Annotated in this window: 108 protein-coding genes and 1 pseudogene (1 of these 109 running past the window's edge); 47 read left to right on the forward strand and 62 right to left on the reverse strand. The window is 53.4% G+C overall.

Going from position 1 to position 115,343, the window contains the following annotated elements; genetic code table 11:
- The coding region (locus L579_RS17165; protein ID WP_036626578.1) for a transketolase-like TK C-terminal-containing protein at positions 1 to 279 on the forward strand (279 nt) is incomplete at its 5' end.
- Positions 280 to 443: 164 nt separating this feature from the next.
- Positions 444 to 1,430 carry an Rpn family recombination-promoting nuclease/putative transposase gene (locus tag L579_RS17170; RefSeq protein WP_036627312.1) on the forward strand — a complete coding sequence of 329 codons (987 nt, stop codon included), beginning with the start codon at positions 444 to 446 and terminating at the stop codon, positions 1,428 to 1,430.
- A gap of 103 nt (positions 1,431 to 1,533) precedes the next feature.
- Here the strand turns inward: L579_RS17170 and tal are convergent, their stop codons facing one another.
- From tal to ptsP, 5 genes are all read right to left on the reverse strand, one after another.
- Positions 1,534 to 2,484: a transaldolase gene (tal, locus tag L579_RS17175; protein ID WP_021185450.1), complete on the reverse strand. Its 951-nt coding sequence runs from the start codon at positions 2,482 to 2,484 to the stop codon at positions 1,534 to 1,536.
- A gap of 73 nt (positions 2,485 to 2,557) precedes the next feature.
- Positions 2,558 to 3,811 (reverse strand): class II D-tagatose-bisphosphate aldolase non-catalytic subunit, encoded by a 1,254-nt coding sequence (locus L579_RS17180; RefSeq protein ID WP_021185451.1) that lies wholly within the window; start codon positions 3,809 to 3,811, stop codon positions 2,558 to 2,560.
- 9 nt (positions 3,812 to 3,820) lie between these two features.
- Positions 3,821 to 4,924, reverse strand: coding sequence for a PTS fructose transporter subunit IIC (locus L579_RS17185; RefSeq protein ID WP_021185452.1), 1,104 nt, complete (start codon positions 4,922 to 4,924; stop codon positions 3,821 to 3,823).
- A 174-nt stretch (positions 4,925 to 5,098) separates the two neighbouring features.
- On the reverse strand, positions 5,099 to 5,419 hold the full coding sequence (locus L579_RS17190) for a PTS fructose transporter subunit IIB (RefSeq protein WP_021185453.1): 321 nt from the start codon (positions 5,417 to 5,419) through the stop codon (positions 5,099 to 5,101).
- Positions 5,420 to 5,478: 59 nt separating this feature from the next.
- A complete protein-coding gene (gene ptsP / locus L579_RS17195) occupies positions 5,479 to 7,989 on the reverse strand; it encodes a phosphoenolpyruvate--protein phosphotransferase (RefSeq protein WP_036627319.1) in 2,511 nt (836 codons plus the stop codon).
- A gap of 395 nt (positions 7,990 to 8,384) precedes the next feature.
- Here ptsP and L579_RS17200 point away from each other — a divergent pair, with 395 nt between their 5' ends.
- Positions 8,385 to 9,134 carry a phosphatase gene (locus L579_RS17200; protein WP_021185455.1) on the forward strand — a complete coding sequence of 250 codons (750 nt, stop codon included), beginning with the start codon at positions 8,385 to 8,387 and terminating at the stop codon, positions 9,132 to 9,134.
- Here L579_RS17200 and L579_RS17205 read toward each other — a convergent pair.
- The 5 genes from L579_RS17205 to L579_RS17225 all read right to left on the reverse strand — a co-directional run bounded on the left by L579_RS17205 (position 9,131) and on the right by L579_RS17225 (position 14,151).
- Complete coding sequence (locus L579_RS17205; RefSeq protein ID WP_021185456.1) at positions 9,131 to 9,520, reverse strand: PTS fructose transporter subunit IIB; 390 nt, start codon at positions 9,518 to 9,520, stop codon at positions 9,131 to 9,133. The two genes, L579_RS17200 and L579_RS17205, sit on opposite strands and share 4 nt — an antisense overlap.
- A complete protein-coding gene (locus L579_RS17210; RefSeq protein ID WP_021185457.1) occupies positions 9,517 to 10,371 on the reverse strand; it encodes a helix-turn-helix transcriptional regulator in 855 nt (284 codons plus the stop codon). The genes L579_RS17205 and L579_RS17210 overlap by 4 nt, the downstream gene beginning before the upstream one ends.
- An 8-nt stretch (positions 10,372 to 10,379) precedes the next feature.
- Positions 10,380 to 11,399, reverse strand: a complete 1,020-nt coding sequence (locus L579_RS17215; RefSeq protein ID WP_021185458.1) for a PTS fructose transporter subunit IIC — start codon at positions 11,397 to 11,399, stop codon at positions 10,380 to 10,382.
- Positions 11,400 to 11,425: 26 nt separating this feature from the next.
- On the reverse strand, positions 11,426 to 12,988 hold the full coding sequence (locus L579_RS17220) for a PTS sugar transporter subunit IIA (RefSeq protein WP_021185459.1): 1,563 nt from the start codon (positions 12,986 to 12,988) through the stop codon (positions 11,426 to 11,428).
- 275 nt (positions 12,989 to 13,263) lie between these two features.
- Positions 13,264 to 14,151 carry a LysR family transcriptional regulator gene (locus L579_RS17225; RefSeq protein ID WP_021185460.1) on the reverse strand — a complete coding sequence of 296 codons (888 nt, stop codon included), beginning with the start codon at positions 14,149 to 14,151 and terminating at the stop codon, positions 13,264 to 13,266.
- Between the two features lie 365 nt (positions 14,152 to 14,516).
- Between L579_RS17225 and L579_RS17230 the strand changes: the two genes are divergently transcribed.
- From L579_RS17230 to L579_RS17245, 4 genes are read left to right on the forward strand one after another with little or no spacing between them, the layout of a single operon-like run.
- A complete protein-coding gene (locus L579_RS17230; protein ID WP_021185461.1) occupies positions 14,517 to 14,975 on the forward strand; it encodes a (2Fe-2S)-binding protein in 459 nt (152 codons plus the stop codon).
- Positions 14,972 to 17,212: a xanthine dehydrogenase family protein molybdopterin-binding subunit gene (locus L579_RS17235; RefSeq protein WP_021185462.1), complete on the forward strand. Its 2,241-nt coding sequence runs from the start codon at positions 14,972 to 14,974 to the stop codon at positions 17,210 to 17,212. The genes L579_RS17230 and L579_RS17235 overlap by 4 nt, the downstream gene beginning before the upstream one ends.
- A gap of 18 nt (positions 17,213 to 17,230) precedes the next feature.
- Positions 17,231 to 18,559: a c-type cytochrome gene (locus L579_RS17240; RefSeq protein ID WP_036627325.1), complete on the forward strand. Its 1,329-nt coding sequence runs from the start codon at positions 17,231 to 17,233 to the stop codon at positions 18,557 to 18,559.
- 18 nt (positions 18,560 to 18,577) lie between these two features.
- The gene (locus L579_RS17245) at positions 18,578 to 19,552 is read left to right on the forward strand and encodes an XdhC family protein (RefSeq protein WP_235056616.1); all 975 of its coding nucleotides are present in this window, start codon (positions 18,578 to 18,580) and stop codon (positions 19,550 to 19,552) included.
- Here L579_RS17245 and L579_RS17250 read toward each other — a convergent pair.
- Entirely contained in the window at positions 19,549 to 20,493 is a 945-nt protein-coding gene (locus L579_RS17250) for a GlxA family transcriptional regulator (RefSeq protein ID WP_021185465.1), read from the reverse strand. The two genes, L579_RS17245 and L579_RS17250, sit on opposite strands and share 4 nt — an antisense overlap.
- Before the next feature lie 178 nt (positions 20,494 to 20,671).
- Between L579_RS17250 and L579_RS17255 the strand changes: the two genes are divergently transcribed.
- Together L579_RS17255 and L579_RS17260 are read left to right on the forward strand one after the other, a co-directional pair.
- Positions 20,672 to 21,478 carry an SDR family NAD(P)-dependent oxidoreductase gene (locus L579_RS17255; RefSeq protein WP_021185466.1) on the forward strand — a complete coding sequence of 269 codons (807 nt, stop codon included), beginning with the start codon at positions 20,672 to 20,674 and terminating at the stop codon, positions 21,476 to 21,478.
- A 1-nt stretch (position 21,479) separates the two neighbouring features.
- The gene (locus L579_RS17260; protein ID WP_021185467.1) at positions 21,480 to 22,022 is read left to right on the forward strand and encodes a carboxymuconolactone decarboxylase family protein; all 543 of its coding nucleotides are present in this window, start codon (positions 21,480 to 21,482) and stop codon (positions 22,020 to 22,022) included.
- Between the two features lie 49 nt (positions 22,023 to 22,071).
- On the opposite strand, the gene L579_RS17265 is transcribed toward L579_RS17260, so the two are convergent.
- On the reverse strand, positions 22,072 to 22,701 hold the full coding sequence (locus L579_RS17265) for a LysE family translocator (RefSeq protein ID WP_021185468.1): 630 nt from the start codon (positions 22,699 to 22,701) through the stop codon (positions 22,072 to 22,074).
- Positions 22,702 to 22,813: 112 nt separating this feature from the next.
- On the opposite strand from L579_RS17265, the gene L579_RS17270 reads away from it, so the two are divergent.
- The 5 genes and pseudogenes from L579_RS17270 (at position 22,814) to L579_RS17285 (ending at position 24,891) form a co-directional block, all read left to right on the forward strand.
- Positions 22,814 to 23,212 carry an ACT domain-containing protein gene (locus tag L579_RS17270; RefSeq protein ID WP_235056618.1) on the forward strand — a complete coding sequence of 133 codons (399 nt, stop codon included), beginning with the start codon at positions 22,814 to 22,816 and terminating at the stop codon, positions 23,210 to 23,212.
- Positions 23,213 to 23,219: 7 nt separating this feature from the next.
- Complete coding sequence (locus L579_RS17275) at positions 23,220 to 23,942, forward strand: metallophosphoesterase (protein WP_021185470.1); 723 nt, start codon at positions 23,220 to 23,222, stop codon at positions 23,940 to 23,942.
- A gap of 67 nt (positions 23,943 to 24,009) precedes the next feature.
- Positions 24,010 to 24,141 (forward strand): annotated as a pseudogene (locus L579_RS23415) (DUF924 family protein); the annotation flags it as partial.
- Between the two features lie 103 nt (positions 24,142 to 24,244).
- Complete coding sequence (gene vapB / locus L579_RS17280; protein ID WP_021185471.1) at positions 24,245 to 24,475, forward strand: type II toxin-antitoxin system VapB family antitoxin; 231 nt, start codon at positions 24,245 to 24,247, stop codon at positions 24,473 to 24,475.
- Positions 24,472 to 24,891 carry a type II toxin-antitoxin system VapC family toxin gene (locus tag L579_RS17285; RefSeq protein WP_036627168.1) on the forward strand — a complete coding sequence of 140 codons (420 nt, stop codon included), beginning with the start codon at positions 24,472 to 24,474 and terminating at the stop codon, positions 24,889 to 24,891. Before vapB ends, L579_RS17285 begins: the two co-directional genes overlap by 4 nt.
- 182 nt (positions 24,892 to 25,073) lie before the next feature.
- On the opposite strand, the gene L579_RS17290 is transcribed toward L579_RS17285, so the two are convergent.
- Positions 25,074 to 25,280, reverse strand: coding sequence for a hypothetical protein (locus L579_RS17290; RefSeq protein WP_036627171.1), 207 nt, complete (start codon positions 25,278 to 25,280; stop codon positions 25,074 to 25,076).
- 100 nt (positions 25,281 to 25,380) lie between these two features.
- Here L579_RS17290 and L579_RS17295 point away from each other — a divergent pair, with 100 nt between their 5' ends.
- Genes L579_RS17295 through L579_RS17310 form a run of 4 tightly spaced genes read left to right on the forward strand, consistent with a single transcriptional unit; the run spans position 25,381 to position 28,234 of the window.
- On the forward strand, positions 25,381 to 26,436 hold the full coding sequence (locus L579_RS17295) for a catalase family peroxidase (RefSeq protein ID WP_021185474.1): 1,056 nt from the start codon (positions 25,381 to 25,383) through the stop codon (positions 26,434 to 26,436).
- Complete coding sequence (locus L579_RS17300) at positions 26,433 to 26,972, forward strand: cytochrome b (protein WP_021185475.1); 540 nt, start codon at positions 26,433 to 26,435, stop codon at positions 26,970 to 26,972. The genes L579_RS17295 and L579_RS17300 overlap by 4 nt, the downstream gene beginning before the upstream one ends.
- 9 nt (positions 26,973 to 26,981) lie before the next feature.
- On the forward strand, positions 26,982 to 27,491 hold the full coding sequence (locus tag L579_RS17305; RefSeq protein ID WP_021185476.1) for an RNA polymerase sigma factor: 510 nt from the start codon (positions 26,982 to 26,984) through the stop codon (positions 27,489 to 27,491).
- Entirely contained in the window at positions 27,488 to 28,234 is a 747-nt protein-coding gene (locus L579_RS17310; protein ID WP_021185477.1) for an anti-sigma factor family protein, read from the forward strand. The genes L579_RS17305 and L579_RS17310 overlap by 4 nt, the downstream gene beginning before the upstream one ends.
- Before the next feature lie 101 nt (positions 28,235 to 28,335).
- Here the strand turns inward: L579_RS17310 and L579_RS17315 are convergent, their stop codons facing one another.
- The 5 genes from L579_RS17315 to L579_RS17335 form a co-directional block, all read right to left on the reverse strand.
- Positions 28,336 to 28,947, reverse strand: coding sequence for a GNAT family N-acetyltransferase (locus tag L579_RS17315; protein WP_235056620.1), 612 nt, complete (start codon positions 28,945 to 28,947; stop codon positions 28,336 to 28,338).
- A 32-nt stretch (positions 28,948 to 28,979) separates the two neighbouring features.
- Complete coding sequence (locus L579_RS17320) at positions 28,980 to 30,341, reverse strand: putative bifunctional diguanylate cyclase/phosphodiesterase (RefSeq protein ID WP_036627184.1); 1,362 nt, start codon at positions 30,339 to 30,341, stop codon at positions 28,980 to 28,982.
- Between the two features lie 240 nt (positions 30,342 to 30,581).
- Entirely contained in the window at positions 30,582 to 32,201 is a 1,620-nt protein-coding gene (locus tag L579_RS17325) for a methyl-accepting chemotaxis protein (RefSeq protein WP_021185481.1), read from the reverse strand.
- A 111-nt stretch (positions 32,202 to 32,312) separates the two neighbouring features.
- Positions 32,313 to 33,389: an alpha/beta fold hydrolase gene (locus L579_RS17330; RefSeq protein WP_036627188.1), complete on the reverse strand. Its 1,077-nt coding sequence runs from the start codon at positions 33,387 to 33,389 to the stop codon at positions 32,313 to 32,315.
- A gap of 276 nt (positions 33,390 to 33,665) precedes the next feature.
- Complete coding sequence (locus tag L579_RS17335; RefSeq protein WP_021185483.1) at positions 33,666 to 34,652, reverse strand: nitrilase family protein; 987 nt, start codon at positions 34,650 to 34,652, stop codon at positions 33,666 to 33,668.
- Positions 34,653 to 34,745: 93 nt separating this feature from the next.
- On the opposite strand from L579_RS17335, the gene L579_RS17340 reads away from it, so the two are divergent.
- Both L579_RS17340 and L579_RS17345 read left to right on the forward strand, forming a co-directional pair.
- Positions 34,746 to 35,612, forward strand: coding sequence for a LysR family transcriptional regulator (locus L579_RS17340; protein WP_021185484.1), 867 nt, complete (start codon positions 34,746 to 34,748; stop codon positions 35,610 to 35,612).
- A gap of 173 nt (positions 35,613 to 35,785) precedes the next feature.
- A complete protein-coding gene (locus L579_RS17345) occupies positions 35,786 to 37,168 on the forward strand; it encodes a diguanylate cyclase (RefSeq protein WP_021185485.1) in 1,383 nt (460 codons plus the stop codon).
- A 106-nt stretch (positions 37,169 to 37,274) separates the two neighbouring features.
- On the opposite strand, the gene L579_RS17350 is transcribed toward L579_RS17345, so the two are convergent.
- Positions 37,275 to 37,634 (reverse strand): helix-turn-helix domain-containing protein, encoded by a 360-nt coding sequence (locus L579_RS17350; protein WP_021185486.1) that lies wholly within the window; start codon positions 37,632 to 37,634, stop codon positions 37,275 to 37,277.
- A 189-nt stretch (positions 37,635 to 37,823) separates the two neighbouring features.
- On the opposite strand from L579_RS17350, the gene L579_RS17355 reads away from it, so the two are divergent.
- Positions 37,824 to 38,453, forward strand: a complete 630-nt coding sequence (locus tag L579_RS17355; RefSeq protein WP_021185487.1) for a hypothetical protein — start codon at positions 37,824 to 37,826, stop codon at positions 38,451 to 38,453.
- A gap of 41 nt (positions 38,454 to 38,494) precedes the next feature.
- Here the strand turns inward: L579_RS17355 and L579_RS17360 are convergent, their stop codons facing one another.
- From L579_RS17360 to L579_RS17375, 4 genes are all read right to left on the reverse strand, one after another.
- Positions 38,495 to 38,821 carry a hypothetical protein gene (locus L579_RS17360; protein ID WP_021185488.1) on the reverse strand — a complete coding sequence of 109 codons (327 nt, stop codon included), beginning with the start codon at positions 38,819 to 38,821 and terminating at the stop codon, positions 38,495 to 38,497.
- Between the two features lie 31 nt (positions 38,822 to 38,852).
- Positions 38,853 to 40,520, reverse strand: a complete 1,668-nt coding sequence (locus tag L579_RS17365) for a methyl-accepting chemotaxis protein (protein ID WP_036627193.1) — start codon at positions 40,518 to 40,520, stop codon at positions 38,853 to 38,855.
- Positions 40,521 to 40,679: 159 nt separating this feature from the next.
- Positions 40,680 to 41,684 carry a GlxA family transcriptional regulator gene (locus L579_RS17370; protein ID WP_021185490.1) on the reverse strand — a complete coding sequence of 335 codons (1,005 nt, stop codon included), beginning with the start codon at positions 41,682 to 41,684 and terminating at the stop codon, positions 40,680 to 40,682.
- A gap of 369 nt (positions 41,685 to 42,053) precedes the next feature.
- Positions 42,054 to 42,839 carry an SDR family oxidoreductase gene (locus L579_RS17375; protein ID WP_021185491.1) on the reverse strand — a complete coding sequence of 262 codons (786 nt, stop codon included), beginning with the start codon at positions 42,837 to 42,839 and terminating at the stop codon, positions 42,054 to 42,056.
- A gap of 149 nt (positions 42,840 to 42,988) precedes the next feature.
- On the opposite strand from L579_RS17375, the gene L579_RS17380 reads away from it, so the two are divergent.
- Positions 42,989 to 43,882 carry a LysR family transcriptional regulator gene (locus L579_RS17380; protein ID WP_021185492.1) on the forward strand — a complete coding sequence of 298 codons (894 nt, stop codon included), beginning with the start codon at positions 42,989 to 42,991 and terminating at the stop codon, positions 43,880 to 43,882.
- Positions 43,883 to 43,916: 34 nt separating this feature from the next.
- Here the strand turns inward: L579_RS17380 and L579_RS17385 are convergent, their stop codons facing one another.
- The 6 genes from L579_RS17385 to L579_RS17410 all read right to left on the reverse strand — a co-directional run bounded on the left by L579_RS17385 (position 43,917) and on the right by L579_RS17410 (position 49,358).
- Entirely contained in the window at positions 43,917 to 44,906 is a 990-nt protein-coding gene (locus L579_RS17385; RefSeq protein WP_021185493.1) for an aldo/keto reductase, read from the reverse strand.
- 101 nt (positions 44,907 to 45,007) lie between these two features.
- The gene (locus L579_RS17390; RefSeq protein WP_021185494.1) at positions 45,008 to 45,859 is read right to left on the reverse strand and encodes an aldo/keto reductase; all 852 of its coding nucleotides are present in this window, start codon (positions 45,857 to 45,859) and stop codon (positions 45,008 to 45,010) included.
- 125 nt (positions 45,860 to 45,984) lie between these two features.
- Entirely contained in the window at positions 45,985 to 46,728 is a 744-nt protein-coding gene (locus tag L579_RS17395; protein WP_021185495.1) for a carboxymuconolactone decarboxylase family protein, read from the reverse strand.
- Entirely contained in the window at positions 46,706 to 47,173 is a 468-nt protein-coding gene (locus L579_RS17400) for a (R)-mandelonitrile lyase (protein ID WP_021185496.1), read from the reverse strand. The genes L579_RS17395 and L579_RS17400 overlap by 23 nt, the downstream gene beginning before the upstream one ends.
- A gap of 66 nt (positions 47,174 to 47,239) precedes the next feature.
- Positions 47,240 to 48,673 carry a heavy metal sensor histidine kinase gene (locus L579_RS17405; protein WP_021185497.1) on the reverse strand — a complete coding sequence of 478 codons (1,434 nt, stop codon included), beginning with the start codon at positions 48,671 to 48,673 and terminating at the stop codon, positions 47,240 to 47,242.
- Positions 48,666 to 49,358: a heavy metal response regulator transcription factor gene (locus L579_RS17410; protein WP_021185498.1), complete on the reverse strand. Its 693-nt coding sequence runs from the start codon at positions 49,356 to 49,358 to the stop codon at positions 48,666 to 48,668. Before L579_RS17410 ends, L579_RS17405 begins: the two co-directional genes overlap by 8 nt.
- A gap of 202 nt (positions 49,359 to 49,560) precedes the next feature.
- Between L579_RS17410 and L579_RS17420 the strand changes: the two genes are divergently transcribed.
- Entirely contained in the window at positions 49,561 to 50,610 is a 1,050-nt protein-coding gene (locus L579_RS17420) for an alpha/beta hydrolase (RefSeq protein WP_021185499.1), read from the forward strand.
- 163 nt (positions 50,611 to 50,773) lie between these two features.
- Here the strand turns inward: L579_RS17420 and L579_RS17425 are convergent, their stop codons facing one another.
- The 5 genes from L579_RS17425 to L579_RS17445 all read right to left on the reverse strand — a co-directional run bounded on the left by L579_RS17425 (position 50,774) and on the right by L579_RS17445 (position 55,490).
- Positions 50,774 to 51,985 carry a multidrug effflux MFS transporter gene (locus L579_RS17425; protein WP_021185501.1) on the reverse strand — a complete coding sequence of 404 codons (1,212 nt, stop codon included), beginning with the start codon at positions 51,983 to 51,985 and terminating at the stop codon, positions 50,774 to 50,776.
- Between the two features lie 240 nt (positions 51,986 to 52,225).
- Positions 52,226 to 53,254 (reverse strand): tyrosine-type recombinase/integrase, encoded by a 1,029-nt coding sequence (locus tag L579_RS17430; protein WP_021185502.1) that lies wholly within the window; start codon positions 53,252 to 53,254, stop codon positions 52,226 to 52,228.
- Positions 53,255 to 53,604: 350 nt separating this feature from the next.
- Complete coding sequence (locus tag L579_RS17435; RefSeq protein WP_036627224.1) at positions 53,605 to 53,997, reverse strand: putative quinol monooxygenase; 393 nt, start codon at positions 53,995 to 53,997, stop codon at positions 53,605 to 53,607.
- Positions 53,998 to 54,049: 52 nt separating this feature from the next.
- Positions 54,050 to 54,454, reverse strand: a complete 405-nt coding sequence (locus L579_RS17440) for a nuclear transport factor 2 family protein (protein ID WP_021185504.1) — start codon at positions 54,452 to 54,454, stop codon at positions 54,050 to 54,052.
- Between the two features lie 151 nt (positions 54,455 to 54,605).
- Entirely contained in the window at positions 54,606 to 55,490 is an 885-nt protein-coding gene (locus tag L579_RS17445) for a LysR family transcriptional regulator (RefSeq protein WP_021185505.1), read from the reverse strand.
- 159 nt (positions 55,491 to 55,649) lie between these two features.
- Here L579_RS17445 and L579_RS17450 point away from each other — a divergent pair, with 159 nt between their 5' ends.
- Together L579_RS17450 and L579_RS17455 are read left to right on the forward strand one after the other, a co-directional pair.
- A complete protein-coding gene (locus L579_RS17450; RefSeq protein WP_021185506.1) occupies positions 55,650 to 56,189 on the forward strand; it encodes a VOC family protein in 540 nt (179 codons plus the stop codon).
- Between the two features lie 11 nt (positions 56,190 to 56,200).
- Entirely contained in the window at positions 56,201 to 56,656 is a 456-nt protein-coding gene (locus tag L579_RS17455; RefSeq protein ID WP_021185507.1) for a hypothetical protein, read from the forward strand.
- Between the two features lie 236 nt (positions 56,657 to 56,892).
- Here the strand turns inward: L579_RS17455 and L579_RS17460 are convergent, their stop codons facing one another.
- Positions 56,893 to 57,093, reverse strand: a complete 201-nt coding sequence (locus tag L579_RS17460) for a hypothetical protein (RefSeq protein ID WP_021185508.1) — start codon at positions 57,091 to 57,093, stop codon at positions 56,893 to 56,895.
- 300 nt (positions 57,094 to 57,393) lie between these two features.
- Between L579_RS17460 and L579_RS17470 the strand changes: the two genes are divergently transcribed.
- A complete protein-coding gene (locus L579_RS17470; RefSeq protein WP_152521904.1) occupies positions 57,394 to 57,738 on the forward strand; it encodes a hypothetical protein in 345 nt (114 codons plus the stop codon).
- Here L579_RS17470 and L579_RS17475 read toward each other — a convergent pair.
- Genes L579_RS17475 through L579_RS17505 form a run of 7 tightly spaced genes read right to left on the reverse strand, consistent with a single transcriptional unit; the run spans position 57,721 to position 66,381 of the window.
- Positions 57,721 to 58,830 (reverse strand): M24 family metallopeptidase, encoded by a 1,110-nt coding sequence (locus L579_RS17475; RefSeq protein WP_021185510.1) that lies wholly within the window; start codon positions 58,828 to 58,830, stop codon positions 57,721 to 57,723. The two genes, L579_RS17470 and L579_RS17475, sit on opposite strands and share 18 nt — an antisense overlap.
- A complete protein-coding gene (locus L579_RS17480; protein ID WP_021185511.1) occupies positions 58,830 to 60,056 on the reverse strand; it encodes a M20 family metallopeptidase in 1,227 nt (408 codons plus the stop codon). Before L579_RS17480 ends, L579_RS17475 begins: the two co-directional genes overlap by 1 nt.
- Before the next feature lie 10 nt (positions 60,057 to 60,066).
- Positions 60,067 to 61,704, reverse strand: coding sequence for a nickel ABC transporter ATP-binding protein NikE (nikE, locus tag L579_RS17485; RefSeq protein WP_021185512.1), 1,638 nt, complete (start codon positions 61,702 to 61,704; stop codon positions 60,067 to 60,069).
- Positions 61,704 to 62,531: an ABC transporter permease gene (locus L579_RS17490; protein WP_021185513.1), complete on the reverse strand. Its 828-nt coding sequence runs from the start codon at positions 62,529 to 62,531 to the stop codon at positions 61,704 to 61,706. The genes nikE and L579_RS17490 overlap by 1 nt, the downstream gene beginning before the upstream one ends.
- Positions 62,524 to 63,471, reverse strand: coding sequence for an ABC transporter permease (locus L579_RS17495; RefSeq protein WP_021185514.1), 948 nt, complete (start codon positions 63,469 to 63,471; stop codon positions 62,524 to 62,526). The genes L579_RS17490 and L579_RS17495 overlap by 8 nt, the downstream gene beginning before the upstream one ends.
- A gap of 9 nt (positions 63,472 to 63,480) precedes the next feature.
- A complete protein-coding gene (locus L579_RS17500; protein ID WP_021185515.1) occupies positions 63,481 to 65,079 on the reverse strand; it encodes an ABC transporter substrate-binding protein in 1,599 nt (532 codons plus the stop codon).
- A 21-nt stretch (positions 65,080 to 65,100) separates the two neighbouring features.
- Positions 65,101 to 66,381, reverse strand: coding sequence for a M20 family metallopeptidase (locus tag L579_RS17505; protein WP_021185516.1), 1,281 nt, complete (start codon positions 66,379 to 66,381; stop codon positions 65,101 to 65,103).
- A gap of 79 nt (positions 66,382 to 66,460) precedes the next feature.
- Between L579_RS17505 and L579_RS17510 the strand changes: the two genes are divergently transcribed.
- From L579_RS17510 to L579_RS17555, 9 genes are all read left to right on the forward strand, one after another.
- Positions 66,461 to 67,231, forward strand: coding sequence for a GntR family transcriptional regulator (locus tag L579_RS17510; RefSeq protein ID WP_021185517.1), 771 nt, complete (start codon positions 66,461 to 66,463; stop codon positions 67,229 to 67,231).
- Positions 67,232 to 67,305: 74 nt separating this feature from the next.
- A complete protein-coding gene (locus L579_RS17515; RefSeq protein ID WP_021185518.1) occupies positions 67,306 to 69,390 on the forward strand; it encodes an AAA family ATPase in 2,085 nt (694 codons plus the stop codon).
- A 33-nt stretch (positions 69,391 to 69,423) separates the two neighbouring features.
- Positions 69,424 to 70,404 (forward strand): helix-turn-helix transcriptional regulator, encoded by a 981-nt coding sequence (locus tag L579_RS17520; protein WP_021185519.1) that lies wholly within the window; start codon positions 69,424 to 69,426, stop codon positions 70,402 to 70,404.
- Positions 70,401 to 71,633 (forward strand): hypothetical protein, encoded by a 1,233-nt coding sequence (locus L579_RS17525; RefSeq protein WP_021185520.1) that lies wholly within the window; start codon positions 70,401 to 70,403, stop codon positions 71,631 to 71,633. Before L579_RS17520 ends, L579_RS17525 begins: the two co-directional genes overlap by 4 nt.
- Positions 71,630 to 73,606: a hypothetical protein gene (locus L579_RS17530; RefSeq protein WP_021185521.1), complete on the forward strand. Its 1,977-nt coding sequence runs from the start codon at positions 71,630 to 71,632 to the stop codon at positions 73,604 to 73,606. The genes L579_RS17525 and L579_RS17530 overlap by 4 nt, the downstream gene beginning before the upstream one ends.
- Complete coding sequence (locus tag L579_RS23635; RefSeq protein WP_021185522.1) at positions 73,599 to 76,133, forward strand: helicase-related protein; 2,535 nt, start codon at positions 73,599 to 73,601, stop codon at positions 76,131 to 76,133. Before L579_RS17530 ends, L579_RS23635 begins: the two co-directional genes overlap by 8 nt.
- Before the next feature lie 2 nt (positions 76,134 to 76,135).
- Positions 76,136 to 78,499: a dynamin family protein gene (locus L579_RS17545; RefSeq protein ID WP_021185523.1), complete on the forward strand. Its 2,364-nt coding sequence runs from the start codon at positions 76,136 to 76,138 to the stop codon at positions 78,497 to 78,499.
- Positions 78,496 to 79,401, forward strand: coding sequence for a diguanylate cyclase regulator RdcB family protein (locus L579_RS17550; RefSeq protein ID WP_036627241.1), 906 nt, complete (start codon positions 78,496 to 78,498; stop codon positions 79,399 to 79,401). The genes L579_RS17545 and L579_RS17550 overlap by 4 nt, the downstream gene beginning before the upstream one ends.
- A complete protein-coding gene (locus tag L579_RS17555) occupies positions 79,398 to 80,483 on the forward strand; it encodes a patatin-like phospholipase family protein (RefSeq protein WP_021185525.1) in 1,086 nt (361 codons plus the stop codon). Before L579_RS17550 ends, L579_RS17555 begins: the two co-directional genes overlap by 4 nt.
- Positions 80,484 to 80,556: 73 nt before the next feature.
- Here the strand turns inward: L579_RS17555 and L579_RS17560 are convergent, their stop codons facing one another.
- Genes L579_RS17560 through L579_RS17570 form a run of 3 tightly spaced genes read right to left on the reverse strand, consistent with a single transcriptional unit; the run spans position 80,557 to position 81,972 of the window.
- Entirely contained in the window at positions 80,557 to 81,267 is a 711-nt protein-coding gene (locus tag L579_RS17560) for an ArsR/SmtB family transcription factor (RefSeq protein ID WP_021185526.1), read from the reverse strand.
- Complete coding sequence (locus L579_RS17565) at positions 81,264 to 81,656, reverse strand: hypothetical protein (RefSeq protein WP_021185527.1); 393 nt, start codon at positions 81,654 to 81,656, stop codon at positions 81,264 to 81,266. The genes L579_RS17560 and L579_RS17565 overlap by 4 nt, the downstream gene beginning before the upstream one ends.
- The gene (locus L579_RS17570) at positions 81,649 to 81,972 is read right to left on the reverse strand and encodes an antibiotic biosynthesis monooxygenase family protein (protein WP_021185528.1); all 324 of its coding nucleotides are present in this window, start codon (positions 81,970 to 81,972) and stop codon (positions 81,649 to 81,651) included. Before L579_RS17570 ends, L579_RS17565 begins: the two co-directional genes overlap by 8 nt.
- A gap of 387 nt (positions 81,973 to 82,359) precedes the next feature.
- Between L579_RS17570 and aegA the strand changes: the two genes are divergently transcribed.
- The 4 genes from aegA to L579_RS17590 all read left to right on the forward strand — a co-directional run bounded on the left by aegA (position 82,360) and on the right by L579_RS17590 (position 87,655).
- Positions 82,360 to 84,309 (forward strand): formate-dependent uric acid utilization protein AegA, encoded by a 1,950-nt coding sequence (gene aegA, locus L579_RS17575; protein ID WP_021185530.1) that lies wholly within the window; start codon positions 82,360 to 82,362, stop codon positions 84,307 to 84,309.
- A 388-nt stretch (positions 84,310 to 84,697) separates the two neighbouring features.
- Positions 84,698 to 86,041: an MFS transporter gene (locus L579_RS17580; protein WP_021185531.1), complete on the forward strand. Its 1,344-nt coding sequence runs from the start codon at positions 84,698 to 84,700 to the stop codon at positions 86,039 to 86,041.
- A 277-nt stretch (positions 86,042 to 86,318) separates the two neighbouring features.
- Positions 86,319 to 87,002: a helix-turn-helix transcriptional regulator gene (locus tag L579_RS17585; protein ID WP_036627247.1), complete on the forward strand. Its 684-nt coding sequence runs from the start codon at positions 86,319 to 86,321 to the stop codon at positions 87,000 to 87,002.
- A 5-nt stretch (positions 87,003 to 87,007) separates the two neighbouring features.
- Entirely contained in the window at positions 87,008 to 87,655 is a 648-nt protein-coding gene (locus L579_RS17590; RefSeq protein ID WP_036627251.1) for a PAS domain-containing protein, read from the forward strand.
- Between the two features lie 44 nt (positions 87,656 to 87,699).
- Here the strand turns inward: L579_RS17590 and L579_RS17595 are convergent, their stop codons facing one another.
- From L579_RS17595 to L579_RS17620, 6 genes are all read right to left on the reverse strand, one after another.
- On the reverse strand, positions 87,700 to 88,935 hold the full coding sequence (locus L579_RS17595; RefSeq protein ID WP_021185533.1) for an MFS transporter: 1,236 nt from the start codon (positions 88,933 to 88,935) through the stop codon (positions 87,700 to 87,702).
- 10 nt (positions 88,936 to 88,945) lie between these two features.
- The gene (locus tag L579_RS17600) at positions 88,946 to 90,082 is read right to left on the reverse strand and encodes a metallo-dependent hydrolase (protein WP_021185534.1); all 1,137 of its coding nucleotides are present in this window, start codon (positions 90,080 to 90,082) and stop codon (positions 88,946 to 88,948) included.
- Between the two features lie 287 nt (positions 90,083 to 90,369).
- On the reverse strand, positions 90,370 to 91,638 hold the full coding sequence (locus L579_RS17605) for a histidine-type phosphatase (RefSeq protein ID WP_021185535.1): 1,269 nt from the start codon (positions 91,636 to 91,638) through the stop codon (positions 90,370 to 90,372).
- A gap of 23 nt (positions 91,639 to 91,661) precedes the next feature.
- Complete coding sequence (locus L579_RS17610; RefSeq protein WP_036627357.1) at positions 91,662 to 93,020, reverse strand: MFS transporter; 1,359 nt, start codon at positions 93,018 to 93,020, stop codon at positions 91,662 to 91,664.
- Between the two features lie 105 nt (positions 93,021 to 93,125).
- Entirely contained in the window at positions 93,126 to 93,935 is an 810-nt protein-coding gene (locus L579_RS17615; RefSeq protein ID WP_021185537.1) for an inositol monophosphatase family protein, read from the reverse strand.
- Positions 93,936 to 94,059: 124 nt separating this feature from the next.
- On the reverse strand, positions 94,060 to 95,040 hold the full coding sequence (locus L579_RS17620) for a LacI family DNA-binding transcriptional regulator (RefSeq protein WP_021185538.1): 981 nt from the start codon (positions 95,038 to 95,040) through the stop codon (positions 94,060 to 94,062).
- Between the two features lie 257 nt (positions 95,041 to 95,297).
- Between L579_RS17620 and L579_RS17625 the strand changes: the two genes are divergently transcribed.
- Positions 95,298 to 96,461 (forward strand): AAA family ATPase, encoded by a 1,164-nt coding sequence (locus L579_RS17625; protein WP_021185539.1) that lies wholly within the window; start codon positions 95,298 to 95,300, stop codon positions 96,459 to 96,461.
- A 15-nt stretch (positions 96,462 to 96,476) separates the two neighbouring features.
- On the opposite strand, the gene L579_RS17630 is transcribed toward L579_RS17625, so the two are convergent.
- A complete protein-coding gene (locus L579_RS17630; RefSeq protein ID WP_021185540.1) occupies positions 96,477 to 96,812 on the reverse strand; it encodes a hypothetical protein in 336 nt (111 codons plus the stop codon).
- Between the two features lie 93 nt (positions 96,813 to 96,905).
- Between L579_RS17630 and L579_RS17635 the strand changes: the two genes are divergently transcribed.
- Positions 96,906 to 97,172, forward strand: a complete 267-nt coding sequence (locus L579_RS17635; RefSeq protein WP_036627261.1) for a DksA/TraR family C4-type zinc finger protein — start codon at positions 96,906 to 96,908, stop codon at positions 97,170 to 97,172.
- Positions 97,173 to 97,187: 15 nt separating this feature from the next.
- On the opposite strand, the gene sgrR is transcribed toward L579_RS17635, so the two are convergent.
- Positions 97,188 to 98,888: an HTH-type transcriptional regulator SgrR gene (gene sgrR, locus L579_RS17640; protein ID WP_021185542.1), complete on the reverse strand. Its 1,701-nt coding sequence runs from the start codon at positions 98,886 to 98,888 to the stop codon at positions 97,188 to 97,190.
- 96 nt (positions 98,889 to 98,984) lie between these two features.
- Here sgrR and L579_RS17645 point away from each other — a divergent pair, with 96 nt between their 5' ends.
- The gene (locus L579_RS17645; RefSeq protein ID WP_021185543.1) at positions 98,985 to 99,806 is read left to right on the forward strand and encodes a shikimate 5-dehydrogenase; all 822 of its coding nucleotides are present in this window, start codon (positions 98,985 to 98,987) and stop codon (positions 99,804 to 99,806) included.
- Here L579_RS17645 and L579_RS17650 read toward each other — a convergent pair.
- From L579_RS17650 to L579_RS17665, 4 genes are read right to left on the reverse strand one after another with little or no spacing between them, the layout of a single operon-like run.
- Entirely contained in the window at positions 99,803 to 100,105 is a 303-nt protein-coding gene (locus L579_RS17650) for a PTS lactose/cellobiose transporter subunit IIA (RefSeq protein ID WP_036627274.1), read from the reverse strand. The two genes, L579_RS17645 and L579_RS17650, sit on opposite strands and share 4 nt — an antisense overlap.
- Positions 100,105 to 101,496, reverse strand: coding sequence for a glycoside hydrolase family 1 protein (locus L579_RS17655; RefSeq protein ID WP_021185545.1), 1,392 nt, complete (start codon positions 101,494 to 101,496; stop codon positions 100,105 to 100,107). Before L579_RS17655 ends, L579_RS17650 begins: the two co-directional genes overlap by 1 nt.
- Positions 101,477 to 102,823 carry a PTS sugar transporter subunit IIC gene (locus tag L579_RS17660; protein WP_021185546.1) on the reverse strand — a complete coding sequence of 449 codons (1,347 nt, stop codon included), beginning with the start codon at positions 102,821 to 102,823 and terminating at the stop codon, positions 101,477 to 101,479. The genes L579_RS17655 and L579_RS17660 overlap by 20 nt, the downstream gene beginning before the upstream one ends.
- A 10-nt stretch (positions 102,824 to 102,833) precedes the next feature.
- Positions 102,834 to 103,151 carry a PTS sugar transporter subunit IIB gene (locus L579_RS17665; protein WP_021185547.1) on the reverse strand — a complete coding sequence of 106 codons (318 nt, stop codon included), beginning with the start codon at positions 103,149 to 103,151 and terminating at the stop codon, positions 102,834 to 102,836.
- Between the two features lie 334 nt (positions 103,152 to 103,485).
- Between L579_RS17665 and L579_RS17670 the strand changes: the two genes are divergently transcribed.
- From L579_RS17670 to L579_RS17690, 5 genes are all read left to right on the forward strand, one after another.
- Positions 103,486 to 104,427: a LacI family DNA-binding transcriptional regulator gene (locus tag L579_RS17670; RefSeq protein ID WP_021185548.1), complete on the forward strand. Its 942-nt coding sequence runs from the start codon at positions 103,486 to 103,488 to the stop codon at positions 104,425 to 104,427.
- 25 nt (positions 104,428 to 104,452) lie between these two features.
- Positions 104,453 to 105,838 carry a M24 family metallopeptidase gene (locus L579_RS17675; protein WP_021185549.1) on the forward strand — a complete coding sequence of 462 codons (1,386 nt, stop codon included), beginning with the start codon at positions 104,453 to 104,455 and terminating at the stop codon, positions 105,836 to 105,838.
- A gap of 349 nt (positions 105,839 to 106,187) precedes the next feature.
- A complete protein-coding gene (locus L579_RS17680) occupies positions 106,188 to 108,056 on the forward strand; it encodes a beta-glucoside-specific PTS transporter subunit IIABC (protein WP_021185550.1) in 1,869 nt (622 codons plus the stop codon).
- Complete coding sequence (locus L579_RS17685; RefSeq protein WP_021185551.1) at positions 108,053 to 109,477, forward strand: glycoside hydrolase family 1 protein; 1,425 nt, start codon at positions 108,053 to 108,055, stop codon at positions 109,475 to 109,477. The genes L579_RS17680 and L579_RS17685 overlap by 4 nt, the downstream gene beginning before the upstream one ends.
- Positions 109,478 to 109,480: 3 nt before the next feature.
- Entirely contained in the window at positions 109,481 to 110,323 is an 843-nt protein-coding gene (locus tag L579_RS17690) for a PRD domain-containing protein (protein WP_021185552.1), read from the forward strand.
- Positions 110,324 to 110,469: 146 nt separating this feature from the next.
- Here L579_RS17690 and L579_RS17695 read toward each other — a convergent pair whose 3' ends face one another.
- The 5 genes from L579_RS17695 to L579_RS17715 form a co-directional block, all read right to left on the reverse strand.
- Positions 110,470 to 112,113 (reverse strand): GMC family oxidoreductase, encoded by a 1,644-nt coding sequence (locus tag L579_RS17695; RefSeq protein WP_021185553.1) that lies wholly within the window; start codon positions 112,111 to 112,113, stop codon positions 110,470 to 110,472.
- On the reverse strand, positions 112,110 to 112,640 hold the full coding sequence (locus L579_RS17700) for a sugar dehydrogenase complex small subunit (protein ID WP_021185554.1): 531 nt from the start codon (positions 112,638 to 112,640) through the stop codon (positions 112,110 to 112,112). The genes L579_RS17695 and L579_RS17700 overlap by 4 nt, the downstream gene beginning before the upstream one ends.
- On the reverse strand, positions 112,630 to 114,039 hold the full coding sequence (locus L579_RS17705) for a c-type cytochrome (RefSeq protein ID WP_036627280.1): 1,410 nt from the start codon (positions 114,037 to 114,039) through the stop codon (positions 112,630 to 112,632). Before L579_RS17705 ends, L579_RS17700 begins: the two co-directional genes overlap by 11 nt.
- 118 nt (positions 114,040 to 114,157) lie before the next feature.
- The gene (locus L579_RS17710; protein WP_021185556.1) at positions 114,158 to 114,865 is read right to left on the reverse strand and encodes a hypothetical protein; all 708 of its coding nucleotides are present in this window, start codon (positions 114,863 to 114,865) and stop codon (positions 114,158 to 114,160) included.
- 81 nt (positions 114,866 to 114,946) lie between these two features.
- Positions 114,947 to 115,343 carry the 3' portion of a lactonase family protein gene (locus L579_RS17715; protein WP_036627282.1) on the reverse strand. It continues 752 nt past the right edge of the window, so the window shows 397 of its 1,149 coding nt (coding positions 753–1,149); its start codon lies beyond the right edge, outside the window; its stop codon occupies positions 114,947 to 114,949.

The following is a 115,343-nucleotide window of genomic DNA, read 5'->3' on the forward strand; positions in this document are numbered from 1 at the left end:
ACCACCGAAGGCCGTAAAGTGCGCGTGGTTTCCATGCCGTCCACCGATGCGTTCGACAAACAGGATGCGGCTTACCGTGAATCTGTCCTGCCGAAAGCAGTGGCTGCGCGTGTGGCGATCGAAGCGGGTATTGCCGATTACTGGTTCAAGTACACCGGCCTGAACGGTGCAATCGTCGGTATGACCAGCTTTGGTGAATCAGCCCCGGCAGAGAAACTGTTCGAAGAGTTTGGTTTCACCGTTGCCAATGTAGTCGCAACCGCGAAATCGATTCTGTAATGCCTGTGGGCGGTCAGCTGGCCGCCTGCCAGTTGCCTTCGGTGGAAATCAATCATATAGATTCAGAAAAAATAGCGAAAACCGGCAGTGAGCCAGCGGGGAAATTTTCTGATAAAGTCAAATTCCAACCGGAAAGATGTCACCATTCATGCCAGGGAGAAGGTATGTCAGACAGGAAATCAAAGGGCGCGGAAAATGCCACGCCAACGCCGCATGACCTTGCATTTAAGCAGTTCCTGACCCATCCCGATACGGCTCGAGATTTTATGCAGCTACATATTCCAATGGAGCTGCAGGCCATATGCGACTTCACGACCCTTAAACTGGAGTCAGGCAGTTTTGTTGAGGAGAATCTTCGCCCGTACTTCAGTGATGTGCTCTACAGTCTGAAAACCACGGCTGGCAACGAGGGCTATATTCATGTCCTCATCGAACATCAGTCCACACCGGATAAACATATGGCGTTCAGGCTTCTGCGTTACTCGGTGGCCGCCATGCAACGCCATCTTGATGCGGGGCATAAAAAGTTGCCGCTGGTAATTCCGGTCTTATTTTACACCGGCAAGCGTAGCCCCTATCCATATTCAACACGGTGGCTGGATGAATTTGATGACCCGGTTCTGGCTGTAAAGCTCTACAGTGGTGATTTCCCTCTGGTGGATGTGACAGTCATTCCTGATGATGAAATCATGGGCCATCGAAGTATGGCAGCCCTGACCCTGCTACAGAAACACATTCACCGACGGGACATGGCAGACCTGTTGGATAAACTGGCCACATTGCTTTTGACGGAACACATCACAGGACAGCAGCTTGTTTCGTTGATAAACTACCTTATTCAGGCCGGCGAAACTTCAGACGCAGAAGCCTTTGTACGCGACCTGGCACAGCGGATGCCGCAACATGAGGATGAACTGATGACTATCGCACAACAGCTTGAACAGAAAGGCATCGAGAAAGGCATCGAAAAAGGCCTTGAGAAGGGCATTGAACAGGGTATTAAACTGGGCGAACAGCGCGGGATCGAGAAAGGGCGCAACCAGGCTAAACTTGAAGTTGCCAGCACCATGCTGCAAAACGGTATCGATCGCAATACTGTTATGAAAATGACCGGCCTGACTGAAGATGAGCTGGCCCAGATTCGCCATTGATCATCTCTCTGTATGTTGTTCCTGCCGTTCCCTCTGCTCAGAGACAGCCTTCCTTCAGACACCGCCCCGATTAATATTTTGGGCGGTGTCCCGAGCGAAAAGTTTAAAGATACTGCATCAGCAAACCTTCCAGACTATTCTGGTCCACCGCAAACAGGCGAATCCCTTCGGCGAGTTTTTCTACTGCCATCGCATCTTGATTGTGCGCCCAGTAAAATTCAGCTTCGGTGATGGCATCCGGTTTTGGTTGGCCGATTCCGTCCCAGGCCAGCGGGGCCGGGATGTTTGCCTCGCTCTGTTGCAGCTGTGCCAGCAGTTGCGGTGAAACGGTCAGGCGGTCGCAACCGTTCAGCGCCAGTACCTGTTGCGGCGTACGGAAGCTGGCCCCCATCACCACCGTCTGATAGTCGTGCATTTTGTAGAATTGATAGATTTTCCGCACCGACGCCACGCCAGGATCATTATCGATGGTAAACAACGTGTCCGGTTGGTTCTTTTTGTGCCAGTCATAAATACGGCCCACAAAAGGCGAAATCAGGAACACACCGGCATCAGCGCAGGCTCTGGCCTGGGCGAAGGAGAACAGCAACGTCAGATTGCACTTGATCCCCTCTTTTTCCAGCACTTCAGCCGCACGTATCCCTTGCCAGGTCGCAGCCAGTTTGATCAGGACGCGGTCTTTGGTGATGCCCCTCTCTTCATAAAGGGCAATCAGTTCCCGTGCCTTGTGAATGCTGGCATCGCAGGCAAACGAAAGCCGGGCATCAACCTCGGTTGAGATCCGTCCCGGAATGCTTTGCAAAATCAATGCGCCGATGCTGACCGCCAGATAATCGGCCACTGCGGAGGGGACTACGGCTTTGCCAGGCTGACGTGATTTCACTGCACTCACCGCCTCTTTGATCAGCTGTTGATATTGCGGCAACTGGGCGGCTTTATAAATTAATGAGGGATTGGTGGTCGCGTCTTCGGGTTGATACGCAATGATGCTGTCAATGTCGCCACTGTCAGCAACAATAATGGTGTGCTGCTTTAATTTCTCAAGCTGGTTCATAATCTTAACCCTGATAATGATGGATGTGCATAACAGGGAGCGCCGGGCTCCCTGTTATGACGTGATGAAAAGATTATTTTGCTTGAGCGACGCGCGAGGTCAGGCCAGGCATATTGAAGCATTCCGCTTCGTTCTGGATCATGTCTTTAATTTTGTTCACGACATAACGTTCTGGCTCCACGCCAAATGCGCGCAGATTGGCAAACAGGGTTTTCATCTCTTTCACCACCGGGGGCTTTTCATAATTATAATGGCCGCTGAGTTCAAGGATTTCTTTCAGTAACTCCGGCTCGTTGAAGATCTGCTCTTCAGACTTATTCTTATGTTCGTCGGTCATCCATTTTTCCCATTTGTGGCTCAGTACACACTCGCGGGTCAGCACACTTTTCAGGTTAGACGCTGACTGGATAAGTCCTTTCGCGGCTAAATCTTTTTCGACTTCGGCCAGTTTGAGATAGGCACGGGTTTCAATGGTGCCATAAGCCGGGGCGACGTTCATGGCGGTGATCCCCAGACCCGGATGTTTCAGCAAAATATCATCCGGCAGGTAGTCGCCATTATGTTCTTTCAACCCCACACCGTAGCGGGTACTGATTGCCGACAGTTCAGCGGATTGGGTGTCATTGAAGTGTCCGACATTTTTGGTCAGACGCGTCAGGGTGCCGGTTTGTCCAACGATAAACAGCGGTTGCGGTAACCCTTCGGCAGAGAGCCGTTTATTCAGTTCGATAATGAAACCTTCATAGGCGCTGATGTCAGTCAGGCCACCGTTGGTTTCTTCTGTTCCCACTTCATAGAAAAACTCTTTCAGGTTGTTGGCTTTACGGTAATCTTCGCAGAAGCGGATCAGTTCAACGGTACGGCTCAGCACCAGTTCGATATCGATAACTTTACCCACCACATACGGGTCTTTGGTCGGGTCGATATGCAACAGGTCAAACCCGGCATCCATATCGACCTGATAGGAACGACGTGCCAGCTTCATCGCTTCCGCTTCCGGAATATGATCCTTACGTTCTTTGTCACGCTGCCACGGGCCGCCGTGGTCCCGGCACAGGAAGTAGTCGCCATCAAAACCCACCTTCTCTGCCATGGCTTTGAGATCGGCGGCAAAGCGGAACTGGTCCCAGTTATTGACGTAACCGGCACCGAATTCATCGGCATCGACCTGATTACGGCTGGCAATAAACATCAATGGCAGGTCTTTTTCTTTGCCCAGTTCAAAACATGCCTGAATAAGGGCAGGTGACATCGGGCCTATACCCAGCATCGTTGATTTACCACCGTTGACGATATAATCGACGTACTGCTTCATGGTATTTTTCATGACAACTCCTTAGGCTTTATTCATATCAGAAGTGATAGTTTTCTTGACGGTTTCGTTTTTAACCGCGTCGCTAATGTTGGGACGTAAAATATGCAGACAGATAGCGGTGACAATGACGCCAATGGCCATATCGATGACGTACCAGATTGCGCCTTTATTTACGCCAGCAATGGCAATTAATCCGCCATGCGGCACCATGGATTCAACGCCGTGAATCATCGCCAGACCGGCACCGACGGCGCTGCCGATAATAATGGAGGGGAGTACGGTTTTAAGGTTTTTAACTGCAAAGGGAATGGCGCCTTCGGTAATCCCGATTAACCCCATAAAGGCGGCAGAGGTGCCCATACGTTTCTCATCTTCGGCCCATTTATTGCGGGAAATAAAGGTTGAAAGCGCAATACCCAGCGGCGGAATAGCACAGGCGATACGATAGGCACCGTTCGGGCCATAAATCCCCTCTGCCATTAATGCCAGGGTAAATGCCGTGGCGGTTTTATTTACCGGTCCACCCATATCAAAGGCAGCCATTGCCCCGAGGATCAGACCCAATACCAGGCCGCTGCCCCCCTGCATATTTGACAGCATCGACACCAGCCACTTCATTGCCATCCCGATGGGGCCAATCAGCACGTACAAATAAAGCATGCCGACCAGGCAGGAGGTGACGATAGGAATGATCAGGATCGGCATCACCGGCATCAGTACTTTGCCGACTTTCCAGGTCTTCACCCATTTAGCGACGTAACCACTCAGGATACCGAGCAGCATCGCGCCAAGAAAACCGGTCACCACATGAGCTTCTCCCAGCGGTGTGGCAGCCATAAACCCGGTGACTAAACCCGGTGTCAGACCGGGTTTACCGGCAAGGGAGTAGGCAATATAGGCGGCAAGTACCGGGATCATCATGCCGAGCCCCGCACTGCCGATCGCCCCTAAATTCAATAAAAACGGATTGGTGACGACAATCCCTTTACCGGGCGTGGGCTCACCCCCCACCAGAGAGAGCGCCAGGCAGATCCCGCCCACCACCACCACTGGCATCATGTATGACACACCGGTACTGAAGGCTTTGACTAAATCATCCTTAATGGTTTTCATCTTATCCGACATGTTTATTCCTCCCGAACGCCCTGTTTTCCACAATCGGTGCGCTGACTTAGCGCGTGTTTATCCGCAGGCAGAATGGCCCGTTTGCAGAAATACGGCGTTCACAGAAATCTATGAGATGTTGTATTACACGATTATTTCGTCGTTAAAATAAACGGGGTCTATTTTATTCAGACGTTATTGTGTCAATTTTTCGGCTTTATCAATGATCGCAGCCGGATTACGAATCACCTCAGCCGGATTCAATGAAATAATACGCCCGGCGTCCTCTTTTTCTTCAAAACGCTCGACGCCTTCAATACCAATCGCCACTGCCAGAATGACCACATCCGCGTCAGCAATTTCATCTTCACTTAATTCGTTTTCAATTCCCATGCCGCCTTGCGTCTCGACTTTGACGTCATAACCTCTTTTTTTACACTCCTGCTCAATCGCTTCCTGCGCCATATAGGTATGTGCAATACCGGTAATACATGCTGCGACTCCGACGATTTTCATGATTAACTCCTGGCTATGCTTCTTTGGCTGTTTATTAAAATATTGATCTGACCTTGAATTTATACGTCTAATGTTCTGGTCATCAGGTTGTAGAGTAGGGTGACGTTATCGGCATTCTTTATTGCATCGCGGAACTCCTCTTTCATTAATGTTCTGGCAAGAATGGAGAAATATTTCATATGTTGTTGGGGATCGGCAGATTTGTTGACCGTCAGCATAAAGACGGTAGCCACTTCCTGGTCTCCCCAAAGAATGGGTTTCGCAAGTGTTGCCATGCTGATGGTGGAGTAGCCAATATGATCGGATTTGGTATGCGGGATGGCGAAACCATAGCCAACGGCAGTGGAGAAGGAATCTTCCCGCGCCCAGATATCGTCACATAACTGTTCCCGGTTATCGGTGCGATGGTGCAGCCAGAGGTTATCGGTCATCTTTTTAATGACTTCGTTTTTATCGCTGGCCTCAAGACCGCACAGGATAAATTCGGGTGCCAGCAACGGTCGGGTGCTGACCGCTTTGACATCCGGCGTTTGCAAGGAGGCTTTGACTGCCGCTGAACGTTTAAGCTGCACCGTCTGCCGGGCTAACTGCTGGCATTTGGTGAAATTCAATTCGCGTAGTGCATGCTTGACGCCAGGAATGGCGGTGCTGCTCATACTGAGTTCGTCAAAGCCCATACCGGTGAATAACGGCAGGAAGTCCGGGCTGGCCCCCAGTTCGCCACAGATGCCGATCCACTTGCCTGCGCGATGTACTTCCTGCGCCGCGAATTGCATAGCCCGTATAAATGAGGGCGCATAGTTGTCATAAACCTCTGCGACCTGACGATTGCCACGGTCGGCGGCAAAAAAGTATTGCGTCAGGTCATTGCTGCCCACACTAAAAAAGTCAGCATGTTCAGCGATTTCCGGGATGGCGAAGATGACGGAAGGCACCTCCAACATCACGCCCAGCTCAATACCCGCGTTATACGCCAGCCCTGCGTGATTCATCTCCTGCATAACGCCTGCCAGTACCTCACGACACCAGATCACCTCCTCGACGTTCGAGATCATTGGAATCATGATTTTGGCGTTGCCGTGCGCCGAGGCGGTCAGAATCGCTTGCAACTGCATGGCGAATAAATCCTGATAGCGCCGATAGGTACGGACTGCACGAAAGCCCAGGAACGGGTTTTCCTCGTCGCCGATACTGAGGTAGTCCACCGGTTTATCGCCGCCGATATCGAAGGTGCGAAAGATTACCGGCTTGTTTTCTGCGCGAATGGCGACCTGGGTATAGAGTTCTGCCAGTTCGGCATAATCAGGCGGTGTTTCCCGGTCCATAAATGACATTTCGGTACGAAACAGGCCGATGCCTTCGGCACCGTTGTCAAACGCCGCGTTAGCTTCTGCCAGACTGGCGATATTGGCGGCAATCTCCACCCGGTGCCCGTCGGCGCTAGTGGCGGTTTGGTTGACCGTCGCCAGCATCTGTTGCTGCATCTTCTGCTGAACGGACATTTCATGATGGTAATAGCGCAGCACGCGCGCATCAGGCGCAGTAATTAAGATGCCGGGGTTACCGTCAATAATAATGTCCTGCTGTGCGTCAAGACGTAGTGCGTGAAAATCAATATCCGTTAAGGTTGGAATACCCAACGAACGCGCCAGGATTGCGGTGTGTGATGTTTTTCCCGTGGAGGATAACACCAGACCGGCCAGCCAACGTTTGTCGATGCTGAGAAATTTACTCGGTGTCAGGTTGTCGGCTAAAATTATTGACGGTTGTTGTAAATTGAGGTTGTTTTTCGGCAAGACATCATCACCATACAGGGTGACTAACAATTGGCTGGTAATATCAAAGACGTCGAGGGTTCTTTCTTTGATGTATTTACTGGCTGACCGGTTGAGCACGTCACAAAAATCCATAGCAGATAAAATAATGGCCTGCCAACCATTTTTACCCCTGTCGATATAATTTATGATGGCATTTTGAAAGCTGATATCTGTCATTATCGATAAATGAGCCTGGACAATATCGTGCTCAACGCCAGATTTGCTTTCCAGTGCAGAGATTTTTTCATTTTTCAGGATTTCGATACCTTCAATGACGGCATTTTTTTCCTGTTGCAGCGGATATTTCTGCGTTGGGCTGCGCGTCAGCATCTCAGCAAAAGAAAGGCTGCGAACCACCACCGGTTTGGCGATCGCCACGCCGCCACTGATGCGTGAACCCTGAATAAAATTGAGCTGTGTTTCTCGCAGTGAGCGTGGAAAATAGCCCGCTGGTGCGGTGCTTTCCTCGGTCGGTGACACCTCAAATTCAGGCAGTTTTTTCAGTAAGGCAGATAACTGATTTGCCGCAGCCAGGGCATCCTCTCCGCTAATGGTAATGGCGCAGATGTCATTGAATAAGGTATCGGTGCCGACCAATGACAAGGCACTTTTCGCATTTCCTTCAAGACCAGTACGGCTATTTTTCCAGCACACGTTGGATTGAAAAGAATTACAAAGACGCTCGATGTGCCCCGCCGGTCTGGCATGAATTCCCTCGCTGAGATCACATTGATAGCTTATTAATTCTGACATAACCACTCCCAATAAATCTTTAAGGTAGATGCTGATAATTTTTTCTGGCCAGGCGCGCAATTCCGTACTTGATGATTTATATCCTTCCGTTTTCATCGAGGTCTTTGAATAGAAAAAAAGTGTCATTTACTTAAAAAAAGCACTCTGATTAATCATTTGTGAGCATGATCATAAATTAATTAATTGCGTAGGCGGTGTGACAAAATTGCTACTGAATGATCATTTTTACCCTTTATTTTTACCCTCCAGAGGTAGCTTAATGTTGGTACTGTGCGTAGCGGCGCGATTTATCGCACTTTTTAAATACGCGCAATAAATCGCGCCGCTACGAAATTATGCAGGATTAATCAGAAAGAAATTATTGCGTGAGAGTTCTGACAATAAAAGGAAGGGTGATGTACAACGTTGATCTTCATATGCATACCGTAGCCAGCACCCACGCTTACAGCACGGTGCATGATTATATTGCTGCCGCCACGCGCAAAAATCTTAAATTAATCGCCATCACGGACCACGGACCGGAAATGGTCGATGCTCCTCATGCTTTTCACTTCAGCAACATGCGTATTCTGCCGCGGGTGGTCGATGGGGTGGGGATTTTGCGCGGTATTGAGGCGAACATCAAAGCGGGCGGTGAGACGGATTGCAGCGAGAAAATGCGCGCAGCGCTGGACCTGATCATTGCCGGGTTTCACAAACAGGTGTTCGCACCGGCGGATATTGTGACCCATACCGATGCGCTGATCGCGGCGATGACCAGCGGTAAGGTGCATATCATCAGCCACCCGGGCAATCCCGAATACCCCATTGATATCCCGGCGGTGGTCGAAGCGGCGAAAGCCTGTAATGTGGCCCTCGAGGTTAATAACGCCTCGTTTGTCCATTCCCGACGTGGCAGTGAAGGCAATTGCCGCAAGATTGTCGCTGCTGTGCGCGACAGCGGGGGGCTGATCTCCCTCGGCACTGACTCTCACTCCGCCTTTACGCTGGGCGACTTCAGTGCCTGCCTGCCGTTGCTGCAACAGGCGGATTTTCCTGCCGACAGGATTCTGAATGCTTCGCCGTGGCGCGTCCTTGCGTTTCTTGAGCGGCACGGCGGGGAAAGAATCGAGGAAATTTATGCGGCGTTGAATGCGGCAGGCTAGAGGTCGATGACGTTGCCTCTGGGCAGGCTCAGTGACTTGCGAATCGCGGAAATCACTTCCGTCGGCCGCAGCAGCAGGGAGTTAATGCAGATGTTCAGCACCCGACAGCCTTCGAAGCGCAATGGCTGATCGATAGTGATATCAGAGGCGATGATCACCAGGTCAGCATCGAGGATATTTTTCCCGCTAATCTGATTTTTCAACCCCAGTACGCCCTGAGTCTCGATTTTGATTGAGAAATTATAGGTTTTCGCCAGCTTTTCCAGTTGTTCGGCTGCCATATAAGTATGGGCCACACCGGTGGCACAGGCGGTAACCGCCACGATATACAGGTTACGTTCGCTGGAGAAGGGGTGTACTTCGTCTTTTGCTGCTCGGCTCATCATATACTTACTCCCTTATTCTTACGCCGGTACTCAAGCGGCGTACAGTCATTGATGTCCCGGAACACCTTGCAGAAATAGTTGGTATCGGTGAAACCACACTTCTCTGAGACTTCGTTAATTTTCAGGTTGGTGCTGGTCAGCAAGGTTTTCGAACGCGATATCCGGGCTAACTTGAGGTATTCATTAAATTTTACGTCTGACTCTCGGGAAAAAAGGCGCGACAAATAACCGGGGGAGATGTTGAATGTCGCTGCGACGCTTTCCCGATTAATATCCGCCTGGTAATGGCTATCAATATGACTTTTGATCTCATCCAGCAGGGAGAGCGGCCCCTGCGCATTGCTCATGCCATCGGTGATTTGGTGCAGCAGGTCATTCAGCAACGCATAGACAATATGGGCGAAGGTTTCACCCCTGTTGTTGTGCGCCCACGCCAGTGATTCCGCCAGCTCAAGCAGACGGTCACGCACCGAGCTGCTGGAGTTCTCAAGATTAAATTTCTCCACTTCTTTGAACTGCGTACCATCCCAGTTGCTGATGCTGAAACCCACATCCTGCTTCCAGAACACAATCGACATGCAGATCACCGGGGTGCCCCATAACGGAGAGTTCCAGCTATTGGCGGGGATATAGGTGACCGTGCCAACCGGCCGTTGATATTTGACGATCTTATCTTCCCCTTTCGGCAGCAGCATGCTGAGGCTGCCTTTCACCGTCAGCTCGATACGCGGCACATGCAGATGGTAGGCCATCGCCGGTGGCTGGGCGTTGCCATTTGCCACCAGCACGCTGTCGCTGGTGGAACATTGCATACTGAACTCGCTCAAAATCGACTGGATAAATGCGCTCATAGCCTGCCTTATGCCTGCGGTTTAACGACGGTCTTCAGCACCTTAACCGCCAGAGCCGTGGTGACGGTCCCGGCGGCGACGGCCACGATATAGCCCAAATGATTACCGACCACCGGCAGGACGATCAGACCGCCCCAGGGGGCAGCATTGGTGGCACCAAACCACAATGAGATCACGGCAGCCACTGCGCTGCCGAGCATAATCGCCGGGATCACCCGCAGCGGATCGGCGGCCGCAAACGGGATCGCCCCTTCGGTGATACCCATGAAACCCATAATCACCGCAGGCTTACCCGCCTCGCGTTCAACGTCGTTAAAAATCCCCTTAAACAGGAAGGTGGCCAGCGCCAGTCCGAGGGGGGGCGTACAGTCGGCGGCAGCGACCGCAGCCATCAATTGTGGGTTGGTGGAGATGAGCGCGACGGCAAAGAAAAACGCGGTTTTATTCATTGGGCCGCCCATATCCACGGCGATCATGCAACCCAACACGCTGCCGAGAATGATAAACGACGCCCCTTGCATATTGCTGAGCCAGACACTGAGCCATTTCATTAGCCCGGCTACCGGATCACCGATAATGTAATAAACCGCCATCCCGGTGAGAAAAGTACCGACCAGCGGGATGATAAAAATCGGCAGCACCATGCGCAGGAAATGCGGGATTTTCAGGCGGTCGATGATCGTCAGCAGTCCCCAGACAATCAGCCCGGCCAGCACGCCAGCCAACATACCACCTAAAAATCCGGCCCCCATTTGATACGCCATCAGCCCACCAATGGCACCGGGGGCGATACCGGGTTTATCCACCATTGAATAGGCGATAAAACCGGCGAGAATTGGGATAAACAGGGTCAGACCCGCCAGACCGATCTGCGACATCGCTTTAAGAAAGCCGTGATCGGGGATCGCCGCCTGGCCGTTGAACATCACCGCCAGCGCCAGCAGGACACCGCCTGCCACCACAAACGGAATCATGTACGACACCCCGGTCATAAAATGTCTTTTGGTATTTTTTAATAGTTTTAACATACCCGCCTCATCATCGCGTTTGGCAACTAGCACGCTAAGGTACTGATTATCAGGTGGTAGAGCGCATCAGGTGTGGCTGCGCTTTTGGCTTTGGCGACAAATTCGTCGTTCATCAGCATCCGCGCCAGCGTGGAAAAATATTTCATATGTTCGTTTTCCGCTGCGGCCTGGCTGATGGTCAACATAAACACCGTATCCACCGACACCCCGCCCCAGACAACGGGCTGGCGCAGTGTCGCGACGCTGATGGTGGAATCGAGAATGGCATCGCTGCGGGCGTGCGGAATAGCAAAGCCAGAACCGACCACGGTGGGGAAGGGAACCTCCCGTGACCAGATATCCTGGCACAGCTTATCCCGGCAGTCGGTGCGTTGGTGCAGCCACAGGTTATCGACCATTTTTTTAATCACTTCGTTTTTGTCGCACGCATCCAACCCCCACAGGATCATGTCCGGCGTCAACAGAGGCTTATCTGTGCGGGTGGAGGGCCCCTTCAGGCGCATTTGTTGTTGCACGTCTTTTTCATGACGGTAATAACGCAGGATCTTGTCATCCGCGCGGGTGATCAGCAGCCCCAGATCACCATCGAGCACCATCTCTTGCTGAGGTGAAAATGGCTGAGTGGCAAAATCAATATCAGCAAGGGTAGGGATGCCCTGAGAACGGGCGAGAATAGCCGTATGCGATGTTTTGCCGGTAGAGGACAAGATAAGACCGGCGAGATGTTGTTTGTTGAGCGCCAGGAACTGGCCGGGCGTCAGGCTATCGGCGATCACCAGGGCCGGTTCATCTAATGACAGCGCAGGTGGCAACCCAGACTGAGCACCGTATATCTCGACAAGCAGTTGCGTGGCGATGTCCAGCATATCCAGCGTGCGTTCCTGAATATAATGGCTGGATGAGCGTTCGAGGATGGCGCTGAAGCCCATTGCCGCGTTGATAATGGCAGACCAGGCATTCATCGGGGCATCAAGATAGCTGATGATGCTGTCGCGAAAGGCACTGTCGGTAATAAATAACAAATGGGCTTCGAGCAGGTCCTGTTCAATACCCCGGGCGGCTGCCAGCGCCGCTTCTTTGTTGATCCGCAGCGTTCGCAGCCCCTCCGTCAGACGCGCTATCTCCGTCTCCCGGTTAGCGGTAGTGCCAGGGCTACGGATCAGTAACTCACCAAAGGTCACCCCCTTGAGCACTCGCGGTTTGGCGATGGCGATACCGCCGCTGATGCGAACGCCGGTCAGATATTGCGGTTGCAGTTCGTGCAGACAGCGCGGGAGGGAACCGTTAGTGACGGCCAGCGCCGGCTCAACAAGGGTGGTAAACGCCGGAAGGTTATTCAGCAAAGCTTGCAGGGCGACAGAGGCGGGGAGCGCGTCAGCACCGTGCAGCGTAATCAGACAGCTATCGTCCAGCAGCGTATCTGTGGCGATCAGGGAGAGGGCACTTTTGGCGTTTGCTTCCAGCGCGGTTCGGTTGTTTTGCCACACCACCTCGCACTGAAAGGTGTTGCACAGACGCGCGATATGCCCGGCAGGTCTGGCGTGGATCCCCTCGCTTATCTCGCATTGATAAGTTATTTCCACCACCATTCTGACTCCAGGCATAAGGTCAATACGCGGGTTGACCGGTTTGAGTTATCTCTCCGGTGGCGGGTATCTTTAACCGTTTAAGTAAGCGCTAATATAGTAAAAACGTTACCTTTTCTGGAAAATAGTGACCTGATGATGAATTTGTGACACTTGTCATATTAAAAAGCGACCGCATCCAGGCGGGCGCATTGTTTTTATTATCAATATTGATTGGGAGCGATTAGCGAGGGATTGCGGCACAGGTCACAATTTTAAAGTTTTTGCCTTTTTCAGCATCAACGAATTTTTCCCCGGTATCTGACGGCGTCAACAAAGGCGGCGAAGGCGGAGGAGGTATTACGCCGATTCGGATAATAAAGATGAAAACCTTCAAACATCGGGCTCCAGTCAGACAGCACTTCCACCAGACGTCCGGCTTCAATGTGCGGCTGAGCCATCGAATCTGGTACATAGGCCAGCCCGATACCATCCAGCGCGCCATTCATCACATGCAGGATGCTGTTCGATATTAACGGGCCGTTGACCCGAATATTCAATTTCCGCCCTTCCTTTTCAAACTCCCAGGCATAAACACTGCCCGCGGGAGAGTGGCGGATATTGATGCAGCGATGCCGGGCAAGATCCTGTGGGGTCAATGGCGCAGGATTGGCCTGAAAATATTCCGGTGTGCCGACCACCGCCAGCCGCCAGTCAGGTCCCATACGCACCGCAATCATATCTTTGCTAATCGACTCACCCAACCGGATACCGGCGTCAAAACGTTCGGAGACGATATTGGTAAAACCATAATCAATGCAGATCTCAATACTGATATCCGGATATTGCGCCAGAAAAGCGGGCAACATCGGACGTAATAAATCTTCAGCTGCATTATCAGAACAGGTAATACGAATATTGCCTGCGGGTGTGTCGCGTAATTCAGCAATCCGTTCTATTTCACTGTTTATCTGCTCAAACAGCGGGGCGACGGAGAGTAATAATTTCTCACCGGCTTCTGTGGGAGCAACATTGCGCGTGGTACGCGCCAGCAAGCGCACGCCAATTCTTTCCTCCAGATTGCGCATGGTATGGCTCAAAGCCGAAGGGCTGACACCAAGAAGGGCCGCAGCACGGGTGAAGCTTCTCTCTCTGGCTACGGTGATAAACGCCTGGATATCATTCATTAAATCTGCGCCTTATTTGTGATTATTTTTCACAACCAGGTGCAAATTATCCCATCTGTTCAAGGTAATCCACGTCATTTACCCTTGGGGCTGTTGTTCAGCACAGAATATTAAACAGGAAGGTTGAATAAGAATATTTCTCATTGGTGGGTCGGTAAACCTTGATTGGTGAATTTTTTTCATAACGGCATTTCGATATTCACTATTAAACATTGCGCTACGCTTAATAATAATCAGGACTTAGGTATGTCCACGATTCCTTTCCGTGCGGAATTCGATGTCGTTGTAGAAATTATTATATTACGATTTTCCATTCTGGCTATTTTCCCGCTCTGACTTTTCTCACTTTTTAATACCGGAGACCTATGGAACTGCACATTAATAACAAAATCTGGCAGGTCGATGCAGAAGGTGATACGCCGCTGCTGTGGGTAATCCGCGACGATCTGGGGATGACCGGGACCAAGTATGGCTGCGGTCTGGCGCAATGCGGCGCCTGTTCGGTAATGATTGACGGTCAGATTACCCGCGCGTGTGTCACGCCGATTGATAAGTTGGCTGGCAAGCAGATCACCACCATTGAAGCGATTGAAGCCGATGAAATGGGTAAACGCGTGGTCGAGGCTTGGGTTAAGTATCAGGTGCCGCAGTGTGGCTATTGTCAGTCAGGGCAGGTGATGGCGGCGACAGCGTTACTCAAACAACATGCCCATCCCTCAGACGCACAGATTGCCGCCGCAATGGTGAACCTGTGTCGCTGTGGCACCTATAACGCCATCAGTGCGGCCATTCATGATGTGGCTGGTAAGGGAGAAACAGCATGAGCGACCACGACGAGGTGATAGCATCGCTGAGCGAGGATCGGCCCGCGAACTTCTCCCGGCGGCGTTTTCTGTTGGCAACTGGCAGTGTGGCGGGTGCGTTGGTGCTGGGTATCGGCTTACCTGTTGCGCAAAGCCGTGCACAAGCCACTGGCGCTGTACCCGCTCCGGGCACGCTGGTTCCGGCTTTTCTCGAGATTCGACCGGATGGCTCGGTAAAGTTCCTCTCGCCCTTTATCGAAGGCGGGCAGGGCATTTTTACCGCTATGGCGCAGATTGTCGGTGAAGAACTGGATGCCGATCCCGCCACCTTCGTGGTGGAAAATGCACCGGCAGGTTCCCAGTATAAAGTGATGGATAGCGGGTTGCGCATTACCGGCGGTAGCCAGTCGGTGCGCACCAGCTACACCACCATGCGCCGTCTCGGCGCGCTGGCGCGGCAGATGTTGCTTCAGGCGGCGGCCACTACGCTGTCTGTCCCCATTGAGCGTCTGCGTACCGAACCCGGCAAAGTGATCCATGACGATTCAGGCCGTTCGCTCTCTTATGGTGAGCTGGCTGCGCGGGCGCGTGATTTGCCGGTTCCGCCACCGGATTCGGTGCGCCTGAAGGACCCCGCGCAGTTTCGCTGGATTGGCAAACCGGTGCCGCGTCTGGATATGCATGAAAAATCGACCGGTCAGGCGATTTATACCATCGATTGTCGCGTAGATGACATGCTGCATGCGGCGGTGCAGCATGCGCCACGCCTGGGGCTGAACGTTGGCCCGTTGCGCAATGCCGAGCAGGTGAAGGCGATGAAGGGGGTGCATTCGGTGCATGTGCTGCCGGGTGCGGTGGCGGTAGTGGCCGAGCGTTGGTGGCAGGCGAAGCGTGCTGTTGAAAGCTTGCAGGTCGAGTGGCAGGAACCTCAGACGCCGGACGGTCGTTACATGCCTGCTGACTTCTCCTCAGCTGACTTTGCCGATGCGCTGGCGAAAGAACCGGGTAACGGTGAAGACGCGGAAGTCACAGGTAACATCACCGAGGGAATGTCAGCGGCGAAAACCACGCTGAGCGCGACCTATCACAGCCAGTATCTCAATCACGCCCAACTGGAGCCGCCCTCCGCGCTGGCGCGCTTTAATCCCGACGGCACCCTGGAGTTGTGGCTACCTAATCAGGCACCGGAAATGTTCCAGGCCGATGCGGCGAAACGGACCGGTCTGCCCGCTGAAAAAATCATTATCCATTCGCCACTGCTGGGGGGCTTTTTTGGCCGCCATTTTGTCTATGACACCGCTATGGTCTATCCCCAGGCCATTCAACTGGCACAGGCGGTCGGTCGCCCGGTTAAGGTGATCTGGAGCCGCGAAGAGGAGTTTTTACGCGATACTCATCGACCGATGGCAGCGGTGCGTTTTCGTGCCGGTCTGGATGATAAAGGCTATCCGCTGGCGCTGGAGGCGATCAGCATTTGTGAAGGCCCGACAGAAGGACTGGCCGGGAAACACGGTGCCAAACTGGACCCAACGGCAGTGGAAGGGCTGGCGGGGAAATCCTACTCAATCCCCCATGTACGCATCGCCCAGATCTACAAAAAAGGCCCGGTAAGGCTGGGTTACTGGCGCTCAGTAGGCAATTCGATGAACGATTTTCTCTACGAGTGTTTCCTTGATGAGATTGCTGATCACGGCAAGATCGATCCCTTCGCTTTGCGTCTGCATTTGTTACAGGGTAACGAACGGCTGACCAAACTGCTCAATACCGTGGCGGAGATGTCTGGGGGATGGCAGGCCGGGCCTTACACCGCCGCAGATGGCAGCCGCCGCGCCCGTGGTGTCGCGATGGCTTCGCCGTTCGGCACTGAAGCGGCAGCGATTGCCGAAGTGTCGATTGAAAACGGCCAGGTCAGGGTTCATCAGGTGTGGGAAGCCGTTGACCCTGGCAGCATCGTCAATCCGGCGATCGTCGAGGCGCAGGTCAATGGCGCGATAGCGCTTGGACTTTCTCAGGTACTGCTTGAGGAGAGCGTGTATGAGAAGGGGCAACCGGTGGCGCGTAACTACGATATGTACCCGATTCTGCCGCCCTCACGCATGGCAAAGGTAGAAGTACGCATCGTGGAGAGCGGGGCGAAGATGGGGGGTATCGGTGAACCGCCATTGCCTGCGATTCCTCCGGCGGTGGCCAATGCGGTTTCCCGGTTGACCGGGCAACGTATCCGTTCAATGCCGCTTTCACACTATGATTTCACCTGAGCCTGAGGGATGGATGACATGACGATTAAAAGGCTTAGCCTGATCCTGATTGGTGTGTTGTGCGTGGTCGCAGGCGCGCTGCTGTGGTTGCTGCGCACGCCTTCTTCCACCTTTGATGGCGCAAATGCGGATCAACCTCCGGTTTCTGCCGAATTGATCCGTCGGGGCGAGTACGTTGCCCGGCTTAGCGATTGTGTGGCCTGCCACAGTACCCCGGACAGTGCGCCGTTCAGCGGTGGGCTGGCGATGGCGACACCGGTGGGTAAAATCTATACCACCAACATCACTCCGGACCCGGAAACGGGAATCGGTAACTATTCACTGGCTGATTTTGATCGCGCCGTGCGACATGGTGTGGCGCGTGATGGTCACCGCCTCTACCCGGCGATGCCTTTTCCTTCCTATCAGAAGCTCACGGATGAGGATGTTGCGGCGCTTTACGCCTTTATGATGCATGACGTCAAACCGGTATCCCGCCAGAATCGCGCCAGTGAGATCCCCTGGCCGCTGAATATGCGCTGGCCGCTGGCGGTGTGGAGCGCGGCTTTCTCGCGTGGTGGACCGCAACAGCCGGTGGCAAATCAGGATGCGGTGTGGAATCGCGGTGCTTATCTGGTGGAAGGTCCGGGACATTGCGGCAGTTGCCATACGCCGCGTGGACTGGCGTTTAATGAGAAAGCCCTCGATGCCAGCAGCCCGGATTATCTGGCGGGAGCGCTGCTGGATGGTTGGTATGCGCCCAGTCTGCGCAACGATGCCAACACCGGCATCAGCCGTTGGAGCGAAGCAGATGTCGTTGAATTCCTGAAGAAAGGCCGCAACCAGCATGCCGTGGTGTTTGGTTCAATGGCTGATGCATTTAACAACTCGACGCAGTTTATGCGTGACGATGACCTGCGCGCCATTGCCCACTATCTGAAGTCTCTGCCGCCGGGCAGTAACAACAGTGGCAAGGGTTGGCAGTATCAGCATGACGATGCGCCAGCCACCCTCGGTAGCCAGACCTATATGGCGCGATGCAGCAGCTGTCATGGCCCGGATGGACGAGGGCAGGCACCGTGGATCCCGCCGCTGGCCGGGGCAACGTCGATGCAGGTCGATACCGCTTCCTCAATCAACGTGCTGCTCAACGGTTCGGCACGCGTGGTGGCGGATGGCGTGCCTGATGCCTATCGTATGCCGCCGTATCGGAAACAGCTTACCGATCAGGAAGCGGCGGATGTGCTGAATTTTATTCGTTCTTCATGGGGCAATCAGGGTGAAAAAACCGATGCGCAGGCGGTCGGCGAATTACGCGCCAAAACCGACCCGGCCAGCAGCAACGTCATCATCCTGCAAATGCGATAGCCACAGCCGTCAGGAGAAATGATGCAGAATCTTGATGTGCAGGTCATCAGTACCGCCCGGCAGTGGGCGGAAGCGCATGAGCTATGGCTGTGTACCGTACTGAGCACCTACGGCTCCTCACCGCGACCACCGGGGGCGATGATGGTGATCCGCAAAGACGGGCAATATTGTGGTTCGCTTTCCGGTGGCTGTGTGGAAGAGAGTTTTATCGCGCGGATTCGTGACGATGCCTTTTCGGCGTCGAGCCAGCTGGTACGTTATGGTGATGGCGGGCTGGCACCTGACCGGGCGCTACCGTGCGGTGGGGTGCTGGATATTCTGGTGGAAAGGCTGCTCCCTGGTCGTGAGGCTATTGGTTATCTGGGGCAGATGCACGATGCCCTGATCAGTGCGACGGCGCTGACCAAAAGGATTACCCTGCCTGCGCCATGTATTTCACTCGAACCGGCTGCGTACCGCAGCCGGACCGCGACCCACATCGAGGGGGATGAGGTGACGTTGACCCTCTCTGCACCGCCCAGGCTGGTGATCGGCGGCTTGTCGAGCGTCGCGGTATATTGCGCCAATTTCGCGCTGGCGCTGGGGTTTGAAACCCTCGTCTGCGAACACCGTGAGGATGTTCTGAGCAATCTGGCTGCGGATCTGGATGCTGGCGTGACGCTGATAAAGCTGTTCCCGGCGGTTTATCTTGAGCGCGAGGGGTGTCATCCGGCCACCGCGATCCTGTCGTTAACCCATGATCCGCGTATCGATGATCTGACCATGATGGAAGCCGTCAACCTGCCGGCTTTCTATATCGGCGCAATGGGTTCGCACCAGAACAGCCAACGCCGCAAAGAAAGGCTGGTGCAGTATGGCGATGTTGCACCGCATCAGTTAAGCCGCCTCCATGCCCCGGTTGGGCTGGCGATTGGCAGCAAAACCCCGGCGGAAATTGCGTTGTCGATTATGGCCGATATCGTGCGCCATAAAAATGGTCTGGCGAGTGATTAGGCATCCTTCTTTCCGGTGCGCAGCGCCTGCGGAGGGATGCCGTAGCCCCGCATAAAAACATCACGCATATGGCGGCGATCGCGAAATCCTGAATCTCGCGCCACCACGTCCAGCGACAGTCGGGTTTGTTCTATCAACAGCCGCGCGGCTTCAAGGCGTAAACGCTCGATGACGCGCGCCGGTGATTTCCCTGTCTCAGCCAAAAACAGGCGGTTCAGTTGCCTCGAACTCAGATGTACCGCATCCGCGAGTTGCTCGACGGAGAGTGATTTGGTGAGGTTGCTGCGGATATATTCAATCGCGGTTTGCAGGCGATCGCTGCGCGGTGACAGGGCCAGCAGTTCCGAATGCTGGCGCTGACCGCCCGAACGTCGTTGGTTCATCACCATACGCTGAGCAATGCTGCGGGCAACCTCGCTACCATGATCTTTTTCCACCATCGCCAGCACCATATCGAGGCCAGCCGTCATCCCGGCAGAGGTCCAGATCTGGTGATCAATGATATAAATCAGGTCGTCTTCGGTTCTGATGGTGGGATGCAATGTTTTCAGGCTTTGCGCATAAGCCCAATGGGTGGTCGCCCGGCGTTCAGAAAGTAATCCGGCCTGCGCCAGTACGAAAGCACCGGTGCAAATGCCTGCGACGCGGCGCGCCCGCAAGGCGTGATTTTTCAGGAAATGAACCACCCGCTCGCTAGCCGGAAGTGTGACCGGCGTGAGCACCCCGCCAATTAGCCAGGTATCAGCAGAAGCCTCATCGCTTAAGGCAATGGTCGTCACACTGATGCCAAAGGAAGAGGAAACCTGACCGCCGTGCTCGGAGTAAACCGCACATTGATAAAAAGGCTCGCCAAGCACTAAGTTAGCAAACTCGAAAATGGTCAGTGTCGATAACGCCAGTGACTGAAACTGGTCGGCAATCAGCAATCCAACCCGATGCATTTTGGGATCCTTGTATTGGCAACCACATCGATGGGCAAACCATCCTGAAAGAATCAGGCCCTGCAATCAATCTCTTTTGGGCAAAAAGATGTCCGAAATCGTACCCTTCTACGTCATTTTCTCCTTCCGGCTATGGCGTAACCTCAATGCATCCAACACATCATGCAAGGTGAATGAGATGAGTGATGCAACGAAAGGCACTGCGGTGGTGACAGGCGCGTCGACCGGGATGGGGGCCATTTATGCCGCCAGACTGGCAAAGATGGGATATGACCTGATCATTGTCGCCCGGAACCACAATCGTCTGAACCAGATGGCCAGCCATATCACGGCGGATAGCCAGCGTAACGTGGAAGTGGTGGCCGCCGACTTGAACGACGCCGGGCAACTGGCGGCGCTGGAGATGAAGTTACGCCATGATGCCAGCATTACGTTATTAGTGAATAACGCCGGTATCGGCACACACACGCCATTGGTGGACAGCGATGTCGAGCAAATGACGACGATGATTAATCTCAACGTCACCGCGTTGACCCGGCTGACTTACGCCGTTGTGCCAGGATTTATCAGCCGGGGGCGGGGGGCTATCATCAATATTGCTTCGATTGTCGGCATCGCGCCTGAGATCCTGAACGGGGTGTACGGTGGGAGCAAGGCCTATGTGCTGGCATTCAGCCAGTCTCTTCATCATGAGTTGGCGGATAAAGGGATTCAGGTTCAGGTGGTGCTGCCCAGCGCGACAGCGACCCCCTTCTGGGATAACGGCGGTTTGCCGTTAAGTCAGCTCGACCCGGAGATTGTGATGAAAGCCGAAGACATGGTCGATGCCGCCCTGACCGGATTCCTGCAAGGTGAGCTGATCACCATCCCGTCACTGCATGACGAAAGCCGCTTGCAGCAATGGGAACAGGCACGTCAGGCCGTGATTCAGGACTTTTCACACAATATCCCGGCCGCGCGTTACCTGGGATCACAGGAGAAATAAGATGAGTCGTTTGCATACGGATTCACTTGAGGAAGCCAGTGGCAAAGCCGCAGAACTGTTCAAAGGTATTAAGCAGGCGATGGGTAAAGTCCCCAATGCTTATCTGACCATTGGCAGCAATGCCCCTGATATTCTGGCGCAAACCTTACAGCTTAACGCGGCGCTGTCCAGGAGTAGTCTCAGCGCGCGTGAGCGAGAGGCGATTAACCTCGCGGTCAGTGAGGAAAGTGGCTGTGATTATTGCCTTGCTGCACATACGCCGCAAGCGATCAAAGCCGGTTACAGCGAGGCGCAGACGCTTGAATTGCGTCAGGGATTTCTGGTCGATGATGCCAGAATCGATGCGCTGGTGAAGTTTGTACAACTGTTGGTATCAACGCGCGGCACGTTATCCGCCCATCATGTCAGTGCATTGCGTGACGCCGGTTTTAATGACCAGCAAGTGGTTGAAACCATCGGTGTGGTGACCGCGATTTTGTTCACCAACATGATTAATCGAGTCAATGATACCGAAGTTGATTTTCCGCCGATTTCATCACTGTAGGGTTATGACCAGACAGGCTTTTCAGCACGGAAGCCTGCCTGGTTGATGGTTATTTCTGAAACGCGGTGAAGATAATTTTAACCCCTAACAACACCAGAATCGTCGAAGAAATGGTGTCAATGGCGCGCTTAAGGCGCAGGTAAATATCCCGTGGTCTTTTCGCGGACAATAAAATAGCCACCAGTGAATACCATCCGGCATCAATCACAAATGCCATCAGCGGAATAATGTAATAGAAATAGCCGGGGATCTCTTTGGGCAACAACGCGGTAAAAATGGAGGCAAAGACCAGGGCGGTTTTCGGATTACTCAACTGGGTCAACAATCCGTCACGCCAGGTGCCCAGCAAGGAGTGCGCTTCGGATAAGGATTCAGACGTCACGCTAAAGGGTTTTGATGCATTCTTCGCGATCTTATAGCCCATCCAGATAATATAGAGGCCACCAGCAATTTTCAATCCGGTAAATAATTCGGGCAATGCAATCAGAATTCTTTCCAGACCAAACATCGCCATGATGGAAAAGATCGCCGCCCCGGTTCCCATGCCGAGTGCAGTTAACAGGCCATGTAGTCGCGAGCGTGCGACGGCATTACGGGCAACGTAGATAAAACTTGGACCAGGGCTGATCACGCCCATAATTAAAACCGCAGCAATCGCCATCAAACTCGACAACAACATAGTTTCTCCAATCATCACCCTGAAATTATAGGATGCAGAATACACGCCAGGCAGGACTGGGGCTATCCTGTTGTTGGGATCGCAACCAACGACCATGATGACAAGAGAGAAAATGATGTCAGGTGAAAATAATCTCCAGGTTTTGCTGCGCACGGCGACGCCCCGACGCAATGAGGGGCAATATGTATTTTGTACGTTGCAGCAACCGGCGGCTGAGTTGCTGGCACAGGCGGTGGTTGTGGTGCAGGAGCGTGAAGGGACTACGCTGGTGCTGCCGCAGGCGGTGGCGCAGGCACGGGACATCGATTATGACTACCTCGCCGGATGGATCACTCTCGAAGTCCATTCTTCACTCGCCGCCGTGGGCCTGACTGCGGCATTTTCTACGGCTCTGGCAGAGGAGGGCATCAGCTGTAACGTGGTGGCTGGTTACTACCATGATCATATTTTTGTCGACTGGGACGATACCGAGCGCGCCATCGCCGTGATTCGTTCTCTTGCCGCACGCTGAGGTCAATATGCTGGTCGCGCAAGTTTCAGATATTCATGCTTCCCCCGACAATGACAATCTGCAACGGTTTGATAAGGCGCTTGCCTGGCTCGATCAGCTTAAGCCGGACGTGCTGGTGCTGACCGGGGACTTGATTGATAACCAGTGGCTTGCAGGGTATTCGCAGATTGCAGAGCGGCTGAGCCGGAAAACCTGGCCTTCGCGGGTACTTCCCGGTAATTCCGATGATCGCCGCCAGATGCGTGCTGTCTGGGGGGCTGCCGCCGCAGATGAGTTTCTGCACTTCAATTATGATGCTGGAGTTCTTCGTCTGATCGGCCTGGACTCCACGTTGGTGAACACGACCGCAGGTAGTGTAGTCAACCATATTGCCTGGCTGGAGCAACAACTCCGGGATATCCATACGTCACCAGCGCTGCTATTTCTGCATCATCATGTTTTTGCTTCGGGGATCCCCTCGCTGGACAATACGATGTGTGCAGGGACTGCGGAACTGGCCGCACTGCTCAGGCATATGCCCGGCAAGGTTCTGGCAATTGCCACCGGGCATGTCCACCGACCGATCGCCGGGTCATTAGCCGGTGTTCCGGCGTATATCTGCGGCTCGCTGTGCCCGGCAAATCCCGTCTGGTTTGGTACAGATACGATCCCCCCGGTTAACGATCCGCCGGCGCTGATGATTCATCGCTATGTGGATAATGTACTGACCAGTCACCATGTTTCCATTTAACACCGGTGCATATGACGTAGCGGCGCGATAATGACGGTAGAGGCTAAGCAAAGGAACCTCGTACGCGCAAAGTGAACGGGTACATCGCGAAATTATCCTCAGGTTAGGCCGCTATCCGCATCGCAATACGCTGTTGGGCAGGACGTTATCTGCCGATGAACTGGCCTTTCTGGAGAAACAGCGCTTATCTTTCTTCTGAATTCAGCTACATACCCAGGAACTATACATATGCTTAGCATCTGCCTATACTGTGCATATGCGCGTGGTGCGCTTTGGTCAGGCCGAACGGAAAGGAGAATATGATGAGAACCGTTTCTATTTTTAAAAATGGTAATAATCGCGCTATTCGTTTACCGCGCGATCTCGATTTTGAAGGTGTTAGTGAATTAGAGATTATTCGTGAAGGTGACAGCATCATTTTACGTCCCGTTCGTCCGACCTGGAGTTCGTTCAGTCAATTTGAAAAGGCTGACGCAGATTTTATGAAAGAGCGCGGGGATATTGTCAGCGACGAAGGACGCTTTGAACTGTGAATAAGACCTACATGCTGGACACGAACATATGCTCATTTATCATGCGTGAACAACCGGAGGCGGTGATCACTCGTCTTGAGCAAAGCGTGTTGCGCGGACACCGCATCGTAGTGTCCGCTATCACCTATGCTGAAATGCGCTTCGGCGCGATTGGCAAGAAGGCTTCTCCGCGTCATGTGCTGCTTGTTGACGCATTCTGCGCCCGTCTTGATGCCATTCTCCCTTGGGATAAAGCAGCTGTTGATGCGACCTCGGAGATCAAGGCATTGCTGGCGAGCGCCGGAACCCTCATCGGACCTAACGACACCGCCATAGCCGGGCATGCAGTGGCTGTGGGTGCCATTCTGGTCACTAACAATACGCGGGAGTTTGAGCGGGTAACCAATCTCATGCTGGAGGACTGGAGTCACCAGTGATTTGGCCTGGAAAAGACCTCTCGGACCGCTGTCATGCTGTTTCCCGCCCGCGAAAAGGACCCGCTATGGTAAGCTTCCAAAAAGGTACGTAAGTGTGCAAGGTGGCTCATAATGTTACCTGTCCATCGTGCTTGCGCGATAAATCGTGCCGCTACATCATCAGCGCCGTTCAGGCGCTTTTTTCAGTGCCCTGCGTCAACGGCTGTTCGTAAGGTGATATCACCGCCGCGCCTGATTTGTGCCACCAACAGCAGCAGCCCCGGTAAGGAAAGCGTTGCTCCGGCCAGACCGACCCAGATGATCCTCAGCGCCGCCATAACACCGAAAACCAACATGAACAAGCTGACGGTGCTGCCTGAAACCTGAGTCACATTTAACTTATATCTCATGGTTAGCTTCATCCATTGTTTAAAAATTTTTTAATGCCGTGGGAATAAACCTGCCGCTCATTCGTCTTATGGGCTCAATGTGAGCAGGGTGAGCTAAAAAATGATTCCAACTCCACTTTCCACTGGTCAGAAGACGCTACGCTTGTTGCTAATCGGCCTGGTTCCACTGGTTATACTCGTGTTGTTTTTATGGGCGGGAGGCTGGCTGACGCCAGAGCGACTGACTTCCGACAAACTGGTTTCGGTGTTGCAGCAAGCGGGGGGTGAGCATCCGGGGTATCGCCGTAACCATGCCAAAGGGATCTGCGTGATTGGCACCTTTGCCTCCAACGGCAACGCCAGCGCGTTATCACGCGCTGCCCTTTTCGCGCCGGGTGATACCCCGGTAACCGGGCGTTTCGCCATTGCAGGGGGGAATCCATCCGCGCCGGATTACGCGGTGCCGGTGCGCAGCATGGCGCTGGCGTTTCAGCAAAAAGATGGTGAGCAATGGCGCACCGGGATGAATGCCATGCCGCTGTTTCCGGTGGCGACGCCGGAAGGATTCTATGCGCTGCAAACCGCGACGCTGCCCGACCCGGCGACCGGCAAGCCGGATCCACAAAAGTTAGGAGCCTTCGTCGAAAAATATCCTGAATTCAAAGCCTTTCTCGCCTGGGCGAAACAATACGTTCCTTCGTCCAGTTGGGCCAGCGATCGTTTCAATAGCCTGAATGCGTTCCGGTTCATTGATAAAACGGGCGCTGCGCATCTGGTGCGCTGGAGTATGGTGCCTCATGCCGCTTATCAGGCGATTAGCGCGGCGGATAAAAATAACAAAGATTTTCTTCAGCAGGACCTGCAACAACGCCTGAACCAGGGGCCACTGGAATGGGACCTGGTGATCACCGTTGCGCAACCGGGTGATGATGGCAGCAATGCAACAAAAGTCTGGCCTGCCGATCGCCAAACCATCAATGCCGGAACCCTGGTGTTAACCCGCGCGGTGCCGCAGCAGCAGGGGCCGTGCAACGACATCAATTACGATCCGCTGATCCTGCCTGATGGGATTGCTGCCTCCGATGATCCGTTGCTCAATGCGCGCTCAGCAGCCTATGCCAAATCCTATAACCTGCGTACACATGAACAGGCGCAACAAGCGGGGACGCACTTATGAAACATGTCGGTTATTTTCACCCTGCGCTGCGCGTGATCCATTGGTTAATGGCGGCGGCGATTGTGGCGATGCTGTTTATTGGCGTGGCGATGGTTGCCACCGTGTCGTCACTGCATAGCCTGCTGGTGACAATCCATAAACCATTAGGCCTGATGATTCTGGTGTTGGTGGTGGTGCGACTGTGGTTGCGCTTCACTACCGTCACTCCGGCACTGCCCTCATCCATACCCGCCTGGCAACGTGGCATGGCGCATCTTTCGCACTGGGCGCTGTATGCCATGATGCTGATTCAGCCGTTGATCGGCTGGGCGATGCTGTCTGCGGCGGGAGTGCCGATCGCTTTAGGGGGGAAATGGCTACTGCCGCCGATTTTGCCGGTGAATAATGATTGGTATGCCATACTGCGTCCTTTGCACACTCTGGTGGCGCTGATGTTGTTTATCACCGTGCTGCTGCACCTGGCCGCCGCGTTGTTTCATGCCCTGGTGTTGCGCGATGGGGTTTTTGCCAGCATGTCTGGCTCCCGCAGACGCTAAAGGAGAGTCATGCCACAGCTGACTGATGATGAAATTCGCCAGGTGATGCCGCATCTTGAACGCTTTGCACTGTGGTTGACGCGCAATCCGCACAGCGCGGAAGACCTGGTACAAAGCTGCCTGACGAAAGCGTTAACCCGCCAACGGCAGAGCGAGGGGGATCAAAGTTTGCGTGCCTGGCTGTTTGCCATCCTGTACCGTCAATTTGTTGATGGGGAACGGCGGCGCAAACGCTATATGAAGCTGCTGACTTTTTTCACCGGCGAGGAGATGTTCGCGCAATCCAGCGAGTCGATGGCGATTGCCGACGATACGTTGGCGGTATTTGCTGCATTACCGGAGGATTATCGCGTCATTTTGTTGCTGGTCAGCGTTGAGGGGCTGAGCTATAAAGAGGCGGCCGAAACGCTGGATATTCCCCTGGGCACCGTGATGTCACGGCTCTCAAGGGGACGTAAGTTGCTGCATGAGCAACTGGAAGGTAAGGCGACGCCGCTGCCGCTAAGGAGACTGAAATGACTTTGCCCCCTGATGAACACGAACTCCATGCCTGGATGGATGGGGAAGCGGATGAAGCAACGGCAGAGCGCGTTGAACGTTATCTGAAGGACAATCCGCAGGCTGCCGCGCAAGTTGCGGGCTGGCGGGCTGACGCACAGCAATTACGTCAGGCCATCAGTCGACACTCGCTAACGCTTGACCGTCCCCATCCGCAATATCTGCGGCGTCGGGTGCGGCAGCAGCGGTTACGGCAACTGGCGACGGCGTGCATGCTGGTGCTGGCGACAAGCGTTGGCGGTTTCGCGGGTTGGCAACTGAAGGAATCGCAGGTCATCGCCAGCCCGCAGCCGATGGAAGATGCGGTGCAGGCCTATAAAATTTTTGATAACCAAACGCAAACCCCAATGGACATGGTGGCAAGCCAGCACGCTGAACTCAGTAGCTGGGTGGCACGTTATTTTATCAATGGTAATCCGCCACCCAACCTCGAGCAGTTTGGTTTCAGGCTGGTCGGCGCGCGGCTGATGGCGACAGCGCAAGGGCCAGCCGCGCTGATTATGTATCAGGATCCACAGGGAACTCGGGTGGGGTGGTATATCCGCCCACTGGACCCGGTCAAATTACCTCATGGTGAACGCCGGGCTGATGATGTGATGGCGCAGTACTGGAGTGACCAGCATTATAACTACGCGCTGGTAACGCCGATCAATTCATCCGGGGTGAGCGGGTTACGCAAGGCGGTGGCGTTGGCAACGAGTTAATCATCGCAATGCGCGACTCTGAGCACCGTGTTAATTTCGGCAGCTCTGGCGGGTGATGGCTGCTTTTCATCGCTGGCGTAAATATGTGACAGGGAGGGATGTCAGATACTCTCATCAAAGATAAGCGCATTAAGCACATGGTCCTGCCAGCTACCGTTGATTTTGAGGTAGGACTTTGCAAAACCCTCCTGGCTAAATCCAAGTTTAGTCAGGGTGTTGCTGCTACGCAGGTTGCCGGGAAGATGATTCGCCATCACCCGATGCAAACCATACTCTCTCTGCACATAAGAAAGGGCTATCTCCAACGCTTCGTGCATTAATCCTTTGCCCTGATAAGCGTGGTCAAGCGAAAACCCCAGATAGCAGGCCTGGAAAACGCCATACACGAAGTTGGTAAAATTGATGCTGCCGATGATTTTGTCTTCATCTTTGGGTGTGAAAACCAGCAGCAGATTCTTTCTGGCGGCAAAATCAGTGGCTGAATCGGCAATCCGCTGACGGGTGTGTTCAAGGGTGAAATACTCTTCAGTGCGTAGGGGTTCAAAGCGGGAAAGATGATCCCGGTTATTTAGCAAAAAGGCGAGATAAGCCTCGGCGAAATTTTCTGTCAGCAGATAAATATCGGTACGTGCGGTGGAAAGTAAACGCATTTTCTTCCTTGAAGCGAGATAGCAATGAGGGGAATTATAGGTTATTTCGGTCCAGCGCTCCAAAGGTTAAATACCGTGAGGGGCCGGTTTTCCCATTACAATCTTTGCTTTTTAATCCATGTCAGGGCATCTGCCGCAGGTAAAGGGCGAGAAAAGTGGAAGCCCTGAAACAGGTGGCAACCCATATTTTTCAGATATTCGAAGTATTCTTCATTTTCAATTCCCTCGGCCAGAACATTTAACCCCATCTCACGGGAGAGTTCGATGGTTTTTTGTACCACCAGCGAGGCTGATTCATTTTTGAACACCTGCATAATAAGCGACTTATCGATCTTGATATCATCGACGGCGAAATCACTGATTGATTTTAACGATGAGTATCCGACACCAAAGTCATCAATCGCCCATTTAATACCCAACCCACTAAAATGTTGCATGACTTCAGCAATTCTGTCCTGGTCGTAAATGAAGGTGGTTTCGGTAATTTCAAACTTGATTCTTTCCGGCCGGATTTTTGCCTGAGATAACGTCAGCAACGTATCCTGAGTAAAGTCTCGGTGCATTAATTGTAACGGGCTGATATTAATAGAGAAGGCGATGTCGCCGAGGTGATGAAGACGTTCCCATTCCGCAATCTGGCGCAAGGTCTGCTCCATTACCCATCGCCCTATCTCGATAATTAAACCACTCTTCTCTGCAATTGGAATGAAGACTTCAGGGGAGATAAATCCTTTCGCCGGATGTTTCCAGCGCAGCAAAGCTTCGAATCCAATCAGTGCTTTATGACTATCAATTTGTGGTTGGTAATACAGTTGTAATTGATTCCTTTCAATAGCGAGGGAAAGCTCACGTTTAATCAAGTCGGTTTCAGAATAATTGCCGCGTGCGGTAAATACGGTTAATAAAAGCGCCACAACCGGCACAGAACAGTTCGCGATATAAAAGCCGGAGACATGTGCCATATCAGTCTGGAAACGGCCATCCTGCCAGATGGTGCCGGTCGAAACAAAAAAGAGATAGGCCAGCAGACAGATGAGAGGGAAAACCTGTTTCAGATACCAGGATTGCTGTCGTAATACCAATGCACCACCAATGGTCAAAGCCACAAGATAATTGTATTCAGAATGTTTGGCGAAATCATGATTATTATCAAAGAGACAAAGTAGAATGATGCTAATCAACAAACTATGCGTAATGATATAAATGTGACGATTGATATTGTTCCAGAAGGCAGCCGCTGAAATATATATGCCCAATATTGTGGTCATACAATAAAACAGTGAAATGAGGTGTTCTCCGATGGAGAAGTTCAAACTGGCCATGTATAAACCGGCCAAAATGCTGGAGGTGCCAGAGATGAGAATGGTCAGGCGTAGCTTTCTCTCAGCGCTATTGCCTTTGAGAATGAATGGTAAATTCTTTACTTTTGCGTATCTGGTGGCGAAATAAGCATTCATTCTGTTGTCTCTTTTTTTAATGTTATAGCTGGTGGACAATCATACTATAGCGAGATTGCAGTTGTTGGGTGTCATAATTTTTTTTAATTATTTTATCGTTGGCATCGGGATTAAAGATATATCTTGTGTGCTGCGAGTTTAATTTGGCGGGGTACAGAACGGTTTTTGTGCAAGAAAGGCGGGGAAAGAATAATTTATCCGGGCCTTTTATCAAAAGATAAAAGGCCCGCGAGACGGTAATCAGTTCAGGTTAATCAGCGCCAAATCACGCGGGCCGCTGTAGAGATCATGGCCCAATGTGGCTTTATCGTCATCCACCTGGAAGCGGGTCACCGACTGTTGCAGGTTAACCACCTGCTCTTGCAGGGAACTGGCGGCGGTCGCCACTTCTGACACCAGCGAAGCGTTCTGCTGGGTTACGCCGTCCATCTGCTGAATGGCGATATTGATCTGCGAGATGCCACGGGTCTGCTCTCCGGAAGCCAGCATCACTTCATCCATAATTTCGACCACTTTCTTCACATCAACCATCACTTCATTCATGGTGACGCCTGCCTGTTTCACCAGCCCGGAACCCTGTTCGATGCTGCTGAGCGAATCATTAATCATGGTGCCAATCTCTTTGGCTGCGGTGGCGCTACGCTGTGCCAGCACGCGAACTTCTGAAGCCACGACCGCGAACCCGCGCCCGGCTTCACCGGCTCGTGCTGCTTCAACTGCGGCGTTCAGCGCCAGCAGGTTGGTCTGGAAAGCGATGCCATCAATAACACCGACGATGTCACCAATTTTTGCCGAGCTTTTCTCAATTGAGCTCATGGTGGAAACCACTTCAGACACCACATTGGCCCCGCGTGAAGCGGAATTTGAGGCTTTCTGTGACAGCGCGTTCGCCTTACGGGTGTTGTCTTCGTTATTTTGCACCGTCGCCATAATCTGTTCCATGCTGGAGGCGGTCTCATCCAGTGAAGCGGCTTGCTGCTCGGTACGGCTGGAAAGGTCGATATTGCCGGAAGCAATCTCTTCCACACCGGTGCCAATTGCATCTGTACCACTGCGCACCATCAGCACCATATTTTCCAACCCGTCGCGCATGCGCTGCACGGCGGCAAACAACTGGGCTATCTCGTTTTTCCCGCTGATATCAATGCGATCACGCAGATCACCTTCCGCAATGCGGTCAAATACATTAATCACATGATTCAACGGCTTAACGATCAGATTGGTCATTACCGACCAGGCCAGACCGGCCAACACCACAGCACAGGCGATGGCGAAGTACAGCACCCACTCCATGCGTTTTACCCGGTCGCTGGAGTCGTCATAGGCGACATCAATGCTTTTCAGTTTAAAGGCAACCAGCGCTTTGGAGGCGGTATCAAATGCGCCATACAGTGCCGTCGATTTTCCGGCTCGCTGACGATATTCGTCCAGCTTACCGGCTTCCAGCGCGGCAAAGGCGGGATCAATGAATTCTTTCATTAACGCGTCACGGGTGGAGGCCATTTTGGCCGCAATGGGCTGCTCTTCTGCGGATTGCGGGTATTTCAGATAGTCCTGCCATTTTGCGCTGGCGCTGTCAATTTTACCGCGGGCGCGTTCCAGCGCGACTTTGGCTTTTTCTGTGTCGCCGCTACCCATCAGTGATTCATATAAACGCAAATCCAGCCGGCCGCGTAATAAGAGTTCTGAACTTTCATTCAGCGCCACTAATCCCGGCAAAACTTCGGTATCTACCGTGGCAAAGGATTTATTTCCCGACTGCACGGCAAATAATCCCAGAACGCCTACGAAGAGTAATAATGCAGTCAATGAAAAAATCATTATGCTGAGTGCAGTACGGATCTTTATTCTACGAAACATAGAGTATTCCCTGCTAACGATTACATGATAAAAAGGAGTGTGCTGTCGAAAATAATTCCTTTATTAAAAAAACAGGAAGTAACCTGAGTGACTTCCTGACCAGAGTGGCGATTAATGACTTTCCGTTGCGACAGGCGTGTGCGTTAAAAACGTTTTCAGTTTTTCATGATAAAACTTTGCCTGCATCATGGTGCCGTGGCCGCTGGTTTCTGCGCTCGCCGGAATGAGCAGCAACTCAGCCTGTTTTATTTGATTTAATTCACCTTGCAGAATGCCGGTTTCAACCGGATTGCGTTCATCATCCGCAGAATTAATAATCAGCATCGGCGCTTTGATGCGATGCAAAGCGGGCAACGCATTGTAATTTGCTGACGAACCCCAGATATAAATAAGGTCGTTAGCATCGGCAGTGACCGGCGCCGCGAGACGTTCATCAACCAGCTTATCCGCCAGCGCGCGCGTTGGCGCTTTGTGTTGGTAAGCCAGCGTGCCGCCAGTTGTGGCGATACTGAACATAATATTGGCGGTTTTGAGCACCGGTGGCTGCTGGCGGTAGTTGCCTTCGGCCCAGGCCGGATCGCCTTTGATGGATTCAATCAACATTCGGCGCAGCATCCAGTTGCGACCCGATAATTCATTGGGCTGTGAGGCCATTGGCACTAACGCATCCATCATTGACGGGTATTTTTCACCCCATAGCCAGGTCTGCATCCCCCCCATCGAATATCCCATCACCAGTCGCAGATGAGAAATCCCCAGCCCCTCTTTAATTAAACGATATTGGGCAGTAACCATATCGTCATAATCATAGTGGGGAAATGCCATACGCAAACCATCCGAAGGCTTGGATGATTTTCCGGAGCCAATACTTTCCGGGATGATAATAAAATATTTGCTGCTATCCAGTGCCTGTCCCGGACCGAATAACTCACCGGCAAAACCCTGGGCCAGTAAGGCTGTGATGGGTTGATTAGTTCCGTGCAGTAATAATACCGCAGGTTTACTGCGATCGCCGAGCGTGTAGTAATGAATGCGGAGATCTTTTAGTTTTTCGCCGTTATTAAAGTTAAATTCTTTGGCGACCCAGTCAGCTTCTTTTGGTGTGGGTAATGCATTCGCTGCCTGGGCTAAAGGTGATAAAGCTAACAGAATGGCGCCCGCCATTCCTGATATCGTGCGACTAATCATAAAAGCAACTCTTAAGTTATATGTAGTCCCCTGGAGGCCTGATATTAGTTTCAATTAAGAAAAATCCCAATGAACATCAACAACATCAGGGAAAAAACATACAATGCTCTTAATTTTTGAGTTTTAACAAGACGATTTTTAGTCGGTTTTTCTTAGGATAATACATCCGTGTATTATTTTTGCGGTCCGGTTCAGAGGATTAGTTCAGCCTGATACAAGTAAAGGCCCTGTTTTCTCCTTTACACCTGTTGCATTGCTTAAGCGTGGTGCTTGCGGCTATTTCTTCTTACCAAAAGAGGGCGTCTCGCTGGAGAAACGTGCTTCGCGCGCATCGCGCTCATAACCTTGCGGTTCGCACAACATGCCGTAGAGACCAGGACGGCGGCCGTGGATCCAGCGCCGTCCGGTCGACATTGCCAGCAAACGGGTGTCCAGTTCTGCGACCACCAGCGTATCCTCAGCAGACCAGGTTTCATTGATGATTCTGCCGTAGGGATCCAGCACCATCGCGTTGCCGGTGCGGATCTCGCCGTTATCCAGACCCACGCCATTACTGAACAGAATAAACAGCCCATTATCGTGCGCTCTGGACGGTAGCCAACGCATTAACCAACCCCGGCCGCTGTCACCCCGTAAGGCAGCTTCCAGCGCTTCGGGTTGCTCACGGCGATTTTCCCACAGACTAACGGGAATCGGTTTCATGCCAAACGGGCTGCGGGAGTGTGTACCGCCGGTTTGATGGGGGGCGATCAGAATATCTGCGCCCATCAGGGCGGTAATACGGGCGTTTTCAACCAGATTGTTATCCCAGCAAATCAGCACCCCGGCTTTAACGCCCCAGGGGGTGTCGAATACGGTGAAGCGATCGCCACGCGCAATGGCGGGATGTTCAAATGCGTACATTTTTCGATGCACATGGACGCTACCATCCGGCATACAAACCGCGTAGGCATTGTAATTGAGTCCATCTTTCCCCCGCTCGATGAGACCCGCGCCAATCGCCATCTCATGCTGTTTTGCCAATGCCAGGAGTAGGGCCAGTGAGGGGCTATCCTCGATGGATTCAGCCAGATCGCTCACCTGGTCAGCAGTGAGATCGGGAACATGCCAGTAGCCGGTAATGCACATTTCGGGAAAGGCCAGAATCTGGATGCCCTGACTGGCGGCTTGCTGAATAAAGCCTTTCATCACACCAAGGTTGTACGCTTTGTCGCTGGCACGATGACAAAACTGCACGGTGGCAACCCGGATTAACTCGTCCATCGTTTTTTCTCCTCATTCGAAAGTGTTGAGATTTCATCAGAGGGAAAGCACCGGGTATAATCACCAATTATCCACTTTTGATAACGAACTGGAATGGATATCAAACTGCTGCGCGCATTCGTCACCTTAGCCGAGCAGGGGCGCTACCATCAGGCGGCAGAAGCCCTGTGCATCACGCAACCGGCCCTGACGAAACAGATTCAGACTCTGGAACATTTGATCGGGATGACGCTATTTCAACGCGGGCGTCACGGGGCAAAACTCACGGTCAGCGGGCAGCAACTGTTGCCCGGCGCCCGCGACCTGTTACAACGTCACGAAATTTTCCGTTCTGACGTCGCAGGTTTGCAAAACGGTCACGCGGGAGAGTTGAAACTGGGGTTTGGTATCTCTTCTTTTCAACTCGCCCCGTTGAGCGTGGCGGCTTTTCGCGCCCGTTATCCATCCGTCAAAATTTTGCTGAATGACCTGCCTTCTGTCATGCAGTTTCAATTGCTTACGGAAGGCCAGTTGCAGTGTGGATTTGTCCGGTTGCCCGCACCGGAGCATCTGCAAGCGGCGGTGCTGGAGGAAGAGGCATTGGTGCTTGCCGCACCAGAGCGTTTCGCCGCGATGGGTGACTTTCGCCAGGTGATCGAAAGCAATCAGTTATTGCAACTCAGTCCAAACCGGGGAGAAGGGCTGGTGGCGCAGGGAGCCGCTTTTTTGCGTGCGCAGCAACTGGCTGCACAAACCCTTGCTGCGGCAGATGATATTCAGACGCTGCTGGCGCTGGTCGCTGCCGGAGAGGGCGTGGCATTGCTGCCTGCCAGCGTCAGGCATATCCAGCCATCTGGGGTGGTATTGTTGACGTTGAGTGGTGAACAGACCCGCTGGAAAACCGGGATTGCCTGGAATCCTCGAATCCGGGATCCACTGCGTGATAACTTTCTGAGTGTGGTGTTGACGCCAGACAAGTGATGTATGGCTAGCAAAGGAAATATATTGGCGGATGGGCGAATTGCATTTAATGCTGCAAAACTCTTATTTTTGTTTTGGAAGTGTTAAAAGCCCAGGGCCACCGAATCAGGTATGCTACGATAGCCGCTTTTATTTTCACCAGACTATCCAGCTAACACTTGGTTAATTAAAAAATGCAGGAAGAAATTAAACAATACATCTCTGTCATTCTTAAAGAATGGCAGCCTTTACGTGCAGAACTTCCACAAAATGTAATAGTCATTCTGCGAAATATTGCAGAAGAACAATCAGACAATTTAGCGCATCGATTTTATGAAAGTTTGTTTAAAGATCCAGCAATTGCCAGGCATTTGTCCTATGAGTTGGTAGAAGAACAACTTAGTCGCTCTCTGTCTAAATGGGTAAAAGCGATCCTGACTCAGGACGAAAGCCAGTTTGAAACGCTGGCGCAACAGCAATATCACGTTGGGGGCGTGCATGCGCGCATTGGTATTCCGGTGGAATTTGTCCAGCGCGGTGCTCGGCAACTTAAATATGGTATTTACGACTACATCACCCAGCACAATATTGAAACCGAGCTGGGTTTACAGGTTATGCACTATGCCGCGATGGCCATTGATATCGCTATCGAAATGATGAGTCACGCCTATGCGATGTCGCATTATCGGGCAACGCGAAATGAAGAGGCGTATCGCATGCATGTATTGATGAATAACGCCTGGCAGGAACAAGGTAAACAGCAGTCAGCACTTTCCAGTTGGGAAAACTCAGTGATCTATGGACTGGTCAGTGGCGTACACCAGTCGGAAGCGTTGATAAAAATTTCCGACTCTAACTTTGGCTTATGGTTCCGCCATAAATGCGTTCGTCAATTTGGTGAAACAGAACAAATTCAGCAGATACGCCTGCTGATGACAACCATTGATCAAAAGATGGCTAGCCTGGATATCACCACGGATATACCCGTAGAAAAATTGCAAGATCTGTTACGTATCATTCATGCCTGTTGTCAGAAAATTAGCACCTATATGGAGATGCTGTTTAACGACGTGTCGCATATGCAGGACGGTAAAGACGCTCTGACGAATTTACTTAACAAACGTTATTTGCCGATTGTTCTGAAACATGAAGTCAGCCTGGCGATGGAAAACCATTTGCCATTAAGCGTGGCAATCATCGATGTGGATTTTTTCAAAAAGGTCAACGATGAATGGGGACATTCGGTTGGCGATCGCGCATTAACGCATGTTGCCAATTTACTCAGCGATAATATTCGCGCCAGCGATTATGTTTTCCGCTATGGCGGAGAAGAGTTCCTGATTGTGCTGGTGGAAGCGGGGCAGTCCGAGGCGTATATGCTACTGGAACGTATTCGCCGCATCGTCAGTGGCACACCTTTTGAAGCGGTTTCCGGTAAAAACCTCCCCATCACAGTCAGTATTGGTTATACCGTTCATGATGGACACCCTGACTATAATCAGTTACTCAATCGGGCAGATGTTGCGTTGTATGAAGCTAAACGCAACGGCAGGAATCGTATCGAGCAACATAAGTAAGGGAGACTCAGGCTGCTTAAGATACCTTTGCAGACTCTGGTCAACAGTCTGACCAGACATCATGAAAAAACCGCCTGTTAAAACGGGTTAACCCTTTGCCAGGGTATTAGGGTTCGACATCGGGGTTACGCTGTCCCAGCCTGGCACAAGAACGAAAGCGTGATGGCTGCATGTTCTGCCATTTCATAAAGGCCCGGCTGAACGTCTGCTGCGACCCAAAACCGTGGCGTAGGGCAATAGTTGTAATGCTATCCTGGCTTTCAGCCAGTTCTTGTGCCGCCCGTTCCAGACGTTTCTGCCGAACATAGCCTAAGATCGTCATTTGGTTGACCTGTTTAAACATATGCTGGATATGCCATCTGGAATAACCCGAGCGCGTGGCGACATCATCAATGCTGTGCACTCTGTGCAGGTTCATATCAATCCAGCGTGTCAGGTCTTCAATGATTTGCTTTTTATAAGGCACAATCTTACTTTCCCGGTTTTGTTGCTGTGAGTGGCGTTCACTACGAAATCATAACGTTTCTTAGGTTAAAAGTAATCGATTACTTTTTTTCCTTGTTTCTTTGATTATGTCGGGATGGCTAATCGGTTATATTCGTACGTTGATAATCTAAACAGCAGGTTGTGCAACAGAATAAGAAGGGAATTCAGGGTGACCGGGAAAATTGAGTATCAGATTGAAAAGTACAGTTTTACCGAAATTGCTGAGCCAACCCGACTGACCGCGCAGTGGGGGGAAGTGCTGGAGGAGTGCCGTCAGTTACCAGCGGGTGCAGAAGAACGTCTGCGCATCGCATTGCTGAATGTCGACTATGTCACCAGCTTTGAACTTCCCTTCAGACTGCTGCTGACGCGCGCACCTCAACTGATTGCCGGGTTGCGGGATGAATTTCAGCTTCAACAGAAAAACGTGCTCTTTAACGGCAAGCGTTTTGGTTGCGTTTACAGCCTGAACACCGATTTGAATAGCATACCGGACGAGTTCCAGTATCGCCTCTCTACCCGCATCCGCCGCGTCGATGCAACTGGCGGGAGTGCCGCCCCTTATCAGCAAATCGCCAAAGAGGTCAAAGCTCCGCGTGAACGGCTTAAACTGGCGCTTGAATCGGCGTTGCAGGTTACCGCGCTGGATGGGCTGTTTTGGTTTGGAATTCAGCGCATTGCCGCAGATGTGCAACGCTTAAGAAAAACGGGGATGAGAATCGCCACTGCCGAAATCGAGGTATTCGATAATCTCACCGGCACCACCCGACGCGTTCCGTTCTACCGGCTTGAAAGTTAATCGCGTGTCCCGAACCGCAGCGGTTCGGGACGTGCACAACCTTAAGACGTTTCCAGCAGCGAACGCTTCATGGTCCCGGTGAGGTTATCCAGCAGGTTCTTCAGCAGTTGTACCGCCAGCATCACGCTCTGCAAATTGTAATAAAGCGCCACATCATTCTGAATAAGATACTCTGTAAATTCGCGATTTTTCAGCAATGACAACGCCCGGTTAACCTGCTCACGCAGGTGGTTACAGTTATTCAGATAAACGTCCAACGACGAATACATGCCATCCATCAGTTGGTGAAGAAGGGCATTAACTTGCTCAAATTCTGTCACCAGTTCGTGGTGGCGCTGGCCGTGCTTTACAAAACCATTGATACCCATTGGGATCTTCCCTCTGTCACGCCATCACCCGTCAGAAACTCTGCCAGTTTGTATCATTCCCTTTATTCAGGGAGACGGGCAGTGGGGCTAACGCCTTTAACACCGGTTGTGGCCTGACGGTATCTGCAAGCTTCGCTATCGGCAGCGCTGCGCCGGACAGGGTGAACTGGCTGACCAGCCCGGACAGCGTCTGCGCCTGCTCCTGAAGTGAGGCGGAGGCGGCGGAGGCTTCCTCTACCAACGCAGCATTCTGCTGGGTGACGTCATCCATCTGACTGATAGCCTGATGCACCTGCGTAATACCGGTATTCTGCTCTTCGGCCGCCGCGGCGATTTCACTGACCAGATCGTTAACCTGCCTGAACGCGGTCTTCAAACCGGCCATGTTTTCTTCCACGGTTTCCGCCTGAACGGCACCGGATTCCACCAGGTTATAGGAGCTGTCGATAAGCTGCTTGATTTCCCTGGCCGCCTGGGTGGAACGCTGTGAAAGACTGCGCACTTCACCTGCGACAACCGCAAAGCCTTTGCCGTGTTCTCCAGCCCGTGCGGCTTCTACCGCGGCGTTAAGCGCCAGAATGTTGGTTTGAAAGGCAATACCCTCAATCAGCGTCACGATTTCCGTAATTTTTTTCGAACTGCTTCTGATCTCCGCCATAGTACCCAGCATGCTGGCCAGCGATGCTTCACTGGCGTCCGAAAGCGCTGTCGCATTGCTGGCAAGACGGCTGGCCTGGCGGGTATTATCCGCCGTCTGTCGCACGGTTTCGCTCAGTTCGGCCATGCTGGCTGCCGTCTGTTCCAATGAGGCAGCCTGCTGTTCTGTTCTCGATGACAGATCTTCATTCCCCGCGGCAATTTGGGCCGAAGCGGAGCTGACAGAATGGGACGCCGTACTGACCGAGGTGAGTGCAGATCCCACACGCGTCAGAAGTTGGTTGAATGAACGGGCCATAATACCGACTTCATCTTTTTTGCTGTCGTCTGCGGTGACGCTCAGGTCCAGGTTTTCACCCGCATGGTTCATAATATCGCCAATGCGTCGCAGGCTGTGACGAATACGCAGAATTGTCATGGCAGCCAGGGTGCCGAGAATAATCAGAGCCGCGGCTACCCCCAGAGTCATGCCCCACAGCGTACGCTGATAAGTGTCATGATTGATGGTTCGTAAGTTATTTCCCAGCGAGATATTCAGTGCCAGCTGCTTGCGATAATTTTCCTTAAGCGAATAGATAGCTCCGGCGATGCCATTTTGGTTGTCGTTATTAAGCAGGTTCAACGTAACATCATCCTGATGCGCTCGTGATGCGGTAAGAAATTCAGGCAGGCGCGATTCAATCACTTTCAACTTGGTTAATGCGTTTTCCGCCATTTGTCTGTCTTCATCGCTGGAGATATCGTTTTTTAAGTAATAATCAGCGAGGGTTTTGATACCCGACAGGCGCTGCGAAATTTCTTGTTCAACGGCTGGCATTTTGCTGTTATCGGTCTGACTCTGGTGTCGGTATAGCGCAACTGAAAGCCGGTTGCTGCGATCTATTAACTCGCCCAGATCTTTAATCGAAGGAATCGCATTGACCTGCACATATTCAAAACGATCCTGAAAACCGGCCAATAGTCGGAGAGAAGTTATGCCGATAATAACAAGTGAAGCAGAGAGTAGAACGAAAGCCAGCGTGAGCCTTTGTGTGATATTCATCATTTTCTACCTGGTAAAATGTTAATAAAAATAATCTGTCACTTCCGAACCATCGGCAGGGACGATAGAACTTTTATTTCAAATAAAATGACTTACTTTATTTACACCTTTCACTTTTTTTGACTGACAGGAATTTCCCTGACAGTGTTTTTTTCTATATCAACTGCGGTGGTCTGATGCGCGAGCGGCCATCCATTGACGGTATTGCGCCGGTGACATCTCCATAATTTGATTAAAGGCTTTACGGAAAGCGGTTTCTTCCGAGTAACCACAATCTCTGGCAATCTGACGAATGCTGACACGGGTGCTAATGAGCATGGTACAGGCCGTTTCAATCCGGACCCGCGTAATAAATTCTTTCGGTGTTTCCTGCGACAGTGCTTTAAATTTGCGCTGGAGGGTTCGCTCCGTGGTGTTCAGCGCAGAGGCGAGCTGTGCCGCATTGATGGAGGGATTTTGCATGCGAATAATCTCCTCGGCGCGCACTAAAAATGGTGTCCCGGAGTGAATGGAACCTGGCGATGCGCTGAGATGCTGACGCAAAAAATGGTTATCGGTAAGTGACATCTCTGAAGTGAGATTTGCCACCTCTGTACCTGCCGCTTTTTCGATAATATTTAGGGCCAGTGAAATCCATGAAAAACACCCGCCGGTGGTAAGCACTCCGCGATCCTCCTCCAGCATTTTGCCTCGTGCCGGGATGGCGTCAGGATAACGTTCCTGCAACATATGACTGACCCACCATGTGGTGGCGTATGACCTCTCTTTGAGCAAACCTGCCTCCCCGAGAACAACCCCACCGGTACCGGAAGCGGCCACCAGCGCGCCATTGTCATACATTTTTCTGAACCAGGTGGCGGCCAGGTTAATGTCCGCTAAGTTCAATGGTTGCAGATCCGGCCCCAGCAGCATGCCGGGCGCAATTACGACATCGGGTTGGCCCGCCCCCTGGAAGGAGCTGTCAATATGAATAAGCCGGCCTTCGGTATCCCAGACCGGCGCACCATCGGCGCTGACAATCAGCGTCTCAAAGGTTTTTTCGGGAAACTTGATGGCATGAGCTGGGGAGGCGGCTATCGCTTTATTGGTTATCCAGAACAAGTCTGCCAGGCCTGCGATGGCCGAAAGCACGCTGCCTTCCAGGGCCAGTATGGCAATACGCATGTATCTCTTCCTGTTGTTAAATTGTCGTAAATTGCGTGAAAAATGTGACTTTTTTACCTGCTGATTTTCGTAATGCTTATCGGCCTCGCTGTGGTTCTGTGTATTTGCCTGAGTAAAGCTTTTACTGGACCTGATTATTTCATGAAATCAACAGATACGGCTGCGTTTAACAACCTTTTCTGCTGGCAGGAAGTGAGGGAAAGCTACGCAGCTCTGACGTCTGGATAAGGTATGAACAGGAAAAACACCATGCCTTAAGCAAGGTTATTTGCACGAGTGAGGGGGATTAACGGTTGCTGAAGGACAACAGCATTCAGGCATCAGGTGCCTGAATAGAAAGCGCTGCGCCCGGCAGCGATATAAAAAGGATCAGATTGATGCGGTTGGTTTTAAAAATAAATTTAATTCGTCAATAATGTATCCAGGTTCTTCCTCAAGCGGCATATTATGTAAATCTAAAATCCCTTCGTTTTTTCGTGGGTCATCAGCCAGCAAGGTGGCAAATAAAGGCATAAGGTTATTTTGTTCTTCCCCGTGTTCTGCCACCAGTTCAAACGTTTTATTTATTGCGGCGTCGCTGGTCAGGGCGCTAACCAACACACGGGCGATTTGTGCGCGGGATATTACGCCATCTTCTGGCGTACCGGCATGGCGGCGGTCGCCCTGGAGCATGACGATGTGATGTTGATCATCATGGTTATAATCAAACCAGCCCGGTCTGACGATGGTATAAGGATGGCCACTTGCCCGGACCAACCGCTCGGCACGCCTTTTCCAGTCATGGACCTCTGTCTGCTGATTCCAGCTACCCAGTCGTTCGGTGACACCAATGGTAGTCATTAACACGATACGTGCCTGCGTGCCGCGAAACCTTTGCAGGACATTACGCACTCCGCCATAATCAATTGCCCTGGCGCCGATACGTCCCTGCCCATCAGAACCCAGCGTAAAGATAACGGCATCAATATTCTCCGCCACATCAGTTAATGTTTCGGGCTGAGACACATCGCCGTAGAATATGTCGGTGCCATGCGGGAGAAGTTTTACTTTGCGCTGATTCCTGATCAGCGCTCTGGGTTGGTGACCCATTTCTATTGCCGTCTTCATAACATGAAGACCAATACTTCCGGTCGCCCCGGCAACAAGTATTTTCATGATAAACCTTCTGTTGCTTCAGATATATTTTCACTACAGATAGAATATCAACCATCATTGTTATCAGTAACGGGGTTAAAATGATTGTGTCTATGAACACCCCTCATAAATATGGTTTGTCGGGGCGGAGATGAATAAGGAAATAACCGATGCTTAAAGAAAACTTCAATGAATTGCAGATTTTCCTCGTGGTGGCAAGAGAGCGAAGTTTTACCAAAGCGGCCGCAAAATTGGGTGTTTCGCAGTCAGCTCTGAGCCATGCGATGAAAGCGCTGGAGGAGCGCCTGAACGTCCGTCTGTTGACCCGTACCACGCGCAGCGTTGCGCCAACCGAGGTTGGCGAAAGAATAATTGCCTGCCTTGAGCCTCGTCTCGCCGATCTTGAGCAGGAACTGGCGTCGCTTATTCAACTGGGGGGCACTGCCTCAGGTAATATCCGCTTATCAGCCGGGGAGCACGCCGCACGCAGCCTGGTGTGGCCCAGGTTGAAATCCTTCCTCCGGGAATACCCGGAAATCAATGTCGAGCTGGTGGTGGATAACGGTTTTGTCGATATCGTGGAAGGGCGTTTTGATGCCGGCATCCGCCTTGGCGAAAGCGTTGATAAGGACATGATCGCCGTCAGGATTGGGCCGGATATGCGGATGGCGGTGGTTGGATCACCGGCCTATTTTGCCGCTAACCCGGCCCCCCACTCGCCACATGAACTGCAAAATCATCGCTGTATCAATATGCGTTTGCCGACTGCGGGTGGGCTGTATCATTGGGAATTCGAGCGGGAAGGAAAACCGTTGCGTGTCAGAGTGGAAGGGCAACTGACGTTTAATCTGTTAGCGGAAAGAATCGATGCGGTATTGTCGGGATTCGGTATCGCCTGTGTGCCAGAGAATATGGTGCAGGACTTTATCAAATCAGGCGAACTGGTTCAGGTGTTGCAGGAGTGGTGTCCCTCTTTCGCCGGATACTATCTTTACTATCCCAGCCGCAAACAGCACCCGCCAGCCTTCGCGTTACTGATTGATGCACTTCGTTACTCGGAATAACTGGCCTGCGCTGAACAGCAGGCCAGCTTCAGCCTTAGCGACCTACCCGGGACTGTAATGAGGCCGGATAACGTTCACCGACGATTTTCACTGTTTCGAGCGCCTGCGTGATTTTACCCAACTCATCCGGCGCAAGGATAAGGTCTGCGGCCGCCAGATTCTCCTCCAGTCGGTGCAGTTTGGTCGTGCCGGGAATCGGTACAATCCACGGTTTTTGTGCCAGCAACCAGGCCAGGGCGATCTGAGCAGAACTGACGCCTTTTGCGGCGGCAAGCTCCGCCAACAATGCAACCAGCTTTTCATTGGCTGCGAGAGCTTCGGCTGCAAAACGTGGCACTTTGCTGCGGAAGTCATCCGCACCGAAAGTTGCTCCAGCCTTGATGGCACCGGTCAGGAAACCTTTACCTAACGGGCTGAATGGCACAAAACCAATGCCCAGCTCCTCCAGTAAAGGCAGAATTTCCTGTTCAGGCTCGCGCCACCACATCGAGTATTCGCTCTGCAAAGCGGTAACCGGTTGTACCGCATGCGCACGACGAATGGTCTGCACACCGGCTTCGGACAGGCCGAAGTGTTTGACCTTGCCTTCGGCAATCAGATCTTTCACCGTGCCCGCGACATCTTCAATCGGTACATCTGGATCAACGCGATGTTGATATAACAGGTCAATCACGTCGGTTTTGAGGCGGCGTAATGATCCCTCAACGGCGGTACGAATGTGTTCAGGGCGGCTGTTTAAAATCTGCTGCTTGTTGTCATCACCGAAGGTAAAGCCAAATTTGGTGGCGATGACCACACGGTCGCGCAGAGGTTTTAAGGCTTCGCCCACCACTTCTTCGTTCAGATACGGGCCATACACTTCGGCGGTATCGAAAAACGTGACGCCACGTTCTACCGCAGCACGAATAAGTTCAATCGCCTGACGGGTATCCGTAGCCGGGCCGTAGCCGTGGCTCAGTCCCATGCAACCCAGTCCAAGCGCCGATACTTCGAGTCCGGATTTACCGAGATAACGTTTTTGCATCAATCTGTTCCTCTTCAAGGCAATCATGTTTGCAAAAAATCGTAGCGGTGCGATTGTCCATCATCGGAAATGCGCGATAAATCGCACCGCTACGAATGAATTTAAACGTCGAGTTTGCGGCCAGTCAGCCATTCCACCATCGCGGGGTCGCGATGTGAGAAAAATGCGCTGGTTGCTGTATCGAGCGCGGTAATTTGCTGCATATCTTCCGCGCTGAGTTCGAAATCGAGGATATTGATATTTTCTGCCATGCGCTCTTTTCGCACTGATTTTGCCAGCGAAACGATGCCGCGCTGGAAGATCCAACGCAGGACCACCTGACCCACGCTTTTGCCATATTTGTTACCAATCGCCGTTAATACGGGATGCTGGAACAAACCGTTTCTCCCTTCGGCAAAAGGTGCCCAGGCTTCAGGCTGGATCCCACGGCTTTGCATCCAAGGCGCTGCCTGTAGCTGCTGGGTAAAGGGGTTGACTTCAACCTGGTTGACAGCCGGCACAACCTTATTAAAGGCGATAAGATCAGCCAGTCGATCCGGGTGGAAGTTGCTCACACCAATCGCCCGGATTTTCCCTGCCTGTTGCAGTTCTTCCATAGCGCGCCAGGCACCGTGGACGTCACCGTAAGGCTGGTGAATCAGATACAGGTCAACATAATCCAGTTGCAGTCGATTCAGTGAGCGCTCGAACTGTGCCTTAGCACCGGCGTAATGGGTGTCCTGCAACCACAGTTTGGTGGTGACAAAGAGTTCATTGCGGGCGATGCCGCTTTGCTTCAGCGCATTCCCGACCTGGGTTTCATTCTGGTAGGAAGCCGCCGTATCAATCAGGCGATAACCGGTTTCGATAGCGTCAATCACCGCTCTTTCGCACTCGGCGGCATCCGTCATCTGGAATACACCAAAGCCCAACAGGGGCATGTCGATACCGTTGTTCAGTTTTACTGTTTGCATCAGGTTGTCCTTCAGATGTGCTTGTGTATCAAGCATAACGCAGCGAGATTTATTCGATTAGAGGGTGCAATTAGCTAGGGTTAATTAGCAGGGTTCATTAATAAATGAACCCTGCCGTTGGTGGATTACGCGTTCGCCAGCGCTTGTTGCAGTGCGTTCCCCGCCCGCATCGCTGCGTCGGTTTCGCCGTGTTGACGCAGGATATCTACCAACTGGCGCAGTTGTCCTGCCGTCAGACCGACGCGTTGGCTGGCGCGCATATGGGATAACAATTGCGCCTCAACGCCGGGCGTGGCGGCTAATGCGCCAACCGTTGCCAGCTCGCGGCTTTGCCAGTCGAGGTTGTCACGGGCAAAAATATCCCCGAACAGATGAGTTTGCAGGTACTGATTAATCACCGGCGCGAAATCAAATAACGGTCCCTGGACAGGTGCACCGGATATTTTGGTCTGATTGGCGGTACCAACGCGGCGCAGTTCATCCCCGACAGGAATGGTGCTGGCTGGCTCATTACCCGCCATATCGTGGACTCCACGTTGTTGTCGCATCTCAACCACCTTCATCAGGGCATTTAACGCATTTAAACTGCGCGGAAAGCCGGTGTAGGCATACAGCTGAACCAGGACTTCTTTGATTTCGTTGACCGTCAGCCCGGCGTCCAGCCCCTGATTAAGCGCGGCATCGAGTTTTTCCATCTGGCTGGTTGCCATATACGCAGCAATCAATGGGATGGCCTGCTGGCGTGCCGACAACGTGGGTGATTTTTCATCCGTGCCGGTTGTCGCTGGTGCAGCGTGGACCGTGAGACTGCAACCCAGCATCAGCAGGAGCGCCGCAATCAAGACCTTAATGGGCGTGGTATTGTTCATCCGTCACTTTCTCCATCCAGTTAACGTTGGTTCCATTTACCCTCCCGGTTATCGCCAGATGTGTCATGGCACTGCCCGGGGCTGCGCCATGCCAGTGTTTGACGCCAGGCGGGCAGAAGACGACATCGCCAGGGCGAATGATCTGTATCGGCTGGCCCTCCTGCTGCGTCAGACCCACACCGGCAGTGACAATCAACCGTTGACCTGCCGGATGCGTATGCCAGGCGGAACGTGCGCCTGGTTCAAAGGTGACATACGCCCCCGAAACCTCGATGCCGTGATCAGGCTGAAATAACGGATCAACCCGGACGCGTCCGGTAAAGTTCTCCGCTGTCCCATACAGGGCGTTTTGACTTCCGGCAGGGGCGATGATTTGCGCCTCAGCCGCGAATGCAAGAGTGAAGAAGGGCAGTAACAGCCCGAGGTAACGTTTTTTTCCGGTCATGCTGCGCGTCCTTTTTATTGATGAAAGGAGAGGGCCAGCCATGATATTAACGAGGGTAAAATGTCGTCAGACTGACGCTTCCCTGACAATTTTGTCAGTTGGGCATCTGGCAAGTGGCTGGGGATCCGTTTGCATGGCAAAGGTCAACCCAAAGGTATTCATGCCTTCTTCACTGCGTGCAAAGACCTCCCCCCGATGCATAATCGCCACGGCGCGAACGATCGACAATCCCAGTCCGTGATGGGTATCGCTGCGGGTGCGGGAGGCGTCGGCCCGATAAAAACGTTCAAAAAGGCGAGGCAACTGATCGGGTGCGATGGGGGCACCCGGATTGGAAACTGCAACCCTGGCCTGATTATTTTTCTGGCTTAACCGGACAATCACCTGACTGTTGGCTGGGGCATGTCTGGCGCTATTTTCCAGTAAATTGGCCAGCGAACGATGAAATAAACGCCGGTCAATCTCGACCGTGACATCACCCTGTACATCCAGAGAAAGGTGTTTTTCCGCGAATGAGGGTTCAACGTATTCGGCTGTTTTCAGCGTTTCTGCGCGCAGGGACACCTGCGTGAGCTGCGCAGCATGTTCACCGGCGTGAGCATGGGACAGAAACAGCATGTCATTGACGATCGAGGCCATGCGCTCAAGTTCTTCAAGGTTTGAGCCAAGTAACTCTTCCAGCTCATCATGTGAACGTCGACGTGAAAGCCCCAGTTGCGCTTGACCAATCAGGTTGGTGAGCGGAGTGCGAAGTTCATGGGCGACATCCGCGTTAAAATTTTCGAGCTGCCGCCAGGCAACCTCCTGACGCGCCAACACGCCGTTGAATGAAGATGCCAGTTGCTGCAACTCTCCGGGTAAGGCGGAGGTATCCAGCCGTTGACCATGATCGCCCGGCGCGAGCCGTTGCGCCTGTCTGCTTAATGTTCCCACCGGTCGCAGACCAATTCTTGAGACGCCATAGCCCAGCAACGCGACGATCACTACGCCCACCACGGCGATAATCAACAACGTGCGGGTGAACGCATCCAGCGTGCCCATGTAGGGCGTAGAGTCGATGGCCACGATGTAGCGCAACGTCGGTCGTTCACCATTGGCAGGGAGGGTTTTGACCAACAGAAAAAGCGAGCAGACCCCTTCCGAGGCGCCGGGCATCTTGTTAAAACCTTCCTGCAAAGATGACCACTGCACCCCCACCGGTGGCGCGCCGCCGACATTAAAGCGCGGGTCTGCGCTGACTATCCAGTAGCGTACGCGCTCCCCTTCAGAATTGGTTAATACGGTGAATTTATTCGCCAGCCCAGACCAGTCATGCGCGGAGGTTCGCGCGGTGATCCACGGGCTCATTAAGGACTCCCGAAATAACAGCTCGTTATGCATCTGTTTTTGCAACGACTCATGCAACGAGCCGCGCAACAAAATGCCGATCACAGCGACAATCATCAGGGCGGATAACGCAAACATCAGCGCAAGATGGAGCGAAAGAGAACGCTTAAACATGCTGCTCTCCATGCCTGACTTCAAGCACATAGCCCATACCGCGCACGGTATGCAGTAACCTGAGCGCAAACGGCGTATCGACTTTGGCGCGCAAGCGTTTAATCGCCACCTCAACCACGTTAGCGTCGCTGTCAAAATTCATGTCCCATACCTGTTCGGCGATCATCATCTTCGACAAAATCTCCCCCTGATGGCGGGCCAGCAGACTCAGCAAAGCAAACTCTTTCGCCGTCAGTTCCAGCCGGATACCCGCGCGAAATACCCGTCTGGACAGCAAATCTAACTGCAAATCATGAATTTGCAGTTGGGTGATATCGGTGCCATCGGTTGAACGGCGACGAACCAGCGCCTGAATGCGGGCGACTAACTCAATAAGTGAGAAGGGCTTAGGGAGATAATCATCCGCGCCAAGCCGCAGTCCTTTCACGCGCTCATCAACCGAACCGCGGGCAGATAACATTAACACCGGCGTCTGTTTACTGGCGCGCACACCTTCCAGTACCCGGTAGCCATCCATTCCGGGCAGCATCACATCGAGGATTATCGCGTCGTAGTCAAACTCCAGCGCATAATGCAGCCCTTCAGCGCCATTGGCCGAAACGTCTACCGTGAACCCGGACTCGCCCAAAGCACGACGAAGATAGGTTGAGGTTTTTTCTTCATCTTCGACTAACAACAGGCGCATAACGCTTCTTCCTCTTGAACATAATGGGGGCCATTCTGCTGCTGACTTGCCAACATCACGCTGACGATTTTCTGACAGCGCTGTCAGCAAGCATGATTTTCCTGACAAAAATGTTATTTCCCCGTCACCCTGCTGACAGTCCTGTCTGCCTAATCTGGCCGCGCATATTTGCTATCGCGAGCCAGATAAAACGGGAGATACCATGAAATTTACGCTTTTAAATGCAATGCTGATTACCGCAATGGCCAGCGTCACCGCTGTGCATGCGGCTGATTACAAGAAGAATCCGTTCACCCTCGTCTATGACGGCGCGATCACCGAGAACGTCGAGGGAAAGGTCAATATTCATCCGGTGAAATATGATCTTCATGGCATTCAGATCGCCGCGAATGTCTACACACCGGCCGATTACGACCCTGCAAAAAAATATCCGGCGGTGGTGGTGGCTCACCCGAATGGCGGCGTCAAAGAGCAGGTCGCCGGGTTATATGCTCAACGTCTGGCCGAGCACGGATACATCACCATCACCGCCGATGCGGCTTATCAGGGAGCCAGTGGGGGGATGCCCCGTAGCGTTGATAAACCGGCTAACCGCATTGAGGATATTCACGGTATGGCTGACTACATCAGCCAGTACCCTGGGGTGGATAACACGCGCATTGGCTTGCTGGGCATTTGTGGTGGCGGTGGTTATTCCTTAAAAGCCGCGCAGACTGATAAGCGGTTTAAGGCGTTGGCAACCCTGAGCATGTTTGACTCTGGTCGTGTGCGCCGTAATGGGTATCAGGACTCGCAGATTGCCACCATCCAGACACGCCTGAAGCAAGCCAGCGATGCACGCGCGCAAGAAGCCGCAACGGGGGAAGTCAGTTATTCCGGCGATGCCAACCTGACCGATGAACAGATCGCGAAACTGCCGTTTGATCTCTACCGTCAGGGTTACGAGTATTACTGGAAAACCCATGCTCACCCGAACTCAACGTTTCGCTATACCACCAGCAGTCTGGTGGATTTGATGAGTTTTGATGCGCAAAGCAATATGGATCTCATCAATCAGCCGCTGTTAATGATGGCCGGTACGAAAGCGGATTCGCGTTACATGACCGAAAGTGCCTTCAAAATGGCCACCGGAACGCAAAATAAAGAACTGTTTCTGATTGATGGTGCAACGCATATCGAAACTTACTGGGTACCACGCTACGTTGACCAGGCGATGAGCAAGTTAGATACCTTCTTCGATAATAATATTTAAACCGCTTTCCTGATGCCCGTAGCGGCGCGATTTATCGCGCTTCTAATTTGCGCGATAAATCGCGCTGCTACGGGCAGATTAACCTGGCTGGCTCTAAAGATAATTGCGCCTGGTGAATAGAGGTTATGAGAAAAACTCATCAATAACGCCAGGCGCGGCACAGTCACAGGCGTTCTTTTTGCGCCTGAACCGTCAGAATGATTAAGGCGCTGGCGAGCGTAAACACGGCGATGATCCAGCCCATAGTCCAGGGAGTGCCATCGCTAAACAATGCCAGTAACAGCGAAGAGATGATCCCGCTGCCGTACTGCAATGAACCCATCAGCGCAGATGCCGAGCCTGCCGCATTGGGTACGGCATCCAGCGCGCAGGCCGTTGACGTTGCGGCGATGATGCCATTCATCGAGAAGAACACAAACACGGTCGCGACGATAATGCCCATTCCGCCGATACCCAACCCGCTTGCGACAGCAAGGACTATGGCCGCAAGGGCCGCGACGGAGACGGCAACTTTTAACAATGCTTCCAGTGGAAAGCGGTGCACCAGGCGGCGATTCACCATGCTGACCGCCATCAATCCAACGATATTGACGGCAAACAGCCACCCGTAATGTTGTGGGTCAACACCAAAGAAAGTGATGTAAACGAATGGGGAGCCGGTGATAAAGGCATAAGCAGCGATGTAGTAGAACGTCAGACAAAGCGTAAAACGCATATATCTGGCGTTAGTCAGTAAGGCGTAGTAATTGCCAAAGGCGCTGGATACGGACGTCGCTGATCGTTTTTCTTCCGCTAAGGTTTCTGGTAGCCACAACAACGAAAACAGCATGAACGCCCCGATAAGGGCGAGCAGCCAAAAAATGGCATGCCATGATGTCACCTTAATCATTTGGCCGCCCAGCAGCGGTCCGGCGATTGGCGCTATCGCCATGATGATCATCAGGGTAGAAAGCATTTGCGCGGCACGCGTACGGCTAAACAGATCGCGGATCATCGCACGCGCCAGCATTGGACCGGTACAGGCACCTAAAGCCTGAAAGACACGCCAGAAGACAATTTGACCGATATCGGTTGATAATGCACAACCCACTGAGCCGATCACAAACAAAACCATACCGATGAACAACGGCAGGCGTCGCCCGTAGCGATCGCTGATCGGCCCCCAAATCAACTGTGCAATGCTAAAGCCGATCAAAAATCCGGTGATAGTTAGCTCGGCATTTCCCCGCAGATCCTTTGCCATGACGGGCATCGCGGGAAGGTAGATATCGGTTGATAAAGAGGTGACAGCCATTAATGCGCTGAGAATAAGAACGAATGCCAGGCTGGCTTTATTAACCGTCGCTGACTGCGTTCGTGCCTGTAAATTAAGCATGGTGACCTGTCTGGATATAAGAAGATGCGAGCATGTTAACGGGTTTGTGCGGTGAGATAATGTCAGGTAACGGGATAGGGATTATGAGTTTTTTTCATTAATCTCAGTGAGACGAACAGGCGGGTTGTAGTAGTGGTGGGATTCCTGCGCATGTGTTTAAAATAATGGTTTATTTAAACATATCATCGAAAAGCCCTCCCACTCTCCACCAATCCTGCACCAGAACTCCTGGTGGAGGGTTTATTCATCGTCTTCCATCAACCCGATCATCGCCCCTTTGTGGGCTTCAACCATCCGTATATAACGCATGACGGTTTCCGTTCGGGTCCAGGTGCCTTCCTGCATAATCTGCGCCACCGAAAATCCTTTTCTTGCCATGTCCTGAGCGGCACCCACGCGGGCGCTGTGGCCGCTCCATCCGGCATACCGACCTTTATTGGTTCTGCTGCGAGCCACTACACCCACTGCATTCCGGGCGCGAAGAAAGATTTCTTCGAGGCAGGGGGTACTCATCGGTGCCAATCTCGGTTTCGTCACGCAATTGGCGCGGTGAACCGGACAAAAAATCATAGCATCCGGTTCACTGCTCAATCCGGCAGCGATAAGCCATTCCGTCAGGCGCTGGCTTGACTGTCTGCTCAACGCCTTCACGATGCCGCCGGACTGAACGATGGTTTTAGTCCAGGCCACGTCGAGAATAATGCGGCCATCAGCCGCGCGTGAAATATCGCGTACCCGCAGGCGGGATAATTCGCTGAGACGAAGCAGCGTGCTGTAGGCAATATGCATAAAGGCAAGGTCACGCAACTGTTGTAGCCGAGGGGAGCCCTGCCAGGCTGCATCGAGTTTTTTCAGGTCCTGTCGGCAGAAGGGCACGGCCTGCCCGGTGCGCTCACCCGCGATCACCGCCGCGCGATTGATTTTCTTAACCACACGAAACACATCGGGAGAAACGTTCGGCGGCACCAGCCCCGCGTTACGGTGTAACATTGAGATCAGCGCTGCATGGGTAGCAATGGTGGAAGACGCGCGACCAGCGGATTGCAGATACAGTAAATAATCCCGCAAGTCTTCCGGTGTCATGGGCAAAAAAGAGCGGCGGTTTTCTTCAGCCCAGCGCCAACAGATCCGCATGACGCTGAGCAGTTGCCGCCAGGTGTTAGAGGAAAAAGCCTCACGATCGCGAACGAAAGCAGCCAGCCTGGCTGAAATATCGTCGTTGGTGCTGAAGGGTTGTAGCAACGGATTTGCGACGGTGATTTCGGTCATTTTTGTTCAGTTTCCATCCGTTACCGGTAAGATCGCGCTACGTGAAATCTGGCAAAAGCGCAGGGGAGTTATACGTCAGATTTCACGTACGAGCGCCTGATTTTTATACGGGTTTTCTGCTACCGAGTCCTCAGAGCCATATGTCAGCCGCCGGACGGAAGAGGAAACTGATAATACAGGCTTTCCTGACCTAATATAAGTGTAATTATATTAGGTTAGAGGATCGAGAGAGATTATCGGTGTCTCAGTGAGAATCTGGCAAATCAATCAGTGCAAAAACCATTCGGCCAGTAGAGGGGATCTACTGACCGACGCTTTGGAGACTTAACCGCGAAAACGGATCTTAGGTGTCACGATGAAACCTTTCCCCGAGGATCATCAATATGCTGCTTCGCCACGTCATAACGGATGCCTTCGCGATGCAGAATACGCACGTTTTTAACCACCGTTGCCAGCGCCTGTAAAAACGTTGCTGAATGTTCATGTCGCTCATAGGCTTCAATATCGGCCCAGCCCTCGGACAGATGGAAGGCATCCGGGTTTACCAGGTCTTGCGAAAATGCATAGAAAACGCAACCGGGCAGTTGTTGTGCCGCCTGCATTTCAGGCTTCACCGCATCGATAAACGTTTGGCGATCATCCGGGTGCACGCGATAGTAAGCGCTGACAATGATTTCGGTAGCTTGCGTTTTGTCATGATCGCCCGCAGACGAGATACGTGCATCGGGGGTATTTACACTCATTTTGCTCTCCAGAAATTCGCTGATGATTGATGTCATTACCTTAACAACGCATTCAGGCAGGCTGATCGCCGTTAAACGCGCGCCAGGCGGCGAGCGTATCCAGTGATTCACGCAGTAACTTTATTTTTCCCTCTTCTGCCACCAGGCGTCCGGCATAGGTTTGTTTATACAAACGATCAGTGCCGGTTATTGCCGCTTCGACGCTGTATTCACCGAATGCCTGCGTCGGGGTATCGATAAAAAACTGGATATTGCGGAAGCGAAAATCAGGCACCTTTTTCAACAATCCGGCGATAAACGCCGCAATTTCCTGTGGCCCCTGGACCCGATGTGGTAGCCCCAGCGTCTGAAGGTAAGGTAATTCCAGCACGCCATCTGCGGCAAAAAGCGCGGCGGCAGCATGGGGATCCTGAATATTGTCGAGGTAGTTCTGAAGTAATTGCACGGCGGTTTTCATGATGAAAGCTCCTGTCATTGTCGGTGCCAGACCGTATCGTTGGCGTGCAGCAACAATAAACAAACTCAGGAACTCGCAAAATAGCAAAGAATGAAATCTATCATTTCAAAATTGCAATGATGGATAACCGATCAGGACGGCTTGACCATGCTCAGACGGGCCAGCGCCATGCGGGTTCGCTGAGGTGCCGGGCAAAAAAGTCAGACAGTACCCTGACTTTTAACGGGCGACTGCGCGCGGTGGGTGTCACAAAGTACAGTCCTCCCTGTGTCATCGACCACTGATCAAGCAGATGAACCAGACGACCCTCTCTCAGATATTCGGCCGCGATAAACTCCGGCAATTCAGCAATACCCAAACCGGCCAACAGGGGAGGAAGCAGAGCATCTGAATTTGTCACCCGCAACGGGCCATTTGGCACAATATCTTCCTGGGTGCCAGATGTATGGGTAAAGCGCCAGACCTGGCTGCGCGCCCGCCAGGCATAGCTGAAACACGCTCGGCCAGACAGTTCGCGGGGATGTTGTGGCGTACCGTGCTCAGCAAGATAGGCCGGAGAGGCCACCAGATACTGCGTTACCGCACAAAATTTGCGTGCCACCAGGGAGGAATCCGGCAGCGCCGCAATGCGCAATGCGGCGTCAAAGCCTTCGGCAATCAGATCGACCGACGCATCGGACAGATGAAGGTCCACGCTGAGTTCGGGAAATTGACGAATCAGTTCAGGCAGCAGCGGCGCAACCCAACGTAATCCGAATGACATCGGCACTGCCAGTCGCACCTGACCGCGAGGTTGCACTGACAGTTCATGGGCCTCACTTTCGACTTCTTCAGCCTGGCGATACATTTCCGACGCCCTGGCGGCCATGCTTTGTCCAAATTCGGTCAGGGCCAACTGCCGCGAGGTGCGGTTGAATAGTCTGCCCCCCAGACGTTCTTCAAGTCGCGCCACGGCGCGCGACACCGTGGGCACTGACACCCCCATCACACGGGCGGCGGCGGCGAAGGAACCTTCCTCGGCCACCTTTGCAAACATCGCGAGTCCTTCAAAATCAGGAAATCTGGTCATTTCAATTCTGCAATGATGAGTTTCAAATCATTCTATTTTGAAAATCATCGCAGGTCGATAAGCTTCTTCCATCGCGGCAACCCATGCTGCCGCTCACGACAACTATCTGATAACAGGGAAATTCAAATGAAAACTCATCGCATCGCTTCCACGTTGTTCGCTTCCACATTATTACTGGGGGCCGTCAGTCTGTCTGCCTCAGCAGCGCCGACAGTGAGCATTTCCGGCGTTGACCATGCGGGCATCAACGTGCCGGATCTGGCTACGGCGATTACGTTTTTCCAGACCACCTTTGGTGCGAAGCTGGAATCTGACATCACTCCCGGTGCGATTCCGGATGCGTGGAAAACGGCGTTTAACTGGCGTCAATCCAGCGAGCTGAAGCGCTTTGTCATGATGCGCCTGCCAGATGGCACAGGGGTGGAGCTCTTCCAGTACAGCGGTAAGCAAATCGATCACCAGCGCCCACATCAGGATGATGACGCAGCAACCCATATCGCGTTACGCACCCAAGATGTCAAGTCCAGTTATGACGCGATCAAAAAAGCGGGCCTGACAACCCTGAACGAACCGGTTACTAATGCCGATGGCACCCAATGGTTCTACTTTTTGACACCGTGGGGATCGCAAATTGAGCTGGTGGGTAAAGTGAAAAAGGCCGTCTGACAGGGGAAAACATGAAAACGTCAATCACCAAAGGTCTGTTGCTGGCTGCACTGCTGGCAACCACAACGGCCTCATTCGCGGAGAACAGCACCATGAACATGAACACCACTCAGGCTGCACCTGCGGGCCTGCAACAGCTTATCGATCGCCATTTCGCGATATGGAACAATCCCGATGCCGTTGAGCGAGCCAAAGGATTCGCCGACGTCTACACAGCAGATTTTTTTGTCGCCGATTACGATGGTCTGTCTGCGGGCGTGGAACGCGTCAATGCGGCCATTAATAAGGTGCAGTCGCAACATCCCGGCTTTATCTTTACCCCGGCACCGGTGGAGTGGAACCACGGCATAGCCCGGGTTACCTGGGGCTATGGCCCCAAAGACAACCCGTATCTGGTACGCGGCGAAGATGTCTTTACCGTCAGTCACAGCAGGCTGGCGAGTGCGCGGGTGTTTCTCAGTAAATAATCCGCATTGTTAAAACGGTAATTGGCGTAGCGGCGCGATTTATCGCGCATCATCCAGCGATGGTGACGTAAAACCCGCGCGATAAATCGCGCCGCTACAGGTGGGGTGTAGGTTTGTGGTCAATCGGATATCGTATTTAACATAAGATACATTTCGCGATCCGAGATATAGAGGCAAAGCTGACCTGACCATATATCCCGCTGATATCAACGCGTTACTTGCTGCTTGCAGGTCAGTCAACTGCGATGATTCTGCACAAGTTGTATGGGTTCTTCGTATTTGCCAGCCATTTTTTCGCGATGAGGTATCGCTTCCACCACATTTCTCTTCTCAGTGATCTGCGAGGCGAGAGCATCAAAAGAGACTGAACTCACAATGGGATCTTTCATGTGATTGATGTAAATGTAGGTTTTGTCGCCATCGCCTTTAACATACATTACTGATTCTTTTTTTATCAGGTACTTACACCCGCCAACCGCATTTATATAAAGCATAAATTCAACTTCGAAGGGAAACGAGCAGTGAGATTATTCCTAATGCCGTCAAATGGATATGATCCTGCATAATCTTTTCGTTTTCTTTAAAAATGAACTCAGCAAAGAAAAATCGGCTGCGACACAAGTTGTCATATCGGGGAGGACAATTGGCGTTTTAAAGGAGAGAACCATGCTAAACGCCAAAATGATTGAACAGCAACCGACCCCGGAAAACCAACACACTCTCGAGCTGTGGATCGCTTGCTGGATGAAACTGCGGACTGGCTTGGACTGGTGACCTCGGTCAATGTGTACCGAATCCTGGCGACTTTGCTCGATTTCCCGGAAAGCGAGATGCGTGCTGCGCTTGGTGCCGACAGTTTATTAATGCAAACCGGCCTGCTCAGCCTGGAAACCAGCGGCTCGTACTCGCTGCGTAATAAGCTCGAACCCTTTTCACCCACGCTGTGTGAACGCTTGTATGCCGGTGAGACCGAGCCTGCCAGATTATTGCAGGGCATCATTACACGCTGTGAGCCTGCACAGCTCAGCTTCAATGATTACGCCCATCTGCCTGCGGTTAACGTGTTACTCCGGCAACGCTAATAGTTGACGCGGCAACATTGTCAGCCGTTCAGCACCCTCCGGAGTGACGCGCACCGTTTCACTGAACGCCAGGCTCTGGGCCGAGATATACATATGGAACACCATGTCTGATTCCAGTACCCATGTCGCACTGGCATGGAAACTGGTGGAAAAGTCACTGGGGCGCGGCGTACGCGTATACAGTCCCAGAGCATATCCGGTGACGTTGGGATAATCCGTGCGCAATCCGCGGCTGAGTATCGTTTCCCGCACGATGGCATCGATTTCGCCTGCACTGACACCGGGTTTCATCGCACGGAGTTGTTGATCCTGGATCGCGATCAATTGCTCGGCGAGCTCAGCGCGGTGTGACGAGATATCACCGACGATAAACGGACGCATCAGGCGGGCGCTGTAGTGCCTGACCTTGGGGATGAGTTCAACGTGCAGGACATCCTGGCGCTGCAAGCGTTGTTCATGGCCACTGGCATGCAGAAATCCGTTGTCACCACTGGCAATGACGATAGGACCGGTTTCACCGGTATCGGCTCCGAGACGCAGAAACTGTCCGGCCGCCAGCGCTGCAACATCACGTACCCGCCAGCCACCCTGTACTTCATTACCAATGCGGTTGAGCGTGGCATCGGCAATCGCCGCCGCCTGGCGCAAGGCCGTCAACTCAGCGGGGAATTTGACACTGCGCAGCCGATCGCTGATGGCGGAGAGATCGCACCACTGCACATCAGGCAGGTGACGAGCTAGCTGCTGCCAACTGTGTACCGTCATGCCATAGGAGTAAAAGTCAGCGCCAATGCGTGCCCGTTGGTAACCGCGCCGCACGAGGCTGTGCGCCACAGCAAACCAGGGGTCTTCATCGTCACGATATGTCTCCACCACCAGTTGCGGCGACTGCGTACGGCAAGGTACTTCATCTAACTGACGTAACACCATCCAGGGTTCCCCATTAAGGGGAACCAGGCAAGCGCGATATAAGGTTTCAGAGACGGTATAACCGGTCAGCCAGGCCAGCAACTCGCCGTGGTCGACCACCATAATATCAACCTCTGCCTGCTGCATGGCGGCACGCAGACGACTCAGCGCTTCAGCAATCATTATGCACCCTCAACCGGCTGGCAGATCGCCAGAATGGCGAGGAGATAAATGCGTACCATATCGAGGAATTCGCTGATTTCTACTCGCTCATCCGGCATGGTGTTGTATTTTCCGCCAGGACCGCAGACGATACCTTCCATACCCGCATGCTGATAAAAATGCGCAGCATCAGTACCATAGAAGGCGGGTGGCGTGATCACACCGGTGGGTTGTTCGGTACCGCGCACGGTTTTCCACGCTTGATTCACCGCTTTGACGATCGGCGATTCCGGGGAGACTTCAAAGGGCAACATCGTGGGTTTATCGCGGATACCGTCATCGAACAACACGGCCTGAAGGCCGGGATAGCGTTGACACAGCGTATCCAACAATGCCTGTAAATCGGCCAGAACGCCTTCCACGGTTTGCCCTGGGGCGAAGCGTGCAGAACCTTTTAAGCGCACAAAGTCAGACACCTGCGGTGGGCGCCACTCTTCCAGTTCACGCCCCAGCGCACCGTGTATCACGCCGATGTGCCCCCGGTTAATTTTAAGATGCTCAGCGGTTTTCGCGCCGCTAAAGGTCATGTTGTTGATCTGCGGGATCAACTCGACCGCCGCGCTGATGGCGTCTACCGCTTCTTCGCGTTTTGACAGATGACGCGTATCACCGGTCAGTTCAATGGTGAACATCAGCGAACCGGCGTGCATGGTCAACGCCTGCAAATCGGTTGGCTCCGCATTAATGAAATAGTCAGCGCGAACCCCCTGCTCAATCGCTGCCAGCGTGCCAATACCGCCCTGCAATTCGCCAACCACATAAGTGAGGATCACATCGCCTTTCAACTTTACACCGGCATCAATCAGCGTTTTTAGTGCGCAGAAATAGGCCGCGTCCCCCGCTTTCATGTTGGACACGCCGATACCGTAAATAAACTGGTCGTCAATTTTTCCTTCCCAGGGATCGACGGTCCAGCCTTCGGTGACCGGGTTAGTATCAAGATGCCCGTTAAACAGCAGACTGTTACCGCCGCCGCTGCCCGCCAGGCGACCGATGGCATTCAGCCTGTCGCCTGGGACGTTTTGCAATTCGGTGGTCAGGCCCAACTCTTTCATCTGCCCGGCCATATATTTTGCTAACTCGCGCTCGCCGTCGGTGGCGCTGTAACTTTTGTGTTGCACCATTTTTGCCAGAAAAGAGAGACAAAACTCGCGATCAATGTGGTGAATTAACTGTTCAGGATTCATGCGCTTCTCGTTAAGCAACGGACTGGGATAGGTCGGGAACGTGCACTGCATCAAGCAATGCACGGGTATAATTGTGTTGTGCCAGCGCGGCCATATTCTCGCCGGGTAGCACCTCCACCACGTCACCGCGATACATCACCGCCACGCGATGGGCGATTTGACGGATCAGGTTGAGGTCGTGGGTGATAAACAGATAAGCGGTGCCGTAGCGGCGACGTAACTCCAGCAACAGCTCGATAATGGTCGCCTGCACAGAGACATCCAACGCGGCGGTTATCTCATCACAAATCACCATGTCAGGGGGATTCGCGAACGCACGCGCGATGGCAACGCGCTGTTTCTGGCCGCCCGACAATGCGTGAGGATAGCGGCTGGCAAATTCAGCCGGCAGGCGCACCTCCTCAAGCAAACGCGCCACCGCCTGCGCCTCGGTTTCTCCGGGTGGCAAACCGTACAGGCGTAACGGGCGGGCAATAATCTCGCCGATGGTCATCCGTGGATTGAGGGAGGCGTCAGGATGCTGGAAGATCATCTGCACACGGCGGCGATACTCTTTATCCATCTGCGCCCGACCCTGTACGCTGTAGCCGCAAAAGTCGATCGCACCCTCAAACGGCACCAGCCCGGTTATGGCTTTACCCAACGATGATTTCCCGGAGCCTGACTCCCCCACCACACCGAGGATTTCGCCCTGGTGCACGGTCAGTGAGACGGCATTGGCCGCGCGGGTGGTATTGGCTTCACGCTTCAGCAGGCGATCAATCAAGCCCTGCTGACCATAATCAATGGTTATCTTCTCAAGACTGAGGAGAGGTTGCGTTCCTGCGCCATCCTGTACCAGCCGCTGCTGCGGATTAGGCACCGCAGCGATCAGCTTGCGGGTGTAGCTATTGCAAGGCGCGTTAAACAAGCTACGCGTCTCAGCCTGTTCCACGATGCGCCCCTTTTCCAGCACGCAGACCCGGTCGGCGACTTTCGACACCAGGGCCAGATCGTGGGAGATGTAGAGCGATGCCACGCCAGTCTCTTCGCGCAGCCGTTCATACAGGTCAAGAATTTGCGCGGAGCTGATCACATCCAGTGCCGTCGTTGGCTCATCAAAAATCATGCAATCCGGCTGACAGGCAAACGCGGTTGCGATCAGGATCCGTTGCTTTTCACCACCGGAGACCTGGTGCGGGTAGCGGCGCATCATGCGTGCCGGATGTTTCAGCTCCACATCATGCAGCAGCGCTTCACCCAACTCCTGCGCCTCACGCGCTGATAAGCCACGATGACGACGCAGCACTTCAGTCACCTGTTCGCCCAGCGTCAGCGTCGGGTTAAGCGAGGCACTGGGATCCTGAAAAATCATACCGAGCTTTTTGCCGCGCAATGCCATCAGTTCAGGTGCGGGCATAGCGAGCAGGCTGCTGCCATGCAGACGGATATCACCTTGTTTTTCCCGTGCATTGCTGGCCAGCCAGCGCATTATTGCCCAGCCAAGCGTGGTTTTACCGGAACCAGACTCGCCCACCAGTCCCAATACTTCGCCCGGCATCACTTGCAGGTTGATATCGCGCAATACCGGCAGTGTCTGACCATTCTGTAACGCGTAATCGAGGCTGTAATTTTCTACCGACAGCACCGGTGCAAGGTTGTCACGCATCAGTGGCTCCTTGGGTTAAGTACGTCACGCAAACCATCGCCGAGTAAATTAAACCCGATAGCGACCAGCGCGATGGCCAGTCCGGGGATCATCATCATCCACGGTGCATTGAAGAAATAAGCCCGCGCTTCTGAAACCATCAATCCCCACTCCGGTTCAGGGGGTTGTGCACCTAGGCCGAGAAAACTCAGCGTGGCAAACAGCATGATGGCGAAGGCTACGCGGATGGTGGCCTCCACAATGATCGGCGCAAGAATATTCGGCAGCATCTCCCGCAGGATGATGTAGTGCCCTGCTTCCCCGCGCGCGATCGCGGCGTTGATGTAATCCTGTTGACGTGCTGCCAGCGCCACGCTGCGCGCGATCCGTACCATGCCAGGCACGAACGCGATGGTGATCGCCAGCACCGCATTCATGCTGCTTTGCCCCAGTGTGCTGACAATTAACAGCGCGAACAGCAGGCTGGGGATCGCCATCACCGCATCCATAGTGCGCATCATAAATTCATCGATCTTGCCGCCCAGATAGGCACTGGCAGTACCGAGCACCGAACCGATGATCATCGCTAAAGCGGTTGCCAGCAGCGATAACAAGATGGTGGAGCGTGCACCGACCATGACCCGGCTGAAGATGTCGCGCCCCATCTGATCGGTGCCAAACCAGTGTTCGGCACTGGGGGGCTTATAACGCGTCAGAATGGAGATCGCCTCAGGATCAAAGGGCGCTACATGGGCTCCCCCTACCACCATCAACAACGCCAGCAATAAAATCAGTAATCCGGCGGCACCCTGTGGCGAACGCACCAAACGTTTCAAAATCTCAGGCATAGGAAATCCGTTTATCCAGAATCACGTAGGCTAAATCGGCCAGAAAGTTCACCACCGAATAGGTTGTGGCGAGGATCATTACACCCGCCTGAATGGTGGGCAGATCGCGCGCCTGTACCGCAACAATCAGCTCGCGGCCAATACCCGGAATGGCGAAAATCTCCTCCACCACCACAATGCCGCCCAGCAGATAACCAACGTCTAATGCCACGATGGTGATAGTCGGGAGCAGGCCATTGCGCAGCGCATGCCGCCACAGAATGCGGCGACGCGTTAACCCCTTCAGCCAGGCGGCGCGGATGTAATCCGTGTGCAATACATCCACCATTTCCGAGCGCACCATGCGTGAAACATGCGCCACCAGAATCAGCGCAACGGTGATCGACGGCAGAATCAGGTGCTGAACACCGCTGACGAAGTTCTCACTCAGCGGCACATAACCGGTGGCGGGCAAAATCTGCCAGACATCGGCAAACAGCAACAGCACCAGGGTGGCGGTGACAAATTCAGGAAAAGAGATGCCAATGTAGGAGATCACGCTGACCAGCACATCGGCGGTTTTGCCACGCCGTACCGCTGCCCAGATCCCGAGGGGAATGGCGATCACCAACATCAACAACAGTGCACACACCGCCAGCAACAGCGAACGCGATAACGCTGTCAGCAACGTCGGGCCAACCGCCAGGCCATTACGCATCGACACACCAAAATTGCCCTGCAACGCCTGCGTCAACCAGTGCCAGTATTGCAGCCATGCGGGGGCATCCAGCCCCAGACGTTCACGCACAGCGGCTAACGCTTCCGGCGTCGCGTTTTGTCCCAATAAGGTGACAGCCGCATCCGCTGGCAGCAGTTGGGTGATACCAAATACCAACAGTGACACCACAAGTAAGGTGTAAATCATCAGCAGAAGGCGCTTAAGCAAATAACTCGCTGTCACGGTCGCTCCTTACACTGCGCGCTTGGGGGCTTTGTCGGTCAACCACGTATGGTCGAGACGGAACACCGCTCCGCGCGGATGCAGATGATAACCACCAACATAATCGCGGCTGGCTGCCAGCAGGTCGAAGAAGGTCGGTATCAGCGATGGCACCCCGTCATGCATCAGTTGTTGCGCTTTGCCATACAGCGAGGTGCGTTGGGCTTCGTCGTTGGTTTCTCGGGCGGCGCTGACCGCAGCATCAAACTCCGCGTTGTTCCAGCGAGTTTCATTCCACGATGCAGTTGAGGTGTAGAGCAGCGAGAACACTGCATCCGGGGTGGGCTGCATGTTGTAAAAGCCGACGTAAAAGTTGCCTTTCTTCCACACCTGGTCGAGATAGGTGCTGTGCGCCATGGTCTGAACCTCGATGCGGAACCCTCCCTGTTTTGCCATTTCGCGCAGCGCGATACCCAACTGGGTCCGGGTGGCCGGTTTGTCCGAGGCGATCAGGGTTAAATCGAGGCCGTTCGGATAACCTGCTTCCGCCAGCAGGGCTTTGGCTTTGCTGTAATCCACGGCTTTTTTCGCCAGGTTGGCGAAGTAAGGATAGGCGGCGTTGATCGGTGTATCGTTACCTGGCGAACCCAGACCATCCGCCACGAAATCCACGGATGCCTGGCGATCGACGCACAGCGCCAGCGCCTGACGTACGCGTTCATCATTGAACGGTTTCTGATCGCAACCCATGTTGACATTGAGGAACTGACCGGAGGCCACCCGTAGCGGCAGCACACCTGATGATTTAGCAAGACGAGCGAATTCACTCGACTGCGCACTCAGCATCAGATCGGTGTCACCGGAGATTAACGCTGAGCTTTCGGCAATACCGTCGGGATAGACCACCACCTCCACGCCATCCAGATACGGACGTGCCGGGTCGTAATAATGTGGGTTACGCGCCACCACAATTTTGCGTTCAGGATCGTATGACACCAACTGGAAGGGACCGGCACCCAGCGACGCTTTGCTGAGTTTGTCAAACTGCCCTTGGGCTATGCTGGCTGGAATAATTTTCGCATCGGGATAGGCGAGCATCACCGGCAAGTCGGCATAGGGTGCATCCGTTTCAATCAGCACCGTGTTGCTGTCTTTAGCGCTGACCGCTTTAATCGGCCCGATGTTATGCAGGGCTGGCGAGGCATTTTTCGGGTCGAGCAACGCTTGCAGACTGGCGACCACGTCGGCGGAGGTCAAGGCTGAACCATCGCTGAATTTCAGATTAGGACGCAAGGTAAAGGTCCATTGTTTCAGGTCGACGCTGGCTTGCCAGGATTGTGCCAAATCCGCTTCGGCTTTCATCTCCTGGGTCAAACGCGTCAGACCGCTATACAGCAACTCCGCCACCAGATATTCCGGGTTAACGCGTACCTGGTGGGGATTCAGCACGCTGACTGCCTGATCAACGCTGATGCGCAATACACCACCCTTACGCGGGGTACCGCCCGGTGTGGCGCTGGCGACCTGCGCGGCATGGGCTGAGAACGACCAGGGTATCATCGCCGCGCCGGTCAGAGCGGTTGAGCTGGCGATAAACTGTCTGCGGTTTAACCCTTTCATTGCACACATCTTCTCTTCCTCGTTAGTTTGTTAACTACCCTGGGGTTGCTGAAAATCATCGGCGAGATACGCCAGAATCGACTGCGAAAGTGCCATGACATCTGCCATCGTTGTGTACTCATCGGCGGCATGAATGCGGTTGTCGGGACGGGCCAGGCCGCCCAGTAAAATCTCCTGAATACCGGCTTGCTGTACCCACCCCATATCGGAGCTGGTCGAGGATCCCCAGGGTTTAAATTCCTCAGCGTTAAAGCCAAACCCCTGACTCAGTGCTGCCTGCCAGCGTGGCCAATGGGGTCCAACGGGATCGCTCACCGGAGCCAGGTGCCCGATCATTTGCAGGGTGACATCAAGGGCGGCGCTGCCCTGCATGGCGTTATGCACGCAGAGGGTCAGCTCCTGCCAGACTGCGTCAAAGGTTTCTTCGGGGGCGTAGCGGCGGTTAATCAACAGCTCAAAACGTTCGGGAAGGGTGGAACCTTTGCTACCGCCGTGGGCGGCCGCCAGTGTCAGGCGTGAGGTGAGAGGTTTGCCGTGATAATGCGGTGGTGCAGGCATCGCAGAGGTGCGTTGTTCAACTTCAGCTTTCAACTGATACAAGGCATTCATCAGTGGCAGCGCGCTCTCAATGGCATTAATACCGTTAACCGGATCGCCCGAGTGTGCCGAGCGTCCGGTAATAATCACTTTGAGATCGATACTACCGAAACAACCTGACCAGATACGTGGCACCGCGCCGCCGTTAAAGCTAAGTAAATGGCCTGCGAAATGCTGCTGCTCAGCAAGATAGCGAATGCCGGGATAGAGCCCACCCTCTTCATCGGTACAGAGTAAAAACACCGGGTTGAAGCGCAAAGGCAGATTGCAGGCCTGAGCGGCACGAATCGCCGCCATCGCCGCCACAATCGTCCCTTTCATATCCGCCGCGCCGCGGCCAAACAGCTTGCCTTCCGCCTCCGTAAGCGCCAGCGGTGAGAAGCGCCAGCCATCACCAGCAGGCACGGTATCGGTATGAAAGTAGAGATTACAGTTTTCAGCTGCACCCGCGTCGAGCGATGCCAGCAGATTGACCCTTTCGCCATGCGCACTGCCATCAGGCGCTTGCCACAAATGTTGCGGCACAGACACGCGCTGGAAGTTGAATTTCATGGGCGCTAACAACTGCGTCATCAGATCGGCAAACTGCGCGTAACCGTTGCCGGGTGGAAAGCAGGTATCCACCGCCAACATCAGTCGCATGTCATCGGTGATCTGATCCCCATCTTGAGTTATCTTCTCTAACGCGTTGTTAAAGCGGGAATTATCTGTCATAGGTATATCGTCTTTTGCATTTCTATATAGTTTATAGATAATGCAATTCAACGATTCAGGTCAATCGGTAATCATAAACATGCAAAAAAACTATGACGCAGGCGATGCGCAACCCTTCGCCCGGTTAAACGAGGGAGAAGGCGCGCCGCTTTATGAAGTGGTTAAGCGCCATATCAGTGAATCCATCCTGCAAGGTGAGCTACCGGCGGGGACCATCTTGCCCAGTGAAAACAGCCTGGCAGCAAATTTTGGCGTGTCGGTTGGCACGGTGCGTAAAGCGCTGGCAGCGTTGACCACGGAGGGGATGCTGATGCGTCGCCGCAAAACCGGCACGGTGGTGACTGGCTGGGCGCCCCTGCATAACCTCAGCCACTTTTTCCAGTACTTTCGTCTGCATGACAAAGCGGGTGGCCTGCTGCGCTCCGAGACGCAGTTGCTTGATTATCAGCGCAGTGGCGCCAGTGAAACCGAAGCGGAAAAGCTCCAGATTGGGGTGGGTGATGAAGTCATCCGGTTAAAACGCCTGCGCCGGGTAAAAGGCATCGCCGCCATGCACGAAACCCTGGTGTTACCTGCCGCGCGCCTGCCTGATTTTCCTTCCGCCGAACAATTACCTCCCCTGCTTTATCGCTTTTTGTTTGAGCGCTACGACCTTCGCGTTGCTGCCGTAAGGGAACAGATTACCGCCACGCTGGCAGACCAACAGGATGCCGCGTGGTTAGAAGTGGCGTTGCCGCATGCAGTGATGGTGATTGATGAAGTCTCTTTCGACCAAAGCGCGATCCCGGTGATCCTGGCGCATCATCGTTTCAGTACCGAGCATTTTATGTATGTGAATGAGGTGCGGTAAGCAGCGGCTAAAAATCGCCTGCGACACAAGTTGTCATATCGGGGAGGACAATTGGCGTTTTAAAGGAGAGAACCATGCTAAACGCCAAAATGATTGAACAGCAACCGACCCCGGAAAACCAACACACTCTCGAGCTGTGGATCTATCGTCTGTTATTCCGCCTGGGTACCCATAAGCAATTTATCACCCAGCATGGCTTCAGCCATCCGGCGTTAGCGGAATTTTTCCATCTCACCCACTATCAGGATCACGAATTTACGCCGCAGTTACAGCAATCGATTTTGCGGGAACTCCGTCTGCGTCATGCTGAACGGGAACAACAATTCGACTCATCCCCCTTTTCTGTCTTTCAACAGGCGGTAGCCACCTTATCCAGCCGCATTGAACTGAATGCGGCTGAAAGTGCCATTCTGGCATTCACATTACAACTCCATCAGGAACGCTTGCTGGATGAAACTGCGGACTGGCTAGGGTTGGTGACCTCGGTCAATGTGTACCGAATCCTGGCGACTTTGCTCGATTTCCCGGAAAGCGAGATGCGTGCTGCGCTTGGTGCCGACAGTTTATTGATGCAAACCGGCCTGATCAGCCTGGAAACCAGCGGCTCGCACTCGCTGCGTAATAAGCTCGAACCCTTTTCACCCACGCTGTGTGAACGCTTGTATGCCGGTGAGACCGAGCCTGCCAGATTATTGCAGGGCATCATTACACGCTGTGAGCCTGCACAGCTCAGCTTCAATGATTACGCCCATCTGCCTGCGGTTAACGTGGTGCGCCAGTGGCTGGATGTTGCGCTGCAATCAGGTCGGGTGGGGGTCAATATTCTGATCCACGGTCAACCCGGCACCGGGAAAAGCCAGCTTTGTCGCCTGCTGGCAGATGAACTGGACAGTACGATTTATGAAGTGGCGAGCGAAAATGCGGCCCTGCGCCCGATTCAGGGTAGCCGCCGCTTGCACGCCTGTCGGGGAGCGCAACGTTTCTTTCGTGGCGAGAAAGCCCTTGTCTTGCTCGATGAGGCGGAAGATGTGTTTATGGAAAGCGCGGGAACCTTCAGTGGGCTGTCACAACCGGTACCCAAGGCGTGGATTAATCGTTTGCTGGAAGAGAACGCCGTCCCGACGTTATGGGTGTCCAACGATATCAGCATCATGGACCCGGCGTTTATTCGCCGCTTTGATATCGTGGTTGAGTTGACCTCTCCCCCCCTGCAACAACGGGAAACCCTGCTTCAGGAAACCTGCGGCACCCTACTCACCCCTGGCGAAATTTCTCAGTTGGCCAGCACGCCGTGGCTGACACCTGCGGTAGTGGAGCGCGCCGGGACAGTCATGACCACCCTTAGCGCCACATTGCCGGACGAAAAGGCCAATGAATCTTTAATCTATTTAATCAATAACACCCTAAAGGCTCAGGGGCATGCGCCGATAAGACCAACAAGTAAAGCCAGCAAACCTGCCGTTTATGATATCGCGTTTATTAACAGTGATATCTCACTTGGCGCGGTAACGACCAACCTTTCGCCGCATGACTCGGCGCGCTTTTGTCTGTATGGCCCGCCGGGAACCGGTAAAACAGCCTGGGCGCAGTGGTTAGCCACTCAGTTGGCATTGCCGTTGATGGCGAAAACACCGTCGGATTTTTTTGGTCGCTATGTTGGTGAGAGCGAACAGAATATTGCGGCGATTTTTGAACAGGCCAGACGCGATAAGGCTGTGCTGCTGATTGATGAGATCGACAGTTTTCTCGCGACCAGGGATGGCTGTCAGCATCGTTGGGAGGTGAGTTGCGTGAACGAAATGCTCAGTCAGATCGCGCACTTTGACGGGATTTTAATCACTACCACCAACCGTTTTGAGGTGCTGGACGCCGCAGCCTTGCGCCGTTTTGATCTCAAGGTCCGGTTTAATTATCTCTGCGATTACCAATCCGTGGCCCTGTTGAATCTTTACTGCGACAAGTTACAGCTGGGGGAAGCGTCTTCTGCGGCGGTCACTGCTTTAACCAAATTATATGAATTGACCCCGGGAGACTTTTGCGCTGTGGCGCGCCAACACAGCATCACCCCCTTTAGCTCCGCGAGTGATTTTGTTACCGCGCTGAAAACGGAATGCTGGCTCAAAAAACGCGATAAGCCGGCTATTGGTTTTTTGCATTAAACCGCGCCGGATAAATAACACAGGGAATCAAACGTGGCTAAAAGACCCGAGACAATAGAAACCACATTGCTGGCCATCGAGTTATTGCGACGCATTCCGCGCGGCCGAAAAATTACCGCCCGCGAACTGCATGAACAGTTAAGTCATGCAGGCATTGAGCGCGATCTGCGCACCATCCAGCGCCATCTGGAGATGCTGTGTAACCATTTTGATATTGAATGCGACTTACGCAATCGCCCCTATGGTTATCGCTGGTTAGAGAATTCTCGCGGCGTGTCGCTGCCGGTGTTAAACCCGCAGGAATCGCTGCTGTTGGCGATGGCGGAAGCGCACCTCAAACCCATTCTGCCGACCCGGTTGATCAAATCCATGACCGGCTTTTTTACCCAGGCGCAACGCAATCTGCATGCCAGTGGACAAAGCCGTCTCGAAGCGGAGTGGCCAGATAAGGTCCGCGTAGTGGCAACCAGTCAGCCACTGTTGCCGCCCCCCATCGCGGAGGGGGTGTTTGAAGCCGTGAGCGAGGCGCTGTATCTCAATCGCTGGCTAAAACTGACCTACCGTAACGCAGCAGGTCGCGAGAGTGAAAACAAGGTCATGCCGCTGGGTCTGGCGCAGCAAGGCCCGCGTTTGTATCTGGTGTGCCGTTTTGACGGTTACGACAATGAACGCAGCCTGGCACTAAACCGCATTCTGGCGGCCAGCGTCAGCACCTTCAGCTTTGAGCGGCCGGCCGGGTTCAACCTGAAAAAATATGATGATGATGGCCGTTTTGGTTTTGGTGAGGGCCATCAGATCTACCTGACTTTTGAAATTGACCGGGCGGCCGGGCTGCATCTGCTTGAGTCCCCGCTGTCGACCGACCAGACCCATCGCGAAATCCCGCCCGACCGGCTGGAGATTTCCGCCACCGTGGTTGATAGCGCCATGTTGCAATGGTTTCTGGCGGCATTTGGTGATGCGGTAAGTCATGTACAACGCCAACCCGTGACAGAAGGCGATGCCATACGATGAACAGCATGACCTGGGGCTTGTGTGCGCCTGCCACTGTCCCCTCCATCCGCAGAACCCGCACGCTGCAACTGAACGAGATAGCCGCACGTTTCAATCAGCTCGCCGTACCGGGCCTCGGCGGGGTGTGGTTTGCCCGGCAAATCGTTATGGCCTTACAGGGCGTGTGGATTGCGCGCCAGTTAAATAACGGCACCAGCAATATTGAAGCGGCGAACGCGATTGAGGCGCTGAGCTGCTGGAAGGGATATGTTGAGGGAAAGCAGAGAGATGCGCGTCTGCGCGGTTTTAACAAGATTCGCAAACTGCATGCCAAAGACCTGACGTTTAACGCTGCCCGGAAACGGGCATTTTATGTCACCATTCCAATGCGGATGGGGACGGTTGAGGCGTTACCCGCGCTGGGTTTTGTCACTCCACAACGCAGCTTTAACGCGTTTGACTGCACCGCCACAGGCGAACAACTGCTCAGGCTGGATAAAGGGCAACAGGCGTTGTTCACCCGCTGGATCGCCGCGCCAGACTCGCTAGCCAGCAAGGCGGTGCAGCCCTCGTACGAAGCGCTGTCATCGGATGCCTGTCAGCTGATTCGAAGTCAACTGCAACACGCGGGGAGTGAAACGGATAGCCAGCGGCGCAGTGCTGCTCTGGCCTGGATGGATCGGCTGCGCCAGTCGCGCCCCGCGCACATACGTTGGGAAAAGCGTCCGGCAGAGATTACCGTTGAACACTGGCATGATTTGCAAGCCGGCGCGTATTTTTTTGCCACCCGCACTGCCGCGCTGGAACTGCTGGAACGTCTCGAAGTCGAGATGGCGCAACACCGTTCCGGTGTGTGTCACGATTTACGCTCCCCTCTTTCGCCGCCTCTGCTGGATGCGATACAGCATTTGCGCCAGCGCGCACAGGCATTTTTGCGGTTGCAGCATCCTGATGCGGCGGCCAGGCAGTTCTGCCATGAGTGTGACCAGCCACCCGCAGCCGTGTTGCGTGCTCTGGTGAAGCGCGATGGCCATATCCTGAAACTTAACGCTGAACAGATTGAACCCGGTAACGCCTTTCGGGGAAATAGCGCTGCTGACACGAACCAGGACGAGGACGCGGTGGAACCGCCATCTGCGCAGGACTTCTGGCCCGAACATCTCTCCAGGCGGATGCACAATCTTTTTTTACTCAATCTGGACCTGCATGGTGAGCTGTCGGCCTGGCTCGATAAGGGGAAAGTCGCATGAGCGGTTATGCAAAACTGCCCCCGTCACTGGTTGACTACTTTGATGCGCCTCGCGGCTACAGTGGGCATTTCGGCTGGTTGTGCGGCTATTCAGCCAGTGAGGATTTTCTGGAGTCGGCGCTGGATCGCTTCACCGGTCTGAATAAGGCCGCGCGTGCGCATCACGGACATAGCAAGCTGGCGCTGTTTCTGGATGCGGGCAATCGGTTTATTTCGCCGCTGACGGTGCCCGGCGTGATGCATTGTCAGATGTCTGCCGCACCGCCACTGAATCTTCTCCATGCCAAAGTCGCGATCCTCGGGTTCAAACCCCATGACGAGCAGCACGGCTGGCGCTTGCGGCTGTTGGTCAGTACTGGCAACTGGACCCGGCAATCCCTGGAGGAGAGTCTCGATCTGGTCTGGTGCCTCGACCTTTCCGCGGAAGCCTTGCATCAGCCGGGAGAGGCATGGCGGCAAAGCTGTGCCGATTTCCGGGCTGCACAGACGCTCTTTGATGAGATTGCCGGTTGGTGTGATACCTCACTGCTTTCTCTGACCATCAATGATCAACCTACCCTCAGCAGCCTTGCACGACGGGAAGTGGAGTCCTGGCTCAGCCAATGCCGCAAATACGCCAGGGGCACCCCACGGTTGGTGGATAACCGCAGGACATCGCTGTTTAGCCAACTCAAGCGCTGGCTTTCCGATGCGGAACGACAGGGAAAGCGTAATTATCTGGCGATGGGGTCTGGCTTCTATGAAGGCGGTAACGGCTCGGCGCCGCTGGTGCCAGAAAAAATTGTGCAACTGTTGCAGGAAACGGCGGCATTAACCCATAGCGCGCAGATTGATCTGTACGTTAATCCGCACGCCTGCCAGGCCGTCGCCCAGCGTGTCGAAGCCTTGCAAGCACAGGGCATGACCATCAGGCCGCCCGCCCAACTCCGCCAGATTGAGCGCACGCTGCATGCCAAATTCATTTTCAGTGCCAATCATCGCAGCGTGAGCGACATGCTGACACGCGGTTGGTTATATCTGGGATCCGGCAACCTCACCGGACCGGGGTTTATGCAACGCATGAAACCCGCCGTGGGTAATCTGGAAGCGGGGGTGTTCTTTTGCCCTGATCGCCTGGCGAAGACCTCCGCCGGGAAACAGCCAGCAGAGAATACCCTGAGCTGGTTGCTGCCCATTCAATCCGACAGCGACTGTGACGATCTGTCAATTTCCTTGCAGGCTGGTGAGGAGATGACTGAACGCCCTCCTCACTATGCACCGCCCATCAGTGGGTTTCTGTGGCAACCTGGCGCGGGGAATCAGGGGCTGCTTTCCCCACCCTCTGCTTCGCAGATAACGATCACCGTGCTGGATATGGCGGGCGTGCCCTGCCCTGAAGTGACGCAGGGGTTTGTCTGGCAGGGTGAAATGCCACGCAGCGTGAGCATCCGTTGGCAGTCAGACGGGGTTAGCTTCGGTGCGGATATCCCGGTTATGGATGAACTGGGTCGTATTGCCGCCACGCCGCTGCGCCAACTGAACCTCGATGAGGTGCTTTGGCAGTTATCCCATTTCCCTCAACCACCTGACCTTGATGTTGTTGACCCGGAAGGTGAGCAAGCTGGCCTGCTCCCCGACATGCTGCAAAGTCACCCCGAGGACATGTCACTGACTTCACAACCGATCCGCCAGGTGATGTCCCTGATCGAAGGGATTGCCGAGTGTCAGACCCGTCTGAGTGAAGATCAATGGCTTTACTGGTGCCGTAGCCTTGAGCAAACGTTGCTCCAGGCCAGCGGCAACGCCGATTTGGCCCGTTTCACCGATTTGGGCATTAACCCGTTGAGTGCGTTAAAAGCCGCGCCTTTCCGCCCGGCGTTTGCCGAAGATGACGACAGCCTGGCGGGTCAGGATTATTTGCAGATGTTGCGACGTATCGAAACGGCCTGGGGTGTCAGTGATCTGTGCGCCTTTGCGGAGACAGTCAATGAATAACAGTTTCGCCGGTTGGCCGGTGGTGGCGCAATCACTGCGCGCGGTGGTGAAGAGCGACGTCGCGTTAAATGCCGGGCAGAAAGCGACGTTGCTGGCGATAGCCGCAAGAATTGAGCAGCACGGCGTGATTCTGGCCGATGAAGTGGGTATGGGGAAAACGCGCATTGCCACCACGCTGGCCCAATGCGTTATGGCTGCGGGAGGCCGGGTGGCGATACTGATCCCCGGTGGGTTGGCGGCCAACTGGCGTGCTGAGTTGCAAGTCTCGGGCATTACGCCGGGTGCGCCTTTGTTAAGCCTGCGGCAATACAAAGCGGCCTGGCACGCTGAGGCGGCTTCACGCCCCTGGTTTGAAGAACCCTGCCTGATGATCTCTCATGCGATGGCCAACTGGCGTCTGGGCAGGAACAGCATTGAATGGCGCTGGGGATGGCTTCCGGCGCTGGTTCACCGCTGGCGGGACAAAACCGATTGTCCCCAATTATCCACCCCTGAACTCAGCCAGGCGGCGCGACTGATTTGCCAGGCGATCCGCCGCCTGCCCGCAGCACATCCCGCCCGCAAGCGAATCAATCAGCTGGTCAAAGAGGTGGGTAATCAGCCCCGATATTCCGAGCAAAACTATGCGGTCGGTTCGCCACAACGTCGCCAGCTTGCGACCAGTGTCGGATTGGGGCTGGGGACCTTTGAGTTGATCATTGTCGATGAAGCGCACAAAAGTCGGGGATCAGACAGCAGCCTCAACCGTTTGTTGGAAGAGGTGATTCAACCGGCTCACGACGCCCGTCGTCTGGCGATCAGTGCCACGCCGATTGAGCTGGACAGCCATCAATGGCAGCAGATGCTGAGCCGCATTGAGGTTAACGCGACACCCCTGCTACCGGTGATTGGTGAGTATCAATCCGCGGTGGCAGAGATTCGCCATGACTATGCCGACAGCCGGGTGCAGCAACGCTATCGTCAGGCCGCTGCCGCTTTCGAGCAGGTGCTTGCCCCTTATCTGCTGCGGCGTGACAAACGTGAAGACGAGTTGGTGCAAAAATTCCATCAACATGCCGGACAGGCTTACCGGCGTGAACAGGAAATCGTGGTGGATACCTTCACCCTGCCGATGAACTGGAAACAGGCCGTCTGTGCCGCAGAAGCGCTCTCCTTTGTCAGTCGATTACATGAAAACAGCAGCGCCAAACGGGTACGGCTGACCTTCGGCAACGGTCATGGCATCTCCTCACTGCTTAATCATCCTCAGGAAGACGAAGATGAGAAGGAACCCGCCGTTGTGCTGGATGACAAACGCCAGCAACGCGCGGCGTGGTGGCAGCAGCGACTGAGTGCCGCCATGCAGGCGGATGCAGGCGGTTCATTGTTTAACCACCCTGCAATTCTGGCGACCGTAAAAGCCGTCGAAGCGGTCTGGGACAGTGGGGAAAAGGTGCTGGTGTTTGGTCGTTTTACCCAGCCGATGTCTGCCTTAACGAAGTTACTGAATGCGCGTGCCATGTTACGCACGCTGGCGGCGGGTAAAGAATACTGGCCACAGGAAAAAGTGCATGCCGATGAATGGCTTGCCATCCAACATGCCTGGCGTCAGTTGTATCACGGCGAAGCTAACAAGCGTGAAATCGACGCCCAACTGGGTAAACAGTACAAAAAACTCGAACAGCAGCGACGTTCGTTGCGCAGTCATCTCCTTTCCCTGTTGCAACAAGGCATTGCTGCTGGCAACGACCTGAGCCTGCAAGCGGTATTCACGGTATTTGAGCAATCGGTGGCGCTCGAGCGGCAAACCAACGATTTGACCAACGTTGCCAATGCGCTCTACGCATTAACCGGTTCCGCAGAGGAGCGGCGTTCACCTTCACATCTTGCTGAAGCTTTTGGCGAGTTGGTGAACGCGGCACGCAACCGTGACCATATCGAGCCGGTTGACGAGGATGAAGATGAGAGCCAACTGGCGGAACAACGCTGGCAACGGGTGCTGGAGATTCTTCAGGAGGAGTTCAGCCGACGCGAAAGTGGCTTTGCCCGACTGATGGACGGCAAAACCTCAACGGCGACCCGTAATCTCCTCAATCTGGCCTTTAACCGCCAGCACAGTCGACCTGGTGTGCTGGTGGCTCAGTCGCGGGTCGCCAGGGAGGGACTGAACCTCCATTTGGCCTGCCGCACGGTGATTATGCTGCATCTGGAGTGGAATCCCGGTGTGGCAGAACAACAAATTGGCCGGGTCGATCGTTTAAATAGCCTGTGGCACAAACTGTTGGACGAGGCACTGGCCGCAGGTAAACGCGGGGCAGCGTTGCCGACGATTAATTTCTCCCCGGTTATTTTCAAAGGCACCTACGACGAACACCACTGGCAGGTTTTACGCCAGCGTTGGGACAATTTACGCGCCCAACTGCATGGCAATCCTTTTCCCGTCAGTGCACTACAGGGGGATGCCACTGGCCGGGAGGTTATGCAGTCAATGCTCGATGCCGCACCGAATTTTTCCCCGCTGCGCAAAGTTAACGTTTACAAGGGATAGATATGCACGAAACCACCATCGCTCTGCTTTGTGATGAAGCCAGTCGCTTGTTGCAACTGAATATTGATCTGTTGCACAAGATGACCGATGAACCTCATATGCTGCCAGAGACAAAACCGGGTGACCAGGAACAGTTATTTGATCGCCAGCAAGCGGCGAAGAAGAGAGAAGAACTGGCCGGGGAACAACAAAAAATCGCCCAAAGAGAGATGGTGTTGGCGATTGTCGGCACCATGAAAGCCGGTAAATCCACCACCATTAACGCGATTGTTGGCAAAGAAATTCTGCCTAACCGTAATACGCCAATGACGTCGGTACCGACCCTGATCCGTCATGTGCCAGGTAAGATTACCCCGGATTTAACCGTGCGTAACACTGAGGTGCTGCGGTTGCTGCTGGCTGAGTTAAAGGAAAAAACCGCTGGTGATAAAGCGAGAAAAGGCCTCTTCGGCCTGATGAAAGATGACGAGAAGAGCAGGCTGCTCAATGTTATCCGCGATCAGCACTGGCTACAGGACAATTATCAAGGGGAAGAGGCCATCTTTTCCTTCCTGAACCATCTGAATGATCTGGTGCGTTTGTCCGGTGAGCTGAACGTGACTTTTCCTTTTGACGCGTTTAATGAATTCCACGAATTACCGCTGATTGAGGTGGAATTTAGCCATTTAACCGGTATGGATGACAGCCAGGGCACCCTCACCCTGCTGGATACCCCAGGCCCTAATGAGGCGGGTCAACCGCATATCCAGGCGATGATGCGCGAGCAGTTGCAAAAGGCTTCAGCGGTGCTGGCGGTGCTGGATTACACACAATTAAATTCGCTGGCCGACCAGGAAGTGCGCAACGAGTTGAATGCGTTCACCGCCACCGCGGCGGGACGTCTTTTTGTGTTGGTGAATAAGTTTGATCAGCAAGATCGCCACAGCGATGATGAAGCAACGGTGAAACGCCGGGTGCCGTTGATGTTTGATGATCATGTGGTGAGCGCTGAACGGGTTTATCCGGGTTCGGCGCGTCATGCTTACCTGGCAAACCGTGCCAGAAGTACGCTCAACCGTGGCGGCTCACTCTCGGCCAGTGAAGAGTGGGTGGCCGATTTTGCCCAACTGGCTTACGGACGCCGCTGGAAGGAAAAACTCGCTGACGAGGCGCAAACGTTGAGCCTTGCTGAAGACATCTGGCAGGAATCTTTGTTGGAACAATTGATTACCGAAGTGGTTCAGGCAGCACATAACAAAGCTGCCGCGCTGGCCGTCGATTCTGCGGTGGTCAGGCTGGTGCAAAATGCGCAAGAGGTCAGCGCTTATCTCGCGGTTCGTCATCAGGGACTCAACGCAGACGTGGACGCTTTGCAGCAGCAAATTGATGCGTTGCTGACCGACAGCGCGGCAATCACTTCGCACCAGCAAGTTATCGCTGAGGAGGTGACGGCCTCCCAACACCGTATTGAACAACAAACGGTTGAGTTGCTCGATAACGTGCAGCAGCAACTGGCGGATGAGATTGACTACTATTTTCGTGAAGGTAAGTTACGGGACGAACGCGATCCCCGCCAGCAACGTACTGCCTCGCCAACCGAATCGTTTATGCACTTTTTTGCGCAGGGCCATGCCGATGGCAGAGACTTTGATCCCCGCCAGCCGATAGTTAAATTCAGCAGCCGCAAACAAGCTGAAGATTTTATTACCAACGTCGAAAACGCGATGAAGACGTTACTCACCCCGATTGAAGAACAGGTAAAAACCCAGCTGAACGCCATTGTTTCCGGCATTGAGCAGAGTTTCCAGGGTAACGCCATGTCTGCCGTGGCAGGCATCGCGCAGCAAATCAATACGCGCCTTGGCGGGGAGGGCTTCTCGATGACGATCGCGTTCCCCGAGGTTGCCCATTTACAAGCCAATCTGGCGGTGGAAACACGCATCGCTCATCTGCTGGAAGCCAAAAAATTCCGTGAATCCCGTCGTCGTCGTGCTGATGGGGTATGGGGTACCGTGTGTGGCTGGTTTGATTCCAGTGACTGGGGCTGGGAGGAATTCAGCGTTGATGTGGTGCATGCCGAGGTGGATGTCAGAAAAATAAGGGAAGAGATCACCACGCATACCGATCAGTATTTTGCGGAGTTGGAAAGCCACATCGAGGCGCAAATCATCAATCCGATCATCAACGAAATCAACCAGTTCTTTGAGCAATTCAGAAGCAAGGTGGAGCAACTACGCAATACGCTGATCCAAAGCACTGAGGATCAACGTGCTGATCAGCAACAACGGCTGCAACTGACCCGCTGCTTGCAGGAGCTGCAACAACTGACGCCGGAATTAATGCGTGACGCCAAAGCGTTAAAAGACGAACTGGGGATGGTTTTCTGATGTCGCTATTTAAACAATGTTTTCCCGAGATGCAGGCATGCCAGGTACTGGAGAGTATTCCGGAAAAGTTTATCGTGGATTTCGCCAACGGTCTTGATGTGGTTGATGATCATCTGCGCCATCAGCAAAACCGCCCCTTTTTCCAGCGGCTTAAAGAGGGGATAAGTGGTCAGTCTGCGGCACGCCAGCAGGCGATCAATGCCGCTGTACATGACGGATTGCAGGCTTCGCTCACCTGGTTGACAGAATTGACGCTTTCTCAGGCTAAAACCAATTTCGCCGTGTCGCAGGTGAACGATCGGGTTAATGCCCTGATGCAGGACACGGCCAACATCGCCCATTATTCTGCGGATACGCGTGAGTTACTGCTCGAACTGTCCGACAAAGTCCACCTGTGGATGGCAAACAACGATGAACAGTTGAAGCGTATCGACAGCGTTCAGCGCGGTCAGTTGCATCTTGATCGCGTCCTTTCTCAGTGGAGCGCAGGCCGTTATGCCGCCATTCCCATCGCCAGTCGTTGCTACGTCGCGCTGGAGGAGTTGCGTTGGGGGGCATTCGGCGAGGTGATTCGCGACGGTGAGGTGCAACAAAGTCAGCAATTGATCGAAACGCTAAAAAATCGTGTGCTGACGCAGATGGCGCAGGATTATGGCCGTAATGGCCACGCACGCCATGACATCCGTAACTGGTTGAGCTGGCAACAGGATACGCTGCAAACCCCTGACTGGCCGGAAACCCTCAGTTGGCTGGCTGACTGGAGTACCGATGTGCGTCAGCCGATGTGCCGGGCAGTGACGCAACCCGGAGCCGCATTGCCGCTGCGCATTCCACGCATTTGTTCAGCAGAACGTATTGCCGCTACCCTGGTCGATGAAGTCTTTAGCAAGGAGCACGCATGAATCAGACACTTAAGGTAGGACTTGCCCTCTCTGGCGGTGGTGCCATTGGTGCGTATCAGGTGGGCGTAGTCAAAGCCCTTGCTGAATCCGGTACCCAGGTGGATGTGATTGCCGGTGCCAGTATTGGTGCGCTGAATGGCGCGATTCTCGCCTCGTCGCCTTCGCTGGATGCGGGTGCCGCGCGCCTGCGGGAGATATGGCAACACTTAGGCAGCAACAACGTTCTGCAACTGAATAAATCGATCTATCTGCGCTTTATCACCCAGTTTGGTCTGTCGATGGGGCTGACCCCGGTGTTAGGCAAAATGGGTTGGTTGGTCAGCAATTTGATGGCACAACTGGGCGTCTCCAGGCTGACCACTCTCCAGCAGGATGAATCCTTATTGTCGGATCAGCCGCTGATGGACTTAATGAACCGGTTTCTGGCACCCGACGAGTTAGCGAGCGGCATTCCGTTGCATGTTTCTCTGTATCCAACGGACGGGGGTATTGCCGATATCCTGCGCTGTTTACTGGCTGAGGTTGGGGTAAGTGAAACCAATGCCTCAGAATTTCAACTCGTGCAGGCGCTGCCAACAGCGCTGCAAAAGGAGGCGCTGCTGGCTTCGGCTGCTCTGCCGCTGTTGTTCAAACCACGCGAGATTAACGGCAAGCGTTACAGTGATGGCGGGATGGGCGGGTGGAGCACCGTGCAGGGCAACACCCCGGTCACGCCGCTGGTTGCAGCCGGTTGTAACTGCATAATCGTTACCCATCTGAGTGACAGTTCATTATGGGATCGCCACTCATTTCCTGACACCACGATCCTCGAAATCAGGCCGCGAACCACGTTACGCCGTAATCAAGGGACGCTGGGTGGCGCGAAAGACCTGCTGGGCTTTAGCGCAGAGAATATCCAGTCTTGGAGCGAGCAGGGTTATCTGGACACGATCGCTGCACTGGAGCGCATTAAGGCTCCCATGCAGGCGCGCCAGCAGTTACAGGCATCACATACGCGGTGGGATGAAAGCACCTCACACGATAGCGAAAGCCAGGATCGGTTACAGGATGCACTGGCGCGGATAAAACCATCGGGACGGTGACGGTAGCCGGTTTGTCACTTTATTGTCAGCATGTTGTGGGTCCCAGGCGGATAGATTGGCGTTGTATAAACATTCACAGACTCATTACCCCAAACTGCCGCTGTAACGCAATTTTGCCCCTGGCGGTGAAGGTCACCTCCCGATATCCGGGCGTGATGGCTATCCATGCTTTTTGCCGGAACAGCGTCAGCAGTGCCGCACCGGCATCCCCTCCCAGATGAAAGCGTCTTTCGCTCCAGTCGAGGCAGGCACAGCAAGCTTTACGCCGGGATAAAGGATTCAGCACCGCGCCCAGATGCAAAAAATGGGTTTTGCCCGCAGGTGTCAGTGCTGCACCTCCGGGTTCCAGCCAGCCTTCCTGCTGCATAAAGTCGTAAATCTTCACAGCGATTTCACCTGCGAGGTGGTCATAGCAGGTTCTGGCATGGCGGAGATGCCGCGGTGTTCGTGATACCGCTGACGTGCCGTGGTTTATCGTCACGCCCATCAGTGTTTCCAATAGCCCGGCAATTTCACGTCCGGCAAGGCGATAATAGCGATGTCGCCCTTGTGTCAGGCAGAGGATTAGCCCGTTACTGAGCAGCCGCGAGAGATGACCACTGGTGGTGGATGGCGCAATGCCCGCTACCGCACTGAGTTCGGTCGCGGTCCAGGCGCGCCCATCCATTAATGCGCAGAGCATACTGACCCTCGACGGGTCAGCTATGGCGGCGGCAACGGCTGACATGGATTGTTCCAGCGAACTCTCCGGCAAGTCATCGGATGCGATATTCAACAGGTTCATGCAGGGGGTGTTTCCCATTCACGCGTCACTTCGGCGGCCCGTTCATCATTGTCAGTGACAAGAATAAGCCGGTTACTGTGATCGCTGTACTGTACCAATATATTCACACCGCTACGGGCAATCGCATCGGCAATTTCCCCCAGTTCTCCGGGACGTTCCTGGCGTAATTTTCTGATCAATGGACGGCAAATGTTCCTGACGTCAAAGCCTGCGTCAGCCAGTACCTGAAGCGCTTTTTCACCGTCTTCAACCAAAAAATGAGCATGCCCTTCTTCGGCGGTTGTAAACATCCCACCCCCTTCCAGGCCAACACCATTTTTACCCAACAGTTTACCAAAAGCAGCCAGTGAGCCGGGGGAATGCTTAAGAACAACGTGAATATCATACATGGTGTGGCGACTCCTGATCTGACGAGTAATCCCGTAATACGTGGGCAACGCGAATTCTGTAAAACGCAAAAATCGAACTTTTCCCCTCTTCCTGGGCAGACTGATGCATCAGATTGTCTTTCCAGCGGGCCACCGACGTCTCATCCTCCCACCATGACAGGGAAAGTATCTTTTCGGGATTATTCAGACTCTGAAACCTTTCCAGGGTGATAAACCCTGGCGCATCTGCCAGCAAGGGTTTCAACTCGGAGGCGAGTTGCAAATAGCGCGCCTGGGCAGCGGGTAAGGCTTGTGCTTCAAAAAGAACCGCAATCATTTCAACACTCCATCATTAAGATGGCGTCAGTTTAGGTCCGGCAGAACGCAATGCTTCGGTCGGCACCGAAATATGGAAAGTGGTCATAGCAAAAATGCCAATGTTTTGCGGTTTCTCGATGATATTAGTTACAACAGACAAAAGGGAATACAAAAAAACACTGGTTTGTGACACTGGCGAAAGATGCCCTCAGTCCCGCAATCAGGAAAAGTTTCCTGCTGACCGAAGGCGTATTTTAACGGAAATGATTAGGTTGTTGTAACTAAGGGCGCAGCGTTAATATCCTGCTACCGAAAGACCGATATGGGCAAATGAACATTGTCAGTGGCAGATGTTGCGGATAACCTTAATAACCATATAAGTTAAATGGGTATTGGGAAGGTTGTCATGAACCGTTTTATGATGGCAAACAGCCAGCAATGCATCGGATGCCGAGCCTGCGAAGTCGCCTGTGTCATGGCTCATAATGATGAGCAACATGTGTTAACCCCTGAGCAGTTCACTCCCCGTATTACGGTGATTAAACATCAACAACAGCGTAACGCTGTCACCTGCCATCATTGTGAAGATGCACCCTGTGCCCGTAGCTGTCCAAATGGCGCAATCAGCCGCGTCAATGATTCCGTGCAGGTTAATCAGCAGCTGTGTATCGGCTGTAAATCCTGTGTCATCGCCTGCCCTTTTGGCACCCTTCAGGTGTTAATCACCCCCACTGGCAAAGCCACCGCGCACAAATGCGATCTCTGCCTTGAACGCCGGGATGGGCCGGCCTGTGCGCAAAATTGTCCTACGCATGCTTTGCAACAGGTGAATAACGTTACCCTGACCAAACTGGTGCAATCACGCCGCCTGCGTGCCGCCAGTCAGGAGGCGCAACCCTGGCACCAGGTCGCCGTGCTGCCACCTGTATCTGACCATGCCAAAGTACGGCAAATGAAAGCATCGTCGCCACGGGGAGAAGCCGACAAACTCCCGTTGGAAATGCGCCAACAAAGCTTTGATGAAATCTACCTGCCATTTCGTGCAGAGCAGGCACAACGTGAGGCACAGCGCTGCCTCGCTTGTGGCGAGCATAGCATTTGCGAGTGGAACTGCCCCCTGCATAACCACATTCCGCAATGGATAGCACAAGTGAAAGCAGGCAATATCGCCGCCGCCGTTGCACTTTCACATCAAACCAACTGTTTGCCCGAAATCACCGGTCGCGTGTGCCCGCAGGACCGCCTGTGTGAAGGTGCCTGTACGCTTCACGACGAATATGGCTCAGTTACCATTGGCAATATTGAGCGATTTATCTCTGATCAGGCACTGGCGCAGGGGTGGCGGCCCGATTTAAGCACGGTGCAACAGGTGAATAAACGCGTCGCCATTATTGGCGCGGGTCCAGCCGGGCTGGCCTGCGCGGATGTGTTGGTGCGCAACGGCGTAGGCGCGACAGTTTATGACCGCCACCCGGAGATCGGCGGTTTACTGACCTTTGGTATTCCTTCTTTTAAACTGGATAAAGCGTTACTAGCGCGTCGGCGTGAGATCTTCAGCGCTATGGGCATCCGCTTTGAGTTGAACTGTGAGATTGGCAAAGACATCGCGCTGGAGACATTGCTCAGTGACTATGACGCCGTATTTATTGGCGTCGGAACCTATAACTCGATGAAGGCAAACCTGCCTAACGAAGACGCCCCCGGTGTCTGCGATGCACTCCCCTTCCTGATCGCCAATACCAGACAATTGATGGGGCTGCCACCCGCTGCCGGACAACCGTTTATCAACACCGCCGGTCTGAACGTCGTGGTGTTGGGAGGGGGAGATACCGCGATGGACTGCGTGCGCACGGCGCTACGCCACGGGGCGAATAAAGTGACCTGTGCGTATCGTCGCGATGAGGCCAATATGCCTGGCTCCAGGAAGGAGGTGAAAAACGCACATGATGAGGGGGCAGAGTTTGAATTCAACGTACAGCCAGTGCAACTGGAACTGGACGACAGTGGCAAGGTTTGCGGTATCCGTCTGCTGCGCACACAACCGGGTGAGCAAGATGCAACGGGCCGCCGTCGGCCAGTGCCGATTGAGGGAAGCGAGTTTGTCATGCCTGCCGATATCGTGATTATGGCATTTGGTTTTAATCCTCACGCCCTGCCCTGGCTGGTGAGTCAGAATGTTCAACTGGATGCCCGTGGCCGCATTGCCGCCAACGTTAACAGCACCTACCGTTACCAGACCAGCAATCCGCAAATTTTCGCTGGCGGTGATGCGGTGCGCGGTGCAGACCTGGTGGTAACGGCGATGGCCGAAGGTCGTCATGCGGCACAAGGTATGATGGACTGGCTGGAAATATAAGATGGGGTGTGCAACCGACCAAAATATGAATTAATTGTTTCTGAATATCGATAATAACGGTTAAATTCGCCACATCTGGTGGCGAATTGAAATCCCGACAGACAGTTAATATTTATAAAATATGTGATCGACTTCAAACAAATTTTAAAATGCCGTAAATACCTGAAAAAAATAATAACTTTATTATGCAAATGCACATTGCCTTGCGCCAGGGTAAACCTTATCGTTTTCTGGTGGAGAAATAAATAACAACGTTAAATCAGGATTGATATGTGCAAAGCGACCTGCATTCTTCCAGTGTAAATAATTAATTTATTCCAGGCATCCCTGACTTGAAGAATTCATTATTTACATTTTTAAAATTCTATCAAGTTTAAGGTGGTGCCAGATGGCTCAAGTCAATGAAGTCGGCGATGTTGTTCATGCCAGGAAAACCAATGTCAGGTGGCATGTTGTTATTATCCTTTTTATCATAACCGCCGTGAGTGTTGGCGATCGCTCCACGCTGGCAATTGCCGGTAAAGATATGACCACCTCTCTGGGAATTAACCCTGGCCAGATGGGATGGGTATTCTCAGCATTCGCCTGGGCATACTGTATGGCACAGATTCCCGGCGGCTGGTTACTGGACCGTTTCGGTTCAAAAAAAATCTATCTCTGCGGCCTGTGTTTGTGGTCAGTGTTTACTTTATTGCAGGGTTTTGTGGAAGTTTTCCACGGTTCCACTGCCATCATCTGTTTCACCGTTCTCCTGTTTCTGGTTGGCCTGTGTGAGGCGCCGGTCATGCCGGGAAACAGTCGTTTTGTCGCCGCCTGGTTTCCCTCCAAAGAAAGAGCTACCGCCGCCGCAGTTTTTAATTCGGCACAATATTTCGCGACAGCGATTTTTGCACCCATAATGGGTTGGCTGACACTGAATTATGGCTGGCAATCTATTTTTATCTTTATGGGTCTGTTGGGTATCATCATTACGTTCTCTGCGGCCAGAGTGATCCATAATCCATTGAACCATCCCCGCGTGAATGACGAAGAGATTGAGTATATCCGTGAGGGCGGCGCACTGGTGGATATGGATCAGGGCAAGTCAAAGACAGCTTCCGCATTCAATATCAGCGCCTTCAAGCAATTGGTCACTAATCGCATGTTATTAGGGATTTATCTTGGTCAATATTGCATCAACGTTTTGACGTTCTTTTTCATTACCTGGTTTCCGCTTTATCTGGCAATGGATAAGGGTCTGGATATCAAAACGGTTGGATTTATTGCGGCCATCCCGGCAATTTGCGGGTTTCTGGGCGGATTGATGGGCGGTGTGATCTCGGACCGTATTTTACGCATCACGAAATCACTGTCTATCGCACGTAAAACGCCAATTGTCCTCGGCATGCTGCTCTCGATGGTGATGGTGTTCTGTAACTATGTCGACTCGATTTACCTGGTTGTCTTATTCATGTCACTGGCTTTTCTTGGCAAAGGCATTGGCGCACTGGGATGGGCAGTGATGTCGGACACCGCCCCGAAAGAGATGGCAGGTGTCGCCGGTGGGTTATTTAATTTGTGTGGTAACTTCGCAGGCATCATTTCTCCGGTTGTCATTGGCTATATCGTAAAAGCTACAGGACATTTTGAATGGGCGCTGGTATTCGTTGCTATCCATGCGCTCATCGCCATTTTCAGCTTTGTGGTCATCGTGGGTCCGGTTAAACGTATTGAACTGAAAAAGGCGCTTTAAGCCTTTACCATGCCACGGATGGCACCGGGTCTGATTCCAGTCAACCTTCTCCTGACAATCCGCATATTTATTACCTCAGAAAAAAGCCCATTTCCAAAACAGAGATGGGCGAATTCACTTCCTTTTTTTTGTTTTTTTACTAGTATTTCCCTGATGCTGCTTTTTCAGCTTAAAAGTATGCCGTTTCAGTACAGATGTGAAAGGTTGACTTCAGGTAGGGTTGGATTTATGTAGGGTTATTTTTATGTAGTTCTATGTCAACGGAGAGACAAAAACGATGAAATCATTATCAATACCCCATAATTTAATTCAGATGTTTGAAAATGACACCGTGGTAGGCTGGGCGATCAAAGACCGCACCTCAAAATTTGTCTATGTAAATAAAGCATTCAAGATCTGGCAAACTATCGCCACCTCTTATGATTACGAAGGCCGTAAAATCCACGACGTTCCGGTACCAGTCGCTGAATTTGCCGATATATTTGAACAGCAGGAAAGGTTTGTAGAAAGCTCAGGAACTATTTTAAGAGCCATCACGACGCATATTCAGGGTCGTGAAAAGATAATGCAGCCGGTTTATAATATTCAGGAACCACTTTATGACGAAAGCGGCACATGCATAGGGACAATAATAAGCGTAAGACACGTTAATATCCTTACACCCACATCATTATTAAATGGCAAGCTGAATCAACACGCCACTTTTCAAACTCCATCTGATATTTTTACAGAAAAGGAATGGGAAGTAATGTATTTATTACTTTGTAATCTCAGCCTTAAGGAGATAAGTAATGTTCTTGGCATTTCTGTGGATGCCGTGAACGGGAGGCTGAGAAGCTCCTTCAGAAAAACCGGTGTAAACTCATCGGCGGCATTAGTTGATTTTTGCAGAACCAGTAGATTTGATAACTATATTCCTCAGTTTTTCCTCAAAAAAGGCCACATCGTCATAACTGGTTGATAAAAATGGAATTTTACTTCAAAAATTCATTGCTGGGATGGGCGGTAAAAGATCACTCATCCCGATACGTTTATGCCAATGACCGAGCCTGCAATTACTTCAACATCCCTTCTGATAAAATAAACGGGTGTACAGACCGGGATCTGATTAAAGATATTGATAGTGTTTACCACAGCATCATACTCGATGATCAAAAAATCGCCCGCACCGGCAGGATGAGTGTTGTGGTGAAAATCGTGAGTTATGGCGGAAAGGATGAACGCAAAGCATTCAGGGTTGAAAAACGCCCCTGGCAGTTCAAAGATGGCTCAGTCGGCATCATCTGCACTTACATTGAGTTGGCTAACGTGTATTTTTCAACGTTCATCACGCATTCCAGTCGAAGATCACTGGTATTCACTAAACCTTCTGATTTTTTCACCGACCGGGAATGGGAAGTGATTTTGCTATTATTTTGCAGTGTCAAACAGAACATCATGTCAGACATGCTCGGTATTAGCGCCTTCACGTTAAGGAACAGGATAATACGTTGTTGTCAGAAGGCGGGAGCACTGAATACCTCGAGTCTGCTGCAATATTGCTATTGCAAGGGGTGGGATAATTATGTCCCACCTTACTTTTTAAACAAGAGATACCTGGTCATTGAACAATAATGGGACAAGCACTGGCGGACCTTAAGCCCGCCAGCATGTCACCGTTAAAACGGTGCCACCTGCGCCAGACTCACGGGGTGCCGCTGCCGCCACCAGCCAAAGCTCAGTAAAGAAATTCCACCAATGATGACCAGAGCGCCCAGCAAAGTGAAGCCTGACATATAACTTCCCGTACGCGCATACAGAATCGCGACCATGAAACCCGCCAGCGTACCGCCACCACCGGCACCAATGCCATTGACGATGCCCGATGCAGCCCCCACCGCATGAGGACGCACACTTGACTGGATGATCGACCAGATATTCGGCGTAAAGCTACTGGCGTAATAGCCCATTGCCAGGGTGATCAACGTCATTTTCACCACGGCGCTCTCGACCCACGGCAACAGCAGCAACATCGCGCCAGGGATCAGCAGACCCAATGCGGCGATTAAAATCCGCTTACCGGTTTTGTCACTCAGCCATGACATAGGGATAGCCAGCAATACGGCCAGCAGGTAGGGCAGCGCGCTGGCAAATGCCTGGCTCCATCCGGTGAAGCCGAGGGATGTCACCACCATTGGAATCCAGAGCGTAATCCCCCAGAACAACATCCCCTGCGTAAGATAAGTGATGATCAGCAACACAAACGACATGCCGCCAAAATCCTCACGGGTCAGACGCACTTTGCGCGGGACCACCTGCGCCTGCTGCAACGGCGCATCACGCGTATTCAACAGCACGCGGGCATAGAGCGGCACCATCACAAGTAATCCAATGCCGCCACAGAGGAAAAAGAGATTACGCCAGCCCATCATATTGTGTAGCGGTGTCAGGATGATAAATCCCAGTCCGAGCGCTAAAAACTGGCCGTAATAATGGATAAGGCTGTTGGCGCGGGTCAGTTCTGCCGGGGAGAACCACAGCCGCACAAAGCGGGATTGCTGCGGCCAGTAAATCCCTTCCGCCACCCCCAGCACGAAGCGACAGGCGACCAGAAAGGCCACGCTGCTGACCAGGCCGGTGGTGAGGGTAGCCAAAGACCAAAGTGCCATCATACCGATCGCGATGGTTTTAGGGTCAAATCGGGTGGTGAAGATACCGCCGGAGATATTCGCAACGATATAACCGATGAGAAAAGCCGTCAGTACCAGGCTTGAGGTGGTGGCAAACCCGGCTCCGCTAAAACCGAGATCCTGAGCCACGTCCTTCAGCGTAACGGAGAGATTAGTGCGGTCGATGTAAGAGATAAACATACCCAACATCAGCGTACCGCCAATACGTAACCATGGAGATTGCATAGAGATGACCTCAGTAAAAGTCAGCAGCGCGCCACAAGGGAACGCCTGCTTTCAGGGTGAGTTGAGGCATCAGCAACTGGCTACCTGTCAGGGTATGCTGATGGACATCGGTAAAGGTAACCGAACGATTTTCAAGCCGGAAAAGCGCCACATCGGCATAACTGCCCGGCGCCAGGGTGCCTATCTGATGTTGCATTCCCAGTAAGGCCGCAGGCCGGGCGGTACAGCGGGCAACCACCTGGTGCAGCGACAAACCCAGCGCAAGAAACTTCGACATCACCCAAGGCAAGCCATACACCGGTGCACGGTGCAACGTCATTGATGACAGATCGCTACTGATGATATCCGGCAGAAAATCATCCTCCACGGCACGCTGAGCCACCTGCTGGGAAAAGTTATTACGGCCATGAGCACAATCAAAGATCACCCCGCGCTGGCGTGCCAGGCGCGCCGCAGGCTTAACGCGCCCCTGTTCATCAAGCAGTGTGTCCCCTTTGCCGTGGTAGCAATGGGCGAACACATCCCCGGCACGGAATATCTCCAGCAGTTGTTCGGTGGTTTGCACCGGGTCAGTCATGTGCACGGCGACACGACAATTAAGCGTCTCAGCCATCTCAACGGCACGTATCATCGGACGGGAACCCAGTTCACCGACAATGCCGCGTTCTTCTTTCAATTTCAGACCGAGCAGAACATCAGGATACTGGCGGAAAAGTTGCTGTAATCGGGGGAGGTCGAAATACGCCGGATCGTGATTCTCTTCTTGCCAAAGCTGGCCTGCCGGATACGCAGCGACATAAGCTTTAATACGTACCAGGCTACGGGGGATCTGGTCGCGCAGAAAGCTTTCGACATTGGCGCTCCCGGCAGAACCGGCATCAACCACGGTAGTGACACCAAACGGCAGGGTGGCAAGATCGGGAGGTACGCTACTGTGGGTGCCGCCATAAAATACATGGGCGTGATAATCAATTAACCCGGGAAACGCATAGCAACCGGCAGCGTCGATAATCTCAGTCGTGCCGCTGACAGGCGTATCCTCCGGGGCAATGACATCATTCAGGATATGGATATCCTGACGGCATTCCGTTCCTCTGGCGGGATCAATAACAATGGCATTCTTAATTAACAGATGTTTTTCGGGCATAGGGACAGACCTTATTTGTGGTTATTCACCTTTTATTCCCTCTAAGCCTGGTGTTAAACACTGAATTAAGCATCGTTCATCTGCCCGGATTTAACGCCATCAGGAGCTTATTCTCTGTGAAAATAACCAATTTGATTTTAACTGCTTCACACTATTTTTTATTTTGTGAGCAACTCCGTGCTGACACAAAAAATAACAAATTTACATAAAATGACGCACGGAAATAGCAAAGTTGCTGAGGTGACATAGCAGCAGACTTCTCAGTCTGCTGCCCACCCATCAGGGATTTACGGGTAACTCACCGATGTTATTGCGCTCGGGTCGAGATGTTTACTCAATGTCTTGATTGCCGACTTCATCGGGCACAACGTACCGACGTCAGTGATACGGCAGTCGGCCTGACGCCACTCTTCACGCAGCAACGGATGAGCCTGGTCGACTGACTGTAAATGACGCAGGTCGTCCAGACTTTGTCCCTGAAAGAAGACATGGATAAACCGCTCACCACTTTGCGTGTCACGCCAGCGCTCAAAGACCAGACTGCTTCCCGGCGGAATATTGCCACGCGTATAGCCCGGCAGCGTCCAGCTGAAGCCCATCAGCGTGCGCACCATCGCGATATTGGTATCATGTGCAACCAGCAGTAACCAACGCGTATCCGGCATCGACGCCGGGGGATGACCCACCCCCTGCAACATGGCGTTCAGCAATATGGAACCCCGTTTCTGCGCGGTATAAAGCACGTCATTACTGAGATCATAATTGGCGGTCAGCAAGGGCAAGATCTCGGTTATCTGTGCAGCCGTTGTGATTTTCCCCCAGGCGAGCTGACTGAGCGGCAAATTTTCATTCCAGCCAAGCCGCAAGGTTTCCACCATATTAGCCAGCACGCTCAGACCCTCAACATAGGTTTTGCCACTTTTGCTTTGTTTTATTTGCCAGGGTTTATCAAAAAAAGAGCAGTCCGTTCCGGGAGCGCATACCGCGGCCTTCAGTGCGCTCACCGCGGGCTGCAATGCCTGTTGTCGTGCCGCCAGATCTCCCGCTTTGGCCTGTACCGCGGCCAACTGTGTTGCCGGTTCGGTGTTCGTCGCCGGAAACGCTTCGGTCTGGAACAACGGATCGTTCTCCTCCTTCACGCGGTGAATGGCAACACCACAACCGGGAAATGCCCCATCAACCAACGCCAGGGCTGTCGCCTGGGTACGTTGTAACGGACTGGCTCTGACATAAATATCCTGTGGCTGCGGGCAACCGGCGGTCAGTAAACCGAGCTGGCGATAGTGTTCACCTTCCCAGCGTCCTTTGTTTACCACCGCCGCATAACCATGTCCGGTCAGTTCACCGTCACGGGTGACCCAGGTTGTCCAGTGACGATGCGTGGCGGCCTCGATGTCCTTGCGGTTATCCGGCGTGGGTGGCCGGATGCCGTGGCGGCTGAGTTCCACCACTTTCTCCAGTTGATAATGTGCAGCTGCGTGGGTTTGCGTTGCGCATAACCACAGTGCTCCGGCGATGAACAGGCGTGCAGCGGCCTGATGTCTGCGTGGCATCATAATCTCTTCCTTTATTGAGGTAATTAAGATGAAAACAGGGTGCGGTGTTCGCTGGCGTTGCGTCTCGCCACCATCACAGCAGTGACAAAACACAACAACGCGGAAACAAGACCGGCTGCCACCCAGAACAGGGACAACGTGTGAAAATCGTAAAGTTTTTTGCCGTTTTCCATCACCGAGGTTTTATCGATGATAAAGCCGGTCAGGAACTCACCAAAACCCGCGCCAGCGTAGCTGACAATACCAATGGTGCCCAGCGCAGCGCCTGCTGCTTTGCGCGAGGAGATATCCACAGCGAGCAAACCGCCCAGAAAGCAGGTCAGCGCGCCAATGGTGGCACCGAAGATCACCATCGACAGAATATCGGTGTAGTAGCTGTGTGGGGACCACAGCATCAGGGCAAATCCGGCGGTGTTAATCAGACTAATAAAACCCGCCATAATGCTGCGATTACGGGCAAAGAAACGGTCTGATAACACGCCAGCGAGAATGGTGCCAACGATGCCGGCAATCGCATTTACACCAATAATGGCGGAGGCTTCGACGGTGGTGTACCCCTTGCCTTGTTGCAGGAAAAAGATGCCCCAGGAATTCACACCGTAGCGATCGATATACATAAATGCCGAAGCCAGCGCCAGCGTCCAGAGCGCCGGGTTGCGCAGCGCCATCAGTTGATTACGCAGCACCGAACTTCTGGCTTCTTCTTCTTCAAGCGGTTCATCGCTGATGGTATTGATTGAGGGAAAACCGCTGCTCTGCGGCGAGTCACGCATAAACAACAGCATGATCACCACGCCTACGGCACCCAGCGCCGCGGTGGAGAGATACCCCATATGCCAGCCGTAACCGGCAATAACCGCAGCAATCACCATGTAGGTCATGGCTTCGCCGATATTGTGCGCCGTTGACCAGATGGAATAGAAGGTGCCGCGCTCCTTCGTCCCGTACCAACGTGCCAGCGACACGGCGCAGGGCCCGACCCCCATTGACTGTGCCCAGCCATTGATGCCCCAGAAAATCGCCAGCATCATGGCATTGGTGGTCATGCCCATCATCAGGTTCATGCCCGCACTGAGCAATAATCCCAGGCTCATAAAGCGCACCACGTTGGCATGATCCGCGAGAAACCCGTTCACAAACTTACCGATGGCATAACTAAAGAAGAGTGCAGAACCAATCATGCCCAATTCTGACGGTGAAATCCCTAAATCCACCAGCGCACTTTTGGCAACGGTAAAGGAAAGACGGCACACATAAAAGGTGACGTAGGCCAGTGTCATCGCCAGAAAGGTCTGCCAGCGCACCACGCGAAAACGGTTTTCATTAAAAGTTATGCCGTCTTTCGCCGGGCTGGCCCGGAAAAAGCTGAGTAATCCAGACATCATCGTATCTCCGTTGGCGGAGGCGGTGCTGATTGATGTGTTTCATCCCTGAGAGCGTGTTCCCTGTTGTGTAGAGTACATAATCAGATGCCCTGGCCGTGCAGGTTAAAGTAAGGGTTGTTTAACCCATTGTTTTAATTGTGGGTAAATCTTTTCACTTGCCAAAAGAACAACATTTCCGCGCGCGATCCCCTCCGCCGCCAGATAATCGTTGGTGATACCACCCGCCTCCCGCATCAACACGATCCCCGGTAATCCATCCCAGGGGTTCATATGCGGCTCGTAATAACCAATCAGACGACCCGCCGCAGCCCAGGCGCTCATTAACGCGCCAGAGCCATTGCGCACGAACATGCCGCCATGTTGCAGAAGTTGGTCAAGAAACGGCAGGAAATCTTCAGTAGAAACGCGATGCGACGTGCCGACACCCATCACCCCACCCGCGACGGTGGTCGCCGGATGCGGCGAGATTTGCTGATCGTTCAGCCACGCGCCCTGCCCTTTGCAGGCATGGAACAGCTCGTGGTGATTGGGGTCATACACCACGCCGATCACCGGTTCGCCGTCAATAACGACGGCCAGCGAGAGACACCAGGTATGCAGGCCGTTGAGAAAACAGCTGGTGCCATCGATAGGGTCCACTACCCACAGCACCGATTTCCCCTGATCGGCCGTGCCGCTCTCTTCGCCGAGGAAACCATCGTTCGGAAATGCCTCCGCTATCCACGATTTTACGAAGGACTCCACCTCACAATCGGCGCGGCTGACCACATCCTGCAAGTCGCTCCCTTTGTGCAGGGTTTGCAGACTGTCACGCTGTTGATAGAACTCATACGCCAGTTTTCCACCTGACTCAGCAAGACTACAGGCGAAGCGATAGCGCGCCAAAAGCGAATCATTTTCACTGGTTAACATAACCTCTCCCTAAAATGCACACGCGTGCATTATGCGATAAAAAATTAGCCCCGAAGGGCAGAGAGAGTGTGGCGGCAGTCGGCAGATTATACTGTGACCGATGCCGCATAAAATTAATTTTCCATTAAGCGCTGTTACGGATAATTAATTTCACTGGTACGGCACGCTGCCGTGAAGGGAGCTCAAACTGCGCAATCCGTGTGATAAGAAGATCGACCGCATGGTGTGCCAGTGCGTCGGTATCCTGTTGAATTGTCGTGAGATGATAGGGATCCCATTCTGCCTGGGGTATATCATCGAACCCGATGACAGCGGGGAGTACCGTCCCATCATTAAGGGAACGAAGACCGTCAATTGCGCCCAGCGCCAGCATATCTGTGGCACAAATCAGCACATGGCAGCGACTCAGGGTGATAGCTGCGGCACGCCCTGCCGCATAACCACCACCCGCGATAAATTGTGGGGTGATGTTAAAATCAGGGGCGGCTAACACCAGCGCCTGGTAACGTTCGCGAGTACTGAAATTCGACGCATCTTCTCCAATAAACCCCACCTCCTGCCAGCCTCGTTGCCGACAGTAATCCGCCATCAACTGCATTCCCTGGGCATTATCGCTGGCAACACGATCGCAACCTTGCAGACTGGCATCACGGTTAATCAGGGTGACCGGGATTTTGCGCGCCAGATACTCCTCCGCCAGGGAGAGTGGCGGCGCACCTGAAGTAATAATCACCCCCGCCACATGGTAACTCAGCAGTTGTTTCAGCGAAGGCGCAAGCTGTTCGGGATCGTCGGCGTTCATCAGCAACGGCATAAACCCCTGCAACGCCAACTGATGCACCAGCGGCGAAAGCAGCTTACTGCGGAAAGGGTTGTCAAAACCGGAGGTAATAATACCGATGAAATTGCTGCTCCCGGTATTCATCGTGCGAGCGATAATGTTGACCTGATAGCCCAATTGTTCAGCGGCCTGTAATACTTTGGCGCGCGTTTTTTCCGCAACGGATGCCCCGGGAGTAAAGGTACGTGACACCGCAGAACGTGAAACACCCGCCAGACGGGCCACATCTTCGGCCTTCACCCAGTTTTTGTTTTTCTCACTCATGCTGAGTCTTCACTGTGATCATCCCTTTTTGTGGAGAAACATTCACATTATCAAATCTGTGAGGCGTTGCAATCTCATGCATCTGTCGCCATGCGGGAATTTCATATTGAAATATGCGAATTAATTTAATAACTATCAATAAATTATATTTTCCAGTGCATGGGAATAATCTCGTGTTTTTGCCTGTTGTTAGCCGTTAAGGTTGTGAATCGGCAGTGGACGTTGTTTACTGAGGCAATCAAGGGAGGGACCAGCCTATGTTAACCTGCTTTTCCATCGCCAATTATCGATCCATCCGCGATCTGACCTTGCCGCTGGAACGCTTGAATGTGATTACCGGCGAGAATGGCAGCGGTAAATCAAACCTCTACAAGGCGCTGCGCCTGCTGGCCGAGACAGCCAAAGAGGGGGTGATCAATGCGCTGGCAGAAGAAGGCGGGTTGACCTCAACCTACTGGGCAGGTCCGGAAACGCTGTCGCGCAGTATGAAACGTGGCGATGTGCCAATCGAAGGTGGGCCACGCCATCATGTGGTGCGCCTTAAGCTGGGCTTTGCCAGTGACCATTATGGTTATGCCATTACCCTGGGCTTGCCGACCCCGAGTTCATCCGCCTTTGCACATGACCCGGAGATCAAGCGAGAGGTTATTTTTAATGGTCCGTACTACCGCCCGGCTTCCTCATTAGTCGAGCGAAAAGGCAATCTGCTTAAAGTCCGCGCAGACAGACAATGGCAGGTCGCCGCACAGAAAGTACCGGTCTACGGCAGCATGTTCGACCAACTGGCCGATCCCACCACTGCGCCAGAGGTTTTCCAGGTGCGTGAAATGATACGCAACTGGCGTTTCTACGATCATTTCCGTACCGATAAAGACGCCCCTGCACGCCAGGGGCAACTGTTAACGCGCACCCCGGTTCTGCACCATGACGGCAGAGACCTGGCATCAGCAATTCAAACCATTATTGAAACCGGCGATCGCCAGGCGCTTGCCCGTGCAATTAACGATGCTTTTCCTGGCAGTCGGCTGGAGGTCATACAGCCAGGCGAGGGACGAGGTGCGATCGCTTTCTACCAACATGGTCTGCTACGTCCTCTTTCGGCCGCCGAACTCTCTGACGGCACGCTGCGGTTTATTCTTTGGGTAGCCGCCTTGCTGACGCCACGCCCACCCGAATTGATGGTGCTGAACGAACCTGAAACCAGCCTGCATCCGGACCTGCTGCCTGCGCTGGCGCGCTTAATTCTTCAGGCTTCGCAACATACGCAAATTTGGGTAATCTCTCACGCCAGCCGTCTGGTTAATGCGCTGATGCAAGACCCAGAATGTCACCTGATTGAGCTGGAAAAGGAGCTGGGGCAGACGCAGATTAAAGGACAGGATATTCTCGACGTACCCGCCTGGCATTGGCCTGATGAGTGATGTCACACCGTCACGTCAGGTAAACGTCATTGCCCAGGTGATCACCCCAGCCACTACCGTGGTGAAGGTCAGCGCGACGAGGAAAAGAATATCGACCATTTTTTCCAGCCGGTGATTGCGCCGCTGGTTGCGGGTGCGTAGCGCCCAGTAAGACATGATGGTGGTCGCCAGATAAAGAATGGCATTGATGGCGAGCAGATCATCGCCAAGCGTATCTTCACGTCTCAGGGTGGTCACAACCTGAAAAATACCGATAACCGTAATACAAACGCCGACCATCGCCGCCGACGCCATAAAGATATGCACACAAATATCTTCATCCAGCCTGTTACTGATTTTGGGTTTGATCATCAGCATCACCTTAAAAAGAGCAACGTTCGATTTCTCAAATAGTGGTGATTCACTCTAACCTTATAAGGTTAACTCAGACTGAGGAGAGAGAATATGGCTAGCGGCTGGTCTGGTGATGGCGCCGTTCAGGATCAGATTGACGCCACTGTTGATGATGCCGTTGCCCGGGCACGGAGTCATCTGGGCCAGGGTGAAAGCGCCCACTATTGCGACGAATGTGGTGAGCCGATTCCCGAGGCTCGACGGCTGGCATTACCCGGGGTTCGCTACTGTATCAAATGCCAGAGCGAGCGAGACAAACATGAGGCCAGCCATAGCGGGTACAACCGTCGCGGCAGTAAAGACAGCCAACTGAGATAGCCTATCAGGGCAGCGTTATTCTGGTTCTATCCAGGTTGAAGTAAAGTCGAACCAGCCCAGATTATTAAAATGCATCCCCTGTGCCTGCTCTGGCCCCTGCAAACGCATCCAGTGGTGAAACAATGGCTGCAACCACCCTTCCCTGATAATGATCTCCGTCAGTTGCCTGGCAGGGAGTACACCCGCACGCCACTGCTGCTGCCAGTGGGAAAATAAATGCTCATCGCCACCAGAAATGGAGGTTTTTAATAATGGCATACCGGTCAGCCAGGCACCGACATTCCAGGCTTCCGGCAAGGTAAAATTCACCGTGCCTAACCATAAATCCGCATCACCGGCGCCTGCCGCCCAGGCTTCATAGGGCATTTCAATCGCCTCAACGTCAACACCACTGGCTGCCAGAATCTGCTGACATGCCCGAATTAACACGGGAAATTCCCAGTGTTGATGGTGGTACGCCAGGCGCAGGCGCTGAAGGCCCGGAGTGTGCATCCTCCCTTGCGCAATCTGATGCGACCAGTCGGAAAGCAAGCTCTCTGCGGGTAGCCACAGCGCCCGGACCGCTTCCGGCATTTGTTGCCTGATAGCTTGCGGTGCCAATTGCGCCCGAATCCAGCGTCGGTGTGCAGGGCTATGCCACAAGGGCGAACGGCTGTCGCACAGCAAAAAGTAGCCGCCGCGCTCCAGTACCGGCTCTTCTGCTGACGCGGTAAAGTGCGCCCCCAGCGCGGCGACGTACTCGATATCGCTCATCCCGGAACTCAGCAACGCCGAAGGTCGGTCGGAAGAGACAGGTTCCAGGCAGGTAATGATATCAATTTCGTCCAACAGGCTGCGAAAGCCAAAGTAGCGATCAAACGCGGTCAGGCGCAGGTGCCATTCGTTATTTTCCGCGACCTGATAAGGCCCGGAACCGACAGGGTGCGAGGCAAAATCAGGCCGCTGGTGATGGTCGGCGGGCAGAATCAATGCGGCGGCATCCGCCAACAATTGTGGCAACAACTCATCCGGGTGGCTCAGTTCAATCATGACGCTCAGCTCACCCTGCGCCAGCACGCTTTTAAGATGAGAAAAAAGTGGGGATTGCGCGCTGCGGGTCAGGGAAGCCACCACATCGTGGCTGGTTAATGACGTGCCATCGTGAAACAGCACTCCGGGACGCAGGTAGAATCGCCAGTGCAGCGCATCAAGCCTGCGCCAACGGTGCGCGATATCCTGCTCAACCTGCCCGGAGTGCTCATCAATACGTGTCAGCCCGCTAAATATCTGCCGGATTAGGTGAATTTCCGTACGCCGCAACGCCGTTCCGGGATAGAGGTTTTGCAGGGATCGATAATAAGGCACACGCAGCGACTGACGTTCATCCTGCACGCTGTGGCCCAGGCGACCGCGCAGCAGGGAGGCCAGATGGTGTTTCTCATCACCCAATAATGTCAGGACGCCACGCATATCGTTCAGATCCAGCAGGCGTTCAGCCTTTGCCAGCATCAGTTGCTGTTGTGAATAGCGTAGCTCCAGTTTTGCCAGATGCCCGCGACCGGGGCGGGCATGCCAGGCCAGCCACCCGGCAGATTGCATCTGGATAATCAGGGTGCGCATATGTCGTTTGCTGCAAAACAGCGCATCAGCGAGGGTTTGCAGCGTGGTCAGTGCCTCGCGCTGCGGAAACAGGGTTAACAACTTTTGATAATGCTGCTCAAGACGTTGGCTACTCATAAAAGATGAACTCTATAGCGCAAAAGACATCAATTTTTCATTTCCTCTTTTTAACGCACTATTTTTCCGCAGGCAATCTAACCGACGGGAACCCCCATGAGCAGAATGATCAACAAAGACACCCGCATATGTATGTCACTGGCGGCGCGACCAACCAACTTCGGTACCCGCTTCCACAATTACCTCTACGAGGCGCTGGAACTCGATTATTTGTATAAAGCGTTCACCACTCAGGACCTGGCGGCGGCCATCGCGGGTATCAGAGCGTTGGGGATTCGGGGATGTGGGGTATCAATGCCGTTTAAGCAGGCGTGCATTCCGCTGATTGACGAGCTGGCCCCCTCCGCCGCCGTGATTCACTCCGTGAATACCATCGTCAATAACGACGGCTATCTGACCGGCTACAACACCGACTATATCGCCATCGAAAAATTGCTACAGAAATACGACGTTGCGCCACAACTGACCTTTGCCCTGCAAGGCAGCGGCGGCATGGCCAGCGCCGTCGCCTGTGCGTTAAAAAATCACGGATTTCACCACGGCTACATCATCGCCAGAGATGACGAGAGCGGCAAAGCCCTGGCGGCGGCGCACGGCTATCAGCACCACCATACGATGGAAGGAGTGACGGCTGACGTGTTGATCAATGCCACGCCACTGGGAATGGCGGGCGGTCCGGAGGCGGAGACGCTGGCGTTCTCATCCACGGCGATTGCGGCCGCTCAGGTAGTGTTTGATGTTGTAGCGCTGCCGGAACACACACCGCTGATCCGTTCTGCCCGTGAGCAGAACAAAAAGGTGATCAGCGGTGCGGAGGTTTTTGCCATTCAGGCGGTTGAGCAATTCAGCCTGTACACCGGTGTCCGTCCTTCCGATGAACACTTCCGTCAGGCCGCCGCCTGGGCAAGGCAGGTTTAACGCTGATACAGATGGACGATTTCGGCCGATAACTCTCGCGCCAGCAACGATGTCATTAAATGGTCCTGCGCATGGACCATAATCAAGGTCATGGGCTGGCGACCTTCTCCCGCATCCTGTTCAATCAGGCGGGTTTGCATTTTATGTGCCTGGCGGGTGAAGGTATCGGACTGCTGCAACAGCTGTTGCGCCAGGGCAATATCTCCCGCCCTGGCAGCCTGCAACGCCTCAAAGCACAGGCTGCGTGCCTGACCGGCGTTAACGATAATCTCCATCACCGCCTCTTCTAAATCGATCATCATTGCTCTCCGTCAAAGCCGTTATTTGCCGCCGTGGCAGCAAACCATTCGCCGCTTTTTTTCACGCTGCGCGTCTGGCTGGCGAGATCGAGTTGCACAAAACCGTAGCGGTTTTTGTAGCCGTTACACCAGGACCAGTTATCAATAAAGGTCCACATGTGGTAGCCAAGGCAGTGGCTGCCCTCGGCAATGCCTTTGTGCAGCCACTTCAGGTGATCGGAGATAAAATCGATACGGTATTGGTCGTTAATCTGCCCGTCTTGCGCAAAACGCTGCTCGTTTTCCACCCCCATGCCGTTCTCGGAAATAAAACAGCGTGGGTTGCCGTAATTCACTCGCAGATTGGTGAGAATGTCATAGATGCCCGGCGGGTAGATTTCCCAGCCACGATACGGATTCATGGTGCGTCCCGGCATTTCATAATGGTCAAAGAACCACTCCGGCATAAAGGGGGCCGCCGGGTTGACCGCATTTTCGCGGCATTTAACCCGCCGAGGTTGATAGTAATTGATACCCAACAGGTCGATTTTTCCTGCCGCGATCAGGGCGCTGTCCCCCGGCAGGCACGCCGGTAATTGATCGTACTGCTTCAGCAACGCCACCAGATCTGGCGGATACTCCCCCAGCAGCACCGGATCGAGAAAGCTGCGATTAAACAGCAGATCCGCATGATGCGCGGCGGTAAGGTCGGCAGGGTGTTGAGAACGGGGGTACGACGGTGTCAGGTTAAGAATCACGCCGATCTCGCCGCGATAGTCCCCGGCGCGATACGCACTCACCGCCGCAGCGTGGGCCAGTACGGTGTGATACGCCACCGTGGCGGCCCGGCGAAAATCGACCACATTGGGATAGTGGAAATCATAAAGATAGCCACCTTCCACCGGCACGATCGGCTCGTTAAAGGTGAACCAGTGCAGCACCCGATCGCCGAACAGGTCAAAACAGACCTGCGCGTAGCGACCAAACGCTGTCACCACGTCACGGCTCTCCCAACCGCCTTTCTCCTGCATCGCCAGCGGCATATCGAAATGAAACAACGTCAGGAACGGCGTGATGCCCTGCGCCAGTAACTCATCAATCACGCGGTTGTAAAACGCCACCGCTTCCGCATTTACCTCACCCGTGCCATCCGGTATTAGCCGCGACCAGCTGATGGAGGTACGAAAACTGTTGTGATTAAGTTGCTTAAGTAAGGCAATATCCTGCTGCCAGCGCTGGTAAAAGGTCGAGGTGTGCTGTGGCCCGACCTGCTGATGAAAACGCCACGGTTGCTGTGCAAACCAGTGGTCCCAGGTGGTGGCGCTTTTTCCGCCGCTATCGCTGGCACCTTCTGTTTGCAGGGCCGAACTGGCACTGCCCCACCAAAAATTCTCAGGAAACTGATACTTCATTACGTTTCTCTCCGGATTGAGTTGTCGCCGCCTGTTCCTGGGCTTTTTGTTCTTCAGATTTCATCAGGGAACGCTCATACGCACGCAGGAAAGGCAGGTACATCAGGGCTGACATCACCATGCAAATCAGGCACATCACCACCGGACTGATCGCCCAGTTGGCAGCCCAGGATGCACCAATTGGTGCCGGTGTGGTCCAGGGCGTGAGCGACACCACCTGGGCCAGCCAGCCCATCCTGGTGGCGGTCCAGGCGAGGATGGCGTTAACCATCGGTACGCAGACAAAGGGGATAAACATCATCGGATTCATAATGATCGGCGCGCCGAACATTATCGGTTCATTGATGTTGAAGAAGCTCGGCACGATACCCATTTTGCCAATGGTACGCAGATGGGTGGTGCGGCTGCGTAACAGCAGGAAAGCCAGCGGTAAGGTGGAACCCACCCCCCCGATCAACAGGTAATGATCCCAGAATCCCTGAAGGTAGATGTGCGGCAACGCGGTGCCCGCCGCCAGCGCCGCCTGGTTAGCGGAGAGGTTAGCCATCCAGAATGGGTTCATAATCCCGGTGACGATCAAGGCCCCGTGAATACCGGCAAACCAGAACAACTGACAAAGCAGCACCGACAACAAGATCGCTGGCAGCGAGTCAGACGCCGACACCAGCGGCTCAAGCAGATGCATAATCGCTTCGGGAATAATCATCCCGGTCTGCGCCTGGATAAACAGATTGAGCGGGTGCAGCGTGCCAATGATCACCACCACCGGGATCAGGATTTCAAAAGAACGAGCCACACCGGTTGGGACTTCTTTGGGTAAGCGGATGGTGATGTTGTTGTGCTTCAGCCAGGCGTAAACCCGCGTCGAATAAATCGCTGTGATCAACGCGGTAAAAATCCCCTGCCCGGATAAATAGGCTGTGGAGATAGTACCGTTGGAGTAAGGTGCGGCCACCAGCAGAAACGCCATAAAGGCCAGCAACCCCGACATCACCGGATCGAGCGAAAACTGCCGCCCGAGGCTTGCACCAATCCCCACCGAGATAAAAAAGGTCATGACCCCCATGCTGAGGTAAAACGGCAACATCAGTTGCTCACGGTAAGTCGCGGAAAAATCCAGCCAGGCACGGGCAAAGCCGTTGGTGGTGGTGGCCGAGAATGGCGGGAAGATAAATACCAGCATGAAAGAACCGATAATCATAAACGGCAGCGCGGCAGTAAAGCCGTCGCGGATCGCTATGATGTATTTCTGTTGCCCGAGACGTCCGGCCAGCGGCGTGATCGCTTTTTCGATAACGCCAATCATCGACTGATATAACGAACTCATACCATCACCTTTATTCGTGAGCCGCCTCAATAAGCGAAAGCGCGAAATCCAGCACTTTGTCGCCGCGCTGCATACCGTAGTCCATCATCTCGATTGGCTGGACAGGGATCCCGGCGCTTGCCGCTTTGTCGGCCAGCGTTTTCAGCATGTATTTCACCTGAGGTCCCAGCAGCACCACCTGATAACGCGCAAACTGCTCGTCAAATTCGGTCACGCCATACGCATCAATTTCAACGGCCAGACCGCGTTCCTGTGCCACTTCTTTCATTTTGCGTACCAGCATGCTGGTGGACATCCCCGCCGAACAACACAACATAATCCTGATCATCGTCATCCATCCTTAAAGCTATGCCTCAATGTGGTTACGATTGGATATCATACGGAAACCGGTTTCCATGAAAGGTTGAACGAAGTGTGACCCGCATCAATTTCTGATAAATCGGCGCTTTTTTTATTAGATTCGCATCACAAAACATCATTATTTCAACCCGTAGCGGCGCGATTTATCGCGCGGTTTTTTAACTATGCCAAAATGACGCGCAATAAATCTCGCCGCTACGGGATGGTGATTTTGCGCAAAAATGGAAAACCGGTTTCCAACAATCAGGGAAGTCGTTATACTTCTGCTGGCTAAAGTTTGCTCAGGGTTTCCGGAGAGAAAGATGTCTACGATCAACGATGTATCGCGCTTAGCTGGGGTGTCAAAAGCCACGGTTTCTCGGGTGTTGAGTGGTTCGCGCGGAGTGAAGGAAGCCAGCCGTCAGGCAGTGCTCAAAGCGGTTGACGAACTCAAGTATCGACCTAACGTTATTGCTCAGTCACTCTTCAGTCAGTCTACCGGTTGTATTGGCGTCATCTGCGCCCAGGAAAACATCAACCAAACTACCGGCTACCTGTATGCGCTGGAAAAACAACTCAGCCAGCACCAGAAACATCTCCTGTTACGCTTCGCCAACAACAAAGCCGATGTGTTACATGCGCTCGATGAACTGAGCTGTGGCTTGTGCGATGACGTGCTGATCATTGGCGCGCGCTTCCCGCTCGATATCCAGGATGACAATGTGATTCTGGTCGATTGTGCCGAAACTGACTGGCCCAACAGCATCCAGTTTGACCACGGTTTTGCCGCTGAGACCGCCTGTAACTATCTGATCAGCCAGGGTAAGCGCCAGATTGCTTTGATCTATCCCGAGGCCGGTAACGCAGGCGAGCAGGTACTGAGTGGTTATAAGCTCGCGCTGGAAAATAACCTCCTGCCCTATAATCGTAATCTGGTGTTTATGGATGCGCCCTCTGCATCGGTCGCGCTTCAGGTGCTGCTCAACAATGCCAGTACCCTGAATTTTAATGCGTTGTTGACGGCCAACGACCAGGAAGCACAACAGGTTATTGCCCAGCTACAGGCCTTTAATAAATCGGTGCCGGGCGACATTATGGTGTTCAGCCTGGCCGGTTCAGTCCATTTACCGGGCATTCCCACCATTCCAGCCATTGAGTATTCACTGGATGCGATGGCAGCCAGAATTGTTGGTTGGCTGACGAGAAAGACGCAAGATATGTTGGGTTCCTGTACGTTACGCGGAAACTTAATCATTCCGCGCTGACACCACCGGAGTGAGGAGACGGATAATGACGCAGCAGTATGAATACAGGCTCACCCGCATACCGGCACCGCCGACGTTTACGGATGCGCGCTCCGTAATCATCCCGGATGCCGTGATGCAGCAACGTCTCGCTGCACTCCTTCAGCGCATGAACGCACAACAACTGGATTACCTGGTCATTTACGCGGATAAAGAACATGGCGGAAACTTTGAGTATCTCGCCGGTTTTATCCCACGTTTTGAGGAAGCCCTGCTGGTGGTCAGCGTGGGCGGCTCTCTCAGCTACATCATGGGCAATGAGAACCTCAAGTTGGTGCCGTTTGCCCGCAACCCCGGCACCTGCCTGCACGCCCCGATTTTCTCCCTGCCAAATCAACCGATGGATGGCGACCAACCACTACACAAGCTGCTGGCAAGCTGTGGTATCGGCACCACGAGTCGCACCGGGATCGTCGGCTGGAAATTGTTCGCCGATCTCGCGCTGTTTGATGTCCCGACATTTGTCGCCGATGCGGTATTTCAGGCTTCCGGTGGCAAACAACGTGTCAGCAACGCGACCGGGTTGTTTATCTCCCCGCACGACGGGGTGCGTATCCGGAACCGCGCGGCTGAAGTCGCCTTCTATGAATACGGTGCCAATCTGGCATCGGGCAGCCTGCTCAACGCGCTGGATACGGTGGAAATCGGCCTGAGTGAAAAAGCCATTGGACAACGGCTGGCCGCCTCAGGACAACCGAACAATGTCATCAGTATCGCCGCCACCGGTGACCGTTTCAGCCATGCCACTCTTTATCCCCGCGACAAATTGATCGCGCTGGGTGACCGCTTTTCCCTGACGGTCGGTTACAAAGGCGGGCTGAGCAGCAGAGCCGCGTATGTGGCGACCTGCGCTGACGATCTCCCCGCGCAAGTGGCGGATTACCTCACACGCGTGGCGGTGCCCTACTACCACACGGTGGTCAGTTGGCTGGAGCGTCTCAAATGCGGCATCACCGGCGGTGAACTGTATCAGACGGTAGAAAATGTGTTGCCGAAGGAGCGCTGGCACTGGCATCTGAATCCTGGGCATCTGGTGGCCGATGAAGAGTGGCTGTGCTCGCCCGTCAGTGCAGGGTCCAGCGCGGTGTTAAGCAGTGGCATGTTATTGCAGATCGATATCATCCCTTCAGTGCCGGGCTACGCAGGATGCAGCATCGAAGATACGGTGGCGCTGGCAGATGCACAGCTGCAACAGGAGATTGCGGCGAGCTACCCGCAGGTCTGGCAGCGGATGCAGGCACGGCGGCGCTATGTCGAACAGGTGCTGCATATCAGGCTGCATCAGGATGTGTTGTTGCTGTCGAATACGGTAGGTTATTTGCGCCCCTGGCTGCTGGATAAGACTCAGGCGCTGGTGAAGGCGGCAACCTGAATCCGAACGATTTTCCTATTACCCACACCGTTTGCGGTGAGCGTTTTTAGCCGCAGACGTGCGCTACCCCATCTGAATTATCATATTTTCATATAGATGAAGATGATTTCTCGGTAATCTCCTGTCTGATGCGCTGAGAAATAATTGCGCAGCTTCACAATTTTTATTATTAGTAATTGCCAATGTTGCAGAGCGTGCTGAATACTCCCGCCGCAACATCCACATACGTTTTATTGCGGCGTGCTACTGCTTCGGCAGGCAAGACCAAAATAAAAATGCCAGCTCCAGTCTTTTCTGGAGTGCATTTTTGTTTTGGTCTTTTTTTTTGCCTTAACGAAAAGGGAAAATGATGAGTCATAACGAGTTAGCTGATGAAATCCTGCGTCTGGTCAACGGAGGCGAAAACATCCGTACCCTGACGCACTGCGCCACCCGACTGCGGATGGAGTTCAACGATCGTGCTGCGGTCAACAGCGAGCAGATTGAAAAATTACCCGGCGTGATCAGCGTGGTGGAACGCGGTGGACAGTTCCAGATTGTGGTGGGTAACGATGTACAACGGGTATTCCGCGTACTGGAAAAAGCCACCAGCGGCAACAAACCTACGACCACGCCCCAGGCCAAACAAGATCGTGGCGGTATCGTTTCTCAAATCATCAGCGTGATCTCCACCACCTTCACCCCGGTGATCCCGGCGATTACCGGGGCCGGGATGATTAAAGCGCTGCTGGCGATCTGCAAACTCACCGGAGTGATGAACGAGAGCAGCCCAACGTGGCAGTTGCTGAATATCATCTCCGACGCAGCGTTTTTCTTCCTGCCGGTACTGCTTGCCTATGGCGCGGCATTGAAATTCGAATGTAACGCGATTCTGGCGATGACCATTGCCGGCGCGCTGCTGCATCCGGATCTGGGTAAAATGCTCGCCAGCGGCAAGCCGGTGGATTTCCTCGGTTTGCCGTTCCAGCTGGCGGATTATGCCGGTTCGGTACTGCCCATCATCCTTACCGTCTGGTTGATGTCGTACATCGAACGTTTTGCTGAACGTGTCTCACCGTCAATCATCAAGTTTTTCGTCAAACCGATGATTATCCTGCTGGTCACCGCACCGCTGGCGCTGGTGGTGGTCGGCCCGCTGGGCATCTGGCTGAATGATGTCGTTGCCTCCGGCGCGGTGATTATTGACCGTCATGCCAGTTGGCTGATCCCGATGCTGATGGGTGGCTTGCAACCGTTCCTGGTGATCACCGGCACCGCCTGGGCGATGACGCCAATCGCCACCGGTCAACTGAGCAAGAACGGTTTTGAAATGATTAACGGCCCCGGCATGCTGGCTTCTAACATCGCGCAAGGCGCAGCGACCCTTTGCGTGGCGCTGAAAACCCGCAACAAAAACCTGCGTCAGCTCGCGTCTTCCGCTGGCTTCACCGCGTTGCTAGGCATTACCGAACCTTCGCTGTATGGCGTGACCCTTAAGTTAAAACGACCGCTGATCGCGGCGATGATTGGTGGCGGCTGTGCCGGTATCTATGCCGGGTTAAGTGGCCTGGTCCGTTATGCGTTCGTCTCCCCCGGACTGGCCGCCCTGCCTGCCTTTATTGGGGCTAACCCGATGAACATCGTTCATGCATTGATCACCTGTGTGATTGCGATCGTGGTCACCTTCGCCCTGACCTGGATACTGGGTTTTGACGATATCCCTGATGGCGACACTCAGCCCCTCAAAGCCGCACCGGCACCGGTAAACCTGAAGCCCGGTACCATCATCAGCCCGTTGCGCGGCGAGATGGTGCCATTAGCTGAAGTCAAAGATGATGTGTTCTCCCACGGCCTGCTGGGCCAGGGCGTGGCGATTCGTCCCGAGGAAGGTGTGTTGCGCGCTCCGGTGAGCGGCAAAGTGATGACCTTCCTGCCCTCCTGCCATGCCGTAGGCCTGATGAGCCACGATGGTATGGAAGTGTTGGTGCATATCGGTCTGGATACCGTGGCGCTGGGCGGTCAGCATTTCAGTTCGTCCTTACAGGTGGGCGATGAAGTTCAGGCGGGGGATGAGCTGGTGCGTTTCGATCTGGCAGCAATTGCAGCCGCCGGTTATGACCTGATCACACCGGTGGTGATCATTAACAGCGATGAATATGCCGTCACCACGGCCCCTGCCGCACCGGTCGATTTCGGCCAGCCGATTATGGAACTCAGTCTCAGGGAGCAGGCCGCATGATTTATCAGACACAAGCCGCGTATCCTGACGGTTTTCTGTGGGGTGCCTCTACCTCGGCTTATCAGGTGGAAGGCAGTTGGGACAGTGACGGCAAAGGCCCGTCGGTGGTGGATATGCTGACCCATCCCGCGGGCAAAGCGGATTTCACCGTCGCCAGCGACCATTATCAACGTATGGAAAGCGATGTGGCGTTGTTTGCCCAGCTTGGCCTGAAAGCCTACCGCTTCTCCATTGCCTGGTCGCGGGTGATCCCCGACGGCGATGGTAACGTTAATCAGGCGGGCCTGAATTTTTATCGTCGCCTGGTGGATACCCTGTGCGCGCACGGCATTGAACCGATCGTCACGCTGTACCATTTCGACCTGCCCTGGGCGCTCGAGCAGAAAGGCGGCTGGCTGAATCGTCACACCATCGACGCCTTTGTGCGCTATGCCGATGTGCTGTTCCTTGCGTTAGGCAACAAGGTACGTTTCTGGCTGACGATTAATGAGCAGAACACCATGATTCTGCATCCCGGTGCCATTGGCACACCGCCGGGGCGCGAGTTACCGGATAAAAAATCACTCTATCAGCAAAGCCATCATATGTTGGTGGCGCAGGCACAGGTGATGCAGCGCTGTCATCAACGACTGCCCGAGGCGAAAATCGGTCCGGCGATCAACACCACCTCAATGTACGCCGCCACCTGTCGCCCGGAGGACGCCATCGCCGCGCACAACTGGGAGACGCTGCGTTGCTGGAGCTTTCTCGATGTCGCGGTACATGGCCGCTATAACGCCCTGGCCCTGCGTTATTTGCAGGACCGTGACCTTGCACCACAGATGTTGCCGCAGGATGCGGCGCAACTGGCGGCGGCACGCCCGGATTTTGTCGCCATCAATTACTACTCCACCGCCACCATCGCCGCCAGCCGCGGTGATGCCTCCGATGTTGCGCCGCGCGCCGGCGATCAGCAGATTATGTTAGGAGAACCCGGCGTGTACCGGCCAGAGGAGAATCCTTATACCGCCAAAACCCCGTATGGCTGGGTGATTGATCCGGTTGGATTACGTTTAACGCTGCGCAAGGTCTGCGAACGCTATGGCCTGCCGGTGATGATCACCGAAAACGGCATCGGTGCGCCTGACACCCTGGCTGCCGACGGCACAGTCGATGATGGTTACCGCATCGATTTTCTGCGTCAGCATATTGAGCAAATTCAACTGGCGCTGGCCGACGGCGTTGAGGTCATCGGTTATTTCCCGTGGTCAGCGATTGATGTGGTTAGCACCCATCAGGGCTATGCGAAACGCTATGGTTTCATTTATGTTAATCGCCACGAGCAGACGCTGAACGATCTACGGCGCATACCCAAACGCAGTTTTTACTGGTACCAGCAGGTGATCGCCAGTAACGGACACCAATTACAGGACACCCGTTAGCAGATGAAGGTCATTAAAGTCCTGAACAACAGCCTGGTGCTGATCGAGGATGGCGAAGGTAAAGAAGCCATCGTGATGGGTAAAGGCATTGGTTTTAACAGCCATGTTGGTGACCTGATCCCGCGCGAGAAGGTCGAAAAGTTGTTTATGGTGCAGGAAAATCTGCCCGGCGCGGAGTATCTGAACGCCTTCGCCGCCATGCCGGAAGAGATTTTCCAGATGACCGCGCTGGTGATGCAGATGGCGCAGCAGGAACTGAGCCATCCGCTGCGTCCGCAAATCTTTTTTACCCTGACCGACCACCTGATGTTCGCTGTGGAGCGCAGTCGCAAAGGGATCATGCTGCAAAACCGCGTGTTGTTTGAAGTACAGCGTTTCTGGCCAGCCGAATTTAACCTCGCACAGCAGGTGGTCGCGCGACTCAACAGTCAGTTCCAGCTTGAATTGCCCCCCGAAGAGGCGGGCAACATCGCTTTTCATCTGGTAAATGGTCAGTCGGAGCACAGCGACACCAGCCAGACATTGCTGGCGATGCGCATGCTGAAAGATATCTTCAATATCATTCAGTACCACGCCTGGATCACTATCGACACCTCTTCGCTGAATTACTCACGCTTTTTGATCCATATGCAGTTCTTTATCCAGCGGATGTTCGCCGGGCAGCTCAACCACAGCCAGGGCAATGCGTTGCTGCCACAAATCATCCGCCAGCACCCGCGTATGCACCGCTGTGCGCTGGTGATTAATGATTATGTGAAGAAAATGCTGGAGGTTGAGATGACCGATGATGAGCTGCTGTGGCTGATCGTCCATCTGGTGCGGATTGCAGAGGCACCGACGGATTAATTGAGGAAGGCTGGAGCATTACACAGAAAAGTATTTTGATTCCCCTATGATTCATTAACCGATTTAATGGCTTATATAAAACCCATAAATTCGTTAAGAATTGTTGAGCACCTCCTGGCCAGGCAGGTGCTCAGTCTTAAGCTATATCAACTCACCTGCATTGACTTCAGCATATGGTCCGCCAGGCGTAAGCTCAGAGCCGCGCCGGTCAGTGTCGGGTTCATGCAGGATGCCGAAGGCATCACGCTGGTGCCCGCAATCCACATATTGGGGTGATCGTGGGTACGGCAGTTACTGTCCACCACCGAATTCTTCGGATCATCGCCCATAATGGTGGTGCCCATGATGTGCTGCCTGTCCTGATACTTGGTATCAATCGACAAAATTTCCGCGTTGAGCAGCTCGGCAAACTTGTGGAAATCCTTAATACCTTCATCCTTACCGGCATGCCAGTAATCGGTCACGCTGTAATAAATTTCCGGCAGCGGAATCCCAATCGCATCCTTTTTAGTTTTGCTCGGCGTCACGCGGTTTTCCGGCAGCGGCAGGGTCTCAAAATCGATGGCGAAGTTAAGTGAACGTGCCGACTGACGTCGAATCTCCGCGTCAAGTTTTGAACCCAGCACCCCTTTTGCGATCAGCGACGCGGCATAATCGGCGGTCGGCACCGTATTACGCACCTTGATCTTGTAGCTGGGGAAATCCTTGCGGAACGCGCCATCACGATTGTTCAGATAGACCAGCAGTTCGGTGGGGCCCTGACCCGGCCACACATCTTCCGACATCATCACATTCATGCTGATGCCGGTGTGTCCCATCAAATTACGTCCGACCTGATCGGAAGAGTTAGCGATACCGTTGGGATACTTCTCTGAAGTCGACATCAGCAGCAGTTTCGGCGATTCAATACCGTAAGCCGCCAGCACAAAGTAGTTCGCCGTCAGATGATGTTCGGAGCCATCCGGCTTCTTATACCAGACGCCGGTGATCTTACCGTCATCCGCCGCTTCGATGCGGTACACCACCGCGTTATCGAGCAGCTTTGCGCCGAGACGCTCGGCTTCATCGATATGCATCGAGCCATCGTATTTGGCGGCAATCGGACAGACCGGGTTGCAGTTGTTATTTCCGGCGCACATCGGGCGTTTGCCCCACGGCTTGGTCGCACGACCGTTCGGCTCCAGCACCGGGTTGTAGCCCCCTTTACCGAGCAGGTCGCTGAGGCGATCAAACAGGTAGCTGGTTGGCAAACCCGGCATCGGAAACGGTGTAGAACGCGGCGGCCAGGCTTTTCCGCCTTGTCCGCTCTCATCCTGACCATCCACACCGGAAACGCCCAGTTCATGTTCCGCTTTGCCATACCACGGCTCCAGCTCATCGTAGCCAAACGGCCAGTCACGTCCCCGGCCATACAGGCTGTTGAGCTTAAAATCATTCGGGATCATGCGCCAAAGCGCAGAACCGAAGTGCCAGGTAGTGCCGCCGACCACGCGCAGGTATTTCGTCGGATACTTCACCGGCCCAACCTGTTGCAAATAATCGCCGTAGGTCGAGGGAATATGTGGTGGGTTCGGATAGGGTGAACCCACGCCCTGTAATTTAATGTTGGTCAGTGACATTTTGAACGGTGAGTTACGGAAGCGCTCGACGATCTCCTGACGTGACACCCGCGGTCCTGCCTCAAGGATGATCACCGATTTACCGGCCTTCGCCATTTGGGTCGCGATCAGGCCACCCATCACTCCTGACCCGATGATGATCACATCAGCATCGACTTTTTGTGCACTCATGCGTGTTCTCCTGTTGTTGCCACCTGACCTTTTTGTGTCACTGCCCAATAGAACGGCCCGCCGCCATAGGTCGGCACCACGAGGATATCTTTGGTGGGCAGGTACATCATGGCATCGGCATAGGCGATCAACTCCAGATCGCTGCCGCTACCCACTACGCCGGTGTACCAGGCAGAAATGAGGGTTTTGGCGGTTTGCCAGTCGCTGTTGTCAGCGGTGAAGGCAGCAAGAAAATCATCAACATGAGAAAAATTACGCTGCTGCAACAATGTCTTCAGGCTACTGAGCTTCTGACTGAACTGCGCATCATGACGCGTCAGCGCGTCGTAATAGCGTTGCCCCAGCAACGGACCGCACGGACGGCTGACGAGAAATTGCGACACCTGAAGAAACCCCGAATCAGCCAACTGATCTGCCGCCAGCGCTCGCGCCGGAAACAGTGAATTGCACATCGCGCCGAGAGACAGGATGCCCATCCCTTGCAGCAGTCGGCGACGGGAGATGGCGGAAGAGTTGTTATGCGCCATGTTTTTTCCCCCTGCGCGAAAGTGAAACTAACAGCACCAGCAGAATAATCACCACGATGGCTGCACCGCCCCAGACTGCGGGCTGGGCCAGACGCGCAATCAATGGTCGTTCACCACCTTCACGCACGGTTTTCACCTGCTCGGCCGTCACGTTCAGCTCGGCGTTGCCAAAGTTTTTCAACACGTAGTTGCTGACATCCGCGATTTGCTGATCGGTCAGACGATCGGTAAACAGCGCATCCGGGCCGAAACCTGGCATATCAATATCTTTGCCGTCGACCTGACGATGAACCCCATAAACGATAGTGGCGATCAAATTGTCAGCCTGAGCGGCACCGGTGGTGGTGTTATGGAACAGCGAGGGATAGATAGTGTTGCCGGAACCATCCGCCTGATGGCAATTGGCGCAGGTGCTGCTGTAGACTTTCCAGCCCGCATCCGGATCTTTCACGGCGCGTTGCAGTGCTTCACTGGTTGCCGGTTGGCCGATATTATCGCGCGCCTGGCTGACCGGCTGACTCACCGCCGGAACCTGACGCAGATAAGCCACCATCGCCTGGATATCATCATCAGACAGATATTGCAGGCTGTGTTCAACCGCTTCGGCCATCGGGCCTGCGGCCTGAGCTTTGCCCGCCACATGACCGGTTTTCAGGTACTGCGCGATCTCTGCATCGCTCCAGTTACCAATACCGGCTTGTTTATCCGGCGTGATATTCGGCGCATACCAGCTACCGAGACTGCCGCCGCTTAAGGCCTGATCGTTATTTTGTCCCATCAACGCATTACGTGGCGTATGGCAGGTATCGCAGTGCGCCAGCGCATTCACCAGGTAATCACCGCGATTAATTTCAGCGGATTTATCGGCAGCAGGCGTAAAAGGTTTGGCATGCGCGAATAACATATTCCAGAAGAACATACTTGAACGGATATTAAACGGGAATGGCAAATTTGTTGGTGCCGGTACATTATCGTCAGCTTTCACGCCGTGCATAAAATACGCGTACAAGGCATGAATATCGCTATCGGTAATTTTCGCATACGAGGTGTAGGGCATCGCCGGATAAAGATGCTGTCCCTGTTTATTAATCCCCTCTCTGACGGCTCTGGCAAAATCCTGTTCGGTATAATCGCCAATTCCCGCTGTTTTCGATGGGGTGATATTGCTGGAAACGATATTTCCGAGTGGCGAAGAGATAATATATCCCCCCGACATTGCTGCACCGTGATCAGGTGCGGTATGGCAGGCCCCACAGTCCGCTGCAATAGCCAGATACTTGCCTTTCGCAATAAGCGATGCAGAGTCGGTCGCATTTTCAGCATGGGCTGAAAATGTCGCAGACATCAGAATGCTCAACGCGAAAGGCAGACAACTCTGTCTCACCTTTCTTGCCTTCATGGTAATTGCTTCCGGTAAATAATTATTAGTGTTATTAAAATAAGAAATGCACATCTGTAGCAATGCCACAGATGCGCAAGGTTAACAGATTGTAAATCTATACAAAATACAAACGGTGCTATAACAGTTCGTAATCATTGAAAACAATATTTTCACCACTGGCCGCCGTGATATCAACTTTGCCAGGTTCGGTCAAAAACGCATCGCCGGGATGAACCCACACTTCTTTTACCCGGTTTACATGGGTAGGGTCGGCTAACAACACCCGCCCTTCTGTGAAGAACACCCGTACTCCCGGCCCATGCTGGGTATATTCGCCGGTGCTTTCACCCGGTTTAAGGGTCACTTTCCAGCCTTTTACGGTTTTCTTATCCAGCACCTGCTGGAAGGCCTCGTTTGACGGGCGGGTGGCGCCGCCAAAATGTTGCGGCCCCGGAATATTGATTTCAAACGCCACCTGATGATTAACGTTATTGCCGGTGTTGGTGACTTTATCGGTATCAGATTTCCCCTGATGTTCCCCGAACTTCACATTGCCGGTTTTCATTTCGGTGTTGTTGGCTGGTTTGTCCGGATATTCGATTTTCACCGGGCTGCCTTCAATATGAGTATTAACGTAATCCAGATGTTGTTCGTGATACAGCGTGGAATGTCCGGGCTGGATCAGCACCCGCATCACTGTGACATACTTATTTTCCAGAATAACGTGATGCAGCGGTTCCAGATCCGTTGCCACCACTTTTTCCGCCGCACTGGCTTGCACACTACCAGCCACAATCGCAGAGGATAATAAGGCGTTCAGCAACGCATGACGAATTTTAGGCATGACAACTCCTTTATTTAACGCATAAATATCATTCAAAGTCAGGCTGAATGAATAATGTAACATGATGGTGGTGATTGATATTTACTCAACAATGGTGACCCAATTTGCACCTTTCCCGGTTGGCACGCGTTCAATTAATGAAAGCTTGCCGGTATTTTGGTCAATTGCATACAACGCCAGCTGGGTTGATTTTTGTCCTGACTCGATCAAATAACGACCCGAATTATCAATAGCAAAACCGCGTGGTTGGGTTTCGGTTTTGGTACTGTTAATTAACGTCAGTCGTCCATCAACCGGAGAAACACGAAAAGCCGTGATATTGCTGCTGGTGCGTTCGGTGGAATAGAGAAAACGACCGTTCGGGGTGATATGAATGTCCGCCTGCCACAAACGCGGCTTGGCTGACTTCGGTAAATCATCATCACCGGTCAGTGGACGCGCTTCACCGCGTTGCATATTGCGAGCAATGGCCGGATCG

The organism is Pantoea sp. AS-PWVM4 (genome assembly GCF_000468095.1).
GTDB lineage: Bacteria > Pseudomonadota > Gammaproteobacteria > Enterobacterales > Enterobacteriaceae > Pantoea > Pantoea phytobeneficialis.

Bases quoted from the DNA above. Each gene is read 5' to 3' on its own strand.
- L579_RS17170 (WP_036627312.1), top strand. From the start codon at position 444: ATGTCAGACAGGAAATCAAAGGGCGCGGAAAATGCCACGCCAACGCCG.
- tal (WP_021185450.1), bottom strand. From the start codon at position 2,484: ATGAACCAGCTTGAGAAATTAAAGCAGCACACCATTATTGTTGCTGAC.
- L579_RS17180 (WP_021185451.1), bottom strand. From the start codon at position 3,811: ATGAAAAATACCATGAAGCAGTACGTCGATTATATCGTCAACGGTGGT.
- L579_RS17185 (WP_021185452.1), bottom strand. From the start codon at position 4,924: ATGTCGGATAAGATGAAAACCATTAAGGATGATTTAGTCAAAGCCTTC.
- L579_RS17190 (WP_021185453.1), bottom strand. From the start codon at position 5,419: ATGAAAATCGTCGGAGTCGCAGCATGTATTACCGGTATTGCACATACC.
- ptsP (WP_036627319.1), bottom strand. From the start codon at position 7,989: ATGTCAGAATTAATAAGCTATCAATGTGATCTCAGCGAGGGAATTCAT.
- L579_RS17200 (WP_021185455.1), top strand. From the start codon at position 8,385: ATGTACAACGTTGATCTTCATATGCATACCGTAGCCAGCACCCACGCT.
- L579_RS17205 (WP_021185456.1), bottom strand. From the start codon at position 9,520: ATGATGAGCCGAGCAGCAAAAGACGAAGTACACCCCTTCTCCAGCGAA.
- L579_RS17210 (WP_021185457.1), bottom strand. From the start codon at position 10,371: ATGAGCGCATTTATCCAGTCGATTTTGAGCGAGTTCAGTATGCAATGT.
- L579_RS17215 (WP_021185458.1), bottom strand. From the start codon at position 11,399: ATGTTAAAACTATTAAAAAATACCAAAAGACATTTTATGACCGGGGTG.
- L579_RS17220 (WP_021185459.1), bottom strand. From the start codon at position 12,988: ATGGTGGTGGAAATAACTTATCAATGCGAGATAAGCGAGGGGATCCAC.
- L579_RS17225 (WP_021185460.1), bottom strand. From the start codon at position 14,151: ATGAATGATATCCAGGCGTTTATCACCGTAGCCAGAGAGAGAAGCTTC.
- L579_RS17230 (WP_021185461.1), top strand. From the start codon at position 14,517: ATGGAACTGCACATTAATAACAAAATCTGGCAGGTCGATGCAGAAGGT.
- L579_RS17235 (WP_021185462.1), top strand. From the start codon at position 14,972: ATGAGCGACCACGACGAGGTGATAGCATCGCTGAGCGAGGATCGGCCC.
- L579_RS17240 (WP_036627325.1), top strand. From the start codon at position 17,231: ATGACGATTAAAAGGCTTAGCCTGATCCTGATTGGTGTGTTGTGCGTG.
- L579_RS17245 (WP_235056616.1), top strand. From the start codon at position 18,578: ATGATGCAGAATCTTGATGTGCAGGTCATCAGTACCGCCCGGCAGTGG.
- L579_RS17250 (WP_021185465.1), bottom strand. From the start codon at position 20,493: ATGCATCGGGTTGGATTGCTGATTGCCGACCAGTTTCAGTCACTGGCG.
- L579_RS17255 (WP_021185466.1), top strand. From the start codon at position 20,672: ATGAGTGATGCAACGAAAGGCACTGCGGTGGTGACAGGCGCGTCGACC.
- L579_RS17260 (WP_021185467.1), top strand. From the start codon at position 21,480: ATGAGTCGTTTGCATACGGATTCACTTGAGGAAGCCAGTGGCAAAGCC.
- L579_RS17265 (WP_021185468.1), bottom strand. From the start codon at position 22,701: ATGTTGTTGTCGAGTTTGATGGCGATTGCTGCGGTTTTAATTATGGGC.
- L579_RS17270 (WP_235056618.1), top strand. From the start codon at position 22,814: ATGATGTCAGGTGAAAATAATCTCCAGGTTTTGCTGCGCACGGCGACG.
- L579_RS17275 (WP_021185470.1), top strand. From the start codon at position 23,220: ATGCTGGTCGCGCAAGTTTCAGATATTCATGCTTCCCCCGACAATGAC.
- vapB (WP_021185471.1), top strand. From the start codon at position 24,245: ATGAGAACCGTTTCTATTTTTAAAAATGGTAATAATCGCGCTATTCGT.
- L579_RS17290 (WP_036627171.1), bottom strand. From the start codon at position 25,280: ATGAGATATAAGTTAAATGTGACTCAGGTTTCAGGCAGCACCGTCAGC.
- L579_RS17295 (WP_021185474.1), top strand. From the start codon at position 25,381: ATGATTCCAACTCCACTTTCCACTGGTCAGAAGACGCTACGCTTGTTG.
- L579_RS17300 (WP_021185475.1), top strand. From the start codon at position 26,433: ATGAAACATGTCGGTTATTTTCACCCTGCGCTGCGCGTGATCCATTGG.
- L579_RS17305 (WP_021185476.1), top strand. From the start codon at position 26,982: ATGCCACAGCTGACTGATGATGAAATTCGCCAGGTGATGCCGCATCTT.
- L579_RS17310 (WP_021185477.1), top strand. From the start codon at position 27,488: ATGACTTTGCCCCCTGATGAACACGAACTCCATGCCTGGATGGATGGG.
- L579_RS17320 (WP_036627184.1), bottom strand. From the start codon at position 30,341: ATGAATGCTTATTTCGCCACCAGATACGCAAAAGTAAAGAATTTACCA.
- L579_RS17325 (WP_021185481.1), bottom strand. From the start codon at position 32,201: ATGTTTCGTAGAATAAAGATCCGTACTGCACTCAGCATAATGATTTTT.
- L579_RS17330 (WP_036627188.1), bottom strand. From the start codon at position 33,389: ATGATTAGTCGCACGATATCAGGAATGGCGGGCGCCATTCTGTTAGCT.
- L579_RS17335 (WP_021185483.1), bottom strand. From the start codon at position 34,652: ATGGACGAGTTAATCCGGGTTGCCACCGTGCAGTTTTGTCATCGTGCC.
- L579_RS17340 (WP_021185484.1), top strand. From the start codon at position 34,746: ATGGATATCAAACTGCTGCGCGCATTCGTCACCTTAGCCGAGCAGGGG.
- L579_RS17345 (WP_021185485.1), top strand. From the start codon at position 35,786: ATGCAGGAAGAAATTAAACAATACATCTCTGTCATTCTTAAAGAATGG.
- L579_RS17360 (WP_021185488.1), bottom strand. From the start codon at position 38,821: ATGGGTATCAATGGTTTTGTAAAGCACGGCCAGCGCCACCACGAACTG.
- L579_RS17365 (WP_036627193.1), bottom strand. From the start codon at position 40,520: ATGAATATCACACAAAGGCTCACGCTGGCTTTCGTTCTACTCTCTGCT.
- L579_RS17370 (WP_021185490.1), bottom strand. From the start codon at position 41,684: ATGCGTATTGCCATACTGGCCCTGGAAGGCAGCGTGCTTTCGGCCATC.
- L579_RS17375 (WP_021185491.1), bottom strand. From the start codon at position 42,839: ATGAAAATACTTGTTGCCGGGGCGACCGGAAGTATTGGTCTTCATGTT.
- L579_RS17380 (WP_021185492.1), top strand. From the start codon at position 42,989: ATGCTTAAAGAAAACTTCAATGAATTGCAGATTTTCCTCGTGGTGGCA.
- L579_RS17385 (WP_021185493.1), bottom strand. From the start codon at position 44,906: ATGCAAAAACGTTATCTCGGTAAATCCGGACTCGAAGTATCGGCGCTT.
- L579_RS17390 (WP_021185494.1), bottom strand. From the start codon at position 45,859: ATGCAAACAGTAAAACTGAACAACGGTATCGACATGCCCCTGTTGGGC.
- L579_RS17395 (WP_021185495.1), bottom strand. From the start codon at position 46,728: ATGAACAATACCACGCCCATTAAGGTCTTGATTGCGGCGCTCCTGCTG.
- L579_RS17400 (WP_021185496.1), bottom strand. From the start codon at position 47,173: ATGACCGGAAAAAAACGTTACCTCGGGCTGTTACTGCCCTTCTTCACT.
- L579_RS17405 (WP_021185497.1), bottom strand. From the start codon at position 48,673: ATGTTTAAGCGTTCTCTTTCGCTCCATCTTGCGCTGATGTTTGCGTTA.
- L579_RS17410 (WP_021185498.1), bottom strand. From the start codon at position 49,358: ATGCGCCTGTTGTTAGTCGAAGATGAAGAAAAAACCTCAACCTATCTT.
- L579_RS17420 (WP_021185499.1), top strand. From the start codon at position 49,561: ATGAAATTTACGCTTTTAAATGCAATGCTGATTACCGCAATGGCCAGC.
- L579_RS17425 (WP_021185501.1), bottom strand. From the start codon at position 51,985: ATGCTTAATTTACAGGCACGAACGCAGTCAGCGACGGTTAATAAAGCC.
- L579_RS17430 (WP_021185502.1), bottom strand. From the start codon at position 53,254: ATGACCGAAATCACCGTCGCAAATCCGTTGCTACAACCCTTCAGCACC.
- L579_RS17435 (WP_036627224.1), bottom strand. From the start codon at position 53,997: ATGAGTGTAAATACCCCCGATGCACGTATCTCGTCTGCGGGCGATCAT.
- L579_RS17440 (WP_021185504.1), bottom strand. From the start codon at position 54,454: ATGAAAACCGCCGTGCAATTACTTCAGAACTACCTCGACAATATTCAG.
- L579_RS17445 (WP_021185505.1), bottom strand. From the start codon at position 55,490: ATGTTTGCAAAGGTGGCCGAGGAAGGTTCCTTCGCCGCCGCCGCCCGT.
- L579_RS17450 (WP_021185506.1), top strand. From the start codon at position 55,650: ATGAAAACTCATCGCATCGCTTCCACGTTGTTCGCTTCCACATTATTA.
- L579_RS17455 (WP_021185507.1), top strand. From the start codon at position 56,201: ATGAAAACGTCAATCACCAAAGGTCTGTTGCTGGCTGCACTGCTGGCA.
- L579_RS17460 (WP_021185508.1), bottom strand. From the start codon at position 57,093: ATGTATGTTAAAGGCGATGGCGACAAAACCTACATTTACATCAATCAC.
- L579_RS17475 (WP_021185510.1), bottom strand. From the start codon at position 58,830: ATGATTGCTGAAGCGCTGAGTCGTCTGCGTGCCGCCATGCAGCAGGCA.
- L579_RS17480 (WP_021185511.1), bottom strand. From the start codon at position 60,056: ATGAATCCTGAACAGTTAATTCACCACATTGATCGCGAGTTTTGTCTC.
- nikE (WP_021185512.1), bottom strand. From the start codon at position 61,704: ATGCGTGACAACCTTGCACCGGTGCTGTCGGTAGAAAATTACAGCCTC.
- L579_RS17490 (WP_021185513.1), bottom strand. From the start codon at position 62,531: ATGCCTGAGATTTTGAAACGTTTGGTGCGTTCGCCACAGGGTGCCGCC.
- L579_RS17500 (WP_021185515.1), bottom strand. From the start codon at position 65,079: ATGTGTGCAATGAAAGGGTTAAACCGCAGACAGTTTATCGCCAGCTCA.
- L579_RS17505 (WP_021185516.1), bottom strand. From the start codon at position 66,381: ATGACAGATAATTCCCGCTTTAACAACGCGTTAGAGAAGATAACTCAA.
- L579_RS17510 (WP_021185517.1), top strand. From the start codon at position 66,461: ATGCAAAAAAACTATGACGCAGGCGATGCGCAACCCTTCGCCCGGTTA.
- L579_RS17515 (WP_021185518.1), top strand. From the start codon at position 67,306: ATGCTAAACGCCAAAATGATTGAACAGCAACCGACCCCGGAAAACCAA.
- L579_RS17525 (WP_021185520.1), top strand. From the start codon at position 70,401: ATGAACAGCATGACCTGGGGCTTGTGTGCGCCTGCCACTGTCCCCTCC.
- L579_RS17530 (WP_021185521.1), top strand. From the start codon at position 71,630: ATGAGCGGTTATGCAAAACTGCCCCCGTCACTGGTTGACTACTTTGAT.
- L579_RS23635 (WP_021185522.1), top strand. From the start codon at position 73,599: ATGAATAACAGTTTCGCCGGTTGGCCGGTGGTGGCGCAATCACTGCGC.
- L579_RS17545 (WP_021185523.1), top strand. From the start codon at position 76,136: ATGCACGAAACCACCATCGCTCTGCTTTGTGATGAAGCCAGTCGCTTG.
- L579_RS17555 (WP_021185525.1), top strand. From the start codon at position 79,398: ATGAATCAGACACTTAAGGTAGGACTTGCCCTCTCTGGCGGTGGTGCC.
- L579_RS17560 (WP_021185526.1), bottom strand. From the start codon at position 81,267: ATGAACCTGTTGAATATCGCATCCGATGACTTGCCGGAGAGTTCGCTG.
- L579_RS17565 (WP_021185527.1), bottom strand. From the start codon at position 81,656: ATGTATGATATTCACGTTGTTCTTAAGCATTCCCCCGGCTCACTGGCT.
- L579_RS17570 (WP_021185528.1), bottom strand. From the start codon at position 81,972: ATGATTGCGGTTCTTTTTGAAGCACAAGCCTTACCCGCTGCCCAGGCG.
- aegA (WP_021185530.1), top strand. From the start codon at position 82,360: ATGAACCGTTTTATGATGGCAAACAGCCAGCAATGCATCGGATGCCGA.
- L579_RS17580 (WP_021185531.1), top strand. From the start codon at position 84,698: ATGGCTCAAGTCAATGAAGTCGGCGATGTTGTTCATGCCAGGAAAACC.
- L579_RS17585 (WP_036627247.1), top strand. From the start codon at position 86,319: ATGAAATCATTATCAATACCCCATAATTTAATTCAGATGTTTGAAAAT.
- L579_RS17590 (WP_036627251.1), top strand. From the start codon at position 87,008: ATGGAATTTTACTTCAAAAATTCATTGCTGGGATGGGCGGTAAAAGAT.
- L579_RS17595 (WP_021185533.1), bottom strand. From the start codon at position 88,935: ATGCAATCTCCATGGTTACGTATTGGCGGTACGCTGATGTTGGGTATG.
- L579_RS17600 (WP_021185534.1), bottom strand. From the start codon at position 90,082: ATGCCCGAAAAACATCTGTTAATTAAGAATGCCATTGTTATTGATCCC.
- L579_RS17605 (WP_021185535.1), bottom strand. From the start codon at position 91,638: ATGATGCCACGCAGACATCAGGCCGCTGCACGCCTGTTCATCGCCGGA.
- L579_RS17610 (WP_036627357.1), bottom strand. From the start codon at position 93,020: ATGTCTGGATTACTCAGCTTTTTCCGGGCCAGCCCGGCGAAAGACGGC.
- L579_RS17615 (WP_021185537.1), bottom strand. From the start codon at position 93,935: ATGTTAACCAGTGAAAATGATTCGCTTTTGGCGCGCTATCGCTTCGCC.
- L579_RS17620 (WP_021185538.1), bottom strand. From the start codon at position 95,040: ATGAGTGAGAAAAACAAAAACTGGGTGAAGGCCGAAGATGTGGCCCGT.
- L579_RS17625 (WP_021185539.1), top strand. From the start codon at position 95,298: ATGTTAACCTGCTTTTCCATCGCCAATTATCGATCCATCCGCGATCTG.
- L579_RS17630 (WP_021185540.1), bottom strand. From the start codon at position 96,812: ATGATCAAACCCAAAATCAGTAACAGGCTGGATGAAGATATTTGTGTG.
- L579_RS17635 (WP_036627261.1), top strand. From the start codon at position 96,906: ATGGCTAGCGGCTGGTCTGGTGATGGCGCCGTTCAGGATCAGATTGAC.
- sgrR (WP_021185542.1), bottom strand. From the start codon at position 98,888: ATGAGTAGCCAACGTCTTGAGCAGCATTATCAAAAGTTGTTAACCCTG.
- L579_RS17645 (WP_021185543.1), top strand. From the start codon at position 98,985: ATGAGCAGAATGATCAACAAAGACACCCGCATATGTATGTCACTGGCG.
- L579_RS17650 (WP_036627274.1), bottom strand. From the start codon at position 100,105: ATGATCGATTTAGAAGAGGCGGTGATGGAGATTATCGTTAACGCCGGT.
- L579_RS17655 (WP_021185545.1), bottom strand. From the start codon at position 101,496: ATGAAGTATCAGTTTCCTGAGAATTTTTGGTGGGGCAGTGCCAGTTCG.
- L579_RS17660 (WP_021185546.1), bottom strand. From the start codon at position 102,823: ATGAGTTCGTTATATCAGTCGATGATTGGCGTTATCGAAAAAGCGATC.
- L579_RS17665 (WP_021185547.1), bottom strand. From the start codon at position 103,151: ATGATCAGGATTATGTTGTGTTGTTCGGCGGGGATGTCCACCAGCATG.
- L579_RS17670 (WP_021185548.1), top strand. From the start codon at position 103,486: ATGTCTACGATCAACGATGTATCGCGCTTAGCTGGGGTGTCAAAAGCC.
- L579_RS17675 (WP_021185549.1), top strand. From the start codon at position 104,453: ATGACGCAGCAGTATGAATACAGGCTCACCCGCATACCGGCACCGCCG.
- L579_RS17680 (WP_021185550.1), top strand. From the start codon at position 106,188: ATGAGTCATAACGAGTTAGCTGATGAAATCCTGCGTCTGGTCAACGGA.
- L579_RS17685 (WP_021185551.1), top strand. From the start codon at position 108,053: ATGATTTATCAGACACAAGCCGCGTATCCTGACGGTTTTCTGTGGGGT.
- L579_RS17690 (WP_021185552.1), top strand. From the start codon at position 109,481: ATGAAGGTCATTAAAGTCCTGAACAACAGCCTGGTGCTGATCGAGGAT.
- L579_RS17695 (WP_021185553.1), bottom strand. From the start codon at position 112,113: ATGAGTGCACAAAAAGTCGATGCTGATGTGATCATCATCGGGTCAGGA.
- L579_RS17700 (WP_021185554.1), bottom strand. From the start codon at position 112,640: ATGGCGCATAACAACTCTTCCGCCATCTCCCGTCGCCGACTGCTGCAA.
- L579_RS17705 (WP_036627280.1), bottom strand. From the start codon at position 114,039: ATGAAGGCAAGAAAGGTGAGACAGAGTTGTCTGCCTTTCGCGTTGAGC.
- L579_RS17710 (WP_021185556.1), bottom strand. From the start codon at position 114,865: ATGCCTAAAATTCGTCATGCGTTGCTGAACGCCTTATTATCCTCTGCG.